This window comes from Variovorax paradoxus, assembly GCF_029919115.1.
Classification (GTDB): domain Bacteria; phylum Pseudomonadota; class Gammaproteobacteria; order Burkholderiales; family Burkholderiaceae_C; genus Variovorax; species Variovorax paradoxus_O.
In genome coordinates this window covers 5,194,491-5,306,281 of sequence record NZ_CP123990.1, presented here as the reverse complement: position 1 = coordinate 5,306,281, position 111,791 = coordinate 5,194,491, and the positions used below count along the sequence as shown (strand labels likewise).

The window sequence follows — 111,791 nt, the reverse complement described above, 5'->3', positions numbered from 1 at the left end:
GGCTGGGTCTTGCTCGCGTCGTTGAGCCAGTTGGCCACCGAGTTCTGCACATAGCGGCTGGGGTCGGCGCGCAGCGGTTCGATGAGTGGCAGCGCCCGCCACGGTTCGGCCTTGAGCGCTTCGATCTGTGCACACCACACGCCGCGCGGGCGCGTGAGCTCGCTGGCAAAGCGGCGGATGTTCGGGTCGGCGTCGGCCGTCCAGGGTTGCAACAGCGCCAGCGATTCGTCGAGCGAGCCGATGACCGCGTCGCGCACCGCCATCCAGGCGATTTCGCGAACGCCGAAGTGCGAGTCGGCGGCAAACCGGCGCACCGCCTGCAGTTGCGCGGCCAGCGGCAATCCCGAGAGCGCCACCCACTGCGCAGCCCAGCAGCGCGCCACGTCGCTGGCGTGCGTGGCCAGCCGGTGCGCGACGGCATCGCGCTCGGCATGCAGCGCCGCCAGGTCGTAAAGCGCACGCGCAATGTGGCCGTGCCGCTGCATCGGTTTGAAGGCGCCGAGCATGGCGAGCGTGTCGGCCAGCCGCTCGCTCGCCGGATCCAGGCCGATATGGCCCGCCACGCTGCGCGCCAGCTGCGGCAGTTCCAGCGCCAGGAATTCGTTGAGGTTGACGGTTTCAAGCAACCCGTCGTTCAGCGCGCGCAGCACCTCGGGCGGAATGAGCGCGATGCGGAATGCGCCCCTGCGCGTCTTCAGATGATCGACCGGGGCGAAGGCAACGGCAGCGTCCATCGGCTGGGGCGGCACTCGCTCAGGCCTTGAGCAGCGCCTTCACGTCGGACACCATCGGCGCGACGCCGGTGCCATAGCGCGCGTACAGCCTTACCCGGCCTTCGGTGTCGTAGACGAAACTGGCGGCGGAATGGTCCATCGAGTAGCTGGTGGGGGTCTTGCCCTCGACCTTCTTGTAATAGACCTTGAAGTCCTTGGCGGTTGCGGCGAGCTGCTCGGGCGTGGGAATGAGCGCGACGAAATTCGGATCGAACGCGCCCATGTAGGCCTTCAGCACCTCGGGCGTGTCGCGCGCCGGATCGACCGTGACAAACACCACCTGCAGCTTGTTGCCGTCGCTTCCGAGCTGCTGCTTGACCTGCGCCATTTCGGTCATGGTGGTGGGGCAGACGTCGGGGCATTGGGCATAGCCGAAGAACAGCACCACCACCTTGCCCTTGAAGTCGGCCATGGTGCGAACCTTGCCATCGGCATCCTTGAGCGAAAAGTCCTTGGCGTAGTCGGCGCCGGTGATGTCGACCGCATTGAAGCTCGGCCGGGGTTCGCTGCAGCCGGAAAGCCCCAGGCCGAGGGCGGCGGCGGCGCCTGCCCACCCTGCACTGCCGACGATCAACCTGAGAGCATTTCGCTTGTTCATGGATACGGACATTTCGGTCAACGGAGATAGTGGTCGACGAGCAATGCCGCGAACAGCACGCTCAGGTGAATGAGCGAAAACCGGAAGGTCTTGCGCGCCAGCATGTCGGAATACTTGCGCCAGAGCGCAAAGGCATAGCCGGTGAAGCCGATGCTCACGCCCACCGCCACCGCCAGGTAGAGCCAGCCGCTCATGCCGTAGATGAACGGCATCAGGCAGGCTGCGAAAAGGATGAAGGTGTACAGCAGCACCTGCAGCCGCGTGAACTCGTTGCCGTGGGTCACCGGCAGCATCGGGAGGCCCGCCTTGCGGTAGTCCTCGACGCGGTAGAGCGCCAGGGCCCAGAAGTGCGGCGGCGTCCACAGGAAGATGATGAGAAAGAGGATCAGCGCCTCGGGGCCTACGTCGCCCGTCATCGCGGCCCAGCCCAGCACAGGGGGCATTGCGCCCGACGCGCCGCCGATCACGATGTTCTGCGGCGTCAGGGGCTTGAGGATCACCGTGTAGATCACCGCGTAGCCGACAAAGGTCGCAAAGGTCAGCCACATGGTGAGCGGGTTCACCTTGAACCACAACAGCGCCGAGCCGGCCAGGCAGAGCAGCGCGGAGAACATCAAGGCCTGCAGGTCGCTGAGCTGCCCGCGCGCCGTGGGTCGCCACGCGGTGCGTTTCATCTTGGCGTCGATACCCTTCTCGACCAGGCAATTGAACGCCGCCGCCGCACCCGCGACCAGCCAGATGCCGGCGCAAGCCAGCAGTGCGCGCTGCACATCGGCCCATGTCGGTGCGCCGGGCACGGCCAGCACCATGCCGATGAGGGCGCAGAAAACGATCAGCTGCACCACGCGCGGCTTGGTCAGCGCATAGAACTGGCGCAGCACGCTGGCGGTGCTTGCCTGCTCCACGGAAATCGGCGTGCTCACGCGGTGGCCCCCCTCTGGTTGTCATGCAGGGCGCCGGGCGCCTTGTCCTTGTTGTGTACGGTTGCGGCGGCGGTCGCGCGGCGGCTTTCGCAAAGCGCCCAGGTCAGCACCACGGCCAGCGCCGCGGCGCCGCCGGTGTGAAGCACGGCCGCGGCGAGCGGCCAGCCGAGCAGCACGTTGCCCAGGCCAGTGGCAAGCTGCAGCAGGGCCAGGCCGATGAGCCATCCGGCTTGCGGCCGCAGCGGCCCGATGCGGCGCAAGCGCCAAGCGAGCACGCCCAGCGCGGCAAACACCACGTAGGCCATCAGCCGGTGCACGTAGTGAATGGCAGTGAGCGCCGAAAAATCGAGCGGGGACCCGCTCCCGGTCACGCCCAGGTGGCGCCAGATTTCAAAGCCCTGCGCAAAGTTCATCGGCGGCCACCAACTGCCTTGGCAGGTTGGGAACTGGGTGCACGCCAGCACGGCGTAGTTGGTGCTGACCCAACCGCCAAGCGCAATTTGCAGCAGGAGCAATGCAGAAGTGGCAAGCAACCCGTTGCGCAATGCGGGCGATACGGCAATGGGCAGCCGGTCCGCGGCGGCCTGCCTGTAGCGCACCGCCTGGATGCACAGCAGCACGAGCAGCACCACGGCGCCCAGCAGGTGAAGCGTGACGATCGCCGGAAAGAGCTTCCAGGTTACGGTGAGCGCGCCGAATGCGCCCTGCAGGCAGACCCAGACCAGCGTCACCGCCGGCCACCATGCGCTGAGCGTGGCGTGTTCGCCCTCTGCCTGCACGGGAAGGCGGCGCTGGCGGCGCCGCACGACCCAGGTGGCCCCCGCGAGTACAAGGATGAGCACGCCCACGCCGGTGGCGAGATAGCGGTGGACCATCTCTACCCATGCCTTGCTGTGGGTGACCGGGCCGGTCGGCTGGGCCGACTGCGCCATTGCAATTTCGTGGCGCGCGCCAACGGGGCTCGCGTTGCCGTAGCAGCCGGGCCAGTCGGGGCAGCCCAGGCCCGAATCCGTAAGCCGGGTGAAGGCGCCGAAGAGCGTGAGATCGAAAGTGAGAAACAGCGTGAGCACAGTGAGCGCCTGCAGCCGGCGCGCCGGGCCGGCGCCGGCATTGCGGCGCCACACCCACACCAGCGGGCCGAGCGCGATCAGCACGCCGGCCGCCATCAGCCAGGCGATCGGTGTGAGGTCGTAGAGCGAGCCGGTGTCCATCGTGTCAGCGGCCGGGTTCGTCCCAGGATGCGGAGGCGCGCAGCAGGCGGTCGAGGTCGCGCTTGGCGCGGCTGGCCCCCTTGGCATCCATGCCCGCCGGGAAACGCATCATCCAGTTGCCCATGGGATCGACCACATACAGGTGCTCGGCCAGCGAATGGCCCTGGACAGGCGCAAACCATTTGGCGAGCTGCTCGGCCGGCACGCGCAGCACGGTGGCGCCGCGCAGGCCATTGGCCAGGCGGGCGGGCACAGGCGCCGCGTCGCTCACGAGCCAGACACGGTCGAGCCGGTCTTTTTCGCGGCCCAGGCTTTCGCGCAACTGGCGCTGCAGGTAAAGCTGCTGCTCGCAAAGCGCATTGCAAGCCGCATCGGCCACGGCGACCAGCAGCCATTGGCCCTTGAGCGTGGCGACGTCGACCGGCGCGCCGTTGCGGTCGGTGGCGGTGAGTGCCGGCAGCACGCGTTGCGGATCGATGAGCTCGCCGTAGACGCTGCGGCCTTCGGGCCGGATCACGTAGTAGGTGAAATAAGACGCAATGACAGGGGCGGCGCACATCAGCATCACCGCAATCATCTTCCAGCGTCCGACGACCGTGCGGCGGCCCTCGGCGCCGTCGAGTGCCTGGTTGGGCGACGGCATCGAGTGCACCGTCAGGCCCAGGGGTTCGTCAGAGGCTGCTTGCATCGTGTGTGCGGCGCCTGGAGCGGCGGAGGGGGGCAATGAATTGGAACCAGACATAGAGGATGACCACGAGGGCTGAGAGCCCGAACCACTGGAATGCATAGCCGTAGTGTTTCTCCAGACCCAGTGCGGGGGCCGGCCAGTCGCGCTGCAACCCCTCGGAAGCCGGGCCGACCTGCTGCAGCGACACATCGGTGCGCAGCGGCAGCTTGGTTTCGGCGCGGAACGCTTCCAGGTCCAGATTCTGCCGGATGGGCGAAGACCCCTGGGCTTCCGGTGCCGAGGCGGCTGCGGCCGGCTTGCCGAGCTCGAACAAGTGGCCCGGCGGGGGTTCGATCAGCCCCGTGACTTCGACAATGCCGGGCGGCGTCTGGACCGCGCCCAATTGCATGCGGTCGTTGAAATTGCGTTGTACCCAGCCACGCTGCACCATCACCGTCTGGTCGCTTCCTTCGAGGGCGAACGGGGTGAGCACGTAAAACCCGGGCACGCCGTGCATCTGCCGGTTGTCCAGGTAAACCGTCTGCGGCGTCAGCCAGAGGCCGCGCAGCCGCACAGGCCGGTGCAACGCGCCGGCCGGCGCCTCCAGCGCCAGAAATTCGGCCTGATCGAGCGGCGGCTTCTGCTTCTGGGCTTCGATCTCGGCCTGCAGCGCCTCTTTTTGGGCTGCGCGCGAAAGCTGCCAACGCCCGAGCGACACCGTGGCGGCCAAAGTGAGCGCGGCTGCCAGCGTGACCAGCAGGAAGCGGACCCGCCCCGGCGCACGCGCGGCGGAAGAAACGGGTTCCGGCGTCACTGGAAGGGATGAGGCGCGCGGCCGATAATCGGGGTCATGAAATACTTCGTCGCCCTGGCTTTCCTGGGCATCTTCGCGAGCCTCGCCTTCGCGCTCTTCTACATGCTGAAAGACGGGCGCAACGGGCGTGCCAAAAGCGGTGGCATGGCGCGCGCCCTCACCTTTCGGATCGGCATTTCGGTGGTTTTGTTCCTCTGCATGCTGCTCGCCTGGAAACTCGGCTACATCCAGCCCACCGGGCTCCCGGTCAGCAAGTAGATGGTGCTCGTTCCACGAGAACCATGAAAAAGGCGCCTTTCGGCGCCTTTTTGCTTGTATGCCGCGGGTTTCGCTCAAAGCCAGTAGACCAGCACGTAAAGGCCGAGCCACACCACGTCGACGAAGTGCCAGTACCAGGCCGCGCCTTCGAAGCCGAAATGGCGTTCCGGCGTGAAGTGGCCCTTGCGCAGGCGCAGCGTGATGAACAGCAGCATCAGCATGCCGATGAACACGTGCAGGCCGTGGAAGCCGGTCAGCATGAAGAAGGTCGAGCCGTAGGCACCCGAACTGAGCTTGAGGTTCAGTTCGGTGTACAGGTGGAAGTATTCGTAGCCCTGCACGCCCAGGAAGACCAGGCCGAGCAGCACGGTGAGCCACATGAAGCGGATGCACTGGGCGCGATGGTCGGCGCGAAGCGCATGGTGCGCAATGGTGAGCGTGACGCCCGAGCTCAGCAGGAGCGCGGTGTTGATCGTGGGCAGCCAGAACGGGCCGACGGTCTGGAACGGCTCGACGATGTCTGCCGGCGAACCGGTGGCGCCGGCGGCAATGCTCGGCCACACGGCCTTGAAATCGGGCCAGAGCAGCGCGTTTTCGAGGCTGCCCAGAGCGGGCAGCGAATGGGTACGGGTCCACCACAGCGCGGTGAAGAAGGCGCCGAAGAACATCACCTCGGAGAAGATGAACCAGCTCATGCTCCAGCGGTACGAGAGATCGATCTTGTGGCCGTACTGGCCGCTTTCGCTCTCGCCGATGGCCGCGCTGAACCACACGAACAACGTGGCAAGCCACACGACCATGCCAAGCAGCAGCGACCACGCGCCCCATTGATGGCCATTGATCCACTGGCCGGCGCCAAGAATCACGAAGAACAGGCCGATCGAAGCCATGACCGGGTAGGCCGATGGCCCGGGCACAAAGTAGTAGGGCGTGGTGCCGTGGGTGGTTGAACTCATATCAGCTCCTGGCTTTCTTTCTTCTCTCGATTCGATTCGATGGGGTCTGGATGTCGGTTGCCCTGCGGGCTGTCTTCAGGGCGCAGCCACGTGGCGCACCAGCAGCACAAGGCCGACGATAAAAACGATGACCGCGGCAAATGCCACCGCGATGATGTGCAGCGGGTTCAGCTTGGCCAGGTCGTCCTGGTAGGCGCTTTTCTTGCGCACCCCGAAGAATGACCAGCAGACGGCCTTCACCGTGTCCCACAGCGTGGCCTTGGGCGGCGGCGAATTCGGACCGGCGGTCACGAGCGGGGCTCATGGGCAGCATTGGAAACAGCGGCAACCGGAGCCGGAGGCGTCTTGCCGCCGACTTCGAAGAAGGTGTACGACAGCGTGATCGTCTTCACGTCCTTGGAGATCTTCGGATCGATGACGAAAGCGACCGGCCATTGCTTCTTTTCGCCGGCATCCAGGGTGTACTGGTTGAAGCAGAAGCACTCGAGCTTGTTGAAGTACGGCGCGGCCTGCTGCGGCGCATAGCTCGGAATGGCCTGCGCAGCCATGCGGCGGTTCTGCACGTTCTGGAACTCGTACATCACCGTGTTCAGCTGGCCGGGGTGCACCTGCATCGTCCGCTCGGCGGGCTTGAAGTCCCAAAGGCCGCCGCGCACGTTGGAGTCGAACTCGACCGTGATGGTGCGGGTGGTGTCGACCTGCGAGTTGTCGGGCACGCGCACGTTCTTGCCGCCGCTCGCGCCGCCCGGCACCTCGAGCTCGTTGAGGGCGAGGATGTTGATGCCGGTCATTTCGCAGATGGCGCGGTAGAGCGGCACCAGGGCATAGCCGAACGCGAACATGCCGCACGCCACCACGGCCAGCTTGCCGACCATGCGCACATTGGCGCGCTTGATGCGTTGACCGAGGCTCATGCGTACGGCTCCGTTCGCTTCAGCGTCCGCTGAACCAGATCATGCGGACCAGGAATCCGAGAAAGAACAGCACCGCGATGGAGGCCAGCGTGAGCCCCATGCGGCGGTTGTTCTTTCTTTGTTCGGGCGTGGTCATTGTCGTCATGCGGGCCTGCGGCCGTGAAGCGTTCAGCCGATCACCTTGGTGGCGGTCGCATCGAGCTTGGGCGGGTTTTCGAAGGTGTGGAAAGGCGCCGGCGACGGCACTTCCCATTCGAGGCCTTCAGCGGCTTCCCATGGCTTTTGCGGTGCCTTCTCGCCCTTGCCGAGCATGGTCGGCAGCACGACGAAGAAGAAGAAATAGACCTGCGCAAGACCGAAGGCGAACGCGCCGATCGATGCCACCGCGTTGAAGTCGGCAAACTGCATCGGATAGTCGGCATAGCGGCGCGGCATGCCTGCCAGGCCCAGGAAGTGCATCGGGAAGAAGGTCACGTTGAACGAGATCAGCGACCACCAGAAGTGGATCTTGCCGCGCGCTTCGCTGTACATCACGCCCGTCCACTTGGGCGCCCAGTAGTAGTAGCCCGCAAACATGGCATAGAGCGAGCCGGCCACCAGCACGTAGTGGAAGTGCGCCACAACGTAGTAGGTGTCCTGCAGCTGGATGTCGATGGGGGCAATGGCCAGGATGAGGCCGGTGAAGCCGCCCATCGTGAACACGAAGATGAAGCCCACCGCAAACAGCATCGGGGTCTCGAACGTCATCGAGCCCTGCCACATGGTGGCGATCCAGTTGAAGATCTTCACGGCCGTCGGCACCGCGATCAGCATGGTCGCGTACATGAAGAACAGCTGGCCCGTGACCGGCATGCCGGTCGTGAACATGTGGTGCGCCCAGACGATGAACGAAAGGATCGCGATCGACGAGGTGGCGTACACCATCGAGGCGTAGCCGAACAGCTTCTTGCGCGAGAACGCCGGAACGATCTGGCTGATGATGCCGAACGCCGGCAAGATCATGATGTAGACCTCGGGGTGGCCGAAGAACCAGAAGATGTGCTGGTACATCACCGGGTCGCCGCCGCCGGCGGGGTTGAAGAAGCTGGTGCCGAAGTGGCGGTCGGTCAGCGTCATGGTGATGGCGCCTGCGAGCACGGGCATCACGGCAATCAGCAGGTAGGCGGTGATGAGCCAGGTCCAGCAGAACATCGGCATCTTCATCAGCGTCATGCCGGGCGCGCGCATGTTCAGGATGGTGACGATGATGTTGATGGAGCCCATGATCGACGAGGCGCCCATGATGTGCATCGCGAAAATGCCGGCGTCCATCGAGGGGCCCATCTGCAGCGTGAGCGGGGCGTAGAGCGTCCAGCCGGCAGCGGGTGCGCCGCCGGGCATGAAGAACGAACCCACGAGCATCAGCGCAGCAGGAATCAGCAGCCAGAAGCTGAAGTTGTTCATGCGCGCAAAGGCCATGTCGGATGCGCCGATCTGCAGCGGGATCATCCAGTTTGCGAAGCCCACGAACGCCGGCATGATGGCGCCGAACACCATGATCAGGCCGTGCATGGTGGTGAACTGGTTGAACAGTTCGGGGTTCACCAGCTGCAGGCCGGGCTGGAACAGCTCGGCGCGGATCAGGAGCGCGAGCACGCCGCCCACCATCAGCATCGTGAAGCTGAACAGCAGGTAGAGCGTGCCGATGTCCTTGTGGTTGGTGGCGAACACCCAGCGGCGCCAGCCGGTGGGCGCTGCATGGTGCTCGTCGTGATCGTGTGCGTGGCCGTCGTGGGCGTGACCGTGGGGGTCGAGGACTGCACTCATTTCATTGTTCCTTGCAATTTCTTCGTCGCGGGGCGCTTGGGCTCGATCTTCGCGATCACTTGCCGCGCAGGGCCAGAACTTCGGCCGGCTGCACCAGCTGGCCCGTCTTGTTCGACCAGCTGTTCTTGGTATAGGTGGCAACGGCGGCGAGGTCGGTGTCGCTCAGCTGCTTCCACGAGGGCATTGCGCCATTGTTCTGGCCATTGAGCAGCACCAGCAGCTGCACCTTGTGGTCGGCATCGACCACCTTGGGGCTGGCATCGAGCGGCTTGATCGGGCCGGCGCCCTTGCCGTTGGCCTGGTGGCAGGCTGCGCAGTTGGCGGCATAGACCTTCTCGCCGCGGGCCATCATGTCGGGCAGCGTCCAGACCTTGCTCGGATCGTCGAGCTTGGCAGCGGCTTCCTTGCGCTTGGTATCCACCCATGCCGTGTAGTCGGCGGCCGAGACCACCTTCACGTGGATGGGCATGTAGGCGTGTTCCTTGCCGCAGAGTTCCTGGCACTGGCCGTAGTAGTCGCCCACGGTTTCGGCACGGAACCAGGTGTCGCGAACGAAGCCGGGAATCGCGTCCTGCTTGATGCCGAGCTGGGGCACGGCAAATGCGTGGATCACGTCGTTGGCGGTGGTGATGATGCGGACCTTCTTCTGGACCGGCACCACCAGCGGGTTGTCGACCTTGAAGAGGTAGTCGTCGGGCATCTGGCCCTTGGCGCCGGCGTCGGACATGGCGCGCTGCGAGCTGTCGAGCGTGGAGATGAAGGCCAGGCCCTCGCCTTCACCGTTCAGGTAGTCGTAGCCCCATTTCCACTGGTAGCCGGTGGTCTTGATGGTGAGGTCGGCGTTGGTGGTGTCCTTCTGGGCCACCAGCACCTTGGTGGCGGGAAGCGCCATCACGATCACGATGATGAAGGGCACGATGGTCCAGATGACCTCGACCACCACCGATTCGTGGAAGTTGGCCGCCTTGTGGCCGACCGATTTGCGGTGCTTCCAGATCGAATAGAACATGACCGCGAACACGGCGACGAAGATGACCGTGCACAGGATCATCATCACCGTGTGCAGGAAGTGCTGTTCCTGCGCAATCTTGGTAACGCCAAGCGGAAGATTCAGCTGGCGCACCGAGGGGCCGCCGGGCAGATCGTTGACTGCGTGCGCCGCGCCGCTGAAAGCCGCGCCGGCCGCCAGCAACAGATTCGCCGGCCTGTACTTGTTGCGCCAAATGCTCTTCATCGTGTTCACGTTTCTCAATTTTTTCAACAAACCCAACCGTGCAGTGCCGCGCGAGCCGATCAGGCGCCACGCAACGCCATGCGAATCTCGCGCGCCAGTGCGGCTCGCAACTCCGGGCGTACATAGCGCCCCACCCTGACCGACCGACCCTGACCCGAGACCTCGATCAGCGAGCGATCGCCGGCCTGCGGCTCGACCCGCACCTGGTGCGGCAGAAATTCCGTGCGCTCGTAGTCTCCACCGTTCTCGAGCTCCACCACCAGCCGTCCGCCCTGCAACGCGATCTTTTCTCCATCGGTCGCGTGCCGCGCGTACAGCATGAATACGTAACCCACCGCCGCCAGTTCGAGCCACGCAAAGGGCAGCACCAGCGGCGCTCCGTGCAGCCAGAACGCCGTACCGATACCGAGCGATACCACGCACAGCGAGGCGTAGAGCCAGCCCAGCTGGCTCGGCGTCACCGAGCAATTGCGCTTCAGGAACCAGTGGATGTTCTGGCCTGAAACGGTGGCAAAACGAAACACGGAATTCGACACGGGCGAGTTCAGCAAATCGGTGCGTCGACGACCGGCCCACCCCTTGTCTCCACTGGATCGGACAGCCCTCGTTCGCGGAACAACACCCGCGAGTTTCACGCAACGGCGGATTGTAGCGGGTAGACACAGGTGCCCGCCCGCAAGATGCGCAGCAGTCTTCGCCTTGGGACGGCCCGCCGGCTCAGGCGCCGGGCCGGCCGCGCTGCAGCATCGAACGCATCTCGCGCAGCGACACCGCGCTCTCGGCCGAAAGCGCCACGCGCGGCGCCGGCTTGAAGGCGTGGCCATAGATGACTTCGAAGGTCAGCGCAATGCGCCCGCCGCCCTCTTCCGCCGGCGCCAGTTCGGGCAGCGCGTGCTTGAGCGACCGGTGCCATGCCTTGCCGCGCAGCGCCGGAAAGCGCGCCGGATGCAGGTTGCGCCCGAGCGTGCGCAGCTCGGCAAGCGCCGCCTCGGGCGTGGCCCAGGTAAGCACGATGCGTTCCATGTCCATCACCGGCTCGGCAAAGCCGGCGTGCACCAGCATGTCGCCCCAGTCGTGCATGTCGGTGTATTCGTGGCCCGCGGCCGGCCAGCCAAGCCGCGCGTGCAGCGCCCGCAACTCGCGGACCGTGTCGGGCCCCAGGCAAGAGAACATCAGGAAGCCGTCGGTCGCCACCAGCCGGTGCCACTGAGCAATGAGCGCCTCGGGATCGGCGGCCATGTGCAGCGACATGTTGGCCCAGAGCAGGTCGACTCCGTCTTCGGGCGGCGCATCGAAACGCGCCTTACCGCCCTGCCAGCGCCGCGCGCTCCACCAGGGCGCAGCCAGTACCTGGCTGGTTGCGGCGGCAAGGGCCGGCTCGGTTTCGATCACGAAGCAGGCGGCCTCGCGGTAGCGCCGGGCCACGAGTTCGTGCGCCTCCATGCCGCCGCGAAGGGGGGCCCAGTCGGCCCAGGTGCGCGGCTGCGCCTTGATCCATTGCAGCCGGTCTTCCATGCGGCGGCCGATTTCCTCGTGCAGCCAGGGTGAGCCGTCGGCAGGCGCGAGCCGCCTCCAGCGTGCGGCCGCCGTGGGATCGATGGTCGGCGGTCTTCTTGCGGGGTCGGTGGCCATGGGGCCGTGAGTATATTGAGGCCATGTTCAGCCGTTGGGCCCGTCGGCCTTTGACCTCTCTGCTTGCACGGCTGCCCAGCCAGTGCGAGGTATGCCGTGCCTGGCCTTCCCGGCGCGTTTGCGACGCCTGCGTGGCCCGCTTTGCGCCGCCCGCCGCCCGCTGCGGCAGTTGCGCACTTGCGCTTCCCGAGGGCGTCGTCCGGTGCGGCGAATGCGTGGGTGAACCGCCGCCGCTCGACGCCTGCCTTGCGGCCTGCGACTATGCGTGGCCGTGGCCCGAATGCATCGCCCAGTTCAAATTCCGCGGCGAGGCGGGCTGGGCCGGCCCGCTTTCAACGCTGATGCGCAGCGTGCCTTGGGTCGAACCGGCGCTGGAACAATGCGACACCGTGCTGCCAATGCCCATGGCGCCTGCCCGGCTGCGCGAGCGCGGCTTCAACCAGGCGCTCGAACTCGCGCGAAGGCTGGCGCCCGCCAAGACCGACGCCACCCTGCTCCTGCGTACCCGCGACACACCGGCGCAGATCGGCCTTGCGCGCGCCGAGCGCCTTCGCAACCTGCGCGGGGCCTTCGCGGTGGAGCCGCTGCGCGCAAGCCAGTTGCAGGGCCGGCGCGTCGTGCTGGTCGATGACGTGATGACGACGGGCGCCTCCCTTTTCTCGGCGGCCGCGGCGCTACGGCTGGCCGGCGTTGCCCATATCACGGCCGTGGTTCTCGCGCGGACCGGCTCGCCGCATTGAGCGGGCGCGCCGCCGCGACAATCGGCGCATGTTCCATATCGTCCTGGTCCACCCCGAAATCCCGCCGAACACGGGCAACGTGATCCGCCTGGCGGCCAATACCGGCTGCGCGCTGCATCTGGTCGAGCCGCTGGGCTTTTCGATGGACGACCGCCTGCTGCGCCGCGCCGGGCTCGACTATCACGAATACGCCGAGGTCAAGCGCCATGCCAGCTGGCAGGCCCTGCTCGACACCGAAAAGCCTGCCGCCGACCGCATGTTTGCACTCACCACGCGCGGCACGCGCGCCGTGCACGACGTTCGCTTCCAGCCCGGGGATTGGCTGGTGTTCGGCTCGGAGACGAGCGGACTGCCGCCCGCGGTGCGCGAGGGTTTTGCCGAATCCCAGCGCCTGCGGCTGCCGATGCGCGAGGGGCAGCGCAGCCTCAATCTTTCGAACGCGGTGGCGGTAACCGTGTTCGAAGCCTGGCGGCAAAACGGATTCGGTTGAAAAGACAGCCCTTGCAGCGGCAAAGGGGCGAATCCAACAGGCAAGAAGCACCGTATGACAGGCATGCCCGGTCGTCCGGCCGGGCATACGAGTGAGTCCATCCACCGCCTTGCCTCAAGGAGTTCCGCCATGAATGCCAAGTCAATTGCCTTTGCGACCTTTGCCGCCCTCGGCGTCTGTACCGGCGCCCAGGCTTTCCAGGGTGAACAGAATCCGCTGCCGCCGGCACCTTTCCAGTCGGCCCAGTCGCGCGCCGAAGTCCAGGCCCAGGCGCGCCAGCCGCTCCAAATCGGCAATGGCGGCACCGGCACCGCTGCCCCGACCGCCGGCACAACCGACCGCGCGGCTGTTCGCGCCGGCGCACTCGGCGTTACCCGCCAGGGTCCCGCCACCTACGGCGAAGTGACCGACCGCCGGATGTAGGGCCGGATACAGGAGGGCAAACCGCCTCAGCGGTAGCGGCGCACCACCGACTCCGCCACGCAGGCCGGCTTGGCCGCGCCTTCGAGCTCGATCGTCGTTTCCCAAGTCATCTGGATGCCGTCGTCGGCAATCGGCTCGGCGGTGAGCAGCTTCATGCGCGCCCGCAGCCGCTTGCCGACCGGCACCGGCGACATGAAGCGCACCCGGTTCAGCCCGTAGTTCACACCCATGCGCGACTCGACCACCTCCAGCGCCGTCTCATAGAAACGCGGCAGCAGCGAGAGCGTGAGGAAACCGTGCGCAATCGGCCCGCCGAAGGGGCCGGCCTTGGCTCGCTCGATGTCGACATGAATCCACTGATGGTCGCCCGTGGCTTCGGCGAACTGGTTCACCTGCTCCTGCGTGATGCTGATCCAGTCGCTCACGGCGACTTCCTGGCCAACGCAGGCGGCAAGATCCTGAAGGGTCTGGAATGTCTTTTTGGTCATGCGCGGCATTCTGGCGCCTGGGGCGCGGGCGCGGGTGTCGGCATCGCGACAGCCGAAAGCCTCAGCCCTCCAGCCACTCGCAGATCGGTTGCCACTGCTCCAGGTCGCGCTGCACGCGCCCCGGGGCAATGTCGAACAGCGTGAGCCCGCGCGCCGCGAGCTGCACGTAGTTCTGGGTGTCGCGCAATTCGCCCAGCACCGGCACGCCCAGGCTGGCGATGAACTCGTTCAACCGGTCGGCGGCCAGGGTGCGGGCGTTCACGCGCATGCCCACGAGGCTGATCTTCGTTTTTTCGGCGCGGCGCTGCTCCATCAGCCGGTCGAGAAAATCGCGCGTGGCGTAGATGTCGAAGATGCTCGGCTGCAGCGGCACGATCACCCGGTCGGCCAGGGCCAGCACCTCCTTGAAGCGCCATCCGTGCAAGCCGGCCGGCGTGTCGAGCACCGCATGCGTGGTTCCGCGCGGCGGCCGCACCACGGCGCTGTCGCCCGTGGCCTCCCAGGTGGAGATGGGCCGCGCCTGCGGCGGCCGCAGGCCGAGCCAGAGGCGCGAAGATTGCTGGCGGTCCACGTCGCCAAGCATCACGGCATGGCCGCGGCTTGCGAAGTAGCCCGCAATGTTCGTCGCGAGCGTCGACTTGCCTACGCCACCCTTGGGGTTGGCGACCAGAACCACCGGCATGAGCATCTCCTCCAGAGCTGGAACAGCCCGCATCGTAGCGACACGAGGCGCGCCCGGGCGGCAGGAGCCGATCTTGAGCTATGTTCGCTGCATGACGACAACAACATCCACCGACAGTGCCAACGCCGATTCCGGCGGCATCTATGTGCTTGCGGCCCACCCGCACTGGCGCGATTCCCGCGTCAACCGGCGGCTCCTGGCCGCCGCGCGATCGGTGCCCGGCGTCGAGGTGAACGACCTCTACGGCAGCTACCCCGACTTCTCCATCGACATCGAGGCCGAGCAGGCGCGGCTTGCCAAGGCCAGCCTGGTGGTGCTGCTGCACCCGATCCAGTGGTATTCGATGCCTGCGCTGCAAAAGCTCTGGGTCGATGACGTGCTCGGCTACGGCTGGGCCTACGGCCCTGGCGGCACCGCCTTGCAAGGCAAGGACTTGTGGCTGGCCGTCACCACGGGCAGCCCCGAGCAGAGCTACCACCCGCAAAGCTATCACCGCTATTTCTTCGACGCCTTCCTGCCGCCGTACGAGCAGACCGCGGCGCTGTGCGGCATGCGCTTCTTGCCGCCGCTGGTCTTTCACGGCGCGCGCAGCGCGAGCGAAGCCGACGTGGCTGCGCACGTCGACGTGTTCGCCCAGCGGCTCGGCAGCTACCCTGAGTGGCCCGAACTCGAAGAGCTCGATGCCTGCATCGCCTGCCCGGTGCCCGAGGCCGATCGCCCCGCCGAGCACGACGAAGCCGCCTCGGCTTCCGGCGCTTTCCAATCCGCAATGGCCCACGGCCTGCGTTCCATCTCCGCCGCCAACGAAGAAGCCGAAAACGACGGCAAGAAAGGCACGGCCTGAGCATGGAGCACGCACCCGCCTGGCTGACAAGCAGCCTTATCTATCTGAGCGCCGCCGTGCTGGTGGTGCCGCTTTCCAAGGCCCTGGGCCTCGGCTCCATCATCGGCTACCTCGTGGCCGGCATCGCCATCGGCCCCTGGGGGCTGGGGCTCGTCTCCAGCGTGGAAGACGTGCTGCATTTCGCCGAATTCGGCGTGGTGCTGATGCTGTTTCTGGTGGGCCTCGAGCTTGAACCCAAGCGCCTGTGGAACCTGCGCCGGCCCATCTTCGGCTGGGGCGCCGCGCAGGTGCTGAGCTGCGCCGCCGTGCTGTTTGCCGTGGGCTGGGCCGCGGGTGCCGAATGGCGTGTGGCGCTGGTGGCGGCTCTCGGCCTGGCGCTGTCGTCCACCGCCATTGCGCTGCAGGTGTTCGGCGAGCGCAACCTGCTCAAGACGCCGAGCGGCCAGGCCGGCTTTTCGATCCTGCTGTTCCAGGACGTGGCGGCCATTCCGATCCTCGCGCTGCTGCCCCTCCTGGCAGGCGCCACAGCGGCCGAACAGTCGCTCAGCGGGGTGGACCGCGCGCTCGAGGCGCTCAAGATCGTCGGCGTCATCGCCGGCATCATCCTGGGCGGCCGGCTTGCCCTGCGCCCGGTACTGCGCTGGATTGCCCGCAGCGACACGCCCGAGATCTTCACCGCCGCGGCGCTGCTGCTGGTCGTGGCCATTGCCGCGCTGATGCAGTTCGTGGGCCTTTCGATGGCGCTCGGCGCCTTTCTTGCCGGCGTGCTGCTGGCCGAAAGCGAATACCGGCGCGAGCTCGAAACCGACATCGAGCCGTTCAAGGGCCTGCTGCTCGGCCTGTTCTTCATTGCCGTGGGCATGTCGATCAACTTCGGCGTGCTGATTGCGAGCCCCTGGCTCATGGCCGTGCTGGTGGTCGGCTTCATGGCCATCAAGCTGGTGGTGATCTATGCGCTGGCAAAGGCCATGGGCATTGCCTACCAGGAGCGCCCCGTGTTCACGCTGCTGCTGGCGCAGGGCGGCGAGTTCGCGTTCGTGGTGTTCCAGGCCGCGGGGCCTGACGTGCTGCCGCCCGAAATCACCTCGCTCCTGATCGGCGCCGTGGCACTGTCGATGCTGCTGTCGCCGCTCTTGCTGGTGCTGCTCGACAAGTTCGTGCTGCCCCGCTACAGCCGCGGCAACGGCACCCAGCTGGAAGAAATTTCAGAGCAGCAGGACGCCAAGGTGCTGATTTGCGGCTTTGGCCGCTACGGCCAGATCGTCGGCCGCATGCTGATGTCGCAGGGCTTGCGCGTGACGGTGCTCGACCATGACGCCGACACCGTCGAAGGCCTGCGCCAGTTCGGCTTTCGCGTGTTCTACGGCGACGCGACGCGGCTCGACCTGCTGCGCACCGCGGGCGCCGGCACGGCCAAGGCCATCGTGGTGGCGGTGGACGACATCGAGCAGTCGCTCAATATCGTCGACCTGGTGAAAGAGCACTTTCCCCAGGCACGCATCATTGCGCGGGCCCGCAACGTGACGCACCTTTTTCAGCTCCGCGACCGCGGCGTGACCGATGTGGAACGCGAGGTGTTCGAATCGTCGCTGCGCAGCGCCCGCACCACGCTCGAGGCGCTGGGCTGGCCCGCCCACGAAGCGCGCGAAACGGCCATGCGGTTCCGCCGCCGGAACATCTTGCTGAGCGACGAGATCTATCCGCACTACAAGGACCGCGCCAAGCTCATTGCGGCCAACAAGGCGGGCCGCCAGCAGTTCGAGGAGCAGATGGCACGCGAACGCGAGGAACGGCAACGCCGCTCGGGCCGCGACTGGGACCGGTTCGAGGAAAAAGAAGAAGCGGAAGAGGCGGACGGCTGAGCCCGCCCTCGGGCTGGCACCTGGTCAGCCTTCCAGCTTGAGCAGCCGCACCGCGTTGCCCTTCAGGATGCCGGGCATCACCTCGGGCTTGAAGCCGGCCGTTTCGAAGTCCTTCATCCAACGGTCGGGCGTGATCAGCGGGTAGTCGCTGCCGAACAGGATGCGGTCTTTCAGCAGCGTGTTGGCGTACTGCACCAGCTGCTTCGGAAAATACTTGGGGCTCCAGCCCGACAGGTCGATCCACACGTTGGGCTTGTGCGTGGCCACGCTCAGCGCCTCGTCCTGCCACGGAAAGCTGGGGTGCGCCATCACGATCTGCATGTCCGGAAAGTCGATGGCCACGTCGTCCAGGTGCATCGGGTTGCTGTACTCCAGCCTGAGGCCGCCGCCGCAGCGCATGCCCGAGCCGATACCGCTGTGTCCCGTGTGGAAGATGGCCGGCAGGTTGTACTCGGCAATCACTTCGTAGATGGGCCAGGCCATCTTGTCGTAGGGGTGGTAGCCCTGCACCGTGGGGTGGAACTTGAAGCCCTTCACGCCGTGCTCCTCAATGAGCCGCCGCGCCTCGCGCGCACCCATCTTTCCCTTGTGCGGATCGATGCTGGCAAAGGCAATCATGATGTCGCTGTTCTTCTGCGCGGCCTCGGCAATTTCCTCGTTCGGAATGCGCCGGCGGCCCATGTTCGACTCGGCGTCGACCATGAACATCACGAGGCCGATCTTTCTTTCGCGGTAGTACGCCACGCTCTCGGCAATGGTCGGCCGCCCGCTCGAGCCGAAGTACTTGTCGGCGGCGCGGTCGTACTCCTCGCCGTAGTTGTCGAACGGGTTCCAGCAGCTCACTTCGGCGTGGGTGTGGATGTCGATCGCGATGAGGTTCTTGTGGTCCATCTCGTTGTCTCCAGTACGGGTAAGTCCCTAGGATTTCGGGCTCTCAAGTGCCTTGAATTGATTATTTATCATAACCATAATCCAACTCACACACGAATGCAATCATGACCAATCCCGACCTCCAACTCGACATTCGCGACGAAGTCGCCATCGTTCGCCTGACGCGCGGCGCCAAACGCAATGCCCTTTCGGACGGGTTGGTCCTCGCGTTGCGCAATACCTTCGAGACCCTGCCCTCCACGGTGCGCGCGGCAGTGCTCGACGGCGAAGGCCCGCACTTCTGCGCCGGCCTCGACCTGAGCGAGCTGAAAGAGCGCGACGCGGGCCAGGGCATGCAGCATTCGCGCATGTGGCACGCCGCGCTCGACCTGATCCAGCACGGTCCGGTGCCGGTGGTTGCCGCGCTGCACGGCGCGGTGGTGGGCGGCGGCCTGGAACTGGCCAGCGCCTGCCACATCCGCGTGGCCGACCGCTCCACCTTCTATGCGCTGCCCGAAGGCTCGCGCGGCATCTTCGTGGGCGGCGGCGGCTCGGTGCGCATTCCCAAGCTGATCGGCGTGGCCCGCATGACCGACATGATGATGACCGGCCGCGTCTACAACGCGGAAGACGGCGAGCGCGCCAACTTCGCGCAGTACCTGGTCGACGAAGGCGCGGCCTTCGACAAGGCCTTTGAACTCGCCAAGCGCATTGCCACCAACGCGCCGCTCACCAACTACGCGCTCATGCATGCGCTGCCGCGCATTGCCGAGCAGTCGGCCGACCACGGCTTCTTTACCGAGGCACTGATGTCCGGCATCGTGCAGAACGCACCGGAGGCCAAGGAGCGCGTGCGCGATTTCCTCGAAGGCCGCGGCGCCAAGGTGAGCAAAGGATGACCACGATCCGATACCGTCCGCTGGCGTTCGGCGTTACCCGCGCAGTGCTGCGCGAAGGCGCGCCGGGCACGCAGTACCTGCGCGCCGAAACAGAGCTCGGCCCCTACCGCGACCGCATGACCGACCGCCTGGCGCACTGGGCCGAAGCGGCGCCCGAGCGCACCTTCATCGCCCGCCGCGAACGGCTGCCCGACGGCAGCACCGGCGACTGGCAGCGCGTGAGCTATGCCGAGGCGCTGCAGAAGGCGCGCGGCATCGGCCAGGCCCTGCTCGATCGCGGCCTGGGCCCGGACCGCCCGGTCGCGATCCTCAGCGAGAACAGCATCGAACACGCGCTGCTGGCCCTGGGCTGCCTCTATGCCGGCGTGCCGTATTGCCCCGTGTCGCCGCCCTACTCGCTGGTGAGCCAGGACTTCGAGAAGCTGCGCCACGTGCTGGAGACGCTCACGCCGGGCCTCGTGTTCGCCGCCGACGCCGCGCGCTATGCCCGTGCTATCCAGGCCGTGGTGCCTGCGGACACCGAAGTCGTCCTCGCCGAAGGCCAACTCGAAGGCCGCGCGACCACCAGCCTGGACGCCCTCGCCGCCACGCCCGCAACGCCGGCCATCGACGCCGCTATGCGCGCCACCGGGCCGGACACCATCACCAAGTTCCTGTTCACCTCGGGCTCTACCAAGATGCCCAAGGCGGTGATCAACACGCACCGCATGTGGTGCGCCAACCAGCAGCAGCTGCGGCAATCGATTCCCGCATTGGGCGAAGAGCCGCCGGTGCTGGTCGACTGGCTGCCGTGGAACCACACCTTCGGCGGCAACCACAACGTGGGCATCGTGCTGGACAACGGCGGCACGCTCTACATCGACGACGGCAAGCCCACGCCCGACGGCATGGCCGAGACGCTGCGCAACCTGCGCGAGATCGCGCCCACCATCTACTTCAACGTGCCGACCGGCTTCGAGGCCATTGCGCACGCGATGGAAACCGATGCGGTGCTGCGCCGCAACCTGCTGTCGCGCGTGAAGATGTTCTTCTATTCCGGCGCGGCGCTGGCGCAGCCCATCTGGGACAGCCTGCACCGCACGCAAGAGGCCGAAGTGGGCGAGCGCATCGTGATGGGCACGGGCCTGGGCATGACCGAGTCGGGCCCCTTCGCGCTGTATGTCACCGGCCCCGAGGTCAAGTCGGGCGACATCGGCCTGCCCGCGGCGGGCATCGAGCTCAAGCTGATCCAGGTCGATGGCAAGACCGAGGTGCGCTACCGCGGCCCCAACATCACGCCCGGTTATTGGCGTGCGCCAGAAGCCACGGCAGAGGCGCTCGACGACGAGGGCTTCTTCTGCACCGGCGACGCGGTGAAGTGGATCGACGAAAGCAACATTCACCGCGGCCTGCGCTTCGACGGCCGAATTGCCGAAGACTTCAAGCTGGCCACCGGCACCTTCGTGAGCGTCGGGCCGCTGCGCGCAAAGATCATCGCGGCCGGTGCACCCTATGTGCAAGACGCGGTGCTGACCGGCATCAACCTGAAGGAAGTCGGCGCGCTGATCTTCCCCACGCAGAAGGTGCGCGAGCTCGCAGGGCTGCCGGCAGACGCAACGATGCAGCAGGTGCTCGAAAGCGCGCCGGTGCAGGCGCACTTCCAGCAGGTGGCCAACGAACTGTCGGCCATGGGCACCGGCAGTGCCAACCGGGTCGCGCGGCTGCACCTGATGGCCGAGCCCCCTTCCATCGACAAGGGCGAAGTGACCGACAAGGGCTCCATCAACCAGCGCGCCGTGCTCAAGCACCGCGCCCACCTGGTCGAGGCGCTGCATGCCGACACCCTGCCCTTCACCTTGAAGCCCCGCTGACCCACATCCAGGAGACACACACCATGAAGATCGAAGGACAAGCAGCACTCGTCACCGGCGGCGCATCGGGCCTCGGTGAAGCCACCGCGCGCGAACTCTCGCGGCTGGGCGCCAAGGTGGCCGTGCTCGACCGCAATGCGGAGCTCGCCGAAAAGGTCGCTTCGGAGATCGGTGGCGTGGCGTGCGTCTGCGACATCACCGACACCGAGAGCGTCAATGCGGCGCTCGACAAGGCCGCGGCGGCGCACGGCCCCGCGCGCATTCTCATGAACGTGGCCGGCATCGGCAGCGCCAAACGCATCGTCGGCAAGGACGGCAACCCGGCTCCGCTCGAAGACTTCGTGCGCGTGGTCAACATCAACCTGATCGGTGGCTACAACATGGCGCGCCTGTTCGCGGCGCGCTGCGCCAAGCTCGAAGCGCTCGACAACGGCGAAAAAGGCGTGATGCTCTTCACCGCCTCGGTCGCCGCCTTCGACGGCCAGGTGGGCCAGCAGGCCTACAGCGCATCGAAGGGCGGCCTGGTGGGCATGACGCTGCCGATGGCACGCGACCTGGCGCAGCACGCCATTCGCGTGTGCACCGTGGCGCCCGGCCTCTTTGCCACGCCGCTCTTGATGGAACTGCCCGAAGCGGTGCAGCAATCGCTTGCGGCATCGATTCCGTTTCCGCCGCGCCTGGGCAAGCCTTCGGAATTTGCCGAACTGGCCTGCCACATCGTGACCAACGGGCATTTGAACGGCGAAGTGATTCGCCTTGACGGCGCCTTGCGCATGGCACCGCGCTGATTTCGATTCCAGAACCCTAGAAAACCGGAGACAAGACCATGACCAACCGACGTCAGTTCGTGAAGGTGCTCGGCGGCGCAGCCGCATTCGGCGCCCTGCATCCGCTTGCCGCACTCGCCCAGGCCGTGCAGCAGGCAAAGATCTACTACGGCTTTCCGGCCGGCAGCGCTGGCGACAGCGTGGCGCGCCGCGTGGCCGAAAAACTCGGCGACACGCCTTTCTCCAAGATCAACGCGGTGGTCGAGAACAAGCCGGGTGCCGGCGGGCGCATTGCGCTCGAAACACTCAAGACTTCCGTGGCCGACGGCTCGGTGCTGTGCCTGGCGCAGGCCTCTGCGCTGTCGACCTACCCGCACATCTACACCAAGCTGAGCTACGGCCTGGCCGATTTCGCGCCCGTTTCCATCGGCGCCGTCATGACGCACGGCCTGGCGGTCGGACCGATGGTGCCGGCCAGCGTGAAGACGCTGAAAGACTACATCGCCTGGGCCAAGGCCAACCCCGGCCAGGCCAGCTACGGCTCGCCGGGCGCGGGCTCCACGCCTCACTTCCTGGGCGCGCTGCTCGGCCTGAACAGCGGCACCGACCTGCGGCACATTCCCTACCGCGGCTCGCTGCCGGCCATCAACGACGTGGTGGGCGGGCAGATCGCATCGAGCATGACGCCGGTAGGCGACTACCTGCCCTTCGCCAAGGCCGGCAAGCTGCGCGTGCTGGCCACCTCGGGCGCGCAGCGCGCCGCCTACCTGCCCGATGTGCCCACCTTCACGGAGCAGGGGTTTCCGGAGATCGTGGCCGACGAATGGTTCGGCTTTTTCGCGCCCGCCAAGACGCCGGCCAGCGTGGTCGCCGCGGCCAGCACCGCCATCCAGGCTGCCCTCAAGGACAAGACCGTGGCCGATGGCCTGCTGTCGGTGGGCCTGATCGCGCACGGCTCCTCGCCCGAGGACATGAAGAAATCGCTCCAGTCCGAATACGAACGCTGGGGCCCACTGGTCAAGAAGATCGGCTTCACCGCCGAATCCTGATACCGATACCTCGATGGATTACCGCCCCCGCCCCGAAGACAGCCGATTCATCCTGAACGCGGTGCTCGACGCGCCTGTGCGGCTGGGCGCGCTCGCGCCCTTTGCCGAAGCCGACGAGGCGCTGCAGAGCCAGGTGCTGGAAGAAGCGGCCCGCTTCGTGGCCGAGGCGGTCGCGCCACCGAACCGCGGCGGAGACGAGATCGGCTGCCGCTTCAGCCAGGGCGAAGTCACCACGCCGCCGGGCTTTCGCGAGGCGTACCAGGCGCTGGTCGATGGCGGCTGGCCCAGCCTTTCGGCGGCGCCGGAAGACGGCGGCCAGGGCTTGCCCACCGTGCTCGAAGCCGTTCTCTACGAATGGCTGAGCGCGGCAAACCACGGGTTCACCATGGCGCCAGGCCTGCTGCACGGCGCCTACGCTTGCCTCAAGCACCACGGCAGCGACGAACTGAAGGCCCGCTACCTCTCGAAGATCGCCAGCGGCGAATGGCTGGCCACCATGTGCCTGACCGAAGCCCACGCAGGCAGCGACCTGGGCCAGGCGCGCACGCGCGCCGTGCCGCAGGCCGATGGCAGCTTTCGCGTGAGCGGCGGCAAGATCTTCATATCAGGCGGCGAGCACGACCTCACTCCGAACATCGTGCACCTGGTGCTTTGCCGCTTGCCCGATGCGCCTGCCGGCGCCAAGGGCCTGTCGCTGGTGCTGGTGCCCAAGCAGCTGCAAGACGGCACGCGCAACGCGGTGCATTGCGAACGCATCGAAGAAAAAATGGGCCTGCACGGCAGCCCGACCTGCGTCATGCGCTTCGACGAGGCCACGGGCTGGCTGGTCGGCGAGCCAGGCCGCGGCCTGGCCGCGATGTTCGTCATGATGAACGCGGCGCGCCTGCATGTGGCGCTGCAGGGCGTCGGCCTGCTCGATGCCGCCCGGCAGAAAGCCGACGCCTACGCCGCGGAGCGCCGCCAGATGCGCGCGCCCGGCACAGTGCCCGCAAGCCGAGGCAGCGAAGCCGCCGACCTGATCGCCGAACATCCAGCCATCCGGCGCATTCTGGATACGCAACGCGCCTGGGTCGAAGCCGGGCGCACGCTCGCCTACCGCACCGCTCTGATGCTCGACGTGGCCACGCACGATGCCAACGCCAAGGCGCGTGATCGCGCGCAGCGCTGGTGCTCGCTGGTCACCCCGGTCCTGAAAGCCGCCTGCACGCAGCAGGCATTCCATGGCGCGAGCGAATGCCTCCAGGTGTTCGGCGGCCACGGCTATGTGCGCGAATGGGGCATCGAGCAGATCGTGCGCGATGCACGCGTCACCATGATCTACGAGGGCACCAACGAGATCCAGGCGATCGACCTGCTGGTGCGCAAGGTGCTGCCCGACGCCGGCGCCGCCATGTCGGCCGTGCTGCTCGAGCTGCGCGACACGCTCGATGCCTCGCGCGAAGCCGATGCCGACGTGCAGCGGCGGCTTGCGCAGCTGCGCTACCTGGGCACCACCATTGCCATGGCAGCGCATGCCAACCCGGTGCTGCCCCACGAAGTGGCCGACGACTACCTGCGCGTGGTGATGCTCACCTTGATGGCCTGGGCCTGGGCGCGCATCGATGCGGCCGAGGCGTCGGATGCGGAACGCGCCGCCAGGGCCGGCCCCGCCGCGGCATTCCGGCGCTGGGTGCTGCCCGAGTTCGAAATGCGGCTGGGCATCGTCAAGCGCGCCTGCGAGGGTGTTGCCATGTCGCACGACGCCGCAAAAACTCCCGCTGCTTCCAACTGACGGCGCGCCGGCCGGGCCGGTCGCGGGTTACGCTCGGGCCATGCCTCGTCCATCCAAGAACAGTTCCGCCAAGGCAGAGCCCGCAACGCCGGGCAACGGCAAGTCCGACCGGCTCGATGCCCGCATGCTCGAAGCCCTGGTCGGCTACAACGCGCGCCGCGCCTGGCTGATCATCAGCGGCGTATTCGCCGAACGCATGGCGCCGTACGGGCTCAAGCAGATCGATTTTTCGGTGCTCTCGCTGCTGGCGCACAACCCAGGCGCCACCTCGCGCCAGCTGTGCAACGCGCTCGATATTCTTCCGCCCAACCTGGTGAGCCTGGTGGCCACACTGGACAGCCGCGGGCTCATCGAACGCAAGCCGCACCCGCACGACGGCCGTGCCGTCGGCTTGCATCTCACCGAGGCGGGCGACAAGCTGATTCGCGAAGCCGAGCAGACCGTGACGCAGCTGGAGGCCGATGCCAGTGCCCGGCTCACGGCGCGTGAGCGCGAAACCCTGATCCGGCTGCTGCAGAAGATCTACCTGTAGCCGCCCGCCCCCAGAGGAGGTCTGCCCAGAGGAGGTCTGGCTAGAGGCCGCGCTCCACCATGTCGATCAGGCGCTGTCCAAGCGCGTGGGCCGCTTCGGCGCCGATGCCCTTCAGCGGCCCGTCGATGATCAGCAGTGCCAGCCCGTGCACGGCCGACCAGGCCAGGTACTCGGCATCAGGCCGGCGCGAAGCCTCGAGCGCGCCCGCCTCCACGAGCCGGTCGATCGCGGCGCCCAGCAGCTGAAAGGGACCCATCCCGCTGGCGCCCACGCTCGCCGGGCCCACCTCGCCTTCGGCATCTTCCGACGACACCACGAAAGCCGTGCGAAAGAGCCCCGGCTCGGCCTGCGCGAAACGCAGGTAGGCCGTGCCGATGGCCCGCACCTGCGCCCGCGCAAAGTCCAGGGGCGGCTGTTCGCGGGGCAGCACCGCCAGTTCCTTTTCCATGGAGACTGCAGCCGCCGAGAGCGCGGCCGCCCGCACCGCCAGCAGCAGTTCCCGCCGGCTTGCAAAGTGCCGGTACGCCGCGTTGGGCACCACGCCCGCGCGCCGCGTCACCTCGCGCAGCGCCACCGCGTCGGGGCCGCCGTCGCGGGCCAGTTCAATGCCCGCCTCGAGCAACGCGCGCCGCAAGTCGCCGTGCCGGTAGGTGCTGCGGGCAGCGGGCGGAACGGGGCCTGGCGGAATGACGGGGGGGCTCATCGGAATCTCCATGTGGACAGTGTCCATTATGTCTGCTATTCTTTGTGGACGGTGTACACAAACTAAGTATTCCGTATTCGCGCAGGTCTTCTGCGCACCCTTTCACCCTCAGTCCAAGGAACCGCCATGAAAGTCCAGTCTTACCTGTCATTCGAAGGCCGTTGCGACGAAGCAATCGCGTTCTACAAGAAGGCGCTGGGCGCCGAAGTCGTACAGCTCATGCGCTACAGCGACGCGCCGGAAATGCCGGCGGCCGAAGCCGAGGCAGGTTGCCCCGGCGCCACGCCTGCTGCCGACAAGGTGATGCACGCCGTGGTGCGCATCGGCGAAACCGAGCTGATGGCTTCCGACGGACGGTGTTCCGGCCAAGCGGAATTCAAGGGCATCATGCTCGCCCTCAGCGCCGGCACAGATGCCGAGGCGCGCCAGTGGTTCGATGCGCTGGCCGACGGCGGGCAGGTGATGCAGCCGCTGACGCCGACCTTTTTCAGCTCCAGCTTCGGCATGCTCACCGACCGCTTCGGCATCGGCTGGCTGCTGGTGGTGCACGCCGGCCAGTAATCGATTACCGCGGCGGTGCCTCCCGACCCCGCATCAGGAACATCTTCATGCTCAAGAAAATTGCCCTCGTCATCCTCGCGCTGGTCGCGATCGTGCTCATCTACGCCGCGACCCGGCCCGGCGCCTTCCGGGTCGAACGCACGGCGCGCATCGCCGCGCCGGCCGAGAAGATCTTTCCGCTGATCAACGACTTTCACCGCTGGGGCGAATGGTCGCCCTACGAGAAGCTGGACCCGGGCATGAAGCGCACCTTTGGCGGCGCACCCGCCGGCAAGGGCGCAACCTACGCGTGGGAAGGCAACGACAAGGCGGGCGCGGGCCGCATGGAAATCGTCGAGTCGGCGCCCTCTTCGAAGATCGCGATCAAGCTCGATTTCACCAAGCCCTTCGAAGCCCGCAACATGGCCGAGTTCACGCTGCAGCCGCAGGACGGCGCCACACAGGTGACCTGGGCCATGCACGGCCCGAGTCCCTACATCGCCAAGCTCATGGGCATCTTCTTCAACATGGACCAGATGATCGGCAAGGACTTCGAGACCGGCCTTGCCAACCTCAAGACGGCCTCTGAAAAATAACCCCGAAAGGAAACAACCATGTCTCCCATCCACGCCTACCTCACGTTCGACGGCAACGCAGCCGAAGCCATGCGCTTCTACGAGAAGACGCTCGGCGGCACCATGCAGATGATGATGACCATCGGCGAAGCGCCCGGCACCGAGCAGATGCCGGCCGACGCCAAGAAGCGGATCATGCATGCCTCCCTTGCCTATGGCGACGGCATGCTCATGGCCTCCGACACCATGCCCGGCCAGACCTACGAAGGCATGAAGGGATTCGGCGTTGCGCTGACCCTCGACACCGTCGCCGAAGCGCGCCGCGTGTTCGACGCTTTCGCCGAGGGCGGCACTGTCTCGATGCCCTTCGAGAAAACGTTCTGGGTCGAGGGCTTCGGCATGGTGACCGACCGCTTCGGCACGCCGTGGCTCATCAACGGCGGCAAGCCGCTGGTCTGAACCCACCCCACTCGCAACCTGCTGCAGGGAATCACTCTCCATGACCGACACACTCGACAACAACCGGAAGCGCTGGCTCGCATTGATGGTGCTGTGCCTTGGCGTGCTGATGATCGTGCTCGACACCACGATCGTGAACGTGGCGCTGCCTTCCATTCGCACCGACCTGGGCTTTACCGAAACCTCGCTGGTCTGGGTGGTGAATGCCTACATGCTCACCTTCGGCGGCTTCCTGCTGCTGGGCGGGCGGCTCGGCGACCTGTACGGCCATCGCAGGCTCTTTCTCATCGGCCTCGTGCTGTTCACGCTCGCATCGCTCGCCTGCGGCCTTGCCAACTCGCAGGCCCTGCTGGTGGCGGCGCGTGCGGTGCAGGGACTGGGCGGCGCGGTGGTCTCGGCCGTTTCGCTCTCGCTCATCATGAATCTGTTCACCGAACCGGCCGACCGCGCGAAGGCAATGGGTGTGTACGGCTTTGTCTGCGCGGGCGGCGGCAGCATCGGCGTGCTGCTGGGCGGGCTGCTCACGAGTTCGCTGAGCTGGCACTGGATCTTCCTGGTGAACCTGCCGATCGGCGTGGCGGTGTATGCGCTGTGCGTGGCGCTGTTGCCCAACGCGCGCGGCCAGGCGCACGGCGAAAAGCTCGACGTGGCGGGCGCCGTCACCGTCACGCTGTCGCTCATGCTCGCGGTCTACGGCGTGGTCAACGGCAACGAGGCCGGCTGGGGCTCCACGCAAACGCTGGGCCTGCTCGGGGCAGCGGTGGTGCTGCTTGCGATCTTCATCACGATCGAGGCGCGCGTGCAGCATCCGCTGATGCCGCTGGGCCTCTTTCGCCTGCGCAGCGTGTCGGTTGCCAACGTGGTGGGGGTGCTGTGGGCGGCGGCCATGTTCGCGTGGTTCTTCATCTCGGCGCTGTACATGCAGCTGGTGCTGAACTACACGCCAATGCAGATCGGCCTTGCCTTCCTGCCGGCCAACATCATCATGGCGGTGTTCTCGCTCGGCCTCTCGGCCAAGCTGGTCATGCGCTTCGGCATCCGCAAGCCGCTTGCGGCCGGGCTGTGGCTCGCGGCCATCGGCCTTGCGCTCTTTGCGCGTGCGCCCGTCAACGGCAGCTTTGCCGTAGACGTGTTGCCCGGGATGATGCTGCTCGGCCTGGGCGCCGGCATGGCGTTCAACCCGGTGCTGCTCGCGGCGATGAGCGAAGTCGACCCGGCCGATTCAGGCCTGGCCTCTGGGGTGGTCAACACCGCCTTCATGATGGGCGGTGCACTCGGCTTGGCCGTGCTGGCCAGTGCGGCCGCGGCGCGCACGGACTCGATGCAGGCAGCCGGGGCGCAGTTGCCGCTTGCGCTCACAGGCGGCTACAACCTTGCGTTTCTTGTCGGCGCCGTGTTTGCGGCGCTGGCGGGTTTGATCGGCGCATTGCTGCTTCGCACTGCGCCACCGGGGCCTGCCCAGAACGACAACAACAGCAACAACAGAAACAACGAAGGGGCCGCGGCATCCGCAAGCACGGCAAACCGTGCGGCGGCGTCTTGAGGGCGCGCCAGTCCGGCGGCCCACGTTTCTTCTCTTCTTTCCGTTTCTTTCAAGGAGACTTTCAATGGCTCGCTATGTCGATGGCTTTCTGGTTCCCGTTCCCTCGAACAACGTCGAGGCGTATCGCAAGCTGGCGCGCAAGGCCGGCAAGATCTGGATGGAATACGGCGCGCTCGAATACGTGGAGTGCATTGCCGACGATGTGAAGCCCGGCAAGTTCACTTCGTTTCCGCAGAGCGTGAAGCAGAAGGCGGACGAAACCGTGGCCTTCTCGTGGATCGTCTACAAGTCGCGCAAGCACCGCGACACGGTCAACGCCAAGGTCATGGCCGATCCGCGCATTGCCGCGATGGACCCGAAGACCATGCCCTTCGATGCGAAGCGGATGATCTTCGGCGGGTTCAAGAGCATCGTCGAGTTCTGACCCTGCCACCCGGGCTCAGGCAAGAAAACCGTCGTAGACGAGCTTGAGCCCGGTCAGCAGCATGCCCAGGTACAGGAAGCGGTAGAACCATGTGGCACTGATGCGCCGCGCAATGCGAATGCCGACCCACACGCCGAGCGGTGCAAGCGGCATCAGCACCGCCGACGTGGCCAGCGTGCGCAAATCGATAAGGCCGAGCCATGCATACGGCACCCATTTGCTCAGGTTCACCACAAAGAAAAAGTAGGCCATCGTGGCCGTGAACACCACCGGCTTGAGCCGCAGCGGAATCACGTAGGCATTGATGGGCGGCCCTCCCGCATGGGCAATGAAGCTCGTGAAGCCCGACACCGCGGTGAGCGCCGCACCCGCCACACGCGAGGGCAGCGGATCGTCCGGCTTGGGCGGAAACACCAGCCGCTGCGCGAGAAACAGCAGCGTGAACACGCCGACGATGCCCGCCACCGTGGGGGCCGAAAGCGTTCGGAACAGCAGCGTACCAATCACGGTGCCGAGCAGTCCGAACGGAACAAGAAACTTGAGCAGCGCCCGGTCGAAGTCGTGCCGGAAGGCAGCGATTCCCAGCAAGTCCATCAACAGCAGCAGCGGCATCAGGATGGCCGCGGCCTGCGGCACCGTGACCGCGAGCGCCATCAGCGGCACCGCGAGCGAGCCGAAGCCGGCGCCGAACCCGCTTTTGCTGATGCCGAGCAGGAGCACCGCCGGAACGGCAACCGCATAAAAATGCGGATCGGTAATGACAGGAAAGAGCATGGGGGAGGGCGGCGCAGAAAAAAGCCCGCCGTGTTGGCGGGCGGTGCAAGCGTAGCAGGACGGTGCCTGGCTTGCAGCCCCCTTCAGGCACCTTGGGCACCTCGGGCACCTCGGGCACCTCGGGCACCTTCAGGAAAGTGTGCGTAAACGCACAGCCGCGCCGGCCGCGGCTGCGCACACTGGAACCGCAACCGTCGCATTCCGCGGCGGCATACAACTTTCTTCTTCAAGGATCTGCCATGAACACCCAGGCCGTAGCCGCCGATTCCGCGCGTGCGCCGATCGCATCTTCGCTCGCCTCTCCCTCCCCCGCCACGCTGGACGATTCCGGCAAGCTGCTGCTGCGCGTTGCCATTGGCGTGCTGGTGCTGCTGCACGGCATTTTCAAGATTTCGGCCGGCGTGGGCTTCGTGAGCGCCATGCTGGTGAAGGCCGGCCTGCCGGGCGGGCTGGCCTACCTGGTGTACGTGGGCGAGATCGTGGCGCCGGTGCTCATGATTGCCGGCTTCTGGACCCGCGCTGCCGCGGGCGTGGTGGTCATCAACATGCTTGCGGCCTTCGGCCTGGTGCACATGGCCGACCTGTTCGCCCTGACCAAGCAGGGTGGCTGGGCGCTTGAACTGCAGGGTCTGTACCTGTTCGGCGCCCTGGCCGTGGTGCTGCTGGGCGCCGGCCGCTTCAGCCTCGGCGGTCTGCGCGGCCGCTGGAACTGATTCGGTTCAACGGGTTCAGCCGGCATCCCCGCGCACTTGCGCCACCATGCGCTCGAGCCGGGCGGCGTCGGCCACCAGCAGGGCCTTGCCGTCCTTGCGCAGCACGCCGCTGCGCACCAGCACATTGAGCTCGCGCGTTACCTGCTCGCGGTTGGTGCTGATCTGGCTGGCCAGGGCCGCGTGCTTGGGCGCCGGGTCGAGCCTCGACTGGTTGCTTTCCACGCCCGCGATTCGCGCGAGCCGCAGCAGCTCGGCATGCAAGCGGTTCTGCACACCCAGCGTGCTCAGGTCGATCACGCGTTCCGACAGCTGCCGCACCAATGAAGCGAGCCGCTGCATCACGCGCTCGGCCACCACCGCTTCGTCGCGCAGCAGGGCCATGAAGGAAAGCCTGTCGAGGCTGGCGAGCACGCTGGCCTCGAGCGTGACCACATCGGCGGAGCGCGGCCCGCCGTCGATGGCGGCAATGTCGCCAAAGTGCTCGCCGGCTCCCGAATCCCTGAACGTGACCTGCCGGCCATTGGCCGAATAGGTGGTCACCCGCACCCGCCCAGAAACCAGCAGGAACACGTCGCCTTGCTGCTCGGCGCGCAGCAGCAGCGGCTTGCCGGCCTCCACGTTGTGCCACAGGCACTGCTGCGCGAGCAGGTCCAGGCGCTGGTCGGAAAGCCCCTCGAGCAAAGCGATGCGGCGCAGCGCAAGGCTGGAACGGAGAGCGGTCGAAGGAGTAGTTGGGGCCATGCCGGATGAGAGGGGCGCGCGCATTATGCTCGGGAGCCCCTTCGAACCCGTTCATGGACAGACGTTCCCCCCAAGCCCCTTCTTTGTCGATACCGCCCAGCCGGCGGAATCTACGCTGGGCGAGCGGGTTGGTGCTGATGGCCTATGTGACGGCGCATTTGCTCAACCATTCGCTCGGCATCGTCTCCTTTGCCGCGGCCGAGACGGTGCTGCGCGGCGTGCAGGTTTTCTGGCACAGCCTGCCGGGCACGCTGCTGCTGTACAGCGCCGCCGCCGTGCACCTGGCACTGGCGGTGGCCGCACTCTGGGAGCGCCGCACCCTGCGCATGCCTGCGCTCGAGGGCCTGCGCATCGTGCTGGGCTTTGCGCTACCCCTGCTGATGGCGGCCCACCTCACGGCCATGCGCGGCGCCTACCAGGCGTACGGCGTCGAGGGCTCGTATGCGCGCGTGGTGTGGGGGTTGTGGAGCCCGCCGGGCGCCGCTGCACAGCTGACGATGATGCTTGCCGCCTGGACCCACGGCTGCCTCGGCATGCATTTTGCGCTGAGGGCGCGGCCGGGCTACCGGCGCTTCTCCCATCTGCTGCTGGCCTTTGCGGTCGTGCTGCCGCTCACCGCCGCAATGGGCTTCGTCTCGATGGGGCGGGAGTTCCAATGGACCGGCGTGCCGCCTGCGGTGGCGCCAACAGCGGCCCAGGGCCGCGCGCTCGACGCCGCAGAGAGCGGCATCAAGTTCTTCTATGCATTCGGGCTGGCCGCCCTGCTCGTGGCCTTCGGAATGCGCAACTGGCTCGCGCGCCGGTCGCACGGCTCATCGGTGACGCTGCGCTACCCCGGCCGAACGGTGCAAGTGCCACGCGGCTGGAGCGTCCTCGAAGCAAGCCGCTCGCACGGCATCGACCATCTTTCGGTGTGCGGCGGCCGGGCGCGCTGCTCGACCTGCCGCGTGCGGGTGCGCGGACCCGCTGATCACATCGGCGAGCCGGGCCGCGACGAGCAGCGAACGCTGGAGCGCGTGCGTGCGCCCGGCGACGTGCGGCTGGCCTGCCAGCTGCGGCCCCATGGCGACATCGAGGTCACCCCGCTGTTCGCACCGCCGCCCAACGGCGGCCGTCCCGCGCCGGTGAGCAGCTTCGGGCGCGAGCGCGAGGTGGCTATTCTGTTTGTCGACCTGCGGCGCTGGTCGGGCTTGTCGGAACGCCAATGGCCGTTCGATCTTGCATACGTGCTCGACCGCTACTTTGCGACGGTAGGCGCGGCGGTTCGCGAAAGCGGCGGCGTGCCCAACCAGTTCATCGGCGACAGCGTGATGGCGATCTTCGGGCTCGAGACCGACCTGCCCACCGCATGCCGCCAGGCGCTGCGCGCAACCGAGCTCATCGGCGAGCGCATGGACGCCTGGAGCGAAAGCTTCGAGGCGCAATTCGGCCAGCGGCTGGACTTTGGCATGGGCCTGCACGCCGGGCGCGCGGCGGTGGGCGAAGTGGGCTACCTCGACACGACCACCTTCACCGCCATCGGCGAAGTGGTCAACACGGCAAGCCGGCTGCAGGACCATTCCAAGGCGGCCGCATCACGGCTGGTAGTTTCGCTGTTCGCGGCGCAGCAGGCCGGCCTGGCGCACGCCGCGGAGCAGGTTGACACACTGGTGGTGCGTGGGCGGTCGGAGCCGCTGTCGGTCATCTGTTCTCAGCCCGCAACAACGCCCCTGTAGTTGACAAACACGGTGGTCGCATACGCGGCTTCTTCGATGGCATAGCGCACCGGCAGAAAGCGCTCGATCACCGCGCAGTTGGTTCGCGTGTGCTCCGTTACCTCGCTGCAGGTAAACGCGGCGGCACCGCCGCTTTGCCATGTCGCCAGGCCCAAAAGCAGCGCCAACTGGTCGGCCAGATGCGGCCCCACGGCCGCCTGGCTCTTCTGGAAGTCGCGCAGTTCCCTCACCAGCGCATGCGCCACCTGCTCCGCGCTCAGCGTCTTTTCGCCGAAGGCCGTGAAAACCTCGGTCACATGCTCGTAGGCCAGCGTGGCGAGCAGCGCGTTGCCCGGCCCTTCGTTCTGCCGCGCCGTGCCCACGCGCAGTTGCTCGCCCGACCAGCCCATGGCCTTGCCCAGCGTTTCCAGCTCACGCGTGGCGATGTGCCGTGCGAGCCCCGGCGCCAGGCACTCGGCGTGGCCCGACAGCAATGCGCCGCGCTCGACCAGATCGAAGGGCTTCAGCCCGTCGGCCGACGGAACGATGGTCGCATCGACCTCGCCGCCGCCGGCGGGATAAAAGCCGCAGCGGCGCAGTACCAGTTGAAGGTCCGCGCCCAGGCGGCGCACCAGCGGCGCAAAGGCGCGCTCCAGAAAGTGGAACGGCGGCGCCATCGGGTTGTGCGTGCCGCCGCGCAGTTGCACGCGGCTTGGCGTGCCGGCCAGCAGCAGCGGTGGCAGTACCGTTTGCAGCACCAGCATGCAGCTGCCCGCGCTCGCAATCGTGAAGCTGTAGTCGCCCGCGCGCACCGGTCCGGGCACGAAGCGCAGCGATTGCGATCCGAGCTCGGCCCCTTCGACCTGCGCGCCGCTGATTTCGGCCGCCGCGTTGACGCACGCGAGATGCTGGCGCATCAGGCCCGGCTTGGCGCGGCCCGCGCGAATCTTCTCGATGGCGACGGGCTGGCCCGTTGCCACCGACAGCGCGAGGCTGGTGCGCAGGATCTGGCCTCCGCCCTCGCCTTGAGAGCCGTCGAGTTCGATCATGCGCGGCCTCCTTTCTTCACTGCGGACGCGGCCGCGTCGAAGCGCAGCACCGTCTCGCAAAGAAATGCATCGAGCCCGGTGCCATCGGCCTGCGGCAGTGGCGTGACAGGTTCGGCTGCGTTGGCCGCCAGTTCGCTTTCGATGAACGCATGAATGCCCGGCCAGCGCGGGCTGGTCGCCGCCTCGCCAGCGCGCATCTTCACTTCGAGCAGCGCGTTGATTTCGTCGATCAGCGCTGCGTCGCGCACGGGGTCGAGCGTTTTCTGCGCGAGGTCGGCAAAGCGCATCGGCGGCATGCCGGGCTGCGTGCGGATCCATCGCGCGGCCAGCAGCGGGCGCAGCACGTAAAGGTATTTCTTGTAGCGCACCTCGTCGGACTGCAGGTGCTCGCGGAAGTTCTTCTTCGCCATCGACGCGTAGTGATGCCAGCCGCGCGCGTTGGAAAACACCGCCTCGGAGAGCGCACGAAAACGCGGCATGGCCGCTTCGTCTTCGCGGTACACCACCGGCGAGCGTAGCCATTCGAGCAGCGTGGGGTTCGACTCGCGCATCAGCCCCAGCGCCTTGCGCAGGTCCCAGCCGTTGATGTCGAGATCACCGCTGATCGGCACCTCGATCACGTCCCGGCGCGGCGTGACCGTGAGGTACCACGGCAGGCGGTTGACGTAGATGAAGCGCACGTCGTAGTCGCTGTCGGGCGAGGCAAAGCCCCAGCCGCGGCTGCCGGATTCGCAGGCGAACAGCACCGTGACGTCATGGCGCGTTTCGATGTCGCGCAGGGCATCCATGATCTGCACGCGCATGGCGGGATCGATGGGGTGCGCCGAGCGCAGGAATTCTTGTTCTTTGTTGCTCATGAATAAAAACTTCTTCTTGCCGGCGGTTTTTTCAATCATCCGATCGGCCACGGGTGACAGCCACGTTGCCGGCGCTGTCGAGTTCAAAAACGTCCAGGTCGCTGGCCAGGAACGCGTGGCCGCTGTAGTGGGCCTGGGTTTCCGCCATCAGCGCCGCCATCCCTTCGTCGTTCTGGTGGCGGGGGCTCAGGTGCGTCAGCACCAGGTTGGGCACTTTGGCGGATTGCGCAAACTCGGCCACCAAGCGCGCGGAGCTGTGCATGGGCCCGGGGCCAACCTTGTCGAGCGCCTCCTGCGTGTAGGTGGCTTCGTGCACCAGCAGTTGAGCGCCTTCGCAAGCCGCGCGCAGCAGCGCAGGCTCGGAGTTGTCGCCGCCAAGCACCGCACTTGCCGTGTCGATTTGCGTCTCCGCAAAGTCGGCACTGCGCAGCACCGCGCCGTTGAAAGGTACGTCTTCGCCGTTCTGCAGCGCGCGCCATGCGGGGCCGGGCGGCAGGCCGGCGGCACGCAGCGCATCGGCCTTCAGCCGCACGCGCCGGGTTTCGACCTGCACGCGGTAGGCGTGGCTGGGCACCCGGTGCCGCAGCACATGGCGCTCAATGCGAAGGCCCGGGGCTTCGTACACCAGCGCGTCGGTTTCCAGATCGACATGCTCCACTTCGTACGGCAGATGCAGGTCCGTCAACCGGCGCGTGGCTTCGAACCACCGCCACACCGGCAGCGGCGCGATCAGCTTCAGCGGTCTGGTGCGCTTGCCCATGCCCGCGCTGGCGAGCAGGCCCGGCAAGCCGTAGCAATGATCACCGTGCACGTGCGTGATGCAGACCGCCGCCATGTCGTGCAAGGACAGCCGGGTCTGCTGCAGCCTGTGCTGCGTGCCTTCGCCGCAGTCGACAAGGAACCAGTCGGCACCGAGCACGGTCTGCACCGCAAGGCCGGAGACGTTGCGCTGGCGCGTAGGGACTCCTGAGGACGTGCCCAGGAAGGTGAGCTTCAACATTCCCGACTCCCCTCCTCGGCCCTGTGCGCCAGTGCCTTCGTCGCGGCGTCCGCTGCTTCGCGTTCCCACGTGCCATAGCTGCTTGTGCGGTTCGCTGCAAATGCCTGCAGCCGCCCGATCTGCTCGGGCCCGCCCCACTGACCCATGACTTCGATGGCGACCACGCGCAGGCTCCGCCACTTGCTTTGCAGGGCAGACTCCACTAGCGCGAGCGCGTCGGCGCCAGGCTTTTGCGTGGCGAGCGCACGCAGCCGGCCTACCTCCTCGCCCAGCAGGTTGGCGCCTTCGTTCCGAAGCGCTGCATCACGCAAGGCGCGGCGGGTCTGCCGGCATGCACGGCATCGCACGGCGTGGCTGTACACCGAGCCTTGCGCAACCTCATGCCACCACTTCTGCTGCTTTGCCGTCCACACCTCCTGGGCGCGGCAATCGCGACAAGTAAAGGCCTGGTCGAGATAGAAATCCGGCACCTCGCCGAAGGTGGTGTTGTAGTGCGCGAGCCGCGACTTGTCGGCCATGACCATGCCAGGCACGAGTCCGCCCGCCGAGAGCTGACGGGCGTCCTGCGTGCGCAGCTGCGCCTTCAGCGCGGTGGCGCGTTCGAGGCGGTGCGCCTTGATTTCGGCGCGGCGTTGCTTGTTGCTTTTCATTGTTATTTACTCGATTGCCGTTGCACACGCCCGCGCCCCTCGTCCTCGGACCAGCGCGGGCTTCTAACCCTTCACGCAAACCACCTGCTTGAGTGTGTAGACCACTTCCACCAGGTCCTTCTGCGCTTCCATCACCGCGTCGATGTCCTTGTAGGCCATCGGAATCTCGTCGATCACATCGGCGTCCTTGCGGCATTCGACACCCTCGGTCGCGGCGATCTGGTCTGCGATGGTGAAGAGCTTCTTCGCCTTGGTGCGGCTCATCTTTCGGCCCGCGCCGTGGCTGCAGCTCATGAAGCTCTCGGGGTTGCCCTTTCCGCGCACGATGTAGCTCTTGGCCCCCATGCTGCCGGGGATGATCCCGAGTTCGCCGGCCTTCGCGCTCACCGCACCCTTGCGCGTGACGAGCACGTCTTCGCCGAAGTGCGTCTCGCGGCTCACATAGTTGTGGTGGCAGTTCACCGCTTCCACATGCGCCTCGAACGGCTTGGCGATGACCTTGCGCGCGGCCGCGACCACGCGCTGCATCATCACCTCGCGGTTGGCACGCGCGAACTTCTGCGCCCAGCCCACCGCGCGCACGTAGTCGCCGAAGTACTTGGCGCCTTCTTCGAAGTACGCCAGGTCCTGGTCGGGCAGGTTGCGCTGGTGCAGTTCGGCGTCCTTCTTCGCGAGTTCGATGAAGTGCGTGCCGATGGCATTGCCCACGCCACGCGACCCCGAGTGCAGCATGAACCACACCGCGCCCGCCTCGTCGAGGCACACCTCGATGAAGTGGTTGCCGGTACCCAGCGTGCCCAGGTGCTTGTGGTTGTTGGTGTTCTTCAGGCGCGGGTAGTCCTCGCAGATCAGGTCGAACTCATCCACCAGCCTGGCCCAGGCCGCATCGGTTTCATCGGGCGGCGTTTCCCACGAGCCCTTGTCGCGGCCCATGCGCTTGGGGTTCGATCCGTGCGGCACGGCCTTCTCGATCGCAGAACGCAGCGGGCCCAGGTTGTCGGGCAGGTCGCGCGCGTTGAGCGTGGTCTTGCAGGCCATCATTCCGCAGCCGATGTCCACGCCCACCGCGGCGGGGATGATGGCCTTGAAGGTCGGGATCACCGAGCCCACGGTGGCGCCGATGCCGTAGTGCACGTCGGGCATGGCCGCGATGTGCTTGAACACGATGGGCAGGCGCGCCGCGTTCTCGAGCTGCTTCTGCGCCTCGTCTTCCACGGGCACACCGTTCGTCCACATCTTGACGGGGACGCCGTTGGCTACCTGGTGCAGTTTGTAGTTCTGTTCCATTTTCTTTTCTCTCTGACTGTCTATCTATCTATTCTTGCAACTGAATGGTGGACACGGTGGGATTCGAACCCACATCAATACGGCGACCATGGTGTTTGAGTCCGATGGCCCAGTCGACGATTGGAAACGCGCGCCAGTGGCAGACCCGTCATCGGAGCCAGCACCTGCATCCTCAACCTTGCTCGTCGACCGGCTTTCCCGCCGCATCCGGTGCTACCCGGCCTGCCGGCAATAACAACATTTTTGGCAGTGGCGCTCCCTTCTGTGCCTGCGTGCCCGCTATACAAAAAAGAGGTGACGAGGAGCGACGGGTCGTCAACTGAGCTATCTGCCGAAACAGACCGGGGTCTGGACCCGGGACCTTCATGGCCAAGACCATGACGCTCTATCCTGTAAACCCGCCTGCATTCACCTCAAAACAAAAAAGCAGCGACAAAAATCGGCGAAACAGTCGTGCTCTACCACTGAGCTACGGTCTTGCGACCGGCGGGATTCGAACCCGCGACCCCGAGCGTTGAAGGCTGTAGTTCCGCCAGCATTCGCTGCAAAAAACCTCATCCCCGTTCGGCGACCAACAATCGATGCGAGGAAGAACATGGTTGGATGTACTCGCATCTGCATTCGCCGAACGACGACGTTCAATTCATTTCGAGCCGGGCACCATGGGCCGAAACCCGCGGCGCCCTTCTCTCTTTTTCTTCTCTCAGATCGAAGTCTCTTCGATCACGCCCACCCAGTGGTCGGCGCCCAGGCCGCCCGCGGCATACACCGCCAGCAGCTTGAACACTTCGTCGCTGAAGCCGCCGATGTTCAGCACATCGCCGCGCTCCTGCGCCTGGGTGGTCGCATAGGGCTGGATGTCGATGCACACCAGCCGCGCCTTGGGGTTGCGCTGCTTGAACGCCTCCCACTCCTGCATGGTGGCCGTACCCCGGCCACGTGCACGGTCGGCCCACGATTCGTTGTCCGACACCAGCACCACCAGGTCCGCCTGCGCCTTCTCCTTGTTCAGCAGCGCCAGCGGCGCGCTGCACGAGGTACCGCCGCCGCCCACCGCCGCCAGCTTGGCTGCGTTGGTCATCACCGAATCGCGCGGATTCAGCGCGAGCGACACCACCTTCGTTTCGAAGGGCAGCACACGCGCATCCGCATTGCGGCGCAGCACGGCGGCAGCCACCAGCGCGGCCACGTCGATGCAGCGCACCGCTGTGGTCGCAGAACCGCGGTGGCCCGTCACCGGCGAGCTCATGGAGCCCGACACGTCGGGGCACACCACCACGCGGCCGTCGAACACCGGCACGTTGGCCAGTGCGAGTTCCATCGCATCCTGCAGCGCCTCTTTCACCACATGCGGCACCTCGGCGCCGGTTGCGGTGTAAGCCGCCATCAACTGGTACGGCAGCACGCGCGCCTTGGCCACTGCTTGCGGGTCACGCAGCTTGGCAGCCACCGCTTCAGCAAGACCGGGCAGCTCGAACACGCCGTGGCGCGCAAAGGTGTTCAGGTTCTGACGCACCATCTGCCACGATCCGCGCTGCGCGATCTGCGCCCAGGCCTGCGCGTCCAGTTCCAGCGCGGTCAGCATCTGGAACGGCACGTCGGGCACCGCTTGCGCACGGTCGCGCTTGAAGCGTTCGAAAGCCTGCGTCACGGGAGGCAGAGCCTCCAGCGCATACGGACGATCGATGAGCCATGCAAACCATGCGGCGCGCCAGGCTTCGGCGGGCTTGGGGTGAACCATCTTCACCACGTCGGCCAGCGAGGGCGTGTTGCCCACGGCGGCGTTCAGCAGCTGCGCCTCGGTTGCTTCGAGCAGCCATTGCTGCACGAGCTTCTTCGGACGCGTGCCGAGCGACTTGCGGCCCACCGCGCCGGAACGCAGCATCTGCACGAAGTTGCGCAGCATCTTGCCGTTGTCGACCACGCGGCCGAACACCTTGGCGAGCAGTGCCACGTCGCGCACCGCCAGCGTGGCGGCCAGCAGCGCGGGCATGTCCTTCATGTGGCCGGCGCGGCGTGCGTACACGGCCGTCTTGGCGACGAACAGCGGATCGACCTCGCGGGCGAGGGCCAGTACGGTGTCGAGTTGGTCTTGCGCCTGTGCATAGAAGGTGCTGTTGAGGCAACCGGTGGCCGCGAGCTGCGCCAGTTGGTGCTTTGGCGACAGCGCGTAGGCCGCGCCGCCCGCTTCGTTGAGCGTGTCGGCCGAAGGCAGCAGCGCGCCGCGCAGGGTCTGGAAGAGTTGAAGGTTGGCCATGTGACTTCTCCTTGTGGCGTTCTTTTTGTTCGTTCGTTTCTTGGATGTGTGATCCTTATTGCAACGGGTGTGCCAGGCAGCGGCTTCGCAACGCCAGCTGAATTCAAGTTGTTGATCTGAAACAGATTTTTCTGTTTCCTGCTGCCCGCACCAAAATTTGTCAGTCTCAAATGGACGGCGGTTCTTATAATTTTGGATAGTCATTTATCCCAAACATGAAGAAATCCACCGTCGTCATCGGCTTTCTCGGCACTCAGCTCGACGCCGGCCAAGGCACAGGCCGCTGGGAAAAGTGGCGCCCCACCGTCTCGCTCGCGCAGCACGAGGACATGGTGATCTCGCGCATGGAGCTGCTCTACACGCTCAAGCACAAGGCGCTGGCCGAAGTGGTCAAGGCCGATATCGCCACCGTCTCGCCCGAGACCACCGTCAACCTGGTGCCGCTCGACCTTGCGGACCCGTGGGATTTCGGCGAGGTGTACGCGCGCCTCTACGACTGGGCGCGCAGCTACACCTTCGACACCGAACGCGAGCAGTACTGGACGCACATCACCACCGGTACGCACGTGGCTCAGATCTGCATGTTCCTGCTGGCCGAATCGCGGGTGATTCCGGGCGTGCTTGCGCAGACCTCGCCGCCCAAGCGGCAGCGCGCGGGCAACCCGGGCGAAGTGGCGCTGATCGACCTCGACCTGTCGCGCTACGACGCGATTGCGCGGCGCTTCGACGCCGAGCAGCGCGACGCGGTGGCCTTCCTGAAGAGCGGCATCGCCACGCGCAATGCGCGCTTCAACGCGCTCATCGACGAGATCGAACGCGTGGCGGTGCGCTCGCGCGCGCCGATCTTGCTGGTGGGGCCAACCGGTGCGGGCAAATCCTTCCTGGCGCGGCGCATGTTCGAGCTGAAGCAGGCGCGGCACCAGATGACGGGACCGTTCGTGGAGGTGAATTGCGCCACGCTTCGGGGCGACGGCGCCGCATCCACCTTGTTCGGCCACAAGAAAGGCGCGTTCACCGGCGCGGCGGGCGAGCGAGCGGGCCTGCTGCGCACGGCGCACCAGGGCGCGCTGTTTCTCGATGAGATCGGCGAGCTCGGGCTCGACGAACAGGCCATGCTGCTCAAGGCCATTGAAGAGAAGCGCTTCTTTCCGGTCGGCGCCGACAAGGAAGTGGAGAGCGACTTCCAGCTCATTGCGGGCACGAACCGCGACTTGCGCAGCGACGTGGCGGCCGGTCGCTTTCGCGAAGACCTGTTCGCCCGCATCAACCTCTGGACCTACGACCTGCCGGGCCTGGCAAAGCGGCCGGAAGACATCGAGCCCAACCTCGACCACCTGCTGGCCATTCACGCGGCCGAAAACAACCGCGTGGTGCGCTTCAACGCCGAGGCCCGCGCGGCCTACCTGCGTTTTGCACAAAGCGCCGAGGCGCTGTGGTGCGGCAACTTCCGCGACCTTTCGGCCAGCGTGACGCGGCTCGCCACGCTGGCGGACGGCGGGCGCATTCCGGTCGCGCTGGTCGAAGCCGAGATTGCGCGGCTTCGGTGGCTGTGGAACCGCGAAGGCCCAGAAGGCCAAAGCGGCGGCGCTGCGGATGTGGACCTCGATGCGCTGCTGGGCGACGAGCGTGCTGCCGCCCTCGACCTGTTCGACCGGCTGCAATTGGAGGCGGTGGTGCGTGTGTGCCGTGATTCGCGCAGCCTGTCGGACGCGGGGCGCCAGCTTTTCCAAGCGTCGCGCGCGCAGCGCAGTGTGGTGAACGATGCCGACCGGCTGCGAAAGTACCTTGCCAAGCACGGCCTCGAATGGAGCCGCATTGCCGCGGGCTGAGCTATCCTCCGCCGAAATGGCGAGCGCATTGGCCGAATTCTTCGACGCCGCGCTGCAACCACGGCAACCATGAAGCACTTCGACGAAATCGCCACCCGCGAGCCGCTGGTCTTTGCGCGGCTCGTGCCTGCGCTGCGAGCCGCCTTCGCGGCCGAGGCGCAGGTGCCGCCGCGGCATGTGCACAGCATCGAGACGGCCGGCGGAAACAAGGGCACCGTGCTCATCATGCCGGCGTGGAGCGAAGCGGGGTTCCTCGGCATCAAGACCATCAACGTCTTTCCGGGCAACGGCGCGCGCGGCCTGCCCGGCCTGCATGCCACCTATGTGCTGTACGACGCGCGCACCGGAGTGCCGCTGGCAATGATGGACGGCAACGAGCTCACCGCGCGCCGCACGGCGGCCGCATCGGCGCTGGGCGCAGCATTTCTGGCGCGGGCCGATGCACGCCGGCTGCTGGTGGTGGGCACCGGCCGCATCGCCAGGCTGCTGCCCGCCGCGCATGCGAGCGTGCGGCCCATCGACGAGGTGCAGGTGTGGAATCACCGGCCCGAAGGCGCCGAGGCCCTGGCCGCGCAATGGCGCGAAGAGGGTTTGAATGCCCGCGCCGTCACCGCGCTCGAAACGGCCGTGCGGCAAGCCGACATCGTGAGTTGCGCCACTCTCGCGACCGAGCCGCTGGTGCGCGGCGAATGGCTGAGTCCGGGCTCGCACCTGGACCTGATCGGCAGCTTCACCCCCGCCATGCGCGAGGCCGATGCCCGCTGCTTTGCGGGCGCCCGCACCTTCGTCGACACCACCGAAGCATTGCAGAAAGCGGGCGACCTGCTCGACGCGATAGCGGCCGGCACGCTGCGCGCCGATGAGGTGCAGGGCACGCTTGCCGCACTCTGCCGGGGCGAGCGTACGGGCCGCACGGACAACGGCGAGCGCACCGTTTTCAAGGCGGTGGGCAGCGCGCTGGAAGACCTGACGGCCGCCACGCTGGTGTGGCGGCACGCCGAATCGACATCAGCCTAAGGCTTAAGGCCTAGAAAACCGCGGCTGTTTGCCGGGATGGATAGCCATTTACTGACAAACACATACGTCAAGCGGCTGATGGCACGCCTCTTGCGCCATGGCTAACCTGATGCCCATATTCCAGAGGCCAGCCCCATGCTCACCATTTTTCAGAAAGCCACCATCCTCAGCAAAGCAGGTTTCGAGGTTCCCGACTGCCCTGCGGAAGACTCGTCGGCAACGTCGACCAACGCGGTTTCTCAAAAGATGCACGAATGGGGCAAGGCCATCGAGACGATGTACGTAGCCTACGTGGCCGCCCGCGCAGCCAAGAGCCTGCGGGACGCCGAAGAGTCGCGCCAGACCGACATGCTGCGCCGGCTCTCCTTGACCGCCTGGGCGGCGTAAAAGTCCTTTTGCCCGTTTCGCCTTTTCGCCGGCCGCCCGGTCCGCACCAACGCTCAGCCGAAGGTAAACGCGTAGGCCTGTGCGCCCGCGTCGAGAAACTCGATCTCGAACAGCCTGTCTTTCCCGTTGGTCCCATTGGCGGACTGGCGCACCAGCTGATAGAGCTTCTGCGCATCGACCACCCCATAGCCCTGCGCGTCGGTGTCGGCGCCGTGATCCGCAAGCGGCGGCTTGCCGTCCACCAGCACCCTGAATCGCACCGGCTTGCCGTTGGCCGCGGGACCGAGCACCAGGTGCAGGTCGCGCGCCTGAAAGCGATAGGCGATGCGGCCGTTGGCACTGTTGAGCACGGCGCGCTCGGCCTCCACGGTCCAGTCGCCGGCCAGCGCCCATTGGTTGGTGCGCAGCGAAGAGGCCGCGTGGTAGACCTTTGCGTGATCTCGCACCAGGCCGCCCGGCGAGGCAAAACCGTGCGCACGCTCGTGGCCCACGTAGGTTTCGCCGGACAAGGCAGGCTCGAGGCCGGGCTGCGCCTGGGTACCCTGCCCTGATGGCGCGACCAGCCCCGCAGGGATGCGGGCCTGCCCCGCCTCGGCCAGCAGCTGCTGGATGACCTGCTCGGCCTTGTCGTAGCGGCCCTCCCCCAACTGATGGTGGCGGATGCGGCCTTCGGCATCGATGAAGTAGAACGCCGGCCAGGCATTGTTTTCGAAGGCGCGCCAGATCGCGAAGTCGTTGTCCGTGGCCACGGGAAAGCCGATGCCCAGGTCCTTGGTCGCCCTGCGCACGTTGGCCGAACGCTTCTCGAACGCGAACTCCGGCGTATGCACGCCCAGCACCACAAGGCCCGCATCCTTGTACTTCTCGGCCCATGCGTTGAGGTAGGGCAACGTGCGCAGGCAGTTGATGCACGAATAGGTCCAGAAGTCGACCAGCACCACCTTGCCGCGCAGCGCCTCGGGCGTGAGCGGCGGGGAGTTGATCCATTCGGTGGCGCCCGCCAGCGAAGGAAAGTTGCCTTCGACCTTGAGCTGGCGCGCAGGCGCGGCGGCCGTGCGGTGGTCCGACACTCGCAAGAAGCCTGCATCTTCCTGCACCGCAACCGGCTCGGCGTGCGGCGTGCCCGGCTTGATCTTGTCCACCAGCGCCTGCTCCAGCGCCGACGTGGTGCCGACCGACAGGCGTGCGAGCAAGCCCGTGTCCAGCCCCAGTGCGATGGCGCCCACGCCCACCAGCACGGCCGCGCCGGCGGCGCGCCGCACCCATTCGCCGGTGTGCAGCGACCGCTTCATGACAGAGAACACGCGCCCGCCGAACAGCAGCGCGGCCGCCAGCGACGTGCACGCACCCGCGGCATAGGCGAGCAGCAGCAGCGAGGTACCCACGCTCGCGCCATTGAGCGCCGCGCCGGTCAGGATGAGGCCGAGGATCGGGCCCGCGCACGGTGCCCAGAGCAGGCCCGTGCCCACGCCCAGCATGAGCGGCGAGAACACCGAGCCCGGCGCGGCATTGCCCTGCGTCGCGGACATGCGCACGCCCATCGCAACCAAGGGCCGGCTCATGCGGTCGGCAATGCCGGGAAACAGCAGCGTGACGCCGAACAGCGCAAGCATTGCGATGGCGGCATAGCGCCCGTATTCATTGAGCGTGACGATCCAGCCTCCGCCCACCGCTGCCAGCGTGGCAACGGCGGCAAATGCCAGCGCCATGCCCAGCAGCATCGGCAGGCCATGCGAACGAAACGGGCGGTCGGCGCGCGCGAACACGAAAGGCAGCACCGGCAGGATGCAGGGGCTCAATATGGTGAGCACGCCGCCCAGGTAGGCAATGAGGAGGATGAGCATGATCGGGGTCGTCCGTGAAAGGATGTGTTCAGTGCGCGGGCGCGGTGCCCAGCGTGAGCCGGGCCTCCAGCCCGCCTTCGGCGCGGTTGTTCAGCGTGAGCTCGGCGCCCATGGCCATGGCAAGCTGGTGCGCAATGGCCAGGCCCAGGCCGGTTCCGCCGGTGCTGCGGTTGCGCGAGCTCTCGACGCGGTAGAAGGGCTTGAGCACCGCCTCGAGCTCGTCGGGCGGAATGCCCGGTCCGTTGTCGAGCACGGCCACCACCAGCTTGCCGCCCTCGGCATGAACCTGCACGCGCACGTCGGTGCCGAACTTCAGCGCGTTGTCGATCAGGTTCATCAAGATCCTGCGCAGCGCGTTGGGTCGGCTCACGATGGGCGCGCCGGCCTTGCCTTCGAGCCGCACCTGCTGGCCCACGTCTTCATAGTCGGCCACCATGCTCTCGAGCAGCGCGTCGGCATCGATGCGCAGCGGCGGCTCGGTTGCGCCGTGCAGCGTGCGTGCGTAGGTAACGCCTTCGCGCACAAGGGAGTTCATCGCGTCCAGGTCTTGCCGGAACTTCTCGCGGTCCTGCTCGTTGTCCATCAGGTCGGTGCGAAGGCGCATGCGGGTGATGGGCGTCTGCAGGTCGTGCGAAATGGCCGCAAGGATTTCGACCCGCTCGGCCATGTAGCCCGCGATGCGCTGCTGCATGGCGTTGAAGGCGCGCGCCGCATGCGCGACTTCGCTGGGACCGTCTTCCGCGAGCGCCTGGCCTTTGAGGTCGGGGCCCAGCTCGTCGGCCGCGGCGGACAGTTGCGCAAGCGGCCGTGTGACCAGCCTCACCGCATACCAGGCGCAAACGGCCAGCACCAGCAGCTGCACGACAAGCAGCCACATCACCCAGCCCGACACAGGCATGCCCACGCGCCTGGCATGCACCACCACCGAAGACCCGTCGCCCAGCCGCACCTGAATCTGCAGCCCCTCGGGCGGCCAGGCCACCTCTCCCACCTTGACGATCTCGAACGGGCGCATCGCTTCGGTAATGGCTGCGGCAAACTGGCGCGAAGCGGGCGAGCCGGGCTCGGTACCATCCGCGCTGCCGCCCAGCACAAAGCGGTAGTTGCGCCGCTCCAGCCGGTCGAGCCAGCTTGCGCGCTCGGCCGCGGGAAGGCGGTCGAGAATGGCGACCGAACTGGCGATGTCTCGCTCGATGCCGATCATCATCAGCTCGCGAAGCGCCATGTTCCGCTCGTAGCGGATCGCGGCGAAAGTGAGCAGTTGCGCAACGGCCAGGCCCACCACGATGATCAGTGTCACGCGGTAGAACAGCGAACCCGGCAGCAGCCTGCGCCACCCCTCGGCGGCACTAGCGGCATTCGCGAGATTCGCGGCACGGGCCGTGTTCGCGGAAGGGTTCGCAGGAGTGGGCATGGGCGCTTTCTTCTATGGGCGGCGTGACCGGGTCACACCAGGTTGATGGCAACGTCGATATTGCCTCGGGTGGCCTTGGAGTATGGGCAGGTCTGGTGCGCCGCGTCGGTCAGTGCCCGTGCCACTTCGCGGTCGAGGCCCGGCAGGCTCACGTTCAGGCGCGCCTGCAAGAAATACTCGCTGCCGGCCATGCCCAGGTCGACTTCCGCGTCCACCGCCAGGTCGGGCGGCAGCGTGACTTTCATCTTGCCGGCCGCCTTGCCCATGGCCCCGATGAAGCAGGCAGACCAGCCGGCGGCAAACAGCTGTTCGGGGTTGGTGCCGGCGCCGGCGCTGCCGGGCGAAGAGAGCTTGATGTCCAGGCGGCCGTCGGAGCTGCGCGCTTCGCCGTCGCGGCCGCCCGAAGAGGTGTGGGTCTTGCCGGTGTAGAGGACTTTTTCGATGCGGGTCATGGTGATTCCTTGATGAAGGTTGACATACGTTGGTTTGCGAACGAACGGATTGTTGGGCCGCCCCTGCCCTGCCAACCCGCATTGCGTATGCCTATGTATCCGCGCAAGAAATCAACACACTACGTTTCACTGTTCGCAGCCTTCGGGCGGCGGTGACGCTACATTGCGGCTGCGGCGCCTTCCGCACCATCCTTTCCTGTTCATTGCCATGACACCCAAGACTTCCGATCACATCCTCATCGTCGACGACGACCGGGAAATCCGCGAGCTGCTCACCACCTACCTGGTGAAGAACGGTCTGCGGGTGGTCGCGGTGCCCACCGGGCGCCACATGCGCGCCGCGCTCGAAGAGTCGGGCCCGTTCGACCTGATCATTCTCGATTTGATGCTGCCCGGCGAAGACGGGCTCACGCTGTGCCGCGATCTGCGCACCGGCAAGTACAAGGCCACGCCCATCCTGATGCTGACCGCACGCAGCGAGGAGGCCGACCGCATCCTGGGCCTGGAGATGGGCGCCGACGACTACCTGGCCAAGCCCTTTTCGGCGCGCGAACTGCTCGCGAGGCTGCGCGCCGTGATGCGCCGCACCCGCATGCTGCCGCCCAACATGAATGCCGCCGAGCCGGCGCAGAAGCTGGCGTTCGGCAAGTGGGAGGTCGACACCGTGGCCCGCCACCTCATCGACGAAAGCGGCGTGATGGTGGCGCTGAGCGGCGCCGAGTACCGGCTGCTGCGCGTGTTTCTGGACCACCCGCAGAAGGTGCTGAGCCGCGACCAGTTGCTGAGCCTGACCCAGGGCCGCGAGGCCGAGCTCTTCGAGCGCTCCATCGACCTGCTCGTGAGCCGGCTGCGGCAGCGGCTGCGCGACGATGCGCGCGAGCCGCGCTACATCAAGACCGTGCGGAGCGAAGGCTACGTCCTCGCTTCGTCGGTCGAGGCGAAAGACTGACCGACGCAATGCACTGGCAGCTGGTCGGGTTGCGCACCTCGTGCGCCACCCCGCCCGCAAAAAAGAGCAGCGCAAACCAGAGCTTCTTCATTTGGCGCTCCCGACCGGCGCCGCGCCAGTAAGTGCGGCGCCAGAGGGTTCCGCAAGCAGCGCCTGGATCTTCTTCTCGGTGGCGCCGTAGCTGCCCTCTCCAAAATGCGAGTAGGCAATGCGCCCCTCCTTGTCGATCAGGTACACGGCCGGCCAATACTGGTTGTTGAAGGCCCGCCAGGTGCCGTAGCTGTTGTCCTGCGCCACGGCGTGCCTGATCTGCAGGCGCTCGATGGCGTCCTTCACGTTCTTCGTCGATTTCTCGAACGCGAACTCGGGCGTGTGCACGCCCACCACGGTCAAGCCCTTGTCCTTGTACTTCTCGTGCCACTCCTTCACGTGGGGCAGGTGGTTGAGGCAGTTGATGCAGGTGTAGGTCCAGAAGTCGACCAGCACTACCTGGCCGCGCAACGCCTCGAGCTTGAGCGGCGGCGAGTTGAGCCATGTGTCGATGTTCTGGAACTCCGGCGCGGGGCGCACCACGCCCGCGGGCGTGTCGCCGCCGAGGCGTGGCGCGGCAAACGTCAGTGCGCCCACCGACGCGGCAATGGCCGCACCGATGGCAATGAGGGAGAGCTTCATGGTGATTCCTTCGGGCGATGCGCAAGGGCGCAGTTGATGACCCGTGGATTGTTTTTCGCCCACCGGCCACACGGCCCACATTGCGTATGCCAGTGTGTCGAGACCGGGAAACCAACACACTACGTTGCACAGCGACGGTCGCCCGCGCCCGGCTTCGGAGCACCGATCACCCATGAGTCGCAGGGCTTCTCGACCCGTCGGCTTGACCTCAAGTTAGGTTGAGGAAGCACATTGCGTCGCATGAACAGTGACCAGCAACCCTCCGGCCGTCCAGGCCGCATCGAGCAGGCGCTCGAAATCCATCGAAGCATTGCCGCATGCAATGAGTACCTTGCGCGCAGCGGCGACGTTCATTCGTTGACGGCGGCATTGATGCTGCCTTGCTACCGCGTCGAGTTCGGCCGGCTGACGCTCGCGATGTCCGCCGCGGAGAAGAACGAGCTGATGTCGTTGCTCCCCGCCGGGACGCAGTGACGCGGCCTTTTCAGTCTTCGGCCGGCTCGAGCCTGACCATCAGTCGGCGTGCGCCCGGCCCTTGCGAGGCCAGCTTGTCGGCGGGATTGCGGAGGCGGCATCGGTCGATGGACAGGCAGCCGCAGCCGATGCAGTCGTCCAGCGTGTCGCGCAGCTTCTTGAGCTGGGCCATGCGCTCGTCCAATTCCGCGCGCCACGCGGCCGAAAGCCGCGCCCAGTCGGCTCGGCTGGGCGCGGCGGAGGTGGGAAGCGTGGCAAGGGCGTCGGCGATGTCGGCCAGCGCAATGCCCACGCGCTGCGCCACGCGGATGAAGGCCACGCGCCGGAGCACGTCACGTGCATAGCGGCGGTGGTTGCTCGGCGCCCGATGGCTCGCAATGAGCCCCTTCGATTCGTAGAAATGAAGGGTGGACACGGGCACCCCACTGCGCTGCGCGACCTCGCCCACCGAAAGGGTGGGCGAAAAGTCGGGCGGTTCTGCTGGCTTGGATTTCTTCATCGAGACCTCTCGATCTCGACTTTAGTTGAGGTTTTGCTTCGCGCAAAAACCCGCCTGGCGAATCAGGCCAGGCAGCAGGCCACGCAGTGGCGGTTCGTCAGACGCGTTCCAGGATCACGGCAATGCCCTGCCCCACGCCGATGCACATGGTGCATAGCGCGTAGCGGCCGCCGCCCTTGTGCAGCTGGTTGACGGCTGTTGTGGCAAGGCGTGCGCCGCTGGCACCCAGCGGGTGGCCGAGCGCAATGGCGCCGCCGTTGATGTTGACGCGTGCGTCGTCGTCCTTCAGGCCGAGCAGGCGCAGCACGGCAAGGCCCTGGGCTGCGAAGGCTTCGTTGAGTTCGATGACGTCGATCTGGTCGAGCTTGAGGCCGGTGAGCGCCAGCACCTTCTGCGTGGCGGGTGCGGGGCCAATGCCCATGATGCGCGGCGCAACGCCGGCCGTCGCCATGCCGACCACGCGGGCACGAGGCGTGAGGCCGTGCTTGGCGGCGCTGGCTTCGTCGGCCAGCAGCAGCGCGCAGGCGCCGTCGTTCACGCCGCTGGCGTTGCCCGCGGTCACGGTGCCGTCGGGGCGCACCACACCCTTGAGCTTGGCGAGCGATTCCATGCTGGTTTCACGCGGATGCTCGTCCTTGTTGACGATGATCGCATCGCCCTTTTTCTGCGGCACGGTCACGGGCACGATCTCGGCGTCGAAGAAGCCGGACTTCTGCGATGCAACGGCGCGCAGCTGCGAGTTGAGCGCCATCAGGTCTTGCGCCTCGCGCTCGATCTTGTAGTCGGTGGCCACGTTCTCGGCCGTTTCGGGCATGGAGTCGACGCCGTACTGCGCCTTCATGAGCTTGTTGACGAAGCGCCAGCCGATGGTGGTGTCGTACACCGCGTTGTTGCGACTGAACGCACTTTCGGCCTTGGGCATGACAAACGGTGCGCGGCTCATGCTTTCCACGCCGCCTGCAATCATGAGGCCGGCTTCGCCCGCGCGGATGGCGCGCGCCGCGGTGCCCACGGCATCGAGGCCGGAGCCGCACAGGCGGTTGATGGTGGCGCCGCCGAGCTCGATCGGCAGGCCCGCCAGCAGCGCCGACATGCGCGCGACGTTGCGGTTGTCTTCGCCGGCCTGGTTGGCGCAGCCGTAGAGCACGTCGCTCACGGCTTGCCAGTCGACGTTCTTGTTGCGTTCCATCAGCGCCTTGAGGGGCACGGCGCCCAGGTCGTCGGTGCGCACGCTGCTGAGCGAACCGCCGTAGCGGCCGAAGGGTGTGCGAACGGCGTCGCAGATGAAGGCTTGGTTGGTCATGTCTTTTGTCTCAAAAGTGAATGAATCCGCTTCAGGCGGCAATGGGAAGGCCCACGAGCTTCTCGAGTTCTTCGCGGCTGAGGCCATCGACCAGGTCGACGAGCTTCAGGCCCTCTGGCGTGCATTCGAGCGTAGCAAGGTCGGAATACACCCGCTTCACGCAGCCGATGCCGGTGAGCGGATAGGTGCATTCCTGCACCAGCTTGCTTGCGCCCTGCTTGGTGAGCAGGTCCATCATTACCCAGGTCTGCTTGGCGCCGATGGCCAGGTCCATGGCCCCGCCCACGGCGGGAATGGCGTCTTTCTCGCCGGTGTGCCAGTTGGCAAGGTCGCCCGTGGCCGACACCTGGAAGGCGCCGAGCACGCAAATATCGAGATGGCCGCCGCGCATCATCGCGAAGCTGTCGGCATGGTGAAAGAACGAGCCGCCCGGCAGCAGCGTCACGGGCTGCTTGCCGGCGTTGATGAGGTCGTAGTCTTCTTCGCCGGCCGCGGGCGCGGGGCCCATGCCGAGAATGCCGTTCTCGCTTTGCAGGATGACCTCGCGGCCCGCTGGCAGGTGGTTGGCCACGAGCGTGGGCTGGCCGATGCCCAGGTTGACGACGGCGCCGTCGAAAATGTCCTGCGCCACGCGGGCGGCGAGCTGGTCCTTGGTCCGACGTTGGTAAGTGCTGCTCATGTTCATGCCGCCTTCTTGAAACCGCCGGCTTGCGTTGCCACGCGTTCGATGCGCACCACCTGGTGCACGAAGATGCCCGGGGTCACGATGGTCTCGGGGTCGAGCGTGCCGAGTTCGGCAATGTCGTGCACGGTGGCAATGGTCTTCTTCGAAGCCATGGCCATCACCGGGCCGAAATTGCGCGCGGCCTTGCGGTAGACCAGGTTGCCCCAGCGGTCGCCGCGCTCGGCCTTGATGAGCGCCACGTCGCCGTGGATGGGGTACTCGAGCACGTATTGCTTGCCGTCTATCTCGCGCGTTTCGCGGTCACCCGCGAGTTGCGTGCCGTAGCCCGTGGGGCAGAAGAAGGCGCCAATGCCGGCGCCCGCCGCGCGAATGCGCTCTGCCAGGTTGCCTTGAGGCACCAGCTCAAGCTCGAGCTTGCCGCTGCGGTAGAGCCCGTCGAACACCTGACTGTCGGCCTGGCGCGGAAAGCTGCAGATGATCTTGCGCACGCGGCCGGCCTTGAGCAGCGCGGCCAGGCCGGTTTCGCCGTTGCCGGCATTGTTGTTGACGACGGTGAGGTCCTTGGCGCCCTGCTCGACGAGGCCGTCGATGAGTTCGCCGGGAATGCCGGCGGTGCCGAAGCCGCCGATGAGAACCGTGGCGCCGTCCTGGATGCCTTCAAGGGCATCGGCGACCGAGCGCGCGATCTTGTTGATCATGAAGCCTGTCTCCGGGAGTGGGAAAAGAAACCGAACTGCCTGCGATCCGCCGAACAACCCGTCGAATTCGAGAACCGCCGATTTGTTCGTCTAAAGAACATTTGTTCGTATAATGAATTCTAAAGAGGATCACTCCACATGGCAACCCACGCTCTGAGAACCGGCTCGCCCACGGCACCCGAGGCACCCGCCCCCGGCGACAGCTACGTGCAATCGTTCGCGCGCGGCCTGCAGGTGATTCGCTCGTTCAGCGAAAGCGCCCCAAGGCAGACGCTGAGCGAGGTGGCGGCCGCGAGCGGGCTCACGCGGGCGGGCGCGCGGCGCATCCTGCTCACGCTGCAGACGCTGGGCTATGTGGTGACCGACGGCAAGCTCTTCACGCTCACGCCGCGCATCCTCGACCTGGGCTTTGCGTACCTCTCATCGATGCCCATATGGAACCGCGCGGAGCCCGTGATGGAAGCGTTGGTGCAGCAAGTGCAAGAGTCTTGCTCCGCCGCCGTGCTCGACGCGACCGACATCGTCTATGTGATGCGCGTGCCGACCAAGAAGATCATGCACATCAGCCTGGGCGTGGGCTCGCGGCTGCCGGCTTACTGCACCTCGCTAGGCAGGCTGCTGCTGGCCGACCTTGAAGACGACGAGGTGCGCGCCCGGCTCGAGGCCTCCGAGCGCGAGGCGCTCACCAAGCACACGGTGACCGACGTCGATGCGCTCATGACGAAGGTGGCGCAGGCGCGCAGGCAGCAGTGGTGCCTTGTGAACCAGGAGCTCGAGGAGGGCCTCATCTCGGTGGCCGCCCCCATCGTCGACAAGCAGGGCCGCATGGTGGCCGCGCTCAACATCAGCGGACAAGCCAACCGCACAAGCGCCAAGGTGATGCAGGAGACCATGCTCCCGGCGCTGATCGACGCCGCGAAGAAGGTCTCCCAACTGCTTTAGGTGCATCGGAGGGCGCGCTAGCCCTCCGACTGGATGCCCTTCATGATGATCACGCCGCCCAGGCGCGCCGTGTCGGAGCGCATGCGCTTGGCCAGCGCATCGGGCGTGCCCGGCTGAGCTTGCCAGCCTGTCTTGAGCAGCGCCTGGCTCACGTCGGGCGAGCTGGTCACCTCGACCAGCGCTGCATTGAGCTTGGCAACCGCAGCCGGCTTCATGCCTGCGGGCGCGGCCAGCGCGGTCCAGATCTCCAGGTCGGCGCCGCGCACGTCGGCGTCGCGGATGGTGGGCAGGTCGCCGGCCAGCGGGCTGCGCTCGGGCGACGTCACGCCAATGGCCTTGATCTTTCCGGACTTCACATGCGGCAGTGCCAGGCCGGGCGGCAGCAGCGCCAGCTGGATCTCGCCGGCCAGCAGGCCTGCAATGACCTGCGGGTTGCCGGTGTAGGGCTTGTGCTGCGCAGTAATGGCGGCGCGGCTCTTGATGAGCTCCATGCCCAAATGGCCCACCGTGCCCACGCCGGGCGTGCCGTACTTGCCGGTGCTGCTCAGGTTGCGCGTCCACAGCAGCAGGTCGGCCGCGGTCTTGCCGGGCGCATTGCCCGAAACCACCAGCACCAGCGGCGCGGTGCCGATCATGCCGACCGGCAGGAAGTCTTTCTCCGGATCGAAGCTGAGCTTGGGATTGAGCAGCTTCGCAATGGTGAGGTTGCCGTTGATCAACGCACCGATGGTGTGGTCGTCGGTGGCCTTGGCCACCTGGTCGGCCACGAGGTTGCCGCTGGCGCCGGGCTTGTTCTCGACCGTGACCGGCTGGCGCAGGATCTTCGACAGCGGCTCCGCAATGGCGCGCGCCGCAAGGTCGGGCGATGCGCCGGCGGGAAAGCCCACGAGGATGTGAACCGGCTTGGTAGGCCATGCGTCGCCGCCGGCCGCGCCGGCTGCGGCGCGCTGCTGCGCCAAGGAACCCGGCGCAAAAAGCGACGCGGCAAATGCTGCTGCGCCGCTTTCCAGCAAGCGGCGTTTGGTGATCTTCAAGGTGGCTCCAGAGAGTGAGGAACTGGGAGATTGCTGACAATCTGCTTACACAACGTTACATGATCAGGCTGCGTTACGCAAGTCGATGCGTATTCATCGATGTGGCCTTGCAAATGACCCCTTGACAGCCCGGGCTTTCGCGCATTGGCCCTCGGTGTTGCCGATGTATCCGCAAGTTAACTGCACACATACAATTCCTGCCGCATCTCTTCCTTACCCTCCTGCGAGGTCTCGTCCGCAATGCCCAAGAGCCCCCACCCGCGCGCCCGTTTCAGCTTTTCCCCTGCCGTGCGCGTACTGCTCCTGGCAAGCGCCTGCGGCATGGCATTGCCTGCACTCGCCGCGGCGGAGCACGACGAAGTCGACCGGCTCATGCAAGCCGGCAAGCTCGACGAAGCCATGGGCCGCGCCGACGCGTTCCTGAAGGACAAGCCGAAAGATCCACAGATGCGCTTTCTCAAGGGCGTGATCCAGCTCGACACCGGCAAGCGCGCCGAAGCCATTGCGGCCTTTACGCAACTCACGCAGGACGCACCCGAGCTGCCCGAGCCGTACAACAACCTTGCGGTGATCTACGCAAGCCAGAACCAGTTCGACAAGGCACGCAGCGCGCTCGAAAGTGCGATTCGCACCAACCCGAGCTATGCCACGGCGCAAGAGAACCTGGGCGACGTGTATGCGCGGCTGGCCAGCCAGGCCTACAGCAAGGCGTTGCAGCTCGACCAGAACAATACGGCGGTGCAGCCCAAGCTCGCGGTAATCCGCACCTTGTTCACTCCGGCGCCGGCTGGCGGCAAGCCGGCCGCAACGGCGGCGGCGGCAACGTCCGCCGTTGCGGCAACGCCCGCCGTTGTGGCAAAGGCACCCGTTGCGCCCGCCCCCGCCCCCGCACCCGTTCCGGTGCCGGCACCTGCGCCCGCTCCGGTCGCCAAGGCGGCGGCTCCCGCTCCGGCACCCGCCGTGGTCGCAAAGGCACCCGAAGCATCTGCGCCGCCTGCCTCTGCATCCGCACCCACGCCAGCCCCCGCGTCGGCAGCGGCCTCCGCCACCTCCGCAGCCGAAGTCGAATCTGCAGTTCGCGGCTGGGCCGCCGCATGGGCGGGCAAGGACATGGAGCGCTATCTCGCCGCCTACGGCCCCGACTTCAATCCAGGCGGCGGACAAAGCCGCAAGAGCTGGGAAGAGGAGCGCCGGGCGCGCATCGTGGGCAAGTCGAGCATCAGCGTGAACATCGAAAACCTGGTGATCGCCGTCAACGGGCAAGCCGCAACGGCCAAGTTCCGCCAGGTCTACCGGGCCGACAGCCTCAACATTTCGAGCCGCAAGACACTGGAGCTGCAGCGCTCCGGCAACCAATGGCAAATCCGCAAGGAAAGCGTCGGCGGATAGTGGCGGAGATCGTCCGGCGCGCCCGGCCACAGAACCTTCCGACGCAACGCGGCAGAAGCCGGCTTGCTGCAATCCTGGCGGCATCGGCCCTGCTGATGGCCGCGCCCGGCGCAGCCAACGCCTCGGCCCAGTCCGTGCATGGCAGCAAGGCCAAGGCGGGCAGCAGCCGCGCGGCACAACATGGCGCCAGCAAGGAAGCGAAAGCCAAGTCGAAGCAAGCCCCTGCTGCGGCAACCCGAACCGCCGCCGGCAAGTCTGCGCAACGTGGAACGGCTGCGTCTTCACCGGCCGCCATCCAGGAAGCCAGCGGCGCCGAGGCCCGCCTGATTGCCGTCTACGAGCTGTTCGGCCGCGGCCAGCCCCGGCCCGCACTGGCAAAGGCGCGCGAGCTGGTGCGCGACTATCCCAACTTTCAGCTCGCCCAACTCGTCTACGCCGACCTGCTCGCAACGCAGGTTCCGCCAGGGCACGCCTTCTCCGACGCAGGCGTCGCCCGCTTGCGCAGCGATCCGGCCATGGCCGACCTGCGCGAGGAATCTCGCCGGCGCCTGCAGGCGCTGCGCGAAAGGCCGCCGGCGGGCACCGTGCCGTCGCAGTTCCTGGCGCTGTCCACGCGCAGCCGCTATGCCATTGCAATCGACGCCTCGCGCTCGCGGCTGTACCTGCTCGAGAACTCCGACAAGGGGCTGCAGCTGGTGGCCGACTACTACATCTCGGTCGGCAAGTCAGGGATCGACAAGGCCACCGAAGGCGATGCACGCACGCCGCTGGGGGTGTACTACATCACCAGCAGCCTCGATCCCAAGTCGCTGCGCGACTTCTACGGCGCCGGCGCGCTTCCCATCAACTACCCCAACCCCTACGACGTGCGGCGCGGCAAGACCGGCGGCGGCATCTGGCTGCACGGAACCCCGTCGCAGCAGTTTGCCCGCGCGCCGCAGGCAAGCGACGGTTGCGTGGTCATGGCCAACCCCGACCTGAAGCAACTGCTGCGCAAGGTGCAAATCGGCGCCACGCCGGTGGTCACGGCGCGCAGCCTGCAATGGATCTCACCGCCGCAGGCCGAAAAAGAAGCCCGCACATTCACCAGCACCATCGCAGCCTGGAAAGAGGCGCGAGCCAGCGGCAACGAAACATTGCTGAAAAAGTTCTATTTGCCCGATTTCCAGCGCAATAGTAATAAGAAATCCCTCGAGGGATTTGCAGTTCTCCGCGATGAGGTGGAATACGCCCAGGGCAAGCGTGTCCAGTTCAAGGATGTTTCCTATCTGCATTGGCGCGACGGCGACGACACCATGGTCACCACCTTCGGCGAAGTATTCGACGGCGAAAAAAGCGGGCGCACGCGCCGCCAATACTGGCTTCGGCAAGCTGGCGATTGGAAGCTTTTTTACGAAGAAGTCTTGAGCTAAGCCTCGCTGCGGCCCTCCTGCCAGTGGGGTTGCACCCCCAAAAATGTGACTTTTTCCCTAGATAAAGCACCAATCTTCGGTGTTACATCTAGCATCACTTCGCGGTAGTTACGTAACACGCCACCCATTTGTTGTCGTAACAAGCCGCTTTTGCACGTTCCGTGCGCCCGTAACGCACGTCCCACATTCATGGGATACGGCAGAGCTCCTACAGAGGGAAGAATGCGCCACAGGAGGCACCGCTTCCCCGGGAGCCGTGACTTTCACGACCGAGGCAAGAGGCTGGCCGCGATCGTGCTTATCCAACCTTGCTAGCACATGAAACACGCTCCTTCGCGGGTTCACCTCCTTGATACACGGAGTTACGCTGTATAACATTCACATTGCCTGCCCTTAGGTAACTTTTTAAAAAGGTGAATCATGTTTAATTCAATTACTCGTTTTTTGCGTGATGAAGAAGGCGCTACCGCAATTGAATACGGAATCATTGCGGGATTGATCTCGGTTGTGATGATCACGGCCATTACCGGCGATGGCGGAATTGGCGAAAGCCTGGGAACCATCTGGCAGGGCATCAGGACGGCCATTACCCCTGCTGCCGCCTGAAACGCAATGCCGGCAATGACATCGGCTTATTTGATGTGGTTGCTCTTCATTGCCGCCTATGACTTCAGGCAGCGGCGCGTTCCCAACTGGCTTGTGCTCGCAGGGGCCTCACTGGCTCTTGCGGCACTGGCAACAGGAACCGGTCCCATCGGGCAAGACTGGACTGCCGCACTGCTCGGCGCCGGACTCGCTTTCGGATTCCTGCTGTTTTTTTATGCACTCCGGGTCATGGGAGCCGGCGACGTGAAGTTCGCTGGAGCTCTCGGCCTGTGGGTAGGCCTTTCGGCCCTGCCCTCCATCTGGCTCATCGGCAGCCTTCTTGCCGGCCTTCACGCCGCGCTCGGGCTGGCTCTGCGGCGCTGGCCCATTGCTCCCCGGCTTTCGCTCGTGCTTTTCGGACCGTCGTCTTCGGCACAGGGCCAGCACTCGCCGGCGCGGGCCCGGTTTATTCCCTATGCGGCCTACCTTTCGATGGCCGCCGCGGTGTGGATGGTTTGGGGTCGACAGAGCTGATCGCTCCGTCACCACGAGTTGTTCATCAATGACTCTCGAATTGCTCCCTTCCTGACCAGCCGCCCATGATCAATCTCACCAAAATCATCGCCGCCGTCCTCGTGCTCCTGGCCCTCGCGCTCGGCGGCTATGCATGGCTGCTCAGCCGGCAGCCGCCGCCTCCTGTCGTGGCGGCCCCTTCCGCGGCTGCAGCCGGCAAGACCGCGCAGGCGCAGACCTTCCGGGTGGTCGTGGCCGCCAAGCCGCTGCCCGCGGGCCGCGCGATCCCGCCCGATGCACTCCGCGTCGAGCGACTGACGATCAACCCTGCGGGCGCCTTCCAGGAGACGGCGCCGCTTGCCGGCCGTGTTCCCGTCATCGACCTGGGCGAGGGCACGCCGCTCGTCGAAGGGCAACTCGTTTCCGGCCTGGCCCTGCGCGTGGGCGAAGGCGAACGCGCAGTGGCCATCAAGGCCGACGAAGTGATGGGTGTGGGCCACAAGGTCAGGCCCGGCGACTTCGTCGATGTGTTCCTGATGCTGAAGTCCGACGGCAAGGACGTCGACCGCAGTCAGGCGCGCCTGCTCCTGTCGCGCAAGCGCGTGCTGGCCTACGGCGGCGCCTCCATCGACGGCATGGCTTCGGGCATGGACAAGAACGGTTCGGCCCAGCAACAGCAGCAGCAACAGGCTTCGCGTGCCGAGGCCGCGCGGACCGCCGTGCTGGCAGTGCCGGTCGACGACATCAACCGGCTGACGATTGCCGAATACAGCGGCCGTCTGCTCCTGGCCTTGCGCAACCCCACCGACATGTCGGAGCCCGACCCGAAGCTTTTTGCCGAACTGCCCACCGCCCTGCAGCCGGTGCCGCCAAAGGCCGGCGAAGCACGCAGGCCGCCGCTCGAAGGCCTGGACCGCGCCCAGGCCGGCGTGATTGCGGCCGACTTCGTCACGGGCGGCAAGCCAGTCAATTTGCGCGTGCCTGCCGCAGCAGCAGTGGCAGCAGCGCCCGCCGCAAACGCGCCCGCCCGCACCGGCGGCTCCCGCGGCGGACTGCAGGTCGAGGTCATTCGCGGCGACCGCAGCGAAACCATCAACTACTGATCAGCAACCAGTGGCACGCACATGCAAGCCACTCACAAGAAAAACACCATGACGATCGCCCACTGCGCGAGAACACCCGGCACGGCCCGCCCCCTGCGCCCGACCCTTGCGGTGCTGTGCCTGCTGGCATCGGTCGTCTGGCCGGCGGCACAGGCAGCGGCAGCCGATGCAGAGGCAACGCCTGCGCACGCCGCGCTCCAGCTGCGCATCGACGCGGGCACGCAAAAAGAATTGCTGATCGGCAAGGGCATCGAGCGCATGGCCATCGCCGACGAAACCGTGGCGGGCGTTGCACTCACCCGCCAATCGCCCAACTTGCCGGCGGCGCGCCTGATCATCACCGGCAAGGCGGCGGGCCGCACCACCCTCATGATCTGGGAAAAGGGCCAAGCCAACGCAACCGTCTATGCGCTCGAGGTACGGCGCCGCGCCTCCACGCTTGCCGGCTCGCTCAACAGCATGGAGGCTCACCAGGAAGCACGCGACGCAGCCATGTCGTCCGGCGGAGAAAAATCGACGCTGGTCGATCGCTCCGTGGTCAACGTGCGCAGCAACACCGTGCAGGTCGAGGTCAAGATCGTCGAGTTCAACCGCAGCGTGCTCAAGCAGGCCGGCCTCAACATCTTCAGCACGCGCGCCAATTCAAATGGCTTCAGCTTCGGCGTCCTCACCCCGTCGTCGCTGCGTTCGGCCTCGTTCGGACCCGACGGGGCCATTGCGGCCGACATCAGCAATCCGCTCGCGCAGGCATTCAGCCTTCTCTTCAACTTCGGCAGGGCCGGCATTGGGCTGAACGTGGGTTTTCTCGAGGGCAACGGCATGGCGCGCGTGCTCGCCGAGCCCACGCTGGTGGCGCTGTCGGGGCAGAGCGCAAGCTTTCTGGCGGGTGGCGAACTGCCCGTGCCGGCACCCCAGGGCCTGGGCACCACGAGCATCGAATACAAGCCCTTCGGCATCGGCCTCACCCTGACGCCCACCGTGCTGTCGAACGACCGCATCGTGCTCAAGGTGGCACCGGAAGCCAGCGACCTGGACTACACCAACTCGCTCAGCATCGGCGGCGTGGCCGTACCCGCCATTAGCACGCGGCGCGCCGACACCACGGTCGAACTCGGCGACGGCGAGAGCTTCATCATCGGCGGCCTCGTGAGCCGCACCACCACTTCAAACGCAGACAAGGTTCCGCTGCTTGGCGACATTCCGGTGCTCGGAACCTTCTTCAAGCAAAACAAGTACCAGATGAACGAGAAGGAACTGGTGATCCTCGTCACGCCGCACCTGGTCAAGCCCATTGCGCGCGGCACCGATCTCGGCCCATACCTCCCCGGCGGCGCCGAGCAGCGCGACGGGCCCGTCTGGCGGGCGCATCTTCTGGGGCCGGCTTCGGGCACCACTGTTCCGGGCTTCTCACGTTGACTGAAACAAACCCCACAGATCCGGTGGCAGACGCCATGAACGCTCCCCGCGACAGCCTCCCTGAAACCGGTGCGGAGACCTATCTCTTCGCATCGCCGAACAGCAGCCACATCACCTGGCTGACCGACGCGCTCGCCCAGCTGGGCACCGTGGTCAACCTTCCTGCCGAGCCCAAGTCGCTGGACGAGCGCATGGCCATGCTCGGCCCGGCGGCAGTCTTTCTCGATTTTTCAGGCGGCCATGCCGCGGCGGCAAGCGAGCTGCACCAGCGCCTCAAGCGCGAATGGCCGACGCTGCCGGTGCTGGCCACGGGCGTATCGGCCGAGCCCGCCTCGATGCTTGCCGCGTTGCGCGCCGGCGTGGACGACTTCGTGGACATGGGCGCGCCGCCGGCGGATGCGATCAGCACACTCCGCAAGCTTCTTGACCGCCAAAACAGCCTGCCGGGCCGCACACGCGGACGCACGCTCGCCCTGCTCGGCGCGCGCGCGGGCATCGGCGTGACCACGCTCGCAGCCAGCCTGTCGCTGGTGCTGAAAGATCAGCTCTGCCAGGCGGCGACGCTTCCTGCCCGCGCACGCAATACGCGCGGCGGCGTTGCGCTGCTCGACCTCGGGCTTCCGGCGCGCGACGGGCTGCTTTATCTCGACACGCAAAGCGGCTTCAGCTTTGTAGACGGTGTGCGCAACCTGCGCCGTCTCGACCAGACGCTGCTGCACACCGCGCTTGCCCATCACGCAAGCGGCGTCGCGGTGCTTCCGCTGCCCGCGAGCCTTGCGCAAGTGCGCGAAATCTCGCATGCGGATTCAGTGGCGCTGATCAAGCGGCTCGGCGATTTCTTCGACTTCCAGATTGCCGACCTCGGGGGTTTTTCGACCCTCGACTTCGTCGCGCAGACGGTAAAGGCGGCGCCGCGCAGCTGGGTCGTGTGCGACCAGAGCATCGGCGCCATCGTTTCGACGGCAACCATGCTCAAGGAGCTGCGCACGCGCGGCGTCGAAACCGAGCGGCTGGCACTTGTGGTCAACAAGTTCGACAGCCACGTGGACCTTTCGGCCAAGGACATTGCCGACCGGCTCGAGCTCCCGCTGCACCACGTGGTGCCGGCGCGCAGCGCGCAACTGCTTTCGGCGGCAAGCCGCGGCGAAATGCTGGTGCGCACGGCGCGCGGCGACGCCTATTCGCAGGCCGTGGCCGAGCTGGCGCGCGGCCTGCACCAGGAGTTCATTTGCGGCACGGGCCAGCCACCGGCCAAGGAATCCCGCTGGGCGGCGCGCATGCCGCGGGTGCCGCGGCTTGCCGGCCTCTGGAAAAGCTCTAGTGAAGGTTGAAACGCCCCATGTCCAACGATCTCGAATTTGCCGACGACGACCAGGCGTTCATCAACTCGCAGCAGTTCCAGGATATCAAGAGCTGGACGCATGACCACCTGCTGAGCCGCATCGAAGAACTCGGCGCGGAGTTCGGCCGCTGGTCGCGCGCCTCCATCCAGCAGTTTGTCGAACTCGAGGTCGACAGCTTCGTGCGGCTGCGCCGCGTGCCCATCAACGACCGCGAGATGCAGCTCATCTCCGACGCGCTGACCAAGGAGCTCGCGGGCTTCGGGCCGCTGGAAGACCTGCTCAACGATCCGGCGGTCGAAGACATCCTGATCAACGGCTACCAGAACGTGTACGTGTCGCGCCACGGCATGCTGGAGCGCGAGACGGTGCGCTTTGCCGATGCGGAGCACGTGATGCGCATCGTGCGGCGCATCCTCGCGCCGCTCGGCCGGCGGCTGGACGAATCCAACCCGATGGTCGACGCGCGCCTGCCCGACGGCGGCCGCATCAACGTGATCATCGAGCCGCTCGCCATCGACGGCCTCTCGGTCTCGATTCGAAAGTTCCGCAAGGAGCCGCTCACGCCGGCCGACATGGTGAAGCTCGGCACCTTCGATGCGGGCATGGCGCAACTGCTCGAGATTGCGGTTCGCGCGCGCTGCAACATTCTTGTGAGCGGCGGCACCAGTTCGGGCAAGACCTCGCTGCTCAATGCGCTGGCCACCTTCATTCCGCCGCGCGAGCGCGTCATCACCATCGAGGACACGGCGGAGCTTTCGCTCGGCACCAGCCACGTGGTGCGGCTCGAAAGCCGACCGGGCGGATTCGACGGCACCGGCGTGGTGTCCATCCGCGACCTGCTGCGCAACAGCCTGCGCATGCGGCCCGACCGCATCATCGTGGGCGAGGTGCGCGGCGCCGAAGTGATCGAGATGATGCAGGCAATGAACACGGGCCACGAAGGCTCGATGGGCACCATTCACGCCAGCTCGCCGCGCGAATGCCTGTACCGCCTTGAAATGCTCGCGGGCTTTGCGGGCTACCAGGGCAGCGAAGTGAGCCTGCGCCGGCAGATTGCCAATGCCATCGATTTCATCGTGCAGATCGGGCGCCTCTCGAACGGGCAGCGCCGCATCCTCTCTCTGAGCGAAGTCACCGGCGTCAACGACAACGTGGTGGCCATGCAGGAGCTCTACCGCTACGAGCCCATCACGTCGCCCGACGGCGAGGAGCGCGACCGCTGGATATCGCTGGGCATTGCGCCGCATTCGCCCAAGATCACGCGATTTCGGCAGTCGCTGACACGCGCGGCGCAGCAAGGAGACAACAACCGTGCGTGAAATCCTGCTCGCAGTGGCCTGCGTCGCGTTGCTGCTGGCAGCCGCGGGGCTGCTGCTGTGGCAATGGGCCAAGGGCCGCCAGGCACGGCAGGCGGCCGCCCGGCACCTGAAACAACAGATCCAGGTAAGCACAGCCGCAGGCACGCCGATGCCGATGCCGGTGCGCGATCCCGCCAACGACAATCTCATGACGGGCGTGACCTCCGACCCATGGCTCAACGCCGATGCAGGCGGGCCGGTCGCGCCACCCGCCGGACTGCTTGAAAAGGCCCTGCCCGATCGGCTCACAGGCGTGATCGCCCCACGCACCGCCGCGCTGGGCGTGCTTGCCATCGTGGCAACGGCCGCACTCGCCGGCGTGTTCGGCGGATGGGTGCCGGGTGTGAGCGCGCTTGCACTGTTGACGCTTCTCGCGGCTTTCGCGGTCTGGCTCCGGCTGCAAAAGTTCCGTCGCAAGATCGTGAGCCAACTGCCGGCCTACATCGACGCCATGGTGCGGCTGATCACCATCGGCAACTCCACGCAGGCGGCTTTCCAGCTTGCCATAGCCACCACCGAGGCTCCGCTGCGCGGCCAGCTGGAGCGCTCGGCATCGCTGGTGCGCGCGGGCATGGACCTGGATCGCGCTCTGCACCAGACGGCCAGCAATGTGCGCATAGAAGAAATGTTCCTGCTGGCTTCCATTCTTGGCCTGGGCGTGCGTTACGGCGGGCGCTCCGACCTGCTGCTGGAGCGCGTGGGCAACTTCATGCGCGACCGCGAGCAAGCCGAGCACGAGCTGCTCGCCCTGTCGTCCGAAACCCGGCTTTCGGCGTGGATCCTGGGGCTGCTGCCAGTGAGCGTGGGCGTCTTCTTCATCTTCACCAATCCCGGGTACTTCATGGGCATGTGGAACGACGGAACCGGGCGCATCATGGTCCTTTCCGCAGCGGGCTTCCAGCTGTTCGGCGCAGCGCTCCTCTACCGGCTGGCGAAACTCACATGAACGCCACCTCCAACCAATTGGCCATCGTCAGCCTTGCTTTGCTGGCCTTGGGCCTGATGGCCGGCGCCGGTGCACTGATTGCGGCCGAACTGCGGCGCACGCGCAGCGGCAAGGTCATCGGCCGAGCCATCCAGCAAGTCACCACGGCGCCGCAAGGCTCCGCGGCTTCCGCCGATGCGGCCGACTTGCTCAACGGCTCTGCAAAGCAGGACATCGACCTGCCGTTCCACTGGCTCGATTCGCGCGTGGGCCGCGCGCTCGTGGCCAAGGAAGACCGCAACCTCATCGATCAATGCGGCTTTTCGTCGAAGCGGGCCCAGCTGGTTTTTCTGGTGACCCGCATCGTCTTCACGTTTCTTCTTCCCTTCGCGGTCTACGTGCTGTGGAGCGCGGGGCGGCCGCAGCGCACCGTCACCATCGTGCTGGCGGCTGCATTCGTCATCGGATTCATGGCACCCAAATGGGTGCTCGGCCGCTTTGCCGCCACACGCCGCGAACGGGTGAACCAGGAGCTGCCGCTGTTCATCGACCTGCTCCGCCTCTTGCAAGGCGTAGGGCTGAGCCTGGACCAGAGCCTGCAGATCATGGCCAGCGACTTCTCGCACGTGCTGCGCGTGCTCGGCTACGAACTGACCTTTGCCAACAACCAGTACAGCCGCGGCCGCAGCCGCGAGCATTCGCTGCAGCGCCTTGCAACCCTGCACAAGAACGAGAACCTCCGCGGGCTCGTCTCCCTGCTGGTCCAGGTCGACAAGCACGGCGGTGCCGTGCAGGAGCCGCTGCGCATCTTCAGCGACCGGCTGCGCGAACACCGGCGTTCCGAAATGAAGGAACGCATCGGAAAGATCACGGTGAAGATGACCGCCGTGATGGTGACCACGCTGCTGCCGGCGCTGGTCATCGTTACGGCAGGTCCGGCCTTTCTTGCCATCTTCCGTTCACTGGGAGCCGCCGCCAAATGAAGACACTCGATTCTTGCGCGAGCCCGCGCCCTCTTCTCCGCCTGCTGACGGTCGCCTGCGCGGCGGCAGCGGCTGTTGCGATGACCGGCTGCGCCGGCCCCAAGGACCAATACGCCGCCAGCGCCGATGCACAGCAGCGCATGGCCGCCGAAGCCGCCGCGGACACCAGGGCAGGCGCCAACGTGGACACGCAGGCCACGTATCTCAAGCTGGTCGAGCAGATGCAGAAAGAAGACCTGTGGTTTGCATCGCTCGCGCACATCGACGCGCTCGAGCAGCGTTGGGGCGTGTCGCCCGAATCGACCCGCACACGCGCCGAGGCGCTGCGCCAGACCGGACAGGCCGCACCCGCGGAAGCCACCTACAAGCGCCTGCTGGGCACACCGCTCGCAAGTGCCGGTTACCGCGGCCTGGGCCTTCTGGCGGGCGCGCGCGGCAACTACGCCGAAGCGGTGCAGCTGCTTGCGCAAGCGCAGCGCCGCACGCCGACCGATGCGTTGCTGCTGAGCGACCTCGGGTACGCATACCTTCGCGCCGGCCAGATCGAAGAGGCGCGGCTGCCATTGATGCAGGCCCTGCAGTTGCGCCCCGACAGCGCGCAGGCCCTGGCCAATCTGGCGCTCTACCTGGAGGTGACCAACCAGCGCGACCAGGCTGCAGCCCTGATGGACGCCAACCGCATGCCGCAACCCACACGCCTGGCCGTGCGCGAAGCGGCGCTGCAGATGCGCGCGTCGGGCAGGTTGCCCGCACCCGCGGCCGGAACGCCCCCCGAAGCTCGCGGAGAACCCGTTGTCGTGCCCCTCGCACTCAAGCCGTCGCGATGGGCGGGTGCGGGTGGCGTGAGAACCGCGAGCCAGACGAACCCTTCGGCCTCTGCACCTGAAGCGCCGCTTTACCTGAATTCGACTGCACGAGGTACACCATGAACCACACGCCCGCCGACTGGACTGCCCCGCTGCAACTGCGCCTTGCCCTGGCTGCCGCACTCTTCTGCGTGGCGACGGCCGCCGCGGCACAGGCCGTACCGCAAGCGCAGGAGACGCAGAAGACCGAAGCAAAGCAGGCAGCCGTGCAAGAGGCGGAGGCCGAAGAGTACGAATCGCCCCCGCCGCTCCTCATGGGCGATGCAACCCTGAACCTGCTTGCCTGGCAACGCAGCGGAGAAATCGCCTCGCGCACCCCCCGGCCCATCGCCGGAAGCGTCGCCGGCCGAAGCTACGAGCGCTACATCAAGAGCTTCGAGCATCCGATTCCGGAACACCTGGGCTCGACGGTAGCCAAGTCGAAGGGCGGCGGCGGTTCCTCTTCGGGCGACCGCTAGCAAAGAGCCATCTTCGCCGTGCATCAAGAACCATGACGCAAATCCGCACCCACGCAAAGCCCGGGCGCGCCCAGCACGGCGTGTACGCGATCGAATTTGCGTTCGTGTTCCTCATCGTCTTTGCGCTGCTCTACGCGGTAATCTGCTACGGCTTCTTGCTGGCCATGCGCATGAGCTTGCAGAACGCAGCGGAAGACGGTGCGCGTGCGGGCCTGCGGTACCAGGCCACCCTGAACAGCCGCAGAACGGAAGCAAACTCCGTTGCGGTCCAGCGCACCGACTGGTTGCCCGCGGGGCTCAAAACCAACCGCAATGTCGTAGCGGCAATCTGCACGGCAACAGAAGACACCTGCTCGCAAGCGACGCCGCCATGCGGCCCCGAATGGAACACCCGCTGCCAGATGATGGTGACAGTGACCGTCACCGGAATCGACCAGCTGTTTCCGGTTTTCCCCGCCTTTGCCCTGCCTGAGCGCATTGCGGGCAAGGCCAGCATGCTGCTCGACGGAAGGTCGTTGTGAAGCCGGGTCACCCACGGCTTGAAAAGGCCGCTTCCCGCCAGCAGCGCGGCGTTGCCGCGATCGAGTTCGCGCTCGTCTTCAGCGTGCTGTTTCTTGGCATCTACGGGCTCGTCACCTTCTGCGGCGTTCTCTATGTGCAGCAAGTGGTCTCGCGCGCAGCGGAAGACGGCGCAAGAGCCGCGCAAACCTTCAGGAGCGACACGCCGGCCGCTGACCTGCAGGCCAATGTTCGAACCGCCATCTACCGGTCGCTCGCACTGTCGATGATCACCCCCGCTGCCGCGGGCAATGCGCCTTCGGCAAAAGAGACATGGCTTCGCGCAAAGATGGCGGACATTCCTCCTGAAGTGACTGTTTCGCCTGGAACGGTCGCGGTGAAGGTCACCTACCCTTACCGCGCCAATCCGCTGCTGCCGCCGGTTCCGCTTACCGCAAGCTGGATGCCCGAGCGCCTGCTCGGCAAGGCCACCACCGCCAGAGCTCCTTCGTAGATCGATGCGGACGATGCACGCATTCAAACGAAGCACCGCAGGGCGGCAAGGCGGGTCGATCGTCATTACGTCGGCCATTGCGTTGAGCCTGCTGGTCATCGTGCTCGTCGGCGTCGAACTCGGCTACATGTTCTTTGTGAAACGCGAGCTCCAGAAGACGGCCGACCTTGCTGCGCTTGCGGGTGCGCAGGCACTCGATCCGGACAGCTGCACAACCGCAACGGCGGCTGCAATTGCCAATGCGGCGCTCAACCTCCCACCCGGCCTGGCGGCTATTGCCGCAGACAGCGTGGCGTGCGGCCACTGGGACCCTTTGTCCCGGCCGAGCGCCCCTCACTTCGGCCCGCCGGAGAGCGGGCAAAAATTCAACGCAGTGCGAGTCACCATCAACAGGACGCCGGCGCTGGTGCTTGCAGGTATTCCGGGCAACGCACCCCGGGCCATCGGTGTCGATGCCGTCGCGGCCCTGAAGCACCCGCTGGCGGCATTGAGCATTCGCAGCACGCTCGTGAGCGTGGACAGTACGCAGTCGCCCATCCTCAACGCGGTGTTCGGCGGTCTTCTGGGCGGAAGCCTCAACCTCGACGCAGTGGGTTGGAACGGCTTGATCAACACCGACCTCAAGCTGCTGGGCTTTCTCGACGAGCTGGCGCTGCAGTTGGGCATTGGCGCCGGCAAGTACGACGAGGTTCTGGCCACCAATGTTTCGGTGGGCACGCTGCTGCAGGCCATGATCAATGCGCTGCAGCGCAGCGGAAGCACGGCCCAAACGGCTGTGGACGCGCTCACCCTGCTGAGGGTTGCAGCCAATGCCGCCGCGGCCCAACCGCTGCTGAAGCTGGGTGACCTGCTTGGTGTGCAATCGGGCACCGATGCGGCGGGGCTGGACACCAGCATCCAGCTTTTTCAGTTGGTGCAGGGCGTGATCCAGGCGGCCAATGGCAAGAACGGCGTTGCTGCGGATGTCAATCTTGCGGGGGTCACCGCGAGCATCAAGGTGATAGAGCCGCCGCAGTTTTCTGCCGTCGGCAATCCTGAGTTGGCAAAACTCGATCCACTGGGGCCGAACAGGATTTATGTTCGAACCGCACAGGTTCGAGCACTCGTTTCTACAAACATCGGCGCGACCGGACAGCTGCTGACAACACTGATCAGCGGCTTGTTGAACGCACTGACTTCGCTGACCTCTGCCCTGGTCTCGATCCTTGGCTCCATCATCGACCTTACGCCGCCGGGGAGCTGCGCGGTCATTGCGGTCAATTGCCACACCCCCGCCAAGACCGAAATCGCGGATGTCAAAGCATTGCCGCTGCCCATTCGAATCGACATCAGCATCGACGTTGCTTCAGCGGCGGCCTACGTGACGGACTACGACTGCGCCAACGACGCCGACAGAAAACTCTGGGCAAACTCGACATCCAATATTGCGACATTGCGCATCGGAAAAATGGGCAGCAGTGCGGCCGATGCAAAGGCCAAGGTTTTCTCATCCTCGTCCGCTCCGCCCACCGTGGAACCCATTCCGCTGATCGATATCGGCACGATCCAGACAAGAAAAACCTGCACTGTCGTCGTCCTCGGGGTGTGCGTTGGCAGTGTGCAAGAGTATTTGCAGCCGAACGGCACATGGACCACTCAAAAGGCCACGGCGCAGCGCACGGCTTTTGGTGGCGGGGGCATCGGCCTCGCAGTCGACCCCGGCCCCCTTGGCGGCAGCACCGATTCATTGCTTTTCCATTCCTCCGTGCCCGGGCAGTTGAAAGAAATCGACGATACGGCGGCGCCCGCACAAACGTATCTCTCGACCTCTGCCACCAACAACGTGGCCGGCCTGCTGACCGACATCGTCAACGGCCTGCAACTCAATCTGTATGGTCCCAATGCATCGACAGGATTGCTCGGCGCCATACTGAGTACGACGGATGCAGCCGCCACCGCGGTGTTTACGTTGCTCAAGACCCTGATCGCGCCTCTCATCTCCTCGGTTGTCAATTCGCTCGTGGGGTCGTTGCTGAACAACCTGGGCATTGATCTTGCCGATGCCGAAGTCGGCGCCCGTCTTTCGTGCAAGGCGGGCGCGGAGTTGGTGTACTAACACTCAAGCTATTTTTCCCATGAGCGCTCCCAACTTCGACGAACTCGACCTCTTTGTCTGGGAAGGCAAGGCCGACATCCTCGACCGTATCGCGCGGTGCATGGCGAGCTTCGACGTGGAGGTGATTCGCGCCGACGGCATGCCGGCGCCGCAGCAGGAGCGCGGCACTGCCCTTCGGCCGTCGGTTGCCATCATCAGCGTCACGGTCATCGACGGCGGGGGGCTGGCGCATGCGACCGAGTTGCTGCAGGGCATGCCGGTGATCTGGGTGGCGGCGGCTTCGCGCGAGCGCGACTCGCGAACCTATCCGCCCGAATACCTGCACGTTCTGCCGTATGACTTCACCTGCGCCGAATTGCGCACCATGGTGGCCAAGCTGGTGCGGCAGCTGCGGGCGCGCGACGTGGCGCCCCAGGCGCCCGATGTGCTGGTGGCGCATTCGGACGCGATGAAATCGCTGCTTGCCGAAGTGTCCGCCTTTGCCGACTGCAACCACAGCGTGCTGGTGCGCGGCGAAACGGGCGTGGGCAAGGAGCGGATTGCGCAGCAGCTGCACCTGGGGCACCAGCATTACAGCAAGGGCGCATTTGTGGCGGTGAACTGCGGCGCGATTCCCGACGGCCTGTTCGAGTCGCTTTTCTTCGGCCATACCAAGGGCTCGTTCACCGGCGCGGTGCATGCGCATCGCGGCTATTTCGAACAGGCGACGGGCGGCACGCTGTTTCTCGACGAGATCGGCGACCTTCCCAAGTACCAGCAGGTCAAGCTGCTGCGCGTGCTCGAAGACAACGCGGTCACACGCCTCGGCGCCACGGCGCCGGTCCGGGTCGACTTTCGGCTGGTGGCCGCCACCAACCGCAACCTGCGCGAAATGGTGGCCAACGGCGAGTTTCGCGCCGACCTGTTCTACCGGCTCGCGGTCATCGAGCTGCATGTGCCCAGCCTCGAGGAGCGTGGCGAGATCGACAAGATCGCGATCTTCAAGGCGTTGCTGGCCAATGTGCTGGGCGACGAACTCGAAACCCTGGGTGAAACGCCGCACTGGCTGAGCGATGCGGTGGCGGAAACGTACTTTCCCGGCAACGTGCGGCAGCTGCGCAACCTGGCAGAGCGGGTGGGCGTGATTGCGCGGCAGCTGCATTCATGGGACCAGAACCTGATTCAGCGTGCCATTGCACTCACGCGCGGCACACCGACGCCTTCTGCAAATCCGGCCGAAAGAAACGGGTACGGCGCAAGCGCCAACGGCGTGGCGCTCGATGCCAATGGCGAGCGCAAGGGATGGAACGGCAGCGAGCGCAACCGCATCATCGCGGCGCTGGAGATCAACGACTGGAAGCGCCAGGACACCGCCCAGCACCTGGGCATCAGCCGCAAGGTGCTGTGGGAAAAGATGCGCAAGTACCAAATTCTGGACGGAGAGCCGGGCATCCCCGAAGACGCCTGAGCCCTTCGCCTGCTCAGCGCTCCGCCAGGCGTGTGGACCGGCGCAGCGGCGGATTCGATGCCACCGCCGCTGCGCCGCGATCGACCACCGGTTCGCTCGCGCAGCTTGCGTTGCTCGAGATGCACAGCGCGGTGAGCAGGCCGTCCTCGCTCAGGGCGGGCCGGCTGGGTGGGCCGAAGATGCGATCGATCCATGCGTTGCTTGCGTCGGGGTCGATGCGCAGTTCTCCGGTGGTACGCGCCAGGCGCAGCTCCGAAATGCGCAGGTCGAACACGGCGTCGACATAGTCGAACAGCAGGTTGTAATAGTCCAGCTGCGCATCGAGCACGGCGGGCAGGGTCTCGCGTCCGAACTCCATCAGGCGGCGCCGTCCGCGAAAGGCCTGGCCCGAAGTGCTGACGGCTTCCATCAGCTGTCGCTCGCGCTCGCGGCCCGAAACCGTGCGAGCCCATGAAGCCGATGTGAGCTCCAGCAGATTGAGCTTCACGCCTTCGAGCTTGGCTTCTTGGTTGGCAACCTCGGCCAGTGCGGACTTCAGGCGCAACTGGCGATCGAAGCCGTTGCCGAAGTTCCAGTTCAGCTCGAAGGCGGCGCGCGTCGGGTCTTGCGGCGACACGCCGCGCGGGTCCTTGCTCTTGACCAGCACCGCATCCACGGTGGGGTAGATGCTGGCTTCCTGCTGGTCGACAAGCGCCTGGGCCTTGGCAACACGACCCTTGGCCTCGGCAATTTCAGTGCTGCGCTCTTCGGCGCGGCGCAGCGCTTCTTCTTGCGACGCAATGCGCCAGAACGTGGGCGCGGCGAGCACGGGCAGCGAATCGGTGGCGGGCGTGAACTTGAAATAGGTGTTGAACTTGGCGAGCGCCTCGTCGCGCTGCGCCTGAAAGTCGGATTCGCGCGCGGCCACGCTGGCACGGCGCGCAGCCGCCATGTTCAGGTCGTTCTCGCCGGCGGCGCCAAGCGCAACACGCCGTGCCTCGGCCTTCGACAACTCGGCCACCACCTCGGTGGACTTGCGCGCGATCTGCTTCTTCAGGTCGAAGCGCTGCACCTGCAGGTAGGCGGTCAGCGCATCGAGCACCACCTTCTGCGACGTGGTCACCACCGCCTCGTCGTCGGCCTGGTTGCCGGCCTCGGCCGCGCGCACCGCCGCGCTCATGGCGCCGCCGTCGATCAGGCTCACCCGCGCCTCGGCTGTGAGCACGGTGTAGTTCTCCGTCTTGGCGTTGGCCGCGCCGCTGTTGTAGTTGCCGGAGGCGGTGCCCATCTTGAAGCGCGGAAAACGCGCCTTCTTGGCTGCATCGACGCCGAAGCTGCTGGTGTTGGCCGCCGCTTGCGCAGACTGCACCTCAGGGTATTCCTGCGACAGCGCGACAAGCGCCTGCTTCACGCGCTGGGCATAGCTTGCGGCACCGATCGACGGAGTGGAAAGGCGGCGCGCAGGCACAAGCTGCGCGGGCTGTTCCTGCGCGATGGCCGCGCCCGGAGGGAGTGCAAACCCGGCGCACAGTGCTGCACAAAGAGCGCTGCGGCCCAAGCGGCGCCGGCCTGCCGATTTGCTCGCCCTCATGGTTCGCGAAAGGCTTCGCGCCGCAGCTTGAGCACGGGCCGAAGGATGTACCAGATGAACGGATCGGTCCCCACTTTCAGGTCGACCTCCGACTCCATGCCCGCGGTGACGCGGTTGTCCTGGTGCCCCACATAGGCCTGCCCGGTGCCGACCAGGATGCGGTAGTAGGGCGCCGCATTGGCAACGGCCGGATCGCGGTCGGCATCGGCGGCCACCAGCGTGACCTTGCCGTCGATGGCGCCGTAGCGCAGGTAGTCGTAGGCGGTGATCTTGACGCGCGCCGCCTGGCCCACTTCGACAAAGCCGCGGTCGTTGGGGTTCAGCCGCGCCTCGATCATGACCTCGTCCTTGTCGGGCACGACTTCCATGATGGCTTCGCCGGGCTTGATGACCCAGCCCGGGCTGGCGCTGCGCAGCCCCTTGACGATGCCGTCGGCCGGGGCCTTGACGATGGTGCGCGAGCGCTGGGTGCGCGCGCGCGCAAGGTCTTCGCTCAGGCTTGCGAACTGGCGCTCCACCGTGGCCAGCTCGTCGGAGGCGCGGCGCCGGAAGCGCCCTTCGGCTTCGGCCATCTTGGCCTGCGCCTCGGCAATGGCGGCGCTGGCGGATATGGCGCCCTGGCGTGCCACCGCGAGCTCGCTTCGCACACCCTCGACCAACCGGCGTTTTTCGAGCACCTCGACCTGTCCCACCAATTTTTCGGACAGCAGTTGCTCCGATATCTCGAGTTCTTTCTGCATCAGCGCCAGCCGGTCGTTCAGGCCCTTGACCTTGGCCTGCTGCTCGAGCTCCTTGCTGCGCGCCTGTTCGAGCCCCGACACCGCGCCAGCCATCACGCCGCGCTGCTCGAGCGCGCGTGCTTCATAGGCGCCGGTTTCGCCGTCGAGCACGCTCTCGTCGATGTCCGCCGCAAAACTCTCGCGCCTGAGCGGCTTGCCGCGGCTCTCCGCAATCAAGCGGATGCGGGTGGCCTGCGTGGCGGCGTAGCGCGCGGTGAGCTCTTCAAAGTTGAGGCCGCTGCCGCCCAGGTCGATCTCCACCAGCGACTGCCCCTGCTTCACGCGGTCGCCTTCTTTCACCAGCACATTGCTGACGATGCCGCCTTCCAGGTGCTGGATGGACTTGACGCGGTCCGACGGAATCACGCGGCCGGGTGCCACCACCACTGTTTCCATAGGGAAGCCCAGGCCGACGACGGCGAGCACGGCCACCACGCTGCCAATCACCCACTGGCGGCGCCGGCCCTCGGGCGAGGCATGCGCCGCGCGCTTGTGCTCTTCGTCCTGCAGTATCTGCGGCAGATCTGATTTCAAGTCGCGGCTCCCAATTGCAATTGCGCTTCTCTTCTATTGCCCGGCTCAAGCCATCGAACGGGTCGCGGGTGCCGCGGCGCCCTGCGAATGCGTATCGGCGTCGCCGTCTCCGGTAGCCGGATCGGTCAGCGCCACCAGCGCCTTCTTCACGCCGAAGAGCTTCGGCACCATCACCGCGGCCGTTCCCTGTTCGACATTGCCTTGCCCCGTGACGTGATAGACCACCGTGGCGGCCGACACGATGCGCAGCGAATGCGTGACCACCACCACGGTGCGCACCTTGGCCACCGCAAGCAGCGTGGCCAGCAGGGTTCGCTCGCTCTGAAAGTCGAGGTCGTTGCTCGGCTCGTCGAGCACCAGCACCGAGGGCTTGCGCAAGAAGCTCATGGCCAGCGCCAGCTTGCGCCGCTCGCCCACCGAAAAGCCGGTGCCGCCTTCTCCCACCACGGTGCGGTAGCCGTCGGGCAGCTTCGAGATGAAGTCGTGCGCGCCCGAGAGCTTGCAGGCCGCCACCACTTGCTCGTCGCTTTGCCCCGGGGCCGTGCGGCGCATGGTGTCGATCAGCGGCCCGCCAAACCAGTACACCTCTTGCGAGAGATAGCTGATCCAGCGCGAGAGCTCTTCGCGGCCGAACTGCGACAGGTCGTATTCGCCGATGCTGATGATGCCGCGCGTGGGCGTGTACAGGCCCGACAGCAGCTTGACCAGCGTCGACTTGCCGGCGCCATTGCGCCCGACGATCACATGCAGGCCGCCGGGCCCGATGTCGAGATCGACGTTTTCGAGCACCGGCTTCTGCGCGGCTTCGGTGAAGCTGAAGCTCACGTCCTTGAGCGTGACACGGCCCAGCGGCTGCGGCAGCGTCATGCCGCTCGGCGGTTTTTCGACCGGCTCGGCAAGCACTTTCTCGAGCCGCTTGGCGGCCTCCTTGGCGGCGGCCAGCGAACGCCAGCTCGAGACCAGGCCGGCGACCGGCTGCAATGCCTTGAGGGCCAGCATGTTCGAGGCGACCAGGCCGCCGACCGTCATCCACTGCTCCATGACCGAAACAGCGCCCACCGTCACCACGATGACCGAGAACACCGTCAACAGCACCGTGGTGCCGTCGCGTGCGGATTCGATCTGGCCGTTCTTGCTGAAGCTTTCGCTCAGCCAGGCGTTGTAGGTCTGTCGCCACATTTCGATGGTGGGGCCGTCGTTCGATTGCGTCTTGAGCGTTTCGCGTGCATTGCAGATCTCCGAGGTCATGCGGTCGAGGCCGCGGCCACGCTGCACTTCTTCGACCCGGCCGCTGCGCACCTCGTCGGCCCACCACCACGCCAGAAAGGCCATCACGCCAAGGAACAAGGCCACCACCGGCAACACCGGCAATGCCACGATGCCGATCACCACCAGCGCGAAGATCGCCATCGGCAGATCGAAGATCGATTGCGCCAGGCCGCCGGTGACCGTGCCGCGCACCGAAGCCACGTCGCGAAAGAACTGGTGCCATACCGAGGCGGGGCGCGCCTCGAGCGCACGCAGCGGGCGGTTCAGCATCGAGTTCAGCAACGCACCCGACACGCCGTGGTCGATGATGGCGCCCGCATTGCGCAGCAGGCGCGAACGCCGCGAGCGCATCCAGAACTCGATGCACAGGAAAAACAGAATGCCGCACACCAGCGCAGCCAGCGTCGAGATGCCGCTGCGCGACAGCACGCGGTCATACACCTGGAGCAGGAAGATCGACGGCAGCAAACCGAAGAGGCTGATGGGCAGCGAGCGCCACGCCGCGCTCTTGACCAGCGGGTAAGCGTCGCGGAAAGCCGCGTTCAGCGCGCCCGCATACGGACTGGCACCCGACTCTTCGGGCACATCGGCAACCAACTGACTGGGCAAGAGAAACTTGATCATGGGGAATGGCCGATCCGTCGGGCAGTGACGCCTCGAAGATTATCAACTGTTACCCTTCTGTTACAAGCAATATCTACCCTTGTATGCCGAGGCAGCGCGGCGTTGGTGTGTATTCCTTCACGGCCGATCCGTCGGGCCTGGCGACAGCTTTGTTACCGCGCTCCGCCTGCAAGCAGCCCGTGGTTTTTCTGGCAGCCGGACGGGCCTCGTCGGTCGGCAGCCCCTTGGCCAACGCCAGCGCGACATTCGCGCACAGCAACATGCAAAGGAGCCAGGCGCCAAGCAGCTGCAGCCAGCCGAGCCACCAGCGGCGCGCGGGCGCTGCCCCTGCCGGATGGCGTTGATAGTGCAAAGGCGGGTACGCGCTGAACTTCATGGCAGTGCTTTCAAAACCCGGGCGAGCCGGGACAGGCCGACGCCTGCGGAACTCTTGGCCAGCACCCAGTCGCCCGGCTGCAGCAGGCCTCCGAGTGCGGTCGACAGATCGGACACATCGACGAACCAGTGCGAGCGCACCTTGGTGCGAATGCGCGCATGCAACGCGCGCATGAGTGGGCCGCACAGCAGCACGCGGTCGGGCTGCGATGCGAGCAGTTCCGGCTCCAGGTCGAGGTGATGGCGCTGTGCGGCGGGGCCGAGTTCCTGCATGTCGCCGAGGATTGCGACGCGCCGAGCCGGTTCGCAAGGCGCCTGCGACAGCAGTTCGAGCGCGGCACGCATCGAGCGGGGGTTTGCGTCGTAGGTTTCGTCGATCAGCTTGAAGCTGCCGCCGCCGATGTGGATGGTGTGCAGCGCGCCGCGTCCGCTTGGCGGCTCGAAGTGGGCAAAGGGCTCCACGGCGGCAGCCAGCTTCAGGCGCATGGCATGCAGCGCCGCGAGTACGGCCACGGCGCTCGCGCCCATGTGGCGTCCAGGTGCGTTGAGCCGCAGCTGGAACGGTTCTCCGCAGACCGACGCCTGGACCTCGCCGTGGCCGAATGCGAGCAGCCGCACGTCGGCGTCCTTGTGCTCGCCGTAGGTCACGATCTGCAGCTGCTGCGCCATTGCGGCCTCCGCGAAGGTCGCAAACTCGGGAATGTCGCGGTTCAGGACGGCGCTGTCGCCTGGCGCCATGCCCTGGAAAACGCGGCTGTCCAGGCGCGCCGCGGCCTCCGATGGGCCGCGCGTTTTTTGCGAAGCCGCCGAAAGCCCCGTGACCACCGCCAGCATGGGGCGCACCAGCTGCGCCGAAGCCAGCATGTGCGGCGAGCCCATCTCGAGCACCCAATACGCGGCATGCCGCGGCATGCAGGTGAGGTTCCAGGCAATGCCTGAGGGCAGGCTCACATTGCCTTCGGGCCGGGCCACTTCGCCCCAGACAGTCAGCGCATCGGCGAGCATTGCGGCCACGGTGTTGCTGCCGATGCCGCTGCCCAGCACCCCGCAGACCCGGCCGCCGAACTCGGTGCGCGCATGCGCGCCCAGATCCAGCACGGCCTGCAGCACGTCGGGCACCTGGAGCACGGGCACGCGTTTGTCCAGGTGCGGCGCAGGGTCGGTGCACAACACGGCGGCCGCGGGCTGCAGCACGCCCTTGAGCGCGACCGCCGCCAGGGGCGTCTTCGAAGTGCGCGCCTGGTGCTCGAACACCACGCGGCCCTTGCGCAAGAAAGAGCGCTGCGTCACACCGGTGGCGCGCCAGCCCTCCTCCGGGCGAACAACCCATTTGCCGCCGGTCACGCGCGCCATCTCGTTCGCGGTCCACGCGGCGCCGTCGTCCCTTGCGCTGCCGCCGGCGCCGGCCGGCACCGCGCGGCGCTCGAGCAGGTAGTGGTGGTAGGCCACAAAGCCCGACACATACTGCGCCACGTCGTCCACTCGCACGCGGAACGCGTGGTGCCGGATGAAGAACGACCCGGCAACGGTGGACGGCCGCTGAAAGTACATTGCCATTTCGGGCCAGAAGAAGCCGTTGAGCAGGTAGTGGGCGCGGTATTCGAGCGCGCGGTAGAACTTTTCGGTGTCCAGTTCTTCGAGCAGGTGCCGCATGGCGGGCATTCCCTCAAGCCGTTGGAGCATCTGCTGCGCAGCAAGCATGAGCGCGAGCAGCGTCGGATACGTGGTCTTGCGGTCGAGCACGAAGTCCAGGTAGCCGGCCACGTTCTGAAGGCCGAAGCGAAAGTACTTTTCTTGCGGGCTCCAGCGCGTGAGCTCGTTCACGCAGCAGCTCAAGCCATGGTCGTGCGACTGCCAGTGCTGGCTTGCGATGAAATGCTCGAACGCCTTTTCCACCGCTGCGAGCCAGCGCGCATCGCGCGTGAGCCCATACAGGCGCATGAGGCCCAAAGCGGCCTCGCCGTCGTAGTAAACGGCGCGCGAGGCCTGCTTCACCTGCAGGTTGCCGGCGTGCAGAACGTGGTTGAAGCGGCCGGTGGCGGCGTCCTGCATCCACACGATGCCCTGCGCCAGCTTTTCAAGCAAGGGCAGCCATTGGCGCGTGTCGGTCGCCTCGCAGTATTTCACCAGTGCGAGCACGCATGACGCATTGCCGCTCAGCTTGATCTCTTCACCGGCATCGACCAGAAACGCGGCTTCGCTGCCGTCTGCGAGCGTGTAGCCGCGTATGAGCCAGCTCGCCAGATGGCCGAGGGCGCGGTCGATGGCGGCTCGCAACGGGTCGCCGCGCGTGAGCTCCCACGCTTCGATCATGGCGTGGAGCACGCTCGCGTGGCGCGTGGCGTCGCCGGTCGGAATGCGGCGGTCGAAGCACGGAAAGCAGCCGTAGACAACCCGCCCGTCTCCCTCCACCTGGCGCGCGAGATAGGACGCGCCGCTGCGCACGAGGTCGAGTGCCGATTGCGGGTTGAGCGCAGGCGCCTGGCGCCGCCCCGCATCGAGCCCCGTGCCCACCAGCTTGTGCACCACACAGTCGGGTTGGCAGAAAACACCCGCCGTGGCAAGCAGGTAGACCGGCCGGTCCGCCGGCAGTTCGAGCGCAAGAGTCCGTGCGAAGCGCGCCTGGGCGTAGATCTCGAAGTTGCGCGTATTCACCACCGCATGCGCAATGTTCGAATCGGCGCAGAGCATGGCATTGGCGTTGAGCTCCTGCTCGGTGAATGCCGTCTCGAAATCTTTGTCGAACGCCAGCCCGAGCCGGAAGTAGTTGCGCTTGACGGCGGCAAGCTGGGCCTTGAACTGCGCCCAGTCGATCGGGCTCGCGCCCTCGACCCAGTCGATGCGCAGCCAGGGCGACACGATGCCGTTTTCGCGTACCCAGCGGGTCATGGCTTTGGCGCCTTCGTGCCATGCGTCCTCGAATTCGGCCGCACGCGCGTGCACCACGTGCGCACGCTGCGATCCGTCGCTCACCGAGAAGAAAAGCGTGAATGCCGGATAAGGCGCCGGTAGTGCCGCGCACACCGGCACCAGGCGCTCGTGGCAGGCGTGGAGCTGGTTGGAGAAGGACATCATTCGGCCTCGATCGAATACGGGAGACCGATCGCGCCCGTCATGTGCTCTTGCTTTTTTGACGCAGCGGACCGGAAACTCCCCTCGAAGGCATCGCGTTCTCCGGATTTCAGCGGTAGCTGAACTCGGCTCGGCGATTGAGCTGATGGCCCTCCTCGGTGGCCTCGGTCGACGCCGGTTTTTCGAGGCCCCAGCTCACGGCTTCGATGCGCTCGGCCGGCACGCCGAGTTGCGTGAGCGCGCGTTGCACGGATTCGGCCCGGCGCTGGCCCAGTGCGAGGTTGTATTCGCGGCCGCCGCGCAAGTCGGTGTGGCCCTCGATCGTCACCTTGCTGGCAGGCCGATTCCGCAGGAAGTTCGCATGCGCTTCCACCACGCTGCGGTACTGCGCCTTGATGTCGTACCTGTCGAAATCGAAGTACACGATCCTTGCCGCGGCGGGGCTCTCCTGCACCGGCGGCGCGGGCGGAGGCGGCTCTACCTTGGCCACCGGGACGGCCTTGTTCGAGTAGTAGTAGGTCGCGTCTTCGCGTCCGCTCTTGGGTCCTGTTCCGCAGGCGGCAAGGCTTGCCCCCAGTGCGACGACGGCCAGTATCCGGGATGTGTTTTTCATGTTCGGTCCTTTTCGCGCGGGGCAGGCCGGCGAGGCCTGCCCCTTGCCTTGTTTTTCTTCTCCTACTGCTGCCCTTGTTCCTTAGCCCAGCAAGCCGTGCAGGATGTTCGTGACCGGAGTCAGAACGCTGCCGGTGCCGGCCGCCTGGTCGACCAGGCTGGTGATCGGGGTTACGACGTCGGCCGCGATCGGAGCGGCTTGTTCGACGGTGTCGACCAAGCTGGCGACTGTTTCGACAACCGGCTCAAGCGTCGGGGCCGCGCCGGCCAGGATGTCGGTGACGGGTTCGGCCACCTCGGAGACGGCGGCAATCACCGGCTCGAGCACCTCGCCAACCGAGCCTGCGGTGTCGAGCACCGGGTCAAGGATGTTGGCAACCGGGCTGCTGTCGCCCAGCACGCCGCCGAGCAGGCCGCCGTTGCCCAGCAGGCTTCCGACCAGGCCGTCGTCGCCGACAACACCGCTGAGGAGGTCGCCTCCCAGGAGGTCGCCGCCGAGGAGGTCGCCGCCGAGCAAACCGCCGACGACGCCGTCTTCGCCGAGAACACCGCCCAGCAGGTCACCGCCGAGCAGATCGCCACCAACCAGGCCGCCGACGATGCCGTCCTCGCCGAGCACGCCACCCAGCAGGTCGCCGCCGAGCAGATCGCCGCCGACCAGGCCGCCGACGATGCCGTCTTCGCCGAGCACACCACCCAGCAGGTCGCCGCCGACCACGCCGCCGACGATGCCGTCCTCACCGAGCAAGTCGCCGCCGAGGAGATCGCCGCCGACCAGGCCGCCGACGATGCCGTCTTCACCGAGCACGCCACCCAGCAGGTCACCGCCGAGGAGGTCGCCGCCGACCAGGCCGCCGACGATGCCGTCCTCACCGAGCACGCCACTCAGCAGGTCACCGCCGAGCAAGTCGCCGCCGAGGAGGTCGCCGCCCAGCAGGCTGCCGACCGGACCTTCGTTGCTCAAAAGGCCGCTGTCACCCAGCAGGCCACCGCCCAGACCGTCGTCGCCGAGCACGCCGCCCAGAAGGCCTTCGTCGCCCAGCACGCCATCGAGCGCACCGCCCAGCAGGGCGTCTTCGCCGCCGAGCAAGCCACCCAGCGGGCTGTCAGCCAGCAGGCCGCCTACGACGCCGCCATCGCCCAGCAGGTTGTCCACCAAGCCGTCCTGGCCCAACAGGCCGCCGGTGAGGCCTTCGCTGCCCAGTACGCCGGCGAGTGCGCCGTCGCCGCCGATCAGGCCGCCCACAAGGCCATCGCCGCCGACCAGCCCACCGAGTGCGCCATCGTCTCCGAGCAGGCCGCCCAGAAGACCTTCTTCGCCCAGGGGACCGCCAAGCAGGCCACCCAGCACGCCTTCGTCGCCCAGGAGCCCGCCGACCAGGCCATCGCCGCTCATTGCGCCGCCGAGCAGGCCGCCGACGACACCGTCTTCAGCAAGCAGTGCGCCCACTGCGCCGTCTTCCGCCAGCAAGCCGCCCACGAGGCCTTCTTCGCTTACCAAGCCGGCCACCAGGCTGTTGTCGCCAAGCAGGCCGTCGACCACGTTCTCGACCACGCCACCGTCGCCCACGAGGTCGTCGATGACGCCGTCCAGACCCAGCGCGGTGGTCGCGCCAATCAGGATGCCGTTGTCGCCCACGAGGTTGTCCAGGCCGTTCTGCAGCGCGTCGGTCAGATGGTCGACCTGGCCGACCAGCGAATCGGTGGCGCCTTCGCCGAGCAGGCCGTCGAGCGCGGGGCTGATCGCACCACCGACGCTGTCGATCACCGTCTCGGCGACGTTGTCCACGGGGTCGAACTGGTTCGGGTCGTCGCGTGTGAAGTCGGCGCCGAGCACCGGTGCAACGAGGTCGTCGATCAGGTCGGTCGTGCCGTCGACAAGGCCGGTGGCGGGATCGAGTGAATCGCCCAGGCCGAGGTTGCCGTCCGTCGAGTCGACCACGCCGCCAATGAGGTTGTCGCCCGGGTTCAGGAGTGCGTCGCCGTCAGCGTCGGCATCTGCATCTGCATCTGCGTCTGCGTCGGCATCGGCATCGGCGTCGGCGTCGGCGTCGGCATCGGCATCGGCGTCAGCGTCAGCGTCAGCATCGGCATCGGCATCGGCATCGGCATCGGCATCGGCATCGGCGTCAGCGTCAGCGTCAGCGTCAGCGTCAGCGTCAGCGTCAGCATCGCCGTCCGCATCTGCGTCAGCGTCAGCGTCGGCATCCGCATCGGCATCCGTGTCGCCGCCGCCGACGAAGAACGGAATCGTTCCGCCGTCGCCGCCGCCACCACCGCCGAGTGCGGCGCCCAGGCCGGCAGCCCCCAAAGCGCCGAGTGCGAATTCGCCCAGACCGAGGCCGCCACCCGCGGCGACCTTCTTCGTCACGGCCAGTGCGGCCGCATCGGCATCGCTGTCAGGCGGGGTCACCTGCAAGTCGCCCGAGGCGACATCCACGTTCACTTGTTCAAGGCCGCCGGGCAGCTTGGTCGAGCCGATGGTGGCGTCGGTGCCGCCGGTGAAGACGCCGGCCAGCGGCGCCTTGTTGGTGGCCGAGCCGGGGAACAGCACGTTGGCTTGGCCGCCTTCGGGAACGATCACCCGGTCGCCCGCCATCAACGTCTGGTTGCCCTCCACCGGAATGCGGACACCCTCGCGCATCACGGCAACGCCCGGCGTAGCATTGGACAATGTGCCAACGCCGGCAGGCGCCGCGGTTGCGGTGGGCGCCATCGAGCTGGCTGCGGCGGGAGCGCCGAGCGGCATGCTGTTGGCTTGGGCGATGACCACGGGAGCCACGCCACTTGCGGCGAGTCCTTCGGTCGAATTGGTCGATGCTTGGGTTGCGTTCATGGTGGGCCTCTGTGACAAAAGATGCATGTACAGGGGCAACAGGCGTGCCAAATCGTTAACAGTTGTTCGCTGCCGCACCGAGATCGAGGCAAGCCATTGATTTATATAGATATTTTTTTAGTTCGAGAGGCGAGGCCCTGTGCTGAAAACACTGTCGGCGGGGGTCTTTCAGCCGTTCGTTACGTAACGATGTAACGTCGTGCTACCGGAACATCCGGCGTGTTCCGGGGCCCTCCACACGCGGATCTCCCCACCTTTTTTCTTCTCCTCCTCGGCTCCTCATATAGATATGTTCAATCCCTCCCAGGAAGACGTGCGCCGCTTTTTCTGCGACGTGTATGCGAAGCACCGGCAAGGCCTGCCGATGGAAGCCCTCGAGACGATTGCCGCAGGATGGATCGACGCGCACCCCGAATACCACGAGGACCTGGCCGATGCCGACGCGGCGGTGGCGCGCGTGTACGACGGCTCGAACGGGCGCGAGAACCCGTTCCTGCACCTGTCGATGCATCTTTCGATCAGCGAGCAATGCTCGATCGACCAGCCGCGCGGCATCCGCCAGGCCGTCGAGTTGCTGGCCGCGCGGCGCGGCTCGCTGCTCGATGCGCACCACGAGGCCATGGAATGCCTCGGGCAGATGATGTGGGAGAGCCAGCGCGCCGGCCGCCCGCCCGACGGCGATGGCTATGTGGCCTGCGTGCAGCGCCGCGCGACAAAATAAGGCTCGCCCCCAGGCTTCGCGCACTTCGTGTCGCTACTCCCACCCCTACCGGGCGCAACACCTGTGGCCCGGCGAAGCCGGTTCCACGGTGTTTCGCGAATGAATCAAGCCTGTGGCTTTTTCAAGGATCGGGCTGGAAGCGCCCCCTGCTGCTTCGCGCCCTCGCGCAGCAGGGCGGCCATGGCGCCTCGCAGGGCGGAGGGCTCGGCCTCGCTGCGCAGCAGCAGCCCCACGGGCTCGTCGGTGCCGGCGGTTTCGATGCGCAGCCTGACCAGGCGCTCGTCGGCCAACTCACCGCGCGCGGCGCCCAGGGGAGTGATCCAGACCGCATCGGAAACCGCCAGCAGACCGCGCGCGACGGCGACGTCGAGCGTCTGCATCGCATTGGCGGGCAGCGCCAGGCCGCGCGCGGACAAGAAACTTTCGGTGTTGTGGCGGGGAATCGTGCCCTCTCCGTACACCACCAGCGGATAGCCGAGCACCGCCTGCACCGACACCGCCCGGGCGGGCCGCGCCGCGAGCGGATGGCCGGCACGCACGGCAAACACCAGCGGCTCGGTGTAGAGCAGCTCGAAGCTGAGCCCGCCCATCAGGCGCGGGTCGCTCATGCGGCCGACCACCAGGTCGAGTTCGCCGGCGCGCAGTTCGTCGAGCAGCACCGGGTTGGCCGCACTCTTCACCACCACCTGCACTGCCGGCCAGCGGTCGCGAAAGCGCGCGAGCGCCACAGGCAGCAAGGCCGGCGCCACGCTCGGCAGCGCGCCGATACGCAGCCGCTCGACCCGCTCACCCGAGGCAGGCGCCACGGCCTCGGCGCTGGCGTCGAGCGCCTCGAGCACGCGCAGCGCATGGCCCAGCAACTGCTCGCCGGCGGGTGCCAGCCCTTGTACGCCGCGCCGGCCGGCCTTGCTCCGCTCCACCAGGCGAGCCCCGACGATGGATTCGAGTTCTGAAAGCGTCTTGGAAACCGCCGGCTGGCTCAGCGAAAGCCGCTCGGCGGCGCGCGCCAGATGGCGCTCCTGCGCCACGGCGACAAGGCAACGCAGGTGGCGCAGCTGCACGGTGCGCACAAAGTCCTGGCGAAGATCGGCTGTGTTTTTCAATTACCGCTGGTTATTCAAAACGAATCAATCTTCAATTTACATCATCAGACGAGACTTCTAAAGTCCGGGTTCCGGATTCGATCCGTCCCCAACAGGAGACAACGACATGTTGACCAAAACGAAGGCCCCCTCGGCCATCCTCACGCCGCGCGACTGGGAGGCCCACCCCTCTTATGTCTACCCCGGCTACAAGTCCACCGTGAAGCGCGGTCCGCAAAAGCCGCTGGTGCCGCTGAAGGCGTCGCTGGGCGAACTGCAGCAGCCGGTTTATGGCCACGACAGCATCGGCGAGTTCGACCACGACCTGACGCGCAACGCGCGCAAGAACGGCGAGCCGCTGGGCGAACGCATGATCCTGACCGGCCAGGTGCTCGACGAGCGCCGCCGCCCTGTGGCCAACACGCTGGTGGAGCTGTGGCAGGCCAACGCCTCGGGCCGCTACGTGCACAAGGTCGACCAGCACGACGCGCCGCTCGACCCCAACTTTCTGGGCGCGGGCCGCTGCCTGACCGACAGCGAGGGCCGCTACCGCTTTCTCACCATCAAGCCCGGGGCGTACCCCTGGGGCAACCATCCGAACGCCTGGCGTCCGCAGCACATCCACCTGTCGCTGTTCGGCCAGAGCTTTGCGAGCCGCCTGGTCACGCAGATGTACTTTCCCGGCGATCCGCTGCTGCAGTACGACCCCATGGTCACCGGCACGCCCGAGCGCTACCGCAACCGGCTGATTGCCGATTTCAGCCTCGACATCACCGAAGAGGGCTACGCGCTGGGCTACCAGTTCGACATCGTGCTGCGCGGCGCCGACGAAACGCCGTTCGAGAACCGCTGAAAGGATTTCCCATGCCATTGATGACCGCCTTGGAAGCCGACTTCGGCCAGACCCCCTCCCAGACCGTGGGCCCCTACTTCGCCTACGGCCTCACCGCCACGCAGTACGGCTACGACTTCAACCAGCCCTTCGACGCCGCCGTGGCGCTGGACAATGCCGCGGGCGAGCGCATTCGCCTTGAAGGCCGCGTGCTCGACGGCGACGGCAACCCGATCGGCGACGCGCTGGTCGAAATCAGCCAGGCGGACGGCGAAGGCCGCTACCCGCAAACCCCGGCCGAGGCGCGCGAAATGGGCTTTCGCGCCTTCGGACGCGCCGGCACAGGCACCGATCCGCAGAACCGCTTCGTGTTCCACACGGTGAAGCCGGGCGCTGAAACGCCGGGCGAAGCCCCGCACATCAACGTGATCGTGCTGATGCGCGGCCTGCTGCTGCATGCGTTCACGCGCGTGTATTTCAGCGACGAGGCCGAGGCGAACGCAAAAGACGCGGTGCTGGCCAGCGTGCCGGCCGAGCGCCGCCACACGCTGGTTGCCGAGCGCGTGGAGCGCGGCGGCGCGGTAAGTTACCGCATCGACATCCGCATGCAGGGCGCCGACGAAACGGTGTTCTTCGACGTCTGACTGCGGGGAAACCCGCAGGCACAAAAAAGCCCGCTCGAAGCGGGCTTTTTCTCGTGCGCGGCAGGCAACTCTGCGTTGCTGCCGGGGCCTTGGCTGGTTACTCGCCGCCGCTGCGGTGCAGGCGCGATTCAGGCACCGTCTTGAGTTCGCCCGGCAGCGTGCTGATGTAGTTGGCGAGCGTCTTGAGTTCGGCGTTGGTGAACTTCTTGGGCTCGACCTGCTGCGCCATGACCGCGTTCGAACGGCCCAGGTGCAGGTTGTTCTTGACGCGGTACGACTTGAGCGCAACGAAGAGGTAGTCGGCATGCTGGCCGGCCAGCTTGGGCACCGTGCCGTCGTTCGGCGTGTTGAAGTTGGCGCCGTGGCACTTGGTGCAGCTGTTGTCCTTGTCGCGCGAGACGAGGGCCTGGATGTTCTCAGGCATGGGCTTGGCCATGGTGGCCGGGGGCGCGTCGCCTTCCTTCAGGCCCAGCTGGCTGTAGTAGGCGGCCACGTCGGCAATGTCCTGCTCGCTGAGGCTGTCGGCAATGGCGCGCATGGTGGGGTGCTTGCGGTCGCCGCCCTTGTAGGCGGTGAGCGCTGCGGTGATGTAGCTGGCGCTCTGGCCGGCAATCATCGGAACCTTGTGGATCTCCGGAAAGCTGGCCTGGTAGCCGATGATGCCGTGGCAGCCCACGCACATTGCCACCTTCTTGGAACCGTCCTGGGCCTTGCCCGTGACTTGCTGGGCTTGCGCCGAGACCGTCACGCAAGCGACAGCGAAGGCAAACATCGTGGTCAACAACTTGTTCATTTTGCGCGCACAATCTCGTGGAGATACAGTTTTTCGAATCAACATTCGATTATATGCAAGGGTCTTGCAAGACCCCCGGCAAGCCGCCCAAGAGGTTGCGTGAACCGGATCGAGTGTGTTCTTTTCTCCACCCTGCCTTCTCCACCTGCTTCCTGTCCACTCATGAAATTCAAGGGCTCAGACAACTACGTTGCCACTCAGGACCTGATGCTGGCAGTCAATGCCGCCATCACCCTCAAGCGCCCGCTGCTCGTCAAGGGCGAGCCCGGCACCGGCAAGACCATGCTGGCGGAGGAAGTGGCCGAATCGCTCGGGTTGCCGCTCCTGCAGTGGCACATCAAGTCGACCACCAAGGCGCAGCAGGGCCTGTATGAATACGACGCGGTGAGCCGCCTGCGCGACTCGCAGCTCAAGGACGTGGACGGCGGCGAACGCGTCAAGGACATCCAGAACTACATCGTCAAGGGCGTGCTCTGGCAGGCCTTCACGGCCGACCAGCCGGTGGCGCTTCTGATCGACGAGATCGATAAGGCCGACATCGAGTTTCCGAACGACCTGCTGCGCGAAATCGACCGCATGGAGTTCTACTGCTACGAAACGCGCGAACTCATCCGCGCCAAGCACCGGCCGGTGGTGTTCATCACCTCCAACAACGAGAAGGAGCTGCCCGACGCCTTTTTGCGCCGCTGCTTCTTCCACTACATCAAGTTTCCCGACGCCGAGACGATGAAGCACATCGTCGCGGTGCACTTTCCCGGCCTGAAGCAAGAGCTGCTCACGGCCGCAATGAAGACCTTCTACGACGTGCGCAACCTGCCCGGCCTGAAGAAGAAGCCCTCCACCTCCGAGCTGCTCGACTGGCTCAAGCTGCTGGTGGCCGAGGACATTCCGCTCGAAGCCCTGCAGAGCAAGGACGACAAGGTTGCGGTGCCGCCGCTGGTGGGCGCCCTGCTCAAGAACGAGCAAGACGTGACGCTGTTCGAGAAGCTCGTCTTCATGCAGCGCAACAACCGATGAGTCCCCGCCCGGCCGCTCCGAAGGGGACTCGCGCCGCAGTGCGAAGCACGGAGGTTTCCTTGTGAGCCGGCAACCGGCGCCGCATCCCGTGGGCCAATTGCTCAAGCTGGGCGTTGCGCAGGCCGTGCTGTTCGTGGCCGGTGCACTGCTCGGCCGCTGGATCGGCCTGCAACTGGGGCTCGATGCCTTCGGCGCCAACGGCTACGGCAACCGGGAGATCTTCGGCATTCTGCTGATCGGCCTGGGTGGCGGCGGCGGCGTGCAACTGGCGCGCGCCTGGTATGACCGCAAGTACGGCAAGCCGCAGCGCTGAAAATTTGAAAAAGGTGTCTCGAAGATGGCGTTCGTCGAACCTGTCACGCTGAAGGCGCGCGACCTGGCCCTGGTGCCGCTGTCGCTCGACCATGAAGAGGGCCTGCGTGCCGCCGCGGCCGACGGCGAACTCTGGAAGCTGCGCATCACCTCCGTGCCCGAGCCGCACGAAACCCGCGCCTACATCGAAGCCGCCTTGCAGGGGCGCGAAGCCGGCCACCGCTTTGCCTTTGCCGTGACCGAGGCCGAAACCGGCACGGTGCTCGGCAGCACGAGCTTTCACGACATCCTGCCGGCCGTGAAGCGGGTGGAGATCGGCTACACGTGGTACGCCAGGCGCTGCCAGCGCACGCACGTCAACACCACCTGCAAGCTGCTCATGCTGACGCATGCCTTCGATACCCTCGGCTGCAACGTGGTGGGCTGGCGCACCGACAATTTCAACTTCGCTTCGCAGCAGGCCATCGAGCGGCTCGGCGCCAAGAAAGACGGCGTGATTCGCGGACATGCCATGCGCCGAGACGGCACGATCCGCGACACGGTGATGTACAGCCTGCGCTCAGGCGAGTGGCCCGAGGTGAAGGCGCAGTTGCTTTACCTACTCGACAAGCCGCGCAGTTGAAGAAACGCGGCTCGTCTGGAGGCGCTTCAATCAATAACAATTCGGCTCCGCTGATTCTCCGCACTATCGTCTTCATGCTGAACTCATCCAGCTACGCCAATCTCAAGCGATTCTTTTTGATGTTCGCTTGTGGCTGGGTGTTTTCACAGCATGCACTTGCACAGAGCCCATCTCCTGATATTTTCGGAAATTACCATCAGATCATGGGAAACGCGGGCATCGCGGACAGTGAATTCCTGAACGCCGCGACCACTCCGAATATCGCGAAAAAAGAAGCGTGGTATGAAAAGGCTGCGAAAAAAGGGAACAGGGAAGCCATTGGCAATCTCGCCATGCTTTTGTATTGCGGCGATGAGCGTCCAAAAGATACGCAGCGCGCATTCGAGTTGCTGCACCAGTTGAGCGAACTAGGGTCTGCTCCTGCGCCGTGGCTCATCGGAATTGCTTACTATTTTGGCGATAGCGTTCCGCAAAGCTACGAGAAAAGCCTGCCGTGGCTGGAACTGTCCGCCCGGCGAGGAAACCCTCATGCAGTCAAGCTGGTAGCAGAGATGTACGACAAGGGCCTTGGAATACCCAAGTCTGAATCGAAGAATTCGTGGTGGCTAGAGTTTGCTGCGGCACATGGTCATCAAAAATCGCAGTTGCAACTCGCCGAACGACTGCTCCGCAAAGCATCTACCGAGGACGAGTTCATCGCCGTCTATTACTGGTTGCTAGGTGCCAGAAAACAAGGCGCCGCCATTGACGAAACGACAGTCACGCTGATTGAGTCGAAGATCGATTCAAGAAAACTTGCAGTCATCAAAGATGCCGATGCGAAGCTCGGCCCGTTTCGTTGGTCGAGCTGGGATGATGCATCCGTTATAGGCGCCTACATCTTTCCATGCATGAGACATCTTCAGAATCCTGTGCTGGCGCAAATGAGCCTCCAGCGTTGACTTGCGCTCCAACTCAACTTCGAAGCCGAAATTAGGAAGCCCGCCATGCTGATCGATTTCTTTTACACCCTGCGCTCGGCCAAGCTGCCGGTCTCGGTCAAGGAATACCTCACGCTGCTCGAGGCGCTGCAGGCCGATGTGGTGGGGCCCAACTCCGACGGCGCCTTTGGCCTGGACGACTTCTACTATCTCTCGCGCACCGCGCTCGTCAAGGACGAGAAGCACTACGACAAGTTCGACCGCGCCTTCGCCGCCTACTTCAAGGGCGTGGAAATGCTGGCCGACTTCACCAAGGAAGTGCCGCTCGACTGGCTGCGCAAGACGCTGGAGCGCGAGTTCACCGCCGAGGAAAAAGCCAAGATCGAGAAGATGGGCTGGGACGAGCTCATGGAAACGCTCAAGAAGCGCTTCGAAGAGCAGAAGGAGCGCCATGAGGGCGGCAACAAGTGGATCGGCACGGGCGGCACCTCGCCCTTCGGCCACGGCGGCTACAACCCGCAGGGCATTCGCATCGGCGGCGCGGGCAAGAACAAGAGCGCCGTGAAGGTGTGGGACCAGCGCGCCTATAAGGACTACGACGACAGCCAGGAGCTGGGCACGCGCAACATCAAGGTGGCGCTGCGCCGGCTGCGCAAGTTTGCGCGCGAAGGCCACGACGAAGAGCTGGACCTGGACGACACCATCCACTCCACAGCGGCCAATGCCGGCTACCTCGACATCAAGATGCGGCCGGAGCGCCACAACAACGTGAAGGTGCTGCTGCTGATGGACGTGGGCGGCACCATGGACGAGCACATCCAGCGGGTGGAAGAGCTGTTCTCGGCCGTGAAGACCGAGTTCAAGCACCTGGAGTTCTATTACTTCCACAACTGCGTGTACGACTTCATGTGGAAGAACAACAAGCGCCGCTTCTCCGAGAAGTTCGCAACCTGGGACATCCTGCGCAAGTACAACAAGGACTACAAGCTCATCTTCGTCGGCGACGCGACCATGAGCCCCTACGAAATCCTGCAGCCCGGCGGCAGCGTCGAATACAACAACGAGGAAGCCGGCGCCGAGTGGATCCAGCGCCTGACGCATGCGTTTCCGAAGTTCGCCTGGATCAACCCCGAGCCGCAGGGCGTATGGCAGTACCGCCAGAGCATCGCCGTCATGCAGCAGCTCATGTCCAACCGCATGTACCCGCTGACGCTGCGCGGCCTCGAAGAAGCCATGCGAATGCTTTCGAAGTAAGCGGGAGTGGGTGGGGCGAACCTGTTTCCGGATGCTTCCGGAGCGCGCTCGCCTTGCTGTCAAAATCCGCCCATGTTCAGGGTGGTCCCAGTCTTTGCGCCGGCATGGTTGCCGGCTTTGCTTTTTTGCGGCGTCCTGCTTTTGCAGGGGTGCAGCCTGCTGCCCAAGAAAGACGTGGCCAAGGACGCGCCCTCCCCCGTGCTGGTGCGCAACGGCGACACCGCGCCCGCAAGCGATGACGAAAGCGCCAAGGAAGGCGAGAAGCGCGGCCGGCGCGATGCCTTCACGGTAGATGTTCGCGGCCCTGCCGCGGTGCGCGAATACCTCACGCTGCACCTGGACATCCAGCGCTACCGCACGCTCGACGACCTGGGCGCCACCGAGATCTCGCGGCTCATGGTGGCGGCCGAAGCCAATGCCCGCGAGCTGCTCGGCACGCTGGGCTACTTCACGCCCACGCTCACGCTGGAGCTCAACGAAACGCCGGCCAGCACCAAGGCCCCGCGCGAGATCGTCATTACCGTGGAGCCCGGCGAGCTCACCCGCGTGAGCACCGTGCAGATCAGCTACGGCGGCCAGATTGCCAGCGACCCAACCGCCGAGGCCCAGCGCGATTCGATCCGCACCGCGTGGGCGCTGCGGGCCGGCCAACCCTTCACGCAGCAGGGCTGGGACAACGCCAAGAACACCGCCTTGCGCAGCCTCACCGCCAAGCGCTTTCCCACCGGGAGCATCGAGGTGAGCCGCGCCGAGGTCGATGCAGACCGGCAGGAGGTACGGCTCAGCGTCACCTACCAATCGGGCCCCGCCTACCGCTTCGGCCCGCTCGTGCTGCGCGGCGTCGAGCGTTACGACGCGGACGGCGCGCGACGCATCGCGCAGCTTCCCACCGGCACCGACTACGACCAGCAGAAGCTGCTCGATGCCCAGCAGCGCCTGGCCAGCAGCGGTTATTACGACTCGGTGTTCCTCACGCTCGACACGGAAAGCGGCACGCCGCTGGCCGCTCCCGTGATCGCGCAGTTGCGCGAAGCCCCCATGCAGAAGGTGGTGCTGGGCGCCGGCTTCACCACCGACAACGGGCCGCGGCTGTCGGTCGACCACATCCACAACCGCCTGCCGCTGCTCGGCTGGCGCGCCGTGTCGCGCCTGTCGGTCGACCGGGACATCAAGTCGCTGGGCACGGAGTGGAACGCGATTCCCGACGACACCGGCTGGCGCTGGTTTGCGGGCGCCGAACTCAAGAGCGAAACCTCGGGCAGTTATGTGGTCGACAGCGGCCGCGTGCGCAGCGGACGCAACAAGTCGAGCGGCCACATCGACCGCAGCTACTTCCTGCAATACGACTACGCGCAGAACCGCGGCACCAACGCCCCGCCCTCTGCCTCTGCCGTCACCGCCAACTGGGGCTGGACCGGCCGCTACTTCGACGACAACGCCGCGCCCACGCGCGGCTACGGCCTGGCGCTCGAGCTTGCAGCGGGCTACACGCTGACCGGCGAACAAGTGCCTTTCACGCGCACCTATGCGCGCTGGCTGGGCGTGCTGCCGCTGGGCTTTGGAAACGGACAGGACGCCGCCACGCTCGCACGCCGCAGCCGGCTTCAGCTGCGGGCCGAAGCCGGCGCGGTGAGCGCCAAGGAGAGCGCCCAGATCCCTTCCACGCTGATGTTCCTGACCGGCGGCGACACCACGGTGCGCGGCTACAGCTACCGCCAGATCGGCACCGTGCGCAGCGACGGCCAGGTCGTGGCGGGCCGCTACCTCGGCGTGATGAGCCTCGAATGGCAGCGGCCCTTTGTCTACAACGACAAGCTCACCGAGTGGGAAAGCACCGTCTTCGTCGACGCGGGTGCGGTGGCCGACAAGCCCGAAGAACTCAAGCCGAAGGTTGGCGTGGGCGTGGGCGCGCGCTGGCGCAGCCCGGTCGGGCCGGTGCAGGCCGACCTTGCCTACGGCGTGGACACGAAGAAGTTCCGTCTTCATTTCCGCCTGGGCTTCACCTTCTGACAAAACGCGCATCGATGCAGACTGACGCCGAACACCAGCCCGAGAAGGCACAGCCGCGCGCTCGGCGCTCACGCACGCGGCGGGTGCTGCGCGCTCTTGGCTGGACTGCCGCGGGCCTGCTTGCGCTGGTGCTCGTGCTCGGCGCGGGAACCTGGTGGTGGCTCGGCTCCAACCAGTCGCTGGCGTTCGCGCTTGCCAAGGCCGCACGCTACCTGCCCGCCGGCCAGACGCTCGAAAGCCGCGACGTCACGGGCTCTCTGCGAACGGGCGGGCGCATCGGGTGGCTGCGCTGGCAAAGCGAGAAGCTGGCGGTGGAGGTGCACGAGGCGGACATCGGCTGGCAACTCGCACCGCTGTTCAAGCGCAAGCTGCAACTCGGCGAAGTGCACGCGGCGCGGCTCCTCATCGAAAAGCGCGGTCCGCCGAGCGACACGCCCACCGAGCCGCTCGAGCAGCTCGCGCTGCCCATCGAGGTCGATGTGCCGTTTCGCATCGACCAGCTGCAGTGGACCGGTCCGCCCGCGCTCCAGGCCAACCAGCTCGCCGGCACCTATCGCTACACCGGCACCGAGCATCAGCTGGAGGTGAAGGGCGTCGACATTGCCGAAGGCCACTACAGCGCGCGCGTGAAGCTGCAGGGCCCGGCGCCCATGGCGATCGACGCCACGCTGAATGGCCGCGTGAAGGCACCATTGGCAGAAGGACGCAGCATCGACGTGCTGGCGCAAGCGGCCATCAAGGGCACGCTTGCCGGCACCGATGCGCGGCTGCAGATCGCCGCCGAACTGAAGCCGGCCGAGCCCGCCGCGGAAGACCCGATGGAAGCGAAGCTGCAGGCCAACAGTGCACCTTGGCTGCCGCAGCCCGTCATCGATGCCAAGGCCGACCTGCGCAACGTGGATGCGGCCGCCCTGTGGCCGGGCGCGCCACGCACGCGACTGACCGGCACGGTCGAACTGCAGCCCGACGCGGCCACCGGCGCATCGGCCTGGCAGGCCTCGGCCAGCATCCGCAATGCGGTGCCCGGGCCCTGGGACAAGGGCGCGCTGCCGCTCGAGCAGGTGGAGGCACGCGTTGGCTTCGACGGCACCAGCTGGACCATTCCCGAAGCCGTGGTGCGCGCGGGCGGCGGCCGCATCGAAGCAGAGGGCCGTTGGAGCCCCGCCCCCGCGCCATGGCAAGTGCGCGCCACGGTGCGCGGCGTGCGCGCCGGCCTGCTGCACAGCGAACTGTCTGGCGCGCCCATCAGCGGCACGGCCACGGCGCAGCAGCGCGAAGACACCATCGGCTTCGACCTGGCCTTGCGGGCCGAAGGCGGGGCCGGCAGCAAGGCGATGCCCGGCTTTGGCCTGGACCGCGCGGTTGCGCAGGGCCAATGGAAAAACCAGGTGCTCGACCTGCGCACGCTGCGCCTGGAGGCCGAGGGCGCCAGCATCTCAGGCAAGCTGCAGGTGCGCGTGGCCGAGCAGGCCGCAAGCGGCAAGCTCGACCTGGCGCTGCCTGGAGGCGCTGCGGAGCTCGATGGCCGCATCGCGCCGTCGCAAGGCGGCGGCGACATCAAGGCACGCATCGACGACGCCGACGCGGTGCAGCGCTGGATCGAGGGCCTGCCCGAAATGGCGAACGTGTTCGCCGGCAAGACGGCCAAGGGCTCCGCGCGGCTGGACGCCAGCTGGCAAGGCGGCTGGCAGACCATCCAGCGACGCCTCGAGAACCCCGGTGCCCCGGCCCAGCGCGGCGCGATGGAGCCCAGCGTCAAGGCGACGCTCGGCGTGCCGCGCCTCGACCTGCGCATGCCGGCTGCCAATGCCGGTGCGGCGGCCACCACGGTTCAATTGAAGGACTTGCGTGCCAACCTCGATGGCAGCCTGGCCCAGGCCACGCTCGCGCTGCAGGGCGAGGCCACTACCGGCACGCAAAAGCTCACGCTCGACACCCGCGCGAACGGTGGCCTTGCCGGGCCGAACCAATGGCGCGCCACACTCGCCAGCCTGCGCGTGCAAGCACAAGACACCGCGCGGGCCAGCACGGCTGCTGCGGGCGCTGCCGCGGCGCCGTGGACGCTGGAGCTCGGCCGCGAAGTCGCCGCCACCATCAAGACCAGCGGAAGCGGGGCCACCAGCCGGCTCGACCTGGAAGCCTCCGCCGCCACGGCCACCTTGCGCGGGCCGGCGCCCGGCACCGTTCGCATCGAATGGCAGCCGCTGCGCTTCACCCGCAGCGGCGCCGCGCCCAACCAGGCTTTTCGCGTGCAGTCGAAGGGCAAGCTGCAGGGCCTGCCGATGGCTTGGGCCGAGGCTTTCGGTGCCAGCACCACCTTCAATGAACTGGGCGTGAGCGGCGACCTGATGTTCGACGGCGATTGGGACATCGATGCCGGCGACACGCTGCGTGCCAATGCGCGGCTTGCGCGCCAGAGCGGCGACATCCGGGTGCAGGCGGGCGAAGCGGCCTTGGTCACGCGCATCACCAGCCGCGGCACCGGCACGGCCAGCGAGCGCACCATGAACTCCGCCACGGCCGGCGCGGAGGCACCCAGCACGCCCGCCGGCCTGCGCCAGGCCGAGCTGCGGCTGGATGCGCAAGGCCAGGCCGTGCGCGCCTCGCTGGCATGGGACAGCGAGCGCGCCGGAAAGATCAATGCCGAGCTGAACACGCGCATGCAGCAACGCGCGGACGGCTGGCAATGGGCGCCCGATGCGCCGCTGGCCGGCAACATCAAGGCGACGCTGCCCAACCTGGGCGTGTGGTCGATGCTCGCGCCGCCCGGCTGGCGCGTGGCCGGCACCCTGGATGCAGACGCCGTCCTGGCGGGCAACCGCGCGGCACCGCGCTGGAACGGCACGCTCGGCGCCGACAAGCTTGCGCTGCGCGCGCCGGTCGAAGGGCTGGACCTGCGCGACGGCCGCCTGCGCGCCTCGCTCACGGGCGAACGCATCGAGATCACCGAATTCACGCTGAAGGGCGGCGCCGGCAGCACCGCGCGCATTGCGGGCCAGAGCGGCAACCGCAGCACGGCGGCCAGCGAAGCTGGCACCGACGGCGGCTCGCTCACCGCGCGCGGCGACATCGGCTGGGGCGCGGCCAGTTCGTCGAGCACGGGCATCCGCATGGCCCTGCAGGCCGACCTGCGCGCGCTGCGCGTGCTGGTGCGCACCGACCGGCAAGTCACGCTCTCGGGCAACCTGCAGGCGCGGCTCGACAACGGCCAGTTCAACGTGCGCGGCAAGCTCAAGACCGACCGCGCCGTGATCATCCTGCCCGACGAGACCGCGCCCAGCCTGGGCTCCGACGTGGTCGTGCGCTCCGCGGCCAAGGACCGCGAGGCGGCCGAACAAGCCCAGCGCGATGCGGCGCGCAACGAGGCGCAGGCCGCCAAGCCGCAAACGGCAAAGCCGCCCGACATCGTGGTGAACTTCGACCTGGGCGACGACTTTGCGGTCCAGGGCCGCGGCATCACGACGCGGCTCGAAGGCGATCTGGAAATCAGAAGCAACCGGCTCAATGCGCCGCCGCGCATCACCGGCGAGGTCAGGACCGTCAAGGGCCAATACCGCGCCTACGGACAGCAGCTCGATGTGGAAACAGGCCTCGCGCGCTTCAACGGCCCGTTCGACAATCCGTCGCTCGACATCCTCGCCATTCGGCCCAACATCTCGCAGCGCGCCGGCGTGCAGATCACGGGCACCGCGCAGTCGCCGCGCGTCAAGCTCTATTCCGAGCCCGCCCTGTCGGATGCGGAAACGCTTTCGTGGGTGGTGCTGGGCCGCGCCTCCGCCACCAGCGGCGGCGAATCGGCGCTGCTGCAGCAGGCGGCTCTTGCACTGATCGGCCATGTCAGCAAGAGCGGCAGCGGCGGCAGCCTGGCCAGCCGCTTCGGCCTGGACGAACTCGGGTTCAAGGGGCCGGGCAACGGCGGCGACCTGCGCGAATCGGCCGTGACGCTCGGCAAGCGGCTCTCGAAGGATTTCTACCTCACCTACGAGCGCAGCGTGGGCGGCACCTTCGGCACCCTCTTCATCTTCTACGACCTGACGCAGCGGCTCACATTGCGCGGGCAGGCCGGCCAGACGAGCGGGCTCGACCTGATCTACACGCTGAAGTACGACTGAGGTCCGGGTCTGCCGCCTTGACCGCGGCAATCGCCAGGGATAAGAATCATCTGCGCCCTCCAATACAAGGAACGACGATGCACGATGATGGAGACAAGGGCGAGTGTTCCCGGCTGGACCGTCAGAAGTACGACCCCCCGGGGTACTCGCGAACCACGTTCTTGCACAACGCACTTCGCTGCGTGATTGCCGCCATTGCGGCGGGCGCCGCGGCGGCGTCCGTTCCCTACTGGGGCGGCGATGACTTTCCGCTGATGGGCCTGATCGTCTACGTGGCGGGCATGGTGTTCATCGCAATGCCGCTGTGCCTCTACTACGAGTCGCTGCTCCAGTCGCACCAGGAGCGCGTGGAGCATGCAAGGCACACGCTGACGCCCACCTAGTCTGCATTGGCGGGCTTGGTCTTCACCACCTGCCTGAGGCCCTGCAGCGCGGGTTCGACAATGGCGGCATCTGCGCCCACCGCATACACCGCATAGGCCGGGTACAGAAACTCCGGCGTGTTGGGCACACGGCGCAGCCGACCCGACTCGAGATGGCTGCGCACCACGTCGTGCCTGAAGTAGCCCGTGCCGCCCGCAGCCAGCAGGTACTCGCGGCCGAGCGGCCCCAGCCCCGCCATCACCGCTGCATTCGATAGCTCCGGAAACGCAAGGCCGTGCTGCGCCGCGAACTCGGGCCCCCAATCCACGTACACATAGTCCGCAGCCTTGGGCACGCGCGGGCGCTGCGCGGTGGTGACCATGACCAGCTTCTCTTCGATGAGCAGCTCCACGCGCAGGCCGGGCCGCTGCTGCGGTGCATAGGCAATGGCAATGTCGAGCACGCCGGCCGCCACCTTGTCGAGCAGGTCGTGCGGAAAACCGACCTCGGTGCGAATGGCCAGTTGCGGCGCGGCGGTGCGCATCCAGAGCAGCCACTGCAGCAGCAGCGGGTCCCACAGGCTGATCTCGCATCCGATGGCAAGCACGGCGCGGCTGCCGCTCGGCACCGCCACCTGGTGGCGCGCGCGCTCCCACACCTGCACCAGCGTGGTGGCATGCGGCAGGAACTGCTCGCCTGCCGCAGTGAGCACCGCGCCGGCCTTGTTGCGCACGAAGAGGGGCCGGCCCAGCAGATCTTCGAGCGTGCGCACGCGCGCGCTCACCGAGGTTTGCGTTACGTGCAGCCGCTCTGCGGCGCGCTGGAAGCTGCGGGTGTCGACGATCGCGAGGAAGGTTCGGGCCAGGTTGATGTCCATCTCGGCGCCTCCAGTTTCAATGCATTATTTTTGCATTCAAATGGCAATTAATCTCGTTTTACTTAATGCGAACGCAGCCGGAAGATCGAGGCATTCAAAAGCAACCAAGGAGCTTCCGAATGCCGACCCTTCGCCAACCGTTCCATGCCGCTTCTTCCGAGAGCTTTGCCGATGCATTCAAGGCGCTTGTCGACGAAGCACTGATGCTCGCCGAGGCCCTGCTGAGCCCGAACAAGATCATCAGCGAGGTGGAGCAGATGCGTTCGCTGCAAGTTGCGGCTGACAACATCGAAGCCACCGATCCCGCGCAAGCCGAGGTGCTGCGCTCGCGCGCCTCGCGCATCGGCCTGCGCTAGCCCGCCAGTGGCTGCACGGCCTCAGGCAGGCCGCGCGTCCTGCGAGGCCGACTCGAATGGCACGATCTGCGAGATGAGCGTGGGCCCGTCGGCGAGCAGAAAGTCCTTGAAGGCTTGCGCCACCGGCGGCAGGCGCTTGGCGCGCCGGTGCACCACGTACCAGTTGAGCATCAGCGGAAAGCCCTGCACATCGAGCACGCGCAGGCTGCCCGCGCGGGTCTCCTGGCTGATGGTGTGGGCCGACACAAAGCTCACGCCCATGCCCGCGATCACCGCCTGCTTGATGGTTTCGGTGCTGCGTATTTCCATGGCAATGTTGATGCCGCTCAGATCGCCGCCAAAGCCCTCTTCCATCGAATGCCAGGTGTCCGAGGCCTTTTCGCGCACCACGAAAGGCTCGCGCATCAGCCGGTCCAGCGGGATTCCGGGCACGCCCACCAGCGGATGGTTGGGCGCCGCAACAATCACGTAGGGGTGCGGCGCGAACGGCTGGTTGACCGTGTCCAGGTCGGTCGGAGGCCGCACCATGATTGCGAGGTCGGTCAGGTTCTCGGCGATGTGGGTCATGAGCCCTTCGCGGTTGTGCACCGTGAAGTTGAGCGTCACGCCGCGGTGCCGGCTCGCAAACTCCACCAGCAGCCGCGGAAAGAAATAGTCGCCCGCGCTGATCACGCCCACGTTGAGCTTGCCGCCCGAGACGCCGTTGAACTGCAGCATGGCGTTTTCGGCCGCCTCGAACTGCTGGATGATCGCCCGGCTGATCTGCAGCAGTTCGGTGCCCGCGGGGGTCAGGTAGATCTTCTTGCCGAACTGCTCGAAGAGCGCGTTGCCCGCGTGTTCCTCGAGCTTGCGCACCTGCGTGGAAACGGCCGGCTGCGTGAGGTGCAGCTCTTCCGCGGCGCGCGAAAAGCTCAGCAGGCGCGCTACCGCTTCGAAGACTTTCAACTGGCGCAGGGTCGCGTGCTTCATTCAGAAAAGAACGTTGGACGACACGCCTACGGTATTCGCGCGACGTGCAGCAGGTTCGTCGTTCCCGAAAGCCCGAACGGCAAACCGGCCACGACCACGACGTCGCTGCCCGTGTTCGCAAAGCCTTCGGTGCACGCCACGCGGCAGGCGCACTCGATCATCTCGGCCACGTCGTGCACGTCCTCGACCTGCACCGCATGCACGCCCCACACCATCGCCATGCGCCGGGCCGTGGCAATGTCGGGCGTGAGGCTAAGGATGGGAACAGCCGGCCGCTCGCGCGCGGCGCGCAGGCTGGTAAAGCCCGACGAGGTGTAGGTCACGGTGGCGGCAGGCGCCAGCAGCGCGGCCACCTGGCGCATGGACGCGCACACCGCATCGGCCGTGGTCGAGAGCGAGGCTTCATGCGTGGCGTCGATACCGATTCGGTAGGACGCATCGGCCTCCACGCGCGAGATGATGCGGTCCATCATGGCCACGGCCTCGAGCGGGTATTTGCCCGAGGCGGATTCGGCCGAGAGCATCACCGCGTCCACACCGTCGTAGACCGCCGTTGCAACGTCGGACACCTCGGCGCGCGTGGGCACCGGCGCGGCAATCATCGACTCGAGCATTTGCGTGGCCACCACCACCGGCTTGCCGCGCTTGCGGCAGGCGCGCACGATGAGGCGCTGCAGCTCGGGCACGCGCTCTGGCGGCAGCTCCACGCCCAGGTCGCCGCGCGCCACCATGACGCCGTCGCACAGGTCGACGATGGCGTCCAGGTGATCGATGGCCGCGGGCTTCTCGAGCTTGGCCATGATCCATGCGCGGTTGCCGATGATGGCGCGCGCCTCTTCGATGTCTTCAGGGCGCTGCACGAACGAAAGCGCCACCCAGTCCACGCCCATTGCCAGGCCGCAGGCCAGGTCGTCCAGGTCCTTGGGCGTGAGCGGCGAAATCGGCAGCAGCACGCTCGGCACGTTGACGCCCTTGCGGTCCGAGATGGGTCCGCCGACGAGCACCGTGGTCTCGGCAAAGTCGGCGCCGTAGCTGTCCACGCGCAGCCGCAGCTTGCCGTCGTCGAGCAGCAGTTCGGTGCCGACCTGCAGCGCCGCGAAGATCTCGGGATGCAGCAGCGGTGCGCGGCCTGCGTTGCCGCTGGTCCTGTCCATGTCGAGGCGGAAGCGCGCGCCCGCATCGAGCTGCGCGCGCCCGCCTTCGAAAGTGCCCAGCCGCAGCTTGGGCCCCTGCAGGTCGAGCAGCACGCCGATGGGCCTGCCGAATTCCTTCTCGAGCCGGCGGATGGTGTCGAGCCGCCGCGCATGGTCGTGCTGCGTGCCGTGGCTGAAGTTGAGCCGGAACACATCCACACCGCGTTCGAACAGGGCACGAATGGCCGGCTCGTCGGTGGTGGCGGGGCCCAGCGTGGCCACGATCTTCGCGCTGCGTGTACGTCGCATCATCCGTTCCATTTCATTGATCACAGCGCACACATGCTGCGCAAAATCGCCCAGCCCGAGTGGTGCTAGCCGGCCATCTCTTGAAGGCAAACCCGGCCGCGCTGCTCTTCCATGGTACGCGCCAGCAATTTGACGAGCGCATACACGGTGTCGATGTGCGGCGTGGGGGTTTCGGTGAGCCGCGCCAGTTCGACCACCGCGCCTACCAACGCATCGATCTCGGGCGCACGCCCGGCTTCGACGTCTTGCAGCATCGATGTCTTGTGCTTGCCCACCTTCTCGGCGCCGGCAATGCGCTTGTCGAGCGTCACGCGGAACTCGATGCCGAGCTTGTGGGCCACCGCTTGCGCCTCTTGCATCATTGCCGTGGCCAGTTCGCGTGACGGCGGGTACTGGCAGATGTCGACCAGCGTGGAATGCGAGAGGCTGCTGATCGGGTTGAAGGTCAGGTTGCCCCAGAGCTTGAGCCAGATTTCAGCGCGGATGTTGTCGAGCACCGGCGCCTTGAAGCCGGCTGCGGTAAGGCAGGCCGAAACGCGGCTGACGCGCTCGCTCGAAGAGCCGTCGAGCTCGCCGACGGGAAAGCGGTCGCCCTCGATGTGCTTCACCACGCCCGGTGCAATCAGTTCCGACGCCGGGTACACCACGCAGCCGATCACGCGCTCGGCCGGAATCTTTGCGGCTACCACGCCGGTGGGGTCGACACTGCGCACGGGCGTGCCCGCCAATGCCCCGCCATGGTTGTGGAAGTACCAGAAGGGAATGCCGTTCTGCATCGTGACCACGACGGTCTCGGGCCCGAAGAGCTTGGGCACATCGTTCGCGACGGCCTCGACCTGGTGCGCCTTCATCGCCAGGATGACGATGTCCTGCGGACCCGTCTGGTCGTAGCGGTCGGTGGCTTTTGCATTGAGCGCGACCTGCTCGGTGCCATCGGCTCCGATGAGCTTGAAGCCGTTGGTGGCAATGGCGTCGAGATTTTTTCCGCGCACGATGAACGTCACGTCCTCGCCGGCCAGGGCGAGCTTGGCGCCCACCAGGCCGCCGATGGCGCCCGCTCCGATGACTGCTATCTTCATGTCGATCCCCAAGTTGTTGATTCTTTGCGCGCGGGCAGGCTTCAGCCGAAGCGGTTGCCGAGCCTGCCGATACCGCCGATCTCCACCTCGACAAGGCTGCCGGGCTTCATCGAACCGACGCCGATGGAAGTGCCGCACAGGATCACGTCGCCGGGGTACAGCGTCATGTCGAGGGAGATCAGGCTCACGAGTTGCTGGACCGAAAAGCGCATGTCGCTGATCGGGTAGTTCTGGCGCACCTCGCCGTTGAGCAGCGTGGTCACGGTCAGCGTGGCGGGGTCGAGGCCGGTGGCCACCACCGGGCCCATCGGGCAGAAGGTGTCGAAGCCCTTGGCGCGCACCCACTGCGCGAAGGAAGCATCGCGGTTCAGTATGTCGGCCACCGTCACGTCATTGGCGCAGGTGTAGCCGAACACATGGCCGAGCGCTTCGGCCTCGGGTACCGCGGTGCAGGTCTTGCCGATGACGATGCCGAGTTCACCCTCGAACACGACCTTGCCGTCGCACAAGGGCTTGCGGATGTCCGCGCCGGGCGAGAGATAGGAGTTGGGCGACTTCAGCAGATACAGCGGTTCCGCCGGCACCGGCAATTGCAGCTTTTCGCCGAGCGCGTGAAAGTTGTTCCACAGCGCGATGACCTTGGTGGGCTCGGTGGGCGTAAGCAGCCGCACGCCGGAGAGCACGAACACGCGGCCGGTGGGCTCGGGGCGCTCGAACATGTTGCCGCGGTGCTCGTGCACGGTGTCGCCTTCGAGCGCGCCGAAGCCGGTTTCACCGCCGTGCTCGAAACGGACCCATCGCTGCTGTTGCTGCTGTGCTTGCTGCTGCATGTCGTGCCTTCCTTGGTTTCTGTTGGAATGGTTGCTTCAGGGCTCAGTCGAAAGGCAGGTAGTCGGGGACCACGAGCGACGCGAGCAGCTTGCCCATCTCGGCAGGGTTGTCGGTCACGTGAATGCCGCACTCCTTCATGACCGCGAGCTTTTCCTGCGCGGTGCCCTTGCCACCGGAGACGATGGCGCCCGCATGGCCCATGCGCTTGCCGGGCGGTGCGCTGGCACCGGCAATGAAGCCGACCACGGGCTTCTGCATGTGGTCCTTGATCCAGCGCGCGCAAATCTCTTCGTCGTTGCCGCCGATCTCGCCGACCATGATCACGGCGTCGGTGCGAGGATCGTCGTTGAACATCTTGAGCACATCGATGTGCCGCAGCCCGCCGACCGGATCGCCGCCGATGCCGACGACGGTCGACTGCCCGATGCCAAAGCTCGCAAGCTGGCTCGCGGCCTCGTAGGTGAGCGTGCCCGAGCGTGAGACCACGCCGATGCGGCCCTTCTGGTGAATGTGGCCGGGCATGATCCCGATCTTGATTTCGTCGGGCGTGATGAGGCCGGGGCAATTGGGGCCGAGCAGCAAGGTCTTGCTGCCTTCCATGCGGTGGCGTGTGCGGATCATGTCGCGCACCGGAATGCCTTCGGTAATGCACACGACAAGATCGAGCCCGGCATCGACAGCCTCGTCGATGGCTGCGGCGGCAAAGGGCGGCGGCACGTAGATGACGGATACGGTGGCGCCGGTCTCGGCCTTGGCTTCTTTCACGGTGCCGAACACGGGAATGCCGTCGAAGGTCTTGCCGGCCTTGTTGGGGTTGACTCCGGCGACGAAGCACTTCTGGCCGTGGCCGTAGTCGCGGCACATGGCGGTGTGGAACTGTCCTGTCTTGCCGGTGATACCTTGGGTGATCACGCGGGTGTGCTTGTTGATCAGGATCGACATGTCTCAGCTCTCCGTCTCTTGTTCTTGGGGCGGCTGTTGTTCTTTAGCGCTGTTGTTCAGGGCGGATGTCTCAGCTCTCCGTCTCTTGTTCTTGGGGCGGCTGTTGTTCTTTAGCGCTGTTGTTCAGGGCGGGTGCAAAGGCCACCGGGTACTCCCCTCCGCGAATGTCCCCCGGGCGCGAATGTCCCCCGGCCTGCGGCCTCCTCCTTTATTTCGCTGCGGGGAGCACCCGATGCCCTGTGCACTGGGCACGCTGCTGGTGTACCGAATAAAGGAGGAGGGGCGCAGCCCCGGGGGACATTCGCGGAGAAAGGTACCCCGTCGGCGGGTGCGCCGCCCTGAACGCACGACCCGGCAAATCAAGCAGCGACCCTTCATCGAGCCCCCCTACGAGCCGCAGCCACAACCGTCTGAGCCGCGTCGGCCATGTCGCTCGCGGAGATGATCGGAAGCCCCGATTGCCCGAGGATGGTCCGGCCGAGGGTTTCGTTGGTGCCCTTCATGCGCACCACGAGCGGCACCGACAGCTCGACCTCGCGCGCAGCGGCGATGATGCCGCGCGCAATCACGTCGCATTTCATGATGCCGCCGAAGATGTTGACCAGGATGGCCCGCAGGTTCGGGTTGCGAAGCATCAGCTTGAACGCTTCGGTCACCTTCTCGGCCGTGGCGCCGCCGCCCACGTCCAGAAAATTGGCCGGCGATCCGCCGTAGAGCTTGATCGCGTCCATCGTCGCCATCGCCAGGCCTGCGCCGTTCACCAGGCAGCCGATGTCGCCGCCGAGCGGAATGTAGGAAAGATCGAACTTCGAAGCTTCCACCTCGGCCGGGTCTTCCTCGTCGAAGTCGCGCATCGCCGCGATCTCCGGTTGGCGGAAGAGCGCGTTGGGATCGAAGTTGAACTTGGCATCCAGCGCCATCACGCGGCCGTCGCGCGTCAGCACCAGCGGGTTGATCTCGGCCAGCGATGCATCGCAGGCATCGAAGGCCTGGTAGAGGCTCTGCACCAGCGTGCGCACCTGCAGCATCGCCTTTCCGGAAAAGCCGATGTCGCGTGCCAGGCCGTCGGCCTCGGCCGCCTTCACGCCCGTGGCGGGGTCGATGAACAGCTTGCGGATTTTTTCCGGTGTGCGCGCCGCAACCTCTTCGATGTCCATGCCGCCTTCGCTCGACGCCATCAGCGCAACGCGGCGCGAATCGCGATCGACCACCATGCCGAGATAGAACTCCTTCTCGATCTCGACGCTTTCCTCGACCAGGAGGCGCTTGACCAAGCGGCCTTCGGGCCCGGTCTGGTGTGTTCGCAAGCTCATGCCCAGCAGCTCGTTCGCATGGCGCCGCACTTCAGCCGGTGACCACGCGAGCCGGACACCGCCGCCCTTGCCGCGGCCGCCGGCATGAATCTGCGCCTTGACCACCCAGGCCCTGCCGCCGAGCCGCGCGGCGGCATCGGCTGCCTCGTCGGGCGAAAAGCATGCATATCCACGTGGCGTGGGCACGCCGTATTTGCGCAATACGTCCTTGCCTTGGTATTCGTGGATATTCATGGCAATTTCAGGCGCCGAGTTCGGCGCCGCGGCTTTCGGCCCAATTGAAATAGCGCTTTTTCATGGCGCCGGCTTCGAGCTCCCGCTTTTGATGCTCTTCCTTCTTCTGCTCGATCACTTCGGCCAAAAATTTGGCGTCGTAGGCGCGCAGAAGATGCGGCTGGTGGTCGGTCAGGTAATTGCACACGCGCTCGATGCCGTCCTGGCTCTGGCGCAGCAGCTGGCAGTAGATTTCGCGATCCCAATGCCAGCGGAACCCCAATTCGTAGAACGCTGCGTTGTAGGCGTTGCGCTCCGTTTCACTGCTCCAATATTGAACCGGCAAATCATCGATCATGAAGTTTCTCCTAGAAATTGAACGCCGTGCGGCAAATGTTTTGCGTGTCGGCATGATCAAAATGTAGATTCAGTGATCGATAAATAATAGTTAAACTATTTTATTGAATGCATTTGCGATAAGTTATACATAGGTGGCCGTGAATTTCCACTGCGGGTGAATTCGCACCCGCGATTTCCCCGGCCTTCAAAAACAGCGTTTCTTCAGTTCAGGCTCAAATCACGCCTTCGGCGCGCAGCGCCGCAACGTCGCCCGCCGTGTAGCCGAGCTGCGTCAGCACTTCTTCGGTGTGCTCGCCGAGAAGCGGCGAGCGCGTCACTTCGGTCGGGCTGTCGGACATCTTGATCGGGTTGCCCACCGTCAGGTATTTGCCGCGGGTGGGGTGGTCCACCTCGACGATGGTTCCGGTCTCGCGCAGCGACTCGTCGGCGGCGATTTCCTTCATCGAAAGAATCGGGCCGCACGGAATGTCGTACTGGTTGAGGATGTCCATGGCCTCGAACTTGTCCTTGGTCATGGTCCATTGCTCGATGCGCGCGAAGATCGGCTTCAGGTGCAGCAGGCGCGCCGCCGGCGTGGCATAGGCCTCGTCGGTGATCCAGCCTTCTTCGCCGATGACCTTGCACACAGCCGGCCACACCGCACCCTGCGTGATGAAGTAGATGTACGCGTTGGGGTCGGTCTCCCAGCCCTTGCACTTGAGAATGGAGCCCGGCTGGCCGCCGCCCGATGCATTGCCCGCGCGCGGCACCGCGTCGCCGAACTTGCCGTCGGGGTACTGCGGGTACTCGTGCATGGTGCCGGTGCGCTCCAGACGCTGCTGGTCGCGCATCTTCACGCGGCAGAGGTTCAGCACCGCGTCCTGCATGGGCGCGAGCACCTGCTGGCCGCGGCCCGTGTTGTTGCGCTGGTAGAGCGCCGCCACGATGCCCAGCGCCAGGTGCAGGCCGGTGCCGCTGTCGCCGATCTGCGCGCCCGTGACGACCGGCGGGCCGTCTTCGAAGCCGGTGGTCGACGCCGCGCCGCCGGCGCATTGCGCCACGTTCTCGTACACCTTGCAATGCTCGTACTTGCCGGGGCCGAAGCCCTTGACCGACGCCACGATCATGCGGGGGTTCAGCTCCTGGATGTGAGCCCAGGTAATGCCCATGCGGTCGAGCGCGCCGGGCGCGAAGTTCTCCACCAGCACGTCGCAGGTCTTGATCAGCGAGTCGAGCACCTGCTTGCCCTTGGGCTTCTTGGTGTCCAGCGTGATCGAGCGCTTGTTGTGGTTCAGCATCGTGAAGTAGAGGCTGTCCACGCCGGGAATGTCGCGCAGCTGCCCGCGCGTTGCGTCGCCTTCGCCGGCACGCTCCACCTTGATCACGTCGGCGCCGAACCACGCCAGCAGCTGGGTGCAGGTGGGACCGGACTGGACATGGGTGAAGTCAAGAATGCGAACGCCCTCAAGTGCCTTGCTCATCAGCTGTCTCCTTTGATCGTGGTCTCTGCTTCTTGCAGTCGAGCGCGCAATTTACGCTCTTCGGCAAAGCGGGCGGTTTCGTCTCGCACGATGGCAACGATGCCCGTGACCTCGCGATCCTCCGAGAACAGCATCGATACCGTGAAGGCGATCGACAGCGTGTGCCCGTCCTTGTGCAGCGCGGGTACGCGCAGCAGGTCGGCTCCGTACTTGGTGATGCCGGTTTCCATGGTCTTGTGGTAACCGTCCCAGTGGCGCTGGCGCTGCCGCTGGGGAATGATCATGTCGAGCGACTGGCCCAGTGCCTCGGCTTCGGTAAAGCCGAAGATCCGCTCGGCGGCGCGGTTCCAGAGCGTGATCGCTCCTTTCGCATCGCACACCATGATCGCGTCGCCGGCGCCTTCGACGAGCTGCTTGAAATCAACGTTCGCTTGCATGTTTACCTCTGGCGCTTCATGTCGATTCCCGGCTTCGCCCGCCGTGGGAGCGGGCGAAACCGGGGGAGCCGCTACACGGCTTTCGATTCCTTGAGATTGTCGATCTGTTCCTTGGTGTAGCCCAGTTCCGCCAGCACCTCTTCAGTGTGCTCGCCCAGGAGCGGCGAGGCGGTGACCTCGGGCTTGAGGTCCGAGAACTTGATCGGGCTGCCGATGGTCCAGTAGCTGCCGCGCTCCTTGTGCGGCACTTCGACGATGGAGCCGCTCTTGCGCAGCGACTCGTCGTGCAGCAGTTCCTTCATCGACAGCACCGGAGCGCAAGGAATGTCGTGCTTGCGGAAGATGTCCACCGCCTCGAACTTGGTCTTGTCCTTGATGAAGTCCTCGATGGTGGCGAAGATCTGGTCGATGTGCGGCTGACGGGCCTTGGGGGTCATGTAGTCCGGGTCGGTTTTCCACTCGGGCTTGCCGAGCGCGTCGCAGATCGGGTCCCAGGCATGGCCCTGCACCGTGAAGTAGATGTAGGCATTGGGGTCGGTCTGCCAGCCCTTGCACTTCAAAATCCAGCCCGGCTGGCCGCCGCCGCCGGCATTGCCGCCGCGCGGCACCACCTTGTCCTTGAAGGCGTCCATCTCGTGCGGGTACTGCGGATATTCCTCCAGGTAGCCCACGCTGTCCAGGCGCTGCTGGTCGCGCATCTTCACGCGGCACAGGTTGAGCACGGCGTCCTGCATCGAGCAGGCCACCTTCTGGCCCTTGCCCGTTTGCTGGCGGCCGATGATGGCCGTCAGGATGCCGATGGCCAGGTGCATGCCGGTGTTGGAATCGCCCAGTGCGGCCGCCGAGATGGTGGGCACCGAGTTTTCGCCCTTCCACCAGCCGGTGGTGGAGGCCGCGCCGCCGGCGCACTGCGCCACGTTCTCGTACACCTTCAGGTCTTCGTAGTGGTGGCCGTCGCTGAAGCCCTTGACCGAGGCGACGATCATCTTGGGGTTCAGTTCCTGGATGCGCGCCCAGGTAAAGCCCATGCGGTCGAGCGCGCCGGGGCCGAAGTTTTCCACCAGCACGTCGGATTCGCGGATCAGCTTTTCCAGCACCGCCTTGCCCTCGGGCTTCTTGGTGTCCAGCGTGATCGAGCGCTTGTTGCTGTTGAGCATGGTGAAGTACAGCGCATCGACATTCGGGATGTCGCGCAGCTGGCTGCGCGTGACGTCGCCGGCGCCCGGGCGCTCGACCTTGATCACGTCGGCGCCGAACCAGGCCAGCATCTGCGTGCATGCCGGACCGGCTTGCACGTGCGTGAAGTCGATGATCTTGATGCCGTTGAGGGGTTTGTTGTTGCTGCTCATTGCTGCGATCTCCTGATTGAATGAACGGATTACTTCTTCTTGGCCGTGGCCGGATTGAGGCTGGTGATGCGGCCGCTCTCCGTGCCGGCGGTCTCGTCGATCACGGCGTTGATGAGCGTGGGGCGGCGGGAAGCCACGGCTTCGGCCAGCGCCTTCTGCAGTTCGTCCGCGGTGGTGGCGTTGACGCCCACGCCGCCGAAGGCTTCCATCAGCTTGTCGTAGCGCGCGTTCTTCACGAACACGGTGGGCGCCACGTCGGGCGTGCCGCTCGCGTTCACGTCGGTGCCGCGGTAGACGCCGTTGTTGTTGAACACCACGATGCAGATCGGCAGGTTGTAGCGGCAGATGGTTTCCACCTCCATGCCGCTGAAGCCGAAGGCGCTGTCGCCTTCGATGGCGATCACCGGTTTGTCGGTGACCACCGCAGCCGCCACGGCAAAGCCCATGCCGATGCCCATGATTCCCCACGTGCCCACGTCCAGGCGCTTGCGCGGCTCGTACATGTCGACGATGCTGCGCGCGAAGTCGAGCGTGTTGGCGCCCTCGTTCACCACGATGGCGTCGGGCCGGGCCTTCACCTGGTCTCGGATCACGCTCAACGCGCTGTGGAAGTTCATCGGCGAGGGCCGCGCAGCCAGCGTCACGGCCATCTTCGACAAATTCTTGTCCTTGCGCTCGGCAATGGCGCCGGTCCATTCGGCCGGCGGCTTGGCCCACTTGGCATCGACGCCCGCGAGCAGCGCGGCCACGCAGGAGCCGATGTCGCCGATCACCGGCGCGGCAATGGCCACGTTGCTGTCGATCTCGGTCGGTGCGATGTCGATCTGGATGAACTGCTTGGCACCCTTCTCCTGGCCCCAGGTCTTGCCCTTGCCGTGCGAGAGCAGCCAGTTGAGGCGCGCGCCCACCAGCATCACCACGTCGGCCTCTTGCAGCACATAGGAGCGCGCCGCAGCGGCCGACTGCGCATGCGTGTCGGGCAACAGGCCCTTGGCCATCGACATCGGCAGGTACGGAATGCCGGTCTTCTCGATCAGCGCGCGAATGTCGGCGTCGGCCTGTGCATAGGCTGCACCCTTGCCGAGCAGGATGAGCGGCTTCTTCGCGCCCTTGAGCAGGTCGAGCGCGCGCTTCACTGCATCGGGGGCCGGAATCTGGCGCGGGGCCGGATCGACCACCTTGATGAGCGACCTGCGGCCGGCTTCGGCGTCCATGGTCTGTGCGAACAGCTTGGCCGGCAGGTCGAGGTACACGCCGCCCGGACGGCCCGACACGGCCGAGCGGATGGCCCGCGCAATGCCCACGCCGATGTCTTCGGCGTGCAGCACGCGGAACGCGGCCTTGCACAGCGGCTTGGCGATGGCCAGCTGGTCCATCTCTTCGTAGTCGCCCTGCTGCAGGTCGACGATCTCGCGCTCGCTCGAGCCGCTGATGAGAATCATCGGGAAGCAGTTGGTGGTGGCGTTGGCCAGTGCCGTGAGGCCGTTCAGGAAGCCCGGCGCCGATACCGTGAGGCAGATGCCCGGCTTCTGCGTGAGAAAGCCGGCAGCGGCCGCGGCATTGCCCGCGTGCTGCTCGTGGCGGAAAGAAATGACGCGCAGGCCCTCTGCCTGCGCCATGCGCGTCAGGTCGGTGATTGGAATGCCCGGCAAGCCGAAGATCGTGTCGATGTCGTTCAGCTTCAGCGCATCGATGACCAGGTGGAAGCCGTCGATCGTGTTGTCGTGCGCTTCCTCCGGGGGTTGCTTGAGTGCGAGCACGACCGCGTCGCCTTCGGCAGCCTTGTTCTTTGGCTTGAGGGCGTCGTCGAGGGTCGTGGATGCCTCTTTATCCGTTCTTACTGAAGACATGTCTCTCCTTCTTGCTTGGGTGAATGGCCGAGGCCCGAGCCGGGACTATGATTCGGGGCATGTCTTTCGGACGTTGACCGCGGTCAACTTTCCGGAAAACGGCAGCGGCCAGATGAACCAGAAGTTGTTGTTGCGAATTCGAGCAAGACGGGACCCATGACTTTGTTGGAAAACCATCCGGAGAAAAACATCATTCGCGCGCAGCTGCGGCAGAACATCCTTCTCAAGGACCTGAGCGAAAGCGAACGCGCCGAGCTGGAAACCCATCTCGTCATCGTGGACGGCAACAAGGGCGACTTTCTGCTGCACCAGGGCGTGCGAGAGATGGAGCAGTACTTCATCCTCGACGGCATCCTCAAGCGGGTGGTGAGCAACCCCGAGGGCAAGGAAATGATCCTGCGCTTTGCCGATGCGCACGACATGGAAACGAGCTATGCGGCCCTGCGGCTGGGCACGCCCACGCCCTACGGCATCGTGTGCGTCACCAAGGCCCGCGTGGCCAGCCTGCCGCTGAAGGAGTGGATCGCGTTCCTGAAC

At 66.1% G+C, this 111,791-nt stretch carries 111 protein-coding genes (2 of these 111 cut by a window edge); 55 read left to right on the top strand and 56 right to left on the bottom strand.

Translation table 11 applies throughout. From position 1 onward, the window contains the following. The 6 genes in view from QHG62_RS25405 to QHG62_RS25380 are tightly spaced (at most 19 nt apart) and all read right to left on the bottom strand, a layout consistent with a single transcriptional unit that may run on beyond the window. Positions 1-734, bottom strand: partial view of a DNA alkylation repair protein gene (locus QHG62_RS25405; protein WP_281148365.1) — the 5' portion only. Its footprint begins 106 nt before the window's first position; only the first 734 of its 840 coding nucleotides appear in the window; it begins with the start codon at positions 732-734; its stop codon lies beyond the left edge, outside the window. Positions 735-753: 19 nt separating this feature from the next. Next, complete coding sequence (locus tag QHG62_RS25400; protein ID WP_281148364.1) at positions 754-1,371, bottom strand: SCO family protein; 618 nt, start codon at positions 1,369-1,371, stop codon at positions 754-756. 17 nt (positions 1,372-1,388) lie between these two features. Next, complete coding sequence (gene cyoE / locus QHG62_RS25395) at positions 1,389-2,294, bottom strand: heme o synthase (protein ID WP_281148363.1); 906 nt, start codon at positions 2,292-2,294, stop codon at positions 1,389-1,391. Then, a complete protein-coding gene (locus tag QHG62_RS25390) occupies positions 2,291-3,505 on the bottom strand; it encodes a COX15/CtaA family protein (protein WP_281148362.1) in 1,215 nt (404 codons plus the stop codon). Before QHG62_RS25390 ends, cyoE begins: the two co-directional genes overlap by 4 nt. A gap of 4 nt (positions 3,506-3,509) precedes the next feature. After that, the gene (locus QHG62_RS25385; RefSeq protein WP_281148361.1) at positions 3,510-4,193 is read right to left on the bottom strand and encodes an SCO family protein; all 684 of its coding nucleotides are present in this window, start codon (positions 4,191-4,193) and stop codon (positions 3,510-3,512) included. Next, positions 4,177-4,986, bottom strand: a complete 810-nt coding sequence (locus QHG62_RS25380; RefSeq protein WP_281148360.1) for an SURF1 family protein — start codon at positions 4,984-4,986, stop codon at positions 4,177-4,179. The genes QHG62_RS25385 and QHG62_RS25380 overlap by 17 nt, the downstream gene beginning before the upstream one ends. A gap of 36 nt (positions 4,987-5,022) precedes the next feature. Between QHG62_RS25380 and QHG62_RS25375 the strand changes: the two genes are divergently transcribed. Next, positions 5,023-5,244, top strand: a complete 222-nt coding sequence (locus QHG62_RS25375) for a twin transmembrane helix small protein (RefSeq protein ID WP_281148359.1) — start codon at positions 5,023-5,025, stop codon at positions 5,242-5,244. A gap of 74 nt (positions 5,245-5,318) precedes the next feature. Here QHG62_RS25375 and QHG62_RS25370 read toward each other — a convergent pair whose 3' ends face one another. The 8 genes from QHG62_RS25370 to QHG62_RS25335 form a co-directional block, all read right to left on the bottom strand. Continuing rightward, positions 5,319-6,200 (bottom strand): cytochrome c oxidase subunit 3, encoded by an 882-nt coding sequence (locus QHG62_RS25370; protein ID WP_281148358.1) that lies wholly within the window; start codon positions 6,198-6,200, stop codon positions 5,319-5,321. A 75-nt stretch (positions 6,201-6,275) separates the two neighbouring features. Continuing rightward, positions 6,276-6,491, bottom strand: a complete 216-nt coding sequence (locus QHG62_RS25365; protein WP_281148357.1) for a DUF2970 domain-containing protein — start codon at positions 6,489-6,491, stop codon at positions 6,276-6,278. Beyond that, positions 6,488-7,114 (bottom strand): cytochrome c oxidase assembly protein, encoded by a 627-nt coding sequence (locus QHG62_RS25360; protein WP_281148356.1) that lies wholly within the window; start codon positions 7,112-7,114, stop codon positions 6,488-6,490. The genes QHG62_RS25365 and QHG62_RS25360 overlap by 4 nt, the downstream gene beginning before the upstream one ends. Before the next feature lie 19 nt (positions 7,115-7,133). Continuing rightward, the gene (locus tag QHG62_RS25355) at positions 7,134-7,259 is read right to left on the bottom strand and encodes a cytochrome oxidase small assembly protein (RefSeq protein ID WP_373423298.1); all 126 of its coding nucleotides are present in this window, start codon (positions 7,257-7,259) and stop codon (positions 7,134-7,136) included. Positions 7,260-7,282: 23 nt separating this feature from the next. Next, entirely contained in the window at positions 7,283-8,920 is a 1,638-nt protein-coding gene (ctaD, locus tag QHG62_RS25350; RefSeq protein ID WP_281148355.1) for a cytochrome c oxidase subunit I, read from the bottom strand. Positions 8,921-8,975: 55 nt separating this feature from the next. Then, entirely contained in the window at positions 8,976-10,154 is a 1,179-nt protein-coding gene (coxB, locus tag QHG62_RS25345; RefSeq protein ID WP_281148354.1) for a cytochrome c oxidase subunit II, read from the bottom strand. 59 nt (positions 10,155-10,213) lie between these two features. Continuing rightward, positions 10,214-10,690 (bottom strand): DUF2244 domain-containing protein, encoded by a 477-nt coding sequence (locus QHG62_RS25340; protein ID WP_281148353.1) that lies wholly within the window; start codon positions 10,688-10,690, stop codon positions 10,214-10,216. Between the two features lie 181 nt (positions 10,691-10,871). After that, on the bottom strand, positions 10,872-11,786 hold the full coding sequence (locus QHG62_RS25335; protein ID WP_281148352.1) for a biotin synthase: 915 nt from the start codon (positions 11,784-11,786) through the stop codon (positions 10,872-10,874). A gap of 23 nt (positions 11,787-11,809) precedes the next feature. Here QHG62_RS25335 and QHG62_RS25330 point away from each other — a divergent pair, with 23 nt between their 5' ends. The 3 genes from QHG62_RS25330 to QHG62_RS25320 all read left to right on the top strand — a co-directional run bounded on the left by QHG62_RS25330 (position 11,810) and on the right by QHG62_RS25320 (position 13,439). Then, complete coding sequence (locus QHG62_RS25330; protein ID WP_281148351.1) at positions 11,810-12,526, top strand: ComF family protein; 717 nt, start codon at positions 11,810-11,812, stop codon at positions 12,524-12,526. 28 nt (positions 12,527-12,554) lie between these two features. Continuing rightward, on the top strand, positions 12,555-13,016 hold the full coding sequence (gene trmL / locus QHG62_RS25325; RefSeq protein WP_281148350.1) for a tRNA (uridine(34)/cytosine(34)/5-carboxymethylaminomethyluridine(34)-2'-O)-methyltransferase TrmL: 462 nt from the start codon (positions 12,555-12,557) through the stop codon (positions 13,014-13,016). A 129-nt stretch (positions 13,017-13,145) separates the two neighbouring features. Continuing rightward, positions 13,146-13,439 carry a DUF4148 domain-containing protein gene (locus QHG62_RS25320; protein WP_281148349.1) on the top strand — a complete coding sequence of 98 codons (294 nt, stop codon included), beginning with the start codon at positions 13,146-13,148 and terminating at the stop codon, positions 13,437-13,439. 26 nt (positions 13,440-13,465) lie between these two features. On the opposite strand, the gene QHG62_RS25315 is transcribed toward QHG62_RS25320, so the two are convergent. Both QHG62_RS25315 and QHG62_RS25310 read right to left on the bottom strand, forming a co-directional pair. Continuing rightward, a complete protein-coding gene (locus QHG62_RS25315; RefSeq protein ID WP_281148348.1) occupies positions 13,466-13,936 on the bottom strand; it encodes a MaoC family dehydratase in 471 nt (156 codons plus the stop codon). 52 nt (positions 13,937-13,988) lie between these two features. Then, the gene (locus QHG62_RS25310) at positions 13,989-14,609 is read right to left on the bottom strand and encodes a ParA family protein (protein ID WP_281148347.1); all 621 of its coding nucleotides are present in this window, start codon (positions 14,607-14,609) and stop codon (positions 13,989-13,991) included. Between the two features lie 91 nt (positions 14,610-14,700). Between QHG62_RS25310 and QHG62_RS25305 the strand changes: the two genes are divergently transcribed. Then, positions 14,701-15,453, top strand: a complete 753-nt coding sequence (locus QHG62_RS25305; protein ID WP_281148346.1) for an NAD(P)H-dependent oxidoreductase — start codon at positions 14,701-14,703, stop codon at positions 15,451-15,453. 2 nt (positions 15,454-15,455) lie between these two features. Next, complete coding sequence (gene kefC, locus QHG62_RS25300; protein WP_281148345.1) at positions 15,456-17,315, top strand: glutathione-regulated potassium-efflux system protein KefC; 1,860 nt, start codon at positions 15,456-15,458, stop codon at positions 17,313-17,315. Between the two features lie 24 nt (positions 17,316-17,339). Here kefC and QHG62_RS25295 read toward each other — a convergent pair whose 3' ends face one another. Beyond that, the gene (locus tag QHG62_RS25295; protein WP_258502279.1) at positions 17,340-18,206 is read right to left on the bottom strand and encodes an amidohydrolase family protein; all 867 of its coding nucleotides are present in this window, start codon (positions 18,204-18,206) and stop codon (positions 17,340-17,342) included. A gap of 104 nt (positions 18,207-18,310) precedes the next feature. On the opposite strand from QHG62_RS25295, the gene QHG62_RS25290 reads away from it, so the two are divergent. Genes QHG62_RS25290 through QHG62_RS25265 form a run of 6 tightly spaced genes read left to right on the top strand, consistent with a single transcriptional unit; the run spans position 18,311 to position 25,053 of the window. After that, positions 18,311-19,084, top strand: a complete 774-nt coding sequence (locus QHG62_RS25290) for a crotonase/enoyl-CoA hydratase family protein (RefSeq protein WP_281148344.1) — start codon at positions 18,311-18,313, stop codon at positions 19,082-19,084. Further along, positions 19,081-20,934, top strand: a complete 1,854-nt coding sequence (locus QHG62_RS25285) for a feruloyl-CoA synthase (protein ID WP_281148343.1) — start codon at positions 19,081-19,083, stop codon at positions 20,932-20,934. The genes QHG62_RS25290 and QHG62_RS25285 overlap by 4 nt, the downstream gene beginning before the upstream one ends. A gap of 23 nt (positions 20,935-20,957) precedes the next feature. Then, positions 20,958-21,722 (top strand): SDR family NAD(P)-dependent oxidoreductase, encoded by a 765-nt coding sequence (locus QHG62_RS25280; protein ID WP_281148342.1) that lies wholly within the window; start codon positions 20,958-20,960, stop codon positions 21,720-21,722. Positions 21,723-21,760: 38 nt separating this feature from the next. Continuing rightward, positions 21,761-22,750 carry a Bug family tripartite tricarboxylate transporter substrate binding protein gene (locus tag QHG62_RS25275; protein WP_281148341.1) on the top strand — a complete coding sequence of 330 codons (990 nt, stop codon included), beginning with the start codon at positions 21,761-21,763 and terminating at the stop codon, positions 22,748-22,750. 13 nt (positions 22,751-22,763) lie between these two features. Further along, positions 22,764-24,521, top strand: a complete 1,758-nt coding sequence (locus tag QHG62_RS25270) for an acyl-CoA dehydrogenase family protein (protein ID WP_281148340.1) — start codon at positions 22,764-22,766, stop codon at positions 24,519-24,521. A 40-nt stretch (positions 24,522-24,561) separates the two neighbouring features. Then, positions 24,562-25,053, top strand: a complete 492-nt coding sequence (locus QHG62_RS25265; RefSeq protein WP_281148339.1) for a MarR family winged helix-turn-helix transcriptional regulator — start codon at positions 24,562-24,564, stop codon at positions 25,051-25,053. Positions 25,054-25,093: 40 nt separating this feature from the next. Here QHG62_RS25265 and QHG62_RS25260 read toward each other — a convergent pair whose 3' ends face one another. Beyond that, the gene (locus QHG62_RS25260; protein WP_281148338.1) at positions 25,094-25,756 is read right to left on the bottom strand and encodes a TetR/AcrR family transcriptional regulator; all 663 of its coding nucleotides are present in this window, start codon (positions 25,754-25,756) and stop codon (positions 25,094-25,096) included. 126 nt (positions 25,757-25,882) lie between these two features. Here QHG62_RS25260 and QHG62_RS25255 point away from each other — a divergent pair, with 126 nt between their 5' ends. From QHG62_RS25255 to QHG62_RS25235, 5 genes are all read left to right on the top strand, one after another. Next, positions 25,883-26,317 (top strand): VOC family protein, encoded by a 435-nt coding sequence (locus tag QHG62_RS25255; RefSeq protein WP_281148337.1) that lies wholly within the window; start codon positions 25,883-25,885, stop codon positions 26,315-26,317. 47 nt (positions 26,318-26,364) lie between these two features. Then, positions 26,365-26,892 (top strand): SRPBCC family protein, encoded by a 528-nt coding sequence (locus QHG62_RS25250; protein ID WP_281148336.1) that lies wholly within the window; start codon positions 26,365-26,367, stop codon positions 26,890-26,892. 18 nt (positions 26,893-26,910) lie between these two features. Further along, the gene (locus tag QHG62_RS25245; RefSeq protein ID WP_281148335.1) at positions 26,911-27,330 is read left to right on the top strand and encodes a VOC family protein; all 420 of its coding nucleotides are present in this window, start codon (positions 26,911-26,913) and stop codon (positions 27,328-27,330) included. Positions 27,331-27,370: 40 nt separating this feature from the next. Further along, entirely contained in the window at positions 27,371-28,873 is a 1,503-nt protein-coding gene (locus QHG62_RS25240; RefSeq protein WP_281148334.1) for a DHA2 family efflux MFS transporter permease subunit, read from the top strand. Positions 28,874-28,937: 64 nt separating this feature from the next. Beyond that, complete coding sequence (locus tag QHG62_RS25235; RefSeq protein WP_281148333.1) at positions 28,938-29,297, top strand: DUF1428 domain-containing protein; 360 nt, start codon at positions 28,938-28,940, stop codon at positions 29,295-29,297. 15 nt (positions 29,298-29,312) lie between these two features. On the opposite strand, the gene QHG62_RS25230 is transcribed toward QHG62_RS25235, so the two are convergent. Beyond that, the gene (locus tag QHG62_RS25230) at positions 29,313-30,071 is read right to left on the bottom strand and encodes a sulfite exporter TauE/SafE family protein (RefSeq protein WP_281148332.1); all 759 of its coding nucleotides are present in this window, start codon (positions 30,069-30,071) and stop codon (positions 29,313-29,315) included. A 239-nt stretch (positions 30,072-30,310) separates the two neighbouring features. Between QHG62_RS25230 and QHG62_RS25225 the strand changes: the two genes are divergently transcribed. Next, the gene (locus QHG62_RS25225) at positions 30,311-30,784 is read left to right on the top strand and encodes a DoxX family protein (RefSeq protein WP_281148331.1); all 474 of its coding nucleotides are present in this window, start codon (positions 30,311-30,313) and stop codon (positions 30,782-30,784) included. 15 nt (positions 30,785-30,799) lie between these two features. Here QHG62_RS25225 and QHG62_RS25220 read toward each other — a convergent pair whose 3' ends face one another. Then, positions 30,800-31,549 carry a Crp/Fnr family transcriptional regulator gene (locus QHG62_RS25220; RefSeq protein WP_281148330.1) on the bottom strand — a complete coding sequence of 250 codons (750 nt, stop codon included), beginning with the start codon at positions 31,547-31,549 and terminating at the stop codon, positions 30,800-30,802. A gap of 29 nt (positions 31,550-31,578) precedes the next feature. On the opposite strand from QHG62_RS25220, the gene QHG62_RS25215 reads away from it, so the two are divergent. Then, positions 31,579-33,240 (top strand): adenylate/guanylate cyclase domain-containing protein, encoded by a 1,662-nt coding sequence (locus QHG62_RS25215; RefSeq protein ID WP_281148329.1) that lies wholly within the window; start codon positions 31,579-31,581, stop codon positions 33,238-33,240. Here QHG62_RS25215 and rtcA read toward each other — a convergent pair. From rtcA to QHG62_RS25190, 5 genes are all read right to left on the bottom strand, one after another. Beyond that, positions 33,216-34,268: an RNA 3'-terminal phosphate cyclase gene (gene rtcA, locus QHG62_RS25210; protein WP_281148328.1), complete on the bottom strand. Its 1,053-nt coding sequence runs from the start codon at positions 34,266-34,268 to the stop codon at positions 33,216-33,218. The two genes, QHG62_RS25215 and rtcA, sit on opposite strands and share 25 nt — an antisense overlap. After that, on the bottom strand, positions 34,265-35,125 hold the full coding sequence (locus tag QHG62_RS25205; RefSeq protein ID WP_281148327.1) for a nucleotidyltransferase domain-containing protein: 861 nt from the start codon (positions 35,123-35,125) through the stop codon (positions 34,265-34,267). The genes rtcA and QHG62_RS25205 overlap by 4 nt, the downstream gene beginning before the upstream one ends. A 31-nt stretch (positions 35,126-35,156) precedes the next feature. Beyond that, a complete protein-coding gene (locus QHG62_RS25200; protein WP_281148326.1) occupies positions 35,157-36,125 on the bottom strand; it encodes a ribonuclease Z in 969 nt (322 codons plus the stop codon). Next, a complete protein-coding gene (locus QHG62_RS25195; RefSeq protein ID WP_281148325.1) occupies positions 36,119-36,775 on the bottom strand; it encodes a zinc-ribbon domain-containing protein in 657 nt (218 codons plus the stop codon). Before QHG62_RS25195 ends, QHG62_RS25200 begins: the two co-directional genes overlap by 7 nt. Before the next feature lie 63 nt (positions 36,776-36,838). Further along, a complete protein-coding gene (locus QHG62_RS25190) occupies positions 36,839-38,062 on the bottom strand; it encodes an RtcB family protein (protein ID WP_281148324.1) in 1,224 nt (407 codons plus the stop codon). A 365-nt stretch (positions 38,063-38,427) separates the two neighbouring features. Here QHG62_RS25190 and QHG62_RS25185 point away from each other — a divergent pair, with 365 nt between their 5' ends. Further along, positions 38,428-38,580: a hypothetical protein gene (locus QHG62_RS25185; RefSeq protein WP_281148323.1), complete on the top strand. Its 153-nt coding sequence runs from the start codon at positions 38,428-38,430 to the stop codon at positions 38,578-38,580. A gap of 185 nt (positions 38,581-38,765) precedes the next feature. Here the strand turns inward: QHG62_RS25185 and QHG62_RS25180 are convergent, their stop codons facing one another. Beyond that, positions 38,766-40,319, bottom strand: coding sequence for a vWA domain-containing protein (locus QHG62_RS25180; protein ID WP_281148322.1), 1,554 nt, complete (start codon positions 40,317-40,319; stop codon positions 38,766-38,768). Positions 40,320-40,534: 215 nt separating this feature from the next. Here QHG62_RS25180 and rtcR point away from each other — a divergent pair, with 215 nt between their 5' ends. From rtcR to QHG62_RS25165, 3 genes are all read left to right on the top strand, one after another. Continuing rightward, entirely contained in the window at positions 40,535-42,148 is a 1,614-nt protein-coding gene (rtcR, locus tag QHG62_RS25175) for an RNA repair transcriptional activator RtcR (protein WP_281148321.1), read from the top strand. Positions 42,149-42,217: 69 nt separating this feature from the next. After that, on the top strand, positions 42,218-43,165 hold the full coding sequence (locus QHG62_RS25170; RefSeq protein WP_281148320.1) for an ornithine cyclodeaminase family protein: 948 nt from the start codon (positions 42,218-42,220) through the stop codon (positions 43,163-43,165). Positions 43,166-43,300: 135 nt separating this feature from the next. After that, positions 43,301-43,552 carry a hypothetical protein gene (locus QHG62_RS25165; RefSeq protein WP_281148319.1) on the top strand — a complete coding sequence of 84 codons (252 nt, stop codon included), beginning with the start codon at positions 43,301-43,303 and terminating at the stop codon, positions 43,550-43,552. A gap of 53 nt (positions 43,553-43,605) precedes the next feature. On the opposite strand, the gene QHG62_RS25160 is transcribed toward QHG62_RS25165, so the two are convergent. The 3 genes from QHG62_RS25160 to QHG62_RS25150 are packed head-to-tail and all read right to left on the bottom strand — an operon-like array spanning position 43,606 to position 47,262. Continuing rightward, positions 43,606-45,396 carry a cytochrome c biogenesis protein DipZ gene (locus QHG62_RS25160; RefSeq protein WP_281148318.1) on the bottom strand — a complete coding sequence of 597 codons (1,791 nt, stop codon included), beginning with the start codon at positions 45,394-45,396 and terminating at the stop codon, positions 43,606-43,608. Between the two features lie 28 nt (positions 45,397-45,424). Next, positions 45,425-46,810, bottom strand: coding sequence for an ATP-binding protein (locus QHG62_RS25155; RefSeq protein ID WP_281148317.1), 1,386 nt, complete (start codon positions 46,808-46,810; stop codon positions 45,425-45,427). 32 nt (positions 46,811-46,842) lie between these two features. Then, on the bottom strand, positions 46,843-47,262 hold the full coding sequence (locus tag QHG62_RS25150) for an organic hydroperoxide resistance protein (RefSeq protein ID WP_281148316.1): 420 nt from the start codon (positions 47,260-47,262) through the stop codon (positions 46,843-46,845). Between the two features lie 208 nt (positions 47,263-47,470). On the opposite strand from QHG62_RS25150, the gene QHG62_RS25145 reads away from it, so the two are divergent. Further along, positions 47,471-48,211, top strand: a complete 741-nt coding sequence (locus tag QHG62_RS25145; protein WP_281148315.1) for a response regulator — start codon at positions 47,471-47,473, stop codon at positions 48,209-48,211. 87 nt (positions 48,212-48,298) lie between these two features. On the opposite strand, the gene QHG62_RS25140 is transcribed toward QHG62_RS25145, so the two are convergent. Next, positions 48,299-48,883, bottom strand: coding sequence for a thioredoxin family protein (locus QHG62_RS25140; RefSeq protein ID WP_281148314.1), 585 nt, complete (start codon positions 48,881-48,883; stop codon positions 48,299-48,301). A 240-nt stretch (positions 48,884-49,123) separates the two neighbouring features. Here QHG62_RS25140 and QHG62_RS25135 point away from each other — a divergent pair, with 240 nt between their 5' ends. Next, complete coding sequence (locus QHG62_RS25135; RefSeq protein ID WP_281148313.1) at positions 49,124-49,357, top strand: hypothetical protein; 234 nt, start codon at positions 49,124-49,126, stop codon at positions 49,355-49,357. 10 nt (positions 49,358-49,367) lie between these two features. On the opposite strand, the gene soxR is transcribed toward QHG62_RS25135, so the two are convergent. The 4 genes from soxR to QHG62_RS25115 all read right to left on the bottom strand — a co-directional run bounded on the left by soxR (position 49,368) and on the right by QHG62_RS25115 (position 52,542). Continuing rightward, complete coding sequence (soxR, locus tag QHG62_RS25130; protein ID WP_281148312.1) at positions 49,368-49,856, bottom strand: redox-sensitive transcriptional activator SoxR; 489 nt, start codon at positions 49,854-49,856, stop codon at positions 49,368-49,370. 97 nt (positions 49,857-49,953) lie between these two features. Next, on the bottom strand, positions 49,954-51,159 hold the full coding sequence (gene pcaF / locus QHG62_RS25125; protein WP_281148311.1) for a 3-oxoadipyl-CoA thiolase: 1,206 nt from the start codon (positions 51,157-51,159) through the stop codon (positions 49,954-49,956). 31 nt (positions 51,160-51,190) lie between these two features. Next, a complete protein-coding gene (locus tag QHG62_RS25120; RefSeq protein WP_281148310.1) occupies positions 51,191-51,844 on the bottom strand; it encodes a 3-oxoacid CoA-transferase subunit B in 654 nt (217 codons plus the stop codon). After that, positions 51,841-52,542, bottom strand: a complete 702-nt coding sequence (locus QHG62_RS25115) for a 3-oxoacid CoA-transferase subunit A (protein ID WP_281148309.1) — start codon at positions 52,540-52,542, stop codon at positions 51,841-51,843. Before QHG62_RS25115 ends, QHG62_RS25120 begins: the two co-directional genes overlap by 4 nt. A 138-nt stretch (positions 52,543-52,680) precedes the next feature. Here QHG62_RS25115 and QHG62_RS25110 point away from each other — a divergent pair, with 138 nt between their 5' ends. After that, positions 52,681-53,484, top strand: a complete 804-nt coding sequence (locus tag QHG62_RS25110) for an IclR family transcriptional regulator domain-containing protein (protein ID WP_281148308.1) — start codon at positions 52,681-52,683, stop codon at positions 53,482-53,484. 17 nt (positions 53,485-53,501) lie between these two features. Here QHG62_RS25110 and QHG62_RS25105 read toward each other — a convergent pair whose 3' ends face one another. After that, positions 53,502-54,518, bottom strand: a complete 1,017-nt coding sequence (locus QHG62_RS25105) for a Bug family tripartite tricarboxylate transporter substrate binding protein (protein WP_281148307.1) — start codon at positions 54,516-54,518, stop codon at positions 53,502-53,504. Between the two features lie 240 nt (positions 54,519-54,758). On the opposite strand from QHG62_RS25105, the gene QHG62_RS25100 reads away from it, so the two are divergent. The 16 genes from QHG62_RS25100 to QHG62_RS25025 all read left to right on the top strand — a co-directional run bounded on the left by QHG62_RS25100 (position 54,759) and on the right by QHG62_RS25025 (position 71,423). Then, complete coding sequence (locus QHG62_RS25100) at positions 54,759-55,907, top strand: L,D-transpeptidase Cds6 family protein (protein WP_281148306.1); 1,149 nt, start codon at positions 54,759-54,761, stop codon at positions 55,905-55,907. A 95-nt stretch (positions 55,908-56,002) separates the two neighbouring features. Continuing rightward, entirely contained in the window at positions 56,003-57,319 is a 1,317-nt protein-coding gene (locus QHG62_RS25095; RefSeq protein WP_281148305.1) for a L,D-transpeptidase family protein, read from the top strand. A 420-nt stretch (positions 57,320-57,739) separates the two neighbouring features. Next, complete coding sequence (locus QHG62_RS25090; RefSeq protein ID WP_281148304.1) at positions 57,740-57,925, top strand: Flp family type IVb pilin; 186 nt, start codon at positions 57,740-57,742, stop codon at positions 57,923-57,925. 15 nt (positions 57,926-57,940) lie between these two features. Then, positions 57,941-58,438: an A24 family peptidase gene (locus QHG62_RS25085; protein WP_281148303.1), complete on the top strand. Its 498-nt coding sequence runs from the start codon at positions 57,941-57,943 to the stop codon at positions 58,436-58,438. 65 nt (positions 58,439-58,503) lie between these two features. After that, entirely contained in the window at positions 58,504-59,520 is a 1,017-nt protein-coding gene (gene cpaB, locus QHG62_RS25080; RefSeq protein ID WP_281148302.1) for a Flp pilus assembly protein CpaB, read from the top strand. A 48-nt stretch (positions 59,521-59,568) separates the two neighbouring features. Continuing rightward, positions 59,569-60,936: a type II and III secretion system protein family protein gene (locus tag QHG62_RS25075; protein ID WP_281148301.1), complete on the top strand. Its 1,368-nt coding sequence runs from the start codon at positions 59,569-59,571 to the stop codon at positions 60,934-60,936. Between the two features lie 35 nt (positions 60,937-60,971). Next, entirely contained in the window at positions 60,972-62,267 is a 1,296-nt protein-coding gene (locus QHG62_RS25070; protein ID WP_281148300.1) for an AAA family ATPase, read from the top strand. Positions 62,268-62,275: 8 nt separating this feature from the next. Beyond that, complete coding sequence (locus tag QHG62_RS25065; RefSeq protein ID WP_281148299.1) at positions 62,276-63,598, top strand: CpaF family protein; 1,323 nt, start codon at positions 62,276-62,278, stop codon at positions 63,596-63,598. Continuing rightward, positions 63,591-64,583 carry a type II secretion system F family protein gene (locus tag QHG62_RS25060; RefSeq protein WP_281148298.1) on the top strand — a complete coding sequence of 331 codons (993 nt, stop codon included), beginning with the start codon at positions 63,591-63,593 and terminating at the stop codon, positions 64,581-64,583. Before QHG62_RS25065 ends, QHG62_RS25060 begins: the two co-directional genes overlap by 8 nt. Beyond that, entirely contained in the window at positions 64,580-65,545 is a 966-nt protein-coding gene (locus QHG62_RS25055) for a type II secretion system F family protein (RefSeq protein ID WP_281148297.1), read from the top strand. The genes QHG62_RS25060 and QHG62_RS25055 overlap by 4 nt, the downstream gene beginning before the upstream one ends. After that, on the top strand, positions 65,542-66,474 hold the full coding sequence (locus QHG62_RS25050; protein ID WP_281148296.1) for a tetratricopeptide repeat protein: 933 nt from the start codon (positions 65,542-65,544) through the stop codon (positions 66,472-66,474). The genes QHG62_RS25055 and QHG62_RS25050 overlap by 4 nt, the downstream gene beginning before the upstream one ends. Beyond that, positions 66,471-66,869 (top strand): DUF3613 domain-containing protein, encoded by a 399-nt coding sequence (locus tag QHG62_RS25045; RefSeq protein WP_281148295.1) that lies wholly within the window; start codon positions 66,471-66,473, stop codon positions 66,867-66,869. The genes QHG62_RS25050 and QHG62_RS25045 overlap by 4 nt, the downstream gene beginning before the upstream one ends. Positions 66,870-66,901: 32 nt before the next feature. Then, positions 66,902-67,390: a TadE/TadG family type IV pilus assembly protein gene (locus QHG62_RS25040; protein ID WP_281148294.1), complete on the top strand. Its 489-nt coding sequence runs from the start codon at positions 66,902-66,904 to the stop codon at positions 67,388-67,390. Next, complete coding sequence (locus QHG62_RS25035) at positions 67,387-67,881, top strand: TadE/TadG family type IV pilus assembly protein (RefSeq protein WP_281148293.1); 495 nt, start codon at positions 67,387-67,389, stop codon at positions 67,879-67,881. The genes QHG62_RS25040 and QHG62_RS25035 overlap by 4 nt, the downstream gene beginning before the upstream one ends. Before the next feature lie 4 nt (positions 67,882-67,885). Then, positions 67,886-69,976: a pilus assembly protein TadG-related protein gene (locus QHG62_RS25030; RefSeq protein WP_348638673.1), complete on the top strand. Its 2,091-nt coding sequence runs from the start codon at positions 67,886-67,888 to the stop codon at positions 69,974-69,976. Between the two features lie 19 nt (positions 69,977-69,995). Next, positions 69,996-71,423, top strand: coding sequence for a sigma 54-interacting transcriptional regulator (locus QHG62_RS25025; protein WP_281148292.1), 1,428 nt, complete (start codon positions 69,996-69,998; stop codon positions 71,421-71,423). 13 nt (positions 71,424-71,436) lie between these two features. Here QHG62_RS25025 and QHG62_RS25020 read toward each other — a convergent pair whose 3' ends face one another. The 7 genes from QHG62_RS25020 to QHG62_RS24990 all read right to left on the bottom strand — a co-directional run bounded on the left by QHG62_RS25020 (position 71,437) and on the right by QHG62_RS24990 (position 83,094). Beyond that, complete coding sequence (locus tag QHG62_RS25020; protein WP_281148291.1) at positions 71,437-72,993, bottom strand: TolC family protein; 1,557 nt, start codon at positions 72,991-72,993, stop codon at positions 71,437-71,439. Continuing rightward, the gene (locus QHG62_RS25015; RefSeq protein WP_281148290.1) at positions 72,990-74,306 is read right to left on the bottom strand and encodes an HlyD family type I secretion periplasmic adaptor subunit; all 1,317 of its coding nucleotides are present in this window, start codon (positions 74,304-74,306) and stop codon (positions 72,990-72,992) included. The genes QHG62_RS25020 and QHG62_RS25015 overlap by 4 nt, the downstream gene beginning before the upstream one ends. A gap of 45 nt (positions 74,307-74,351) precedes the next feature. Beyond that, on the bottom strand, positions 74,352-76,199 hold the full coding sequence (locus QHG62_RS25010) for a peptidase domain-containing ABC transporter (RefSeq protein ID WP_281148289.1): 1,848 nt from the start codon (positions 76,197-76,199) through the stop codon (positions 74,352-74,354). Between the two features lie 73 nt (positions 76,200-76,272). Beyond that, complete coding sequence (locus tag QHG62_RS25005) at positions 76,273-76,575, bottom strand: hypothetical protein (RefSeq protein WP_281148288.1); 303 nt, start codon at positions 76,573-76,575, stop codon at positions 76,273-76,275. Next, positions 76,572-79,649: a glutamate ligase domain-containing protein gene (locus QHG62_RS25000; protein WP_281148287.1), complete on the bottom strand. Its 3,078-nt coding sequence runs from the start codon at positions 79,647-79,649 to the stop codon at positions 76,572-76,574. Before QHG62_RS25000 ends, QHG62_RS25005 begins: the two co-directional genes overlap by 4 nt. Before the next feature lie 106 nt (positions 79,650-79,755). Next, entirely contained in the window at positions 79,756-80,259 is a 504-nt protein-coding gene (gene pal, locus QHG62_RS24995) for a peptidoglycan-associated lipoprotein Pal (RefSeq protein ID WP_281148286.1), read from the bottom strand. 81 nt (positions 80,260-80,340) lie between these two features. Next, complete coding sequence (locus QHG62_RS24990; RefSeq protein ID WP_281148285.1) at positions 80,341-83,094, bottom strand: hypothetical protein; 2,754 nt, start codon at positions 83,092-83,094, stop codon at positions 80,341-80,343. 289 nt (positions 83,095-83,383) lie between these two features. Between QHG62_RS24990 and QHG62_RS24985 the strand changes: the two genes are divergently transcribed. Next, on the top strand, positions 83,384-83,815 hold the full coding sequence (locus tag QHG62_RS24985; RefSeq protein WP_281148284.1) for a DUF1841 family protein: 432 nt from the start codon (positions 83,384-83,386) through the stop codon (positions 83,813-83,815). Between the two features lie 104 nt (positions 83,816-83,919). Here QHG62_RS24985 and QHG62_RS24980 read toward each other — a convergent pair whose 3' ends face one another. After that, the gene (locus QHG62_RS24980; protein WP_281148283.1) at positions 83,920-84,918 is read right to left on the bottom strand and encodes a LysR substrate-binding domain-containing protein; all 999 of its coding nucleotides are present in this window, start codon (positions 84,916-84,918) and stop codon (positions 83,920-83,922) included. A 106-nt stretch (positions 84,919-85,024) separates the two neighbouring features. Here QHG62_RS24980 and pcaH point away from each other — a divergent pair, with 106 nt between their 5' ends. After that, positions 85,025-85,750 carry a protocatechuate 3,4-dioxygenase subunit beta gene (pcaH, locus tag QHG62_RS24975; RefSeq protein ID WP_281148282.1) on the top strand — a complete coding sequence of 242 codons (726 nt, stop codon included), beginning with the start codon at positions 85,025-85,027 and terminating at the stop codon, positions 85,748-85,750. Between the two features lie 20 nt (positions 85,751-85,770). Continuing rightward, a complete protein-coding gene (gene pcaG, locus QHG62_RS24970; protein WP_281151811.1) occupies positions 85,771-86,373 on the top strand; it encodes a protocatechuate 3,4-dioxygenase subunit alpha in 603 nt (200 codons plus the stop codon). A 97-nt stretch (positions 86,374-86,470) separates the two neighbouring features. Here pcaG and QHG62_RS24965 read toward each other — a convergent pair whose 3' ends face one another. Then, the gene (locus tag QHG62_RS24965; RefSeq protein WP_281148281.1) at positions 86,471-87,166 is read right to left on the bottom strand and encodes a c-type cytochrome; all 696 of its coding nucleotides are present in this window, start codon (positions 87,164-87,166) and stop codon (positions 86,471-86,473) included. Positions 87,167-87,328: 162 nt separating this feature from the next. Here QHG62_RS24965 and QHG62_RS24960 point away from each other — a divergent pair, with 162 nt between their 5' ends. The 8 genes from QHG62_RS24960 to QHG62_RS24925 all read left to right on the top strand — a co-directional run bounded on the left by QHG62_RS24960 (position 87,329) and on the right by QHG62_RS24925 (position 97,796). Further along, positions 87,329-88,183, top strand: a complete 855-nt coding sequence (locus QHG62_RS24960) for an AAA family ATPase (RefSeq protein ID WP_157615886.1) — start codon at positions 87,329-87,331, stop codon at positions 88,181-88,183. A 61-nt stretch (positions 88,184-88,244) separates the two neighbouring features. Continuing rightward, entirely contained in the window at positions 88,245-88,496 is a 252-nt protein-coding gene (locus QHG62_RS24955) for a hypothetical protein (protein ID WP_281148280.1), read from the top strand. Between the two features lie 24 nt (positions 88,497-88,520). Then, positions 88,521-89,117, top strand: coding sequence for a GNAT family N-acetyltransferase (locus tag QHG62_RS24950; RefSeq protein ID WP_281148279.1), 597 nt, complete (start codon positions 88,521-88,523; stop codon positions 89,115-89,117). Beyond that, positions 89,114-90,058 carry a tetratricopeptide repeat protein gene (locus tag QHG62_RS24945; RefSeq protein ID WP_281148278.1) on the top strand — a complete coding sequence of 315 codons (945 nt, stop codon included), beginning with the start codon at positions 89,114-89,116 and terminating at the stop codon, positions 90,056-90,058. Before QHG62_RS24950 ends, QHG62_RS24945 begins: the two co-directional genes overlap by 4 nt. Positions 90,059-90,103: 45 nt before the next feature. Continuing rightward, on the top strand, positions 90,104-91,291 hold the full coding sequence (locus QHG62_RS24940; RefSeq protein WP_281148277.1) for a vWA domain-containing protein: 1,188 nt from the start codon (positions 90,104-90,106) through the stop codon (positions 91,289-91,291). 72 nt (positions 91,292-91,363) lie between these two features. Next, a complete protein-coding gene (locus tag QHG62_RS24935; protein WP_281148276.1) occupies positions 91,364-93,301 on the top strand; it encodes an autotransporter assembly complex protein TamA in 1,938 nt (645 codons plus the stop codon). Positions 93,302-93,315: 14 nt separating this feature from the next. Continuing rightward, positions 93,316-97,413: a translocation/assembly module TamB domain-containing protein gene (locus QHG62_RS24930; protein ID WP_281148275.1), complete on the top strand. Its 4,098-nt coding sequence runs from the start codon at positions 93,316-93,318 to the stop codon at positions 97,411-97,413. 161 nt (positions 97,414-97,574) lie between these two features. Further along, positions 97,575-97,796 carry a hypothetical protein gene (locus tag QHG62_RS24925; protein ID WP_281148274.1) on the top strand — a complete coding sequence of 74 codons (222 nt, stop codon included), beginning with the start codon at positions 97,575-97,577 and terminating at the stop codon, positions 97,794-97,796. Here QHG62_RS24925 and QHG62_RS24920 read toward each other — a convergent pair. After that, a complete protein-coding gene (locus QHG62_RS24920) occupies positions 97,793-98,653 on the bottom strand; it encodes a LysR family transcriptional regulator (protein WP_281148273.1) in 861 nt (286 codons plus the stop codon). The genes QHG62_RS24925 and QHG62_RS24920 overlap by 4 nt on opposite strands. A gap of 119 nt (positions 98,654-98,772) precedes the next feature. On the opposite strand from QHG62_RS24920, the gene QHG62_RS24915 reads away from it, so the two are divergent. After that, positions 98,773-99,009 (top strand): hypothetical protein, encoded by a 237-nt coding sequence (locus QHG62_RS24915; RefSeq protein ID WP_281148272.1) that lies wholly within the window; start codon positions 98,773-98,775, stop codon positions 99,007-99,009. A 21-nt stretch (positions 99,010-99,030) separates the two neighbouring features. Here QHG62_RS24915 and QHG62_RS24910 read toward each other — a convergent pair whose 3' ends face one another. From QHG62_RS24910 to oxc, 11 genes are all read right to left on the bottom strand, one after another. After that, positions 99,031-99,978, bottom strand: a complete 948-nt coding sequence (locus tag QHG62_RS24910) for a LysR family transcriptional regulator (protein ID WP_281148271.1) — start codon at positions 99,976-99,978, stop codon at positions 99,031-99,033. A 26-nt stretch (positions 99,979-100,004) separates the two neighbouring features. After that, positions 100,005-101,420 (bottom strand): pyruvate kinase, encoded by a 1,416-nt coding sequence (gene pyk, locus QHG62_RS24905; protein WP_281151810.1) that lies wholly within the window; start codon positions 101,418-101,420, stop codon positions 100,005-100,007. A 65-nt stretch (positions 101,421-101,485) separates the two neighbouring features. Beyond that, positions 101,486-102,499, bottom strand: coding sequence for a 2-dehydropantoate 2-reductase (locus tag QHG62_RS24900; protein ID WP_281148270.1), 1,014 nt, complete (start codon positions 102,497-102,499; stop codon positions 101,486-101,488). Between the two features lie 41 nt (positions 102,500-102,540). Further along, positions 102,541-103,329 carry a fumarylacetoacetate hydrolase family protein gene (locus QHG62_RS24895; protein WP_281148269.1) on the bottom strand — a complete coding sequence of 263 codons (789 nt, stop codon included), beginning with the start codon at positions 103,327-103,329 and terminating at the stop codon, positions 102,541-102,543. A 43-nt stretch (positions 103,330-103,372) separates the two neighbouring features. Then, positions 103,373-104,272 carry a succinate--CoA ligase subunit alpha gene (gene sucD / locus QHG62_RS24890; RefSeq protein WP_157615909.1) on the bottom strand — a complete coding sequence of 300 codons (900 nt, stop codon included), beginning with the start codon at positions 104,270-104,272 and terminating at the stop codon, positions 103,373-103,375. A gap of 374 nt (positions 104,273-104,646) precedes the next feature. Beyond that, positions 104,647-105,819, bottom strand: coding sequence for an ADP-forming succinate--CoA ligase subunit beta (gene sucC, locus QHG62_RS24885; RefSeq protein WP_281148268.1), 1,173 nt, complete (start codon positions 105,817-105,819; stop codon positions 104,647-104,649). Between the two features lie 7 nt (positions 105,820-105,826). Continuing rightward, entirely contained in the window at positions 105,827-106,210 is a 384-nt protein-coding gene (locus tag QHG62_RS24880) for a hypothetical protein (RefSeq protein WP_281151808.1), read from the bottom strand. Positions 106,211-106,370: 160 nt separating this feature from the next. Then, positions 106,371-107,618 (bottom strand): formyl-CoA transferase, encoded by a 1,248-nt coding sequence (frc, locus tag QHG62_RS24875; RefSeq protein WP_281148267.1) that lies wholly within the window; start codon positions 107,616-107,618, stop codon positions 106,371-106,373. Continuing rightward, positions 107,618-108,055 (bottom strand): PAS domain-containing protein, encoded by a 438-nt coding sequence (locus QHG62_RS24870; RefSeq protein ID WP_157615917.1) that lies wholly within the window; start codon positions 108,053-108,055, stop codon positions 107,618-107,620. Before QHG62_RS24870 ends, frc (QHG62_RS24875) begins: the two co-directional genes overlap by 1 nt. A gap of 71 nt (positions 108,056-108,126) precedes the next feature. Then, positions 108,127-109,404: a formyl-CoA transferase gene (frc, locus tag QHG62_RS24865; protein ID WP_157615920.1), complete on the bottom strand. Its 1,278-nt coding sequence runs from the start codon at positions 109,402-109,404 to the stop codon at positions 108,127-108,129. A gap of 29 nt (positions 109,405-109,433) precedes the next feature. Beyond that, complete coding sequence (gene oxc / locus QHG62_RS24860; protein WP_281148266.1) at positions 109,434-111,254, bottom strand: oxalyl-CoA decarboxylase; 1,821 nt, start codon at positions 111,252-111,254, stop codon at positions 109,434-109,436. A 156-nt stretch (positions 111,255-111,410) separates the two neighbouring features. Here oxc and QHG62_RS24855 point away from each other — a divergent pair, with 156 nt between their 5' ends. Beyond that, positions 111,411-111,791, top strand: the 5' portion of a protein-coding gene (locus QHG62_RS24855; protein ID WP_157615924.1) for a Crp/Fnr family transcriptional regulator. It continues 228 nt past the right edge of the window; only the first 381 of its 609 coding nucleotides appear in the window; it begins with the start codon at positions 111,411-111,413; its stop codon lies beyond the right edge, outside the window.

Bases quoted from the DNA above. Each gene is read 5' to 3' on its own strand.
- QHG62_RS25400 (WP_281148364.1), bottom strand. From the start codon at position 1,371: ATGAACAAGCGAAATGCTCTCAGGTTGATCGTCGGCAGTGCAGGGTGG.
- QHG62_RS25390 (WP_281148362.1), bottom strand. From the start codon at position 3,505: ATGGACACCGGCTCGCTCTACGACCTCACACCGATCGCCTGGCTGATG.
- QHG62_RS25385 (WP_281148361.1), bottom strand. From the start codon at position 4,193: ATGCAAGCAGCCTCTGACGAACCCCTGGGCCTGACGGTGCACTCGATG.
- QHG62_RS25375 (WP_281148359.1), top strand. From the start codon at position 5,023: ATGAAATACTTCGTCGCCCTGGCTTTCCTGGGCATCTTCGCGAGCCTC.
- QHG62_RS25370 (WP_281148358.1), bottom strand. From the start codon at position 6,200: ATGAGTTCAACCACCCACGGCACCACGCCCTACTACTTTGTGCCCGGG.
- QHG62_RS25360 (WP_281148356.1), bottom strand. From the start codon at position 7,114: ATGAGCCTCGGTCAACGCATCAAGCGCGCCAATGTGCGCATGGTCGGC.
- QHG62_RS25355 (WP_373423298.1), bottom strand. From the start codon at position 7,259: ATGACGACAATGACCACGCCCGAACAAAGAAAGAACAACCGCCGCATG.
- ctaD (WP_281148355.1), bottom strand. From the start codon at position 8,920: ATGAGTGCAGTCCTCGACCCCCACGGTCACGCCCACGACGGCCACGCA.
- coxB (WP_281148354.1), bottom strand. From the start codon at position 10,154: ATGAAGAGCATTTGGCGCAACAAGTACAGGCCGGCGAATCTGTTGCTG.
- QHG62_RS25335 (WP_281148352.1), bottom strand. From the start codon at position 11,786: ATGGCCACCGACCCCGCAAGAAGACCGCCGACCATCGATCCCACGGCG.
- QHG62_RS25330 (WP_281148351.1), top strand. From the start codon at position 11,810: ATGTTCAGCCGTTGGGCCCGTCGGCCTTTGACCTCTCTGCTTGCACGG.
- trmL (WP_281148350.1), top strand. From the start codon at position 12,555: ATGTTCCATATCGTCCTGGTCCACCCCGAAATCCCGCCGAACACGGGC.
- QHG62_RS25320 (WP_281148349.1), top strand. From the start codon at position 13,146: ATGAATGCCAAGTCAATTGCCTTTGCGACCTTTGCCGCCCTCGGCGTC.
- QHG62_RS25315 (WP_281148348.1), bottom strand. From the start codon at position 13,936: ATGCCGCGCATGACCAAAAAGACATTCCAGACCCTTCAGGATCTTGCC.
- QHG62_RS25310 (WP_281148347.1), bottom strand. From the start codon at position 14,609: ATGCCGGTGGTTCTGGTCGCCAACCCCAAGGGTGGCGTAGGCAAGTCG.
- QHG62_RS25305 (WP_281148346.1), top strand. From the start codon at position 14,701: ATGACGACAACAACATCCACCGACAGTGCCAACGCCGATTCCGGCGGC.
- kefC (WP_281148345.1), top strand. From the start codon at position 15,456: ATGGAGCACGCACCCGCCTGGCTGACAAGCAGCCTTATCTATCTGAGC.
- QHG62_RS25295 (WP_258502279.1), bottom strand. From the start codon at position 18,206: ATGGACCACAAGAACCTCATCGCGATCGACATCCACACCCACGCCGAA.
- QHG62_RS25290 (WP_281148344.1), top strand. From the start codon at position 18,311: ATGACCAATCCCGACCTCCAACTCGACATTCGCGACGAAGTCGCCATC.
- QHG62_RS25285 (WP_281148343.1), top strand. From the start codon at position 19,081: ATGACCACGATCCGATACCGTCCGCTGGCGTTCGGCGTTACCCGCGCA.
- QHG62_RS25280 (WP_281148342.1), top strand. From the start codon at position 20,958: ATGAAGATCGAAGGACAAGCAGCACTCGTCACCGGCGGCGCATCGGGC.
- QHG62_RS25275 (WP_281148341.1), top strand. From the start codon at position 21,761: ATGACCAACCGACGTCAGTTCGTGAAGGTGCTCGGCGGCGCAGCCGCA.
- QHG62_RS25270 (WP_281148340.1), top strand. From the start codon at position 22,764: ATGGATTACCGCCCCCGCCCCGAAGACAGCCGATTCATCCTGAACGCG.
- QHG62_RS25265 (WP_281148339.1), top strand. From the start codon at position 24,562: ATGCCTCGTCCATCCAAGAACAGTTCCGCCAAGGCAGAGCCCGCAACG.
- QHG62_RS25260 (WP_281148338.1), bottom strand. From the start codon at position 25,756: ATGAGCCCCCCCGTCATTCCGCCAGGCCCCGTTCCGCCCGCTGCCCGC.
- QHG62_RS25255 (WP_281148337.1), top strand. From the start codon at position 25,883: ATGAAAGTCCAGTCTTACCTGTCATTCGAAGGCCGTTGCGACGAAGCA.
- QHG62_RS25250 (WP_281148336.1), top strand. From the start codon at position 26,365: ATGCTCAAGAAAATTGCCCTCGTCATCCTCGCGCTGGTCGCGATCGTG.
- QHG62_RS25245 (WP_281148335.1), top strand. From the start codon at position 26,911: ATGTCTCCCATCCACGCCTACCTCACGTTCGACGGCAACGCAGCCGAA.
- QHG62_RS25240 (WP_281148334.1), top strand. From the start codon at position 27,371: ATGACCGACACACTCGACAACAACCGGAAGCGCTGGCTCGCATTGATG.
- QHG62_RS25235 (WP_281148333.1), top strand. From the start codon at position 28,938: ATGGCTCGCTATGTCGATGGCTTTCTGGTTCCCGTTCCCTCGAACAAC.
- QHG62_RS25230 (WP_281148332.1), bottom strand. From the start codon at position 30,071: ATGCTCTTTCCTGTCATTACCGATCCGCATTTTTATGCGGTTGCCGTT.
- QHG62_RS25225 (WP_281148331.1), top strand. From the start codon at position 30,311: ATGAACACCCAGGCCGTAGCCGCCGATTCCGCGCGTGCGCCGATCGCA.
- QHG62_RS25220 (WP_281148330.1), bottom strand. From the start codon at position 31,549: ATGCGCGCGCCCCTCTCATCCGGCATGGCCCCAACTACTCCTTCGACC.
- QHG62_RS25215 (WP_281148329.1), top strand. From the start codon at position 31,579: ATGGACAGACGTTCCCCCCAAGCCCCTTCTTTGTCGATACCGCCCAGC.
- rtcA (WP_281148328.1), bottom strand. From the start codon at position 34,268: ATGATCGAACTCGACGGCTCTCAAGGCGAGGGCGGAGGCCAGATCCTG.
- QHG62_RS25205 (WP_281148327.1), bottom strand. From the start codon at position 35,125: ATGAGCAACAAAGAACAAGAATTCCTGCGCTCGGCGCACCCCATCGAT.
- QHG62_RS25200 (WP_281148326.1), bottom strand. From the start codon at position 36,125: ATGTTGAAGCTCACCTTCCTGGGCACGTCCTCAGGAGTCCCTACGCGC.
- QHG62_RS25195 (WP_281148325.1), bottom strand. From the start codon at position 36,775: ATGAAAAGCAACAAGCAACGCCGCGCCGAAATCAAGGCGCACCGCCTC.
- QHG62_RS25190 (WP_281148324.1), bottom strand. From the start codon at position 38,062: ATGGAACAGAACTACAAACTGCACCAGGTAGCCAACGGCGTCCCCGTC.
- QHG62_RS25185 (WP_281148323.1), top strand. From the start codon at position 38,428: ATGGCCAAGACCATGACGCTCTATCCTGTAAACCCGCCTGCATTCACC.
- QHG62_RS25180 (WP_281148322.1), bottom strand. From the start codon at position 40,319: ATGGCCAACCTTCAACTCTTCCAGACCCTGCGCGGCGCGCTGCTGCCT.
- rtcR (WP_281148321.1), top strand. From the start codon at position 40,535: ATGAAGAAATCCACCGTCGTCATCGGCTTTCTCGGCACTCAGCTCGAC.
- QHG62_RS25170 (WP_281148320.1), top strand. From the start codon at position 42,218: ATGAAGCACTTCGACGAAATCGCCACCCGCGAGCCGCTGGTCTTTGCG.
- QHG62_RS25165 (WP_281148319.1), top strand. From the start codon at position 43,301: ATGCTCACCATTTTTCAGAAAGCCACCATCCTCAGCAAAGCAGGTTTC.
- QHG62_RS25160 (WP_281148318.1), bottom strand. From the start codon at position 45,396: ATGCTCATCCTCCTCATTGCCTACCTGGGCGGCGTGCTCACCATATTG.
- QHG62_RS25155 (WP_281148317.1), bottom strand. From the start codon at position 46,810: ATGCCCACTCCTGCGAACCCTTCCGCGAACACGGCCCGTGCCGCGAAT.
- QHG62_RS25150 (WP_281148316.1), bottom strand. From the start codon at position 47,262: ATGACCCGCATCGAAAAAGTCCTCTACACCGGCAAGACCCACACCTCT.
- QHG62_RS25145 (WP_281148315.1), top strand. From the start codon at position 47,471: ATGACACCCAAGACTTCCGATCACATCCTCATCGTCGACGACGACCGG.
- QHG62_RS25140 (WP_281148314.1), bottom strand. From the start codon at position 48,883: ATGAAGCTCTCCCTCATTGCCATCGGTGCGGCCATTGCCGCGTCGGTG.
- QHG62_RS25135 (WP_281148313.1), top strand. From the start codon at position 49,124: ATGAACAGTGACCAGCAACCCTCCGGCCGTCCAGGCCGCATCGAGCAG.
- soxR (WP_281148312.1), bottom strand. From the start codon at position 49,856: ATGAAGAAATCCAAGCCAGCAGAACCGCCCGACTTTTCGCCCACCCTT.
- pcaF (WP_281148311.1), bottom strand. From the start codon at position 51,159: ATGACCAACCAAGCCTTCATCTGCGACGCCGTTCGCACACCCTTCGGC.
- QHG62_RS25120 (WP_281148310.1), bottom strand. From the start codon at position 51,844: ATGAACATGAGCAGCACTTACCAACGTCGGACCAAGGACCAGCTCGCC.
- QHG62_RS25115 (WP_281148309.1), bottom strand. From the start codon at position 52,542: ATGATCAACAAGATCGCGCGCTCGGTCGCCGATGCCCTTGAAGGCATC.
- QHG62_RS25110 (WP_281148308.1), top strand. From the start codon at position 52,681: ATGGCAACCCACGCTCTGAGAACCGGCTCGCCCACGGCACCCGAGGCA.
- QHG62_RS25100 (WP_281148306.1), top strand. From the start codon at position 54,759: ATGCCCAAGAGCCCCCACCCGCGCGCCCGTTTCAGCTTTTCCCCTGCC.
- QHG62_RS25095 (WP_281148305.1), top strand. From the start codon at position 56,003: ATGGCCGCGCCCGGCGCAGCCAACGCCTCGGCCCAGTCCGTGCATGGC.
- QHG62_RS25090 (WP_281148304.1), top strand. From the start codon at position 57,740: ATGTTTAATTCAATTACTCGTTTTTTGCGTGATGAAGAAGGCGCTACC.
- QHG62_RS25085 (WP_281148303.1), top strand. From the start codon at position 57,941: ATGACATCGGCTTATTTGATGTGGTTGCTCTTCATTGCCGCCTATGAC.
- cpaB (WP_281148302.1), top strand. From the start codon at position 58,504: ATGATCAATCTCACCAAAATCATCGCCGCCGTCCTCGTGCTCCTGGCC.
- QHG62_RS25075 (WP_281148301.1), top strand. From the start codon at position 59,569: ATGACGATCGCCCACTGCGCGAGAACACCCGGCACGGCCCGCCCCCTG.
- QHG62_RS25070 (WP_281148300.1), top strand. From the start codon at position 60,972: ATGAACGCTCCCCGCGACAGCCTCCCTGAAACCGGTGCGGAGACCTAT.
- QHG62_RS25065 (WP_281148299.1), top strand. From the start codon at position 62,276: ATGTCCAACGATCTCGAATTTGCCGACGACGACCAGGCGTTCATCAAC.
- QHG62_RS25055 (WP_281148297.1), top strand. From the start codon at position 64,580: ATGAACGCCACCTCCAACCAATTGGCCATCGTCAGCCTTGCTTTGCTG.
- QHG62_RS25050 (WP_281148296.1), top strand. From the start codon at position 65,542: ATGAAGACACTCGATTCTTGCGCGAGCCCGCGCCCTCTTCTCCGCCTG.
- QHG62_RS25045 (WP_281148295.1), top strand. From the start codon at position 66,471: ATGAACCACACGCCCGCCGACTGGACTGCCCCGCTGCAACTGCGCCTT.
- QHG62_RS25040 (WP_281148294.1), top strand. From the start codon at position 66,902: ATGACGCAAATCCGCACCCACGCAAAGCCCGGGCGCGCCCAGCACGGC.
- QHG62_RS25030 (WP_348638673.1), top strand. From the start codon at position 67,886: ATGCGGACGATGCACGCATTCAAACGAAGCACCGCAGGGCGGCAAGGC.
- QHG62_RS25025 (WP_281148292.1), top strand. From the start codon at position 69,996: ATGAGCGCTCCCAACTTCGACGAACTCGACCTCTTTGTCTGGGAAGGC.
- QHG62_RS25020 (WP_281148291.1), bottom strand. From the start codon at position 72,993: ATGAGGGCGAGCAAATCGGCAGGCCGGCGCCGCTTGGGCCGCAGCGCT.
- QHG62_RS25010 (WP_281148289.1), bottom strand. From the start codon at position 76,199: ATGATCAAGTTTCTCTTGCCCAGTCAGTTGGTTGCCGATGTGCCCGAA.
- QHG62_RS25005 (WP_281148288.1), bottom strand. From the start codon at position 76,575: ATGAAGTTCAGCGCGTACCCGCCTTTGCACTATCAACGCCATCCGGCA.
- QHG62_RS25000 (WP_281148287.1), bottom strand. From the start codon at position 79,649: ATGATGTCCTTCTCCAACCAGCTCCACGCCTGCCACGAGCGCCTGGTG.
- pal (WP_281148286.1), bottom strand. From the start codon at position 80,259: ATGAAAAACACATCCCGGATACTGGCCGTCGTCGCACTGGGGGCAAGC.
- QHG62_RS24990 (WP_281148285.1), bottom strand. From the start codon at position 83,094: ATGAACGCAACCCAAGCATCGACCAATTCGACCGAAGGACTCGCCGCA.
- QHG62_RS24985 (WP_281148284.1), top strand. From the start codon at position 83,384: ATGTTCAATCCCTCCCAGGAAGACGTGCGCCGCTTTTTCTGCGACGTG.
- pcaH (WP_281148282.1), top strand. From the start codon at position 85,025: ATGTTGACCAAAACGAAGGCCCCCTCGGCCATCCTCACGCCGCGCGAC.
- pcaG (WP_281151811.1), top strand. From the start codon at position 85,771: ATGACCGCCTTGGAAGCCGACTTCGGCCAGACCCCCTCCCAGACCGTG.
- QHG62_RS24965 (WP_281148281.1), bottom strand. From the start codon at position 87,166: ATGAACAAGTTGTTGACCACGATGTTTGCCTTCGCTGTCGCTTGCGTG.
- QHG62_RS24960 (WP_157615886.1), top strand. From the start codon at position 87,329: ATGAAATTCAAGGGCTCAGACAACTACGTTGCCACTCAGGACCTGATG.
- QHG62_RS24950 (WP_281148279.1), top strand. From the start codon at position 88,521: ATGGCGTTCGTCGAACCTGTCACGCTGAAGGCGCGCGACCTGGCCCTG.
- QHG62_RS24940 (WP_281148277.1), top strand. From the start codon at position 90,104: ATGCTGATCGATTTCTTTTACACCCTGCGCTCGGCCAAGCTGCCGGTC.
- QHG62_RS24935 (WP_281148276.1), top strand. From the start codon at position 91,364: ATGTTCAGGGTGGTCCCAGTCTTTGCGCCGGCATGGTTGCCGGCTTTG.
- QHG62_RS24930 (WP_281148275.1), top strand. From the start codon at position 93,316: ATGCAGACTGACGCCGAACACCAGCCCGAGAAGGCACAGCCGCGCGCT.
- QHG62_RS24920 (WP_281148273.1), bottom strand. From the start codon at position 98,653: ATGGACATCAACCTGGCCCGAACCTTCCTCGCGATCGTCGACACCCGC.
- QHG62_RS24915 (WP_281148272.1), top strand. From the start codon at position 98,773: ATGCCGACCCTTCGCCAACCGTTCCATGCCGCTTCTTCCGAGAGCTTT.
- QHG62_RS24910 (WP_281148271.1), bottom strand. From the start codon at position 99,978: ATGAAGCACGCGACCCTGCGCCAGTTGAAAGTCTTCGAAGCGGTAGCG.
- pyk (WP_281151810.1), bottom strand. From the start codon at position 101,420: ATGCGACGTACACGCAGCGCGAAGATCGTGGCCACGCTGGGCCCCGCC.
- QHG62_RS24900 (WP_281148270.1), bottom strand. From the start codon at position 102,499: ATGAAGATAGCAGTCATCGGAGCGGGCGCCATCGGCGGCCTGGTGGGC.
- QHG62_RS24895 (WP_281148269.1), bottom strand. From the start codon at position 103,329: ATGCAGCAGCAAGCACAGCAGCAACAGCAGCGATGGGTCCGTTTCGAG.
- sucD (WP_157615909.1), bottom strand. From the start codon at position 104,272: ATGTCGATCCTGATCAACAAGCACACCCGCGTGATCACCCAAGGTATC.
- sucC (WP_281148268.1), bottom strand. From the start codon at position 105,819: ATGAATATCCACGAATACCAAGGCAAGGACGTATTGCGCAAATACGGC.
- QHG62_RS24880 (WP_281151808.1), bottom strand. From the start codon at position 106,210: ATGCCGACACGCAAAACATTTGCCGCACGGCGTTCAATTTCTAGGAGA.
- frc (WP_281148267.1), bottom strand. From the start codon at position 107,618: ATGAGCAAGGCACTTGAGGGCGTTCGCATTCTTGACTTCACCCATGTC.
- QHG62_RS24870 (WP_157615917.1), bottom strand. From the start codon at position 108,055: ATGCAAGCGAACGTTGATTTCAAGCAGCTCGTCGAAGGCGCCGGCGAC.
- frc (WP_157615920.1), bottom strand. From the start codon at position 109,404: ATGAGCAGCAACAACAAACCCCTCAACGGCATCAAGATCATCGACTTC.
- oxc (WP_281148266.1), bottom strand. From the start codon at position 111,254: ATGTCTTCAGTAAGAACGGATAAAGAGGCATCCACGACCCTCGACGAC.